Raw genomic sequence first — 115,343 nt, forward strand, 5'->3', positions numbered from 1 at the left:
TCAGGCGGGGGCGTATTCAGGATCACGCCGCAGGCGTAATCCTGCCCATCGCACCAGCTGGCCCCTCACTAAAAGCGTTCCACCGGAGCCCTTTTGGCCGTTCGGTCCGGATCACGAGCGGCAGCGAGTAATCCTGTTTCAGGCGGGGGCGTATTCAGGATCACGCCGCAGGCGTAATCCTGCCCATCGCACCGGCTGGCCTACAGGATCACACTGGCAAGGATTTTCAAGGGAAGTGCTTAATACCCCGCTAAACATTTTAACCTTCAAAAGACCCTGTACATAAAGGATTCCTTATTTTAGGTTTTCAAATTCATTACCTACCCCCAATGAAAACACACTTAATTCCTCTGATTTTCGGAATATCCCTCCTGTGCGCCTGCAAAAACACCCAATCCGGGGCATCTTCCGGTTACCAGGGCCAGGGGCCCAACCCGGTCGTTTCCACCAAAACCAAACCCGTCCAGAAGCAGTGGCGGGGCACCTGGGCCTTCCAGGACAGTACCGTGTTTTTCAGCAACCAGTTCGACGGGGCCCGCCTCAACGGGGTAGCCCACGACGGCCAGGACCATTATACGCTTTGGATCACGGCAGAAAACACGCCCATCAACCCGAGCCCGTGGTACGGATTCCAGGTCTGGAGCACCACCCCCCGGGAAATCCAACTCCAGTTCACCTACGACGGCAGCAGGAGCCGGTACTACCCGAAAATCAGTCGGGACGGAATCAACTTCAAAACCCTCGACAGTACCCGGTTTAAGCTGATCAACCCGGGGGAAGGGGAATTCGGGATCCGGGCCGCGCCGGAACAAATCGAAATCACGCTGCCGGTTAGCGAGGAGCCCACCTGGGTCACCGCCCAGGAACTCTATACATCGGCCCGTGTGCAGCAATGGGTGGATACCTTGTCCCAAAAACCGTTTGTATCGAATTACGAAATCGGCAAAAGCCGGGAAGGCCGCCCGATGAAGCTGATGGAAGTAAATGAAGGGGATGCCCGAAAGGCCCTGATGATCATCTCCCGCCAGCACCCGCCCGAAGTCACCGGTTTCCTGGCCATGAAATCGTTTATGGAAACCCTGGCAGGCGATTCGGAGCAAGCCCGGGCATTCCGCCGGGAATTCACCGTGTTCAACGTGCCGCTTATGAACCCGGATGGGGTGGACAACGGACACTGGCGCCACAACCAGGGGGGAATCGACCTGAACCGGGACTGGCAGGAATTCAATCAGCCCGAGACGCGGGCCGTCCGGGATTTCCTGCAACGGAAAAGCGGGGAGGGGTACGAGTTTGTCTTCGGGGCCGACTTCCATTCCACCTGGGACGACATCTATTACCCCCTGGATACGGTGGTTACCGGACAAGCGGGGCGAATTGTCTTTGACTGGATCCAAAACATCAGTAACCGGCTCCCGCAAAAGAAAACGAATATCAGCGCTTCCGACCAGCTGACCCCTACCATGGTGTCGCGCAACCACTTCTATGCAGCCCACGGCATGCCGGCCATCGTCTTTGAACTCGGGGACGATACCCCCAGGGACTTCCTGAGGGAAAAAGGCAGGGTGGCCGCTGAGGAGCTCATGCGGTTATTAATGAATTAAATGAAATATGATGGCTGTTCGATTCTCGATAACAAATGTATACAGCGGGTTCATTCGCAATTGGGGTTATCTGCTCGTTGCGGCAACGATATGGATTCTCTCCGGTTGCCAGGACGGCGAGAAAACGCAATCCGGGTCCGGCGAAATCTCGCAAAACATAGCCTCCGAAACTATTGATGCCCGCAAATGGCAATACGTTGAATCCGAAGACGGGAGCCAACCCGTAGCCCGGCACGAAGCGGCATTTGTAAATGTTGGCAGTAAATTTTACCTGCTCGGTGGGCGGGGAATCCGCCCGGTCAGCATCTACGACACGCAGTCCGGTACCTGGTCAAAAGGGCCGGAGCCCCCCATTGAGCTTCACCACTTCCAACCGGTAGTAGTGGAAGATCGGATCTATATCCTGGGCGCCCTGACGGGGGGATGGCCGGATGAAACGCCGGTGGGGCACATTTATATCTACGATACGGCAACCAATTCCTGGCAGCAGGGGGACGCCATACCCGAGGCGAGGCGCCGCGGGTCCACGGGCAACGTATTGTCCGGCAGTAAGATCTATATGCTCTGCGGCATCAAAAACGGGCATATCGGGGACCACAAGGATTGGGCAGACAGTTATGACCTGGAGACCGGATCCTGGGAAGTCCTCTCCGATGCGCCCCGTACGCGCGATCACTTCCAGGCCGTATTGGCCGACGGGTTGATATATGCGGTGGCGGGACGGAATACGGGTTCATCCGAAACCCCCTTTGGCGGAACCATCGGGCCGGTTGACGCCTACCATATCGCCACGGATACCTGGACCACGCTACCCAACCCGATTCCCACGGAGCGGGCCGGTACGGCAGCCACTTTCTGCAACGGCCAGATACTCATTGCCGGGGGGGAGTCACCCGTACAGGAGAAGGCACACTCCGAAGTGGAGGCCCTGGATCCGAAAACCGGAACGTGGCAGGCATGGCCACCTCTCAATGAGGGACGGCACGGCACGGGCCTTGTAACCTTTGACGATTCCCTTTACATCGCATCCGGCTGCGGGAACCGGGGCGGGTCGCCGGAATTGACGACCATGGAGCGATTGGAGAATTGAACAGCCAACGATAATTAGAACATCCAGTTAGTCCTTCCAGCTTCTACAGGGGGGATTCAGAAATGGCTGGAGTATAACGGGAATTTGCTATAAACCGATCAAAGACTTACATTTCAATACCCCACAGCGTATAGAGGATCGAAGTGTATGGTACAAAATTACATCAGGCTAATAACATGTTGTTCCCTGTTTTTCCTCGCTGCGGTAGTTTGCGGCCAGGACCAGATTAGTTTTGGAGAACTCACCATCACGGACGGACTTTCCCAGAACTGCGGTATCTCCATTGCGCAGGACAGTACGGGATATCTGTGGATCGCTACCCAGGATGGCCTGAACAAGTACGACGGCAATGAATTTACCGTCTACCCATTTATTTTCGACGACATCACCCGCCCGGGTTACAGCCATTTGGGAAAGGTGTACGTAGACCGGGATAACAACATCTGGTCCATTCCCTCCAGCCGGATTCCCCACCGTTTGGATGTGGCATCCGGTCATTTTGTACCTGTACCGGTTACGCAGCATGCGAGTGTCATATACCAGGACCGTCAGGGGGCATACTGGGTAGGTACGTATTCCGATGGGCTGCTTCATGTACCGCCAGATGGGGACTTCGCCAATGTCCGGCAGGTAATCGACGTGCGAGAAACCATATATGCGCTGGCCGAGAGCGACTCGGAACTCCTGGCGGCAACAGATAACGGCATCCTGGCCATCGACAGCCAAAACAGGAGCGCGCGGGATACCTTGCGGGAAACCCTGGTGGACGGGCCTGTGCAGGCGAGTTTCAGCACCATTGCCATCGACCGGGAGGGACGGCAATGGTTCGGCACGTATGGCCGCGGACTTTATTTCCGAAACGAGGGGGAGACCTTCCTGAGCGATACCGCGGAATTGCCCCTGAGCCTGCCCCTGCCGGCCGACCTGAACATTCTTTCCCTTTTTGTCGATTCGCAGAACCGGCTCTGGATCGGGACCTACGGGAAAGGGCTGTATCTCATTGAACTGGATTCCTACCGAACCCGGCATTTCATGGCAGACAAGTACGACCCCAAGGCGCTGCATTACAACGACATACTGAGTATTTACGAGGATTATACCGGGACGATCTGGTTTGGTACCGATGGGGCAGGCCTGAGTTTCTACGACGAGTACCTCGAAAAATTTAATTCCATAACCAATTATCAGGTTCCGAGGAACATTCATGTGGACGTGGTCCGGGCCATCACTACGGATGCCGACGGCTCGGTCTGGGTGGGGACTTCGGGCCATGGATTGATGCAGTATTTCCCCGGGGCAAACAGCTGGGCGAAGTATTCCACGGAAGACCCGCCCGGTACCCGCCTGACTTCCGACCGGATCATGAGCCTGTATGCAGATGTGTCCAGCGGAGATCTGTGGATCGGGACCCAGGGGGGCGGGTTGAATATCCTGGGGCCGGACGGGTCGGTGCAAACCTATGGCGGGTCTCGCCCGGATACCGGGTACCCGGTGACCATTTGGAGTATTTTTAAAGACAGCCAGGCCAGGGTTTGGTTGGGGACCCGGGAAAATGGGCTCGTTCAGTTCGGAAAGGAAACCGGGCCCGTACGGATTTTTGACAGCAGTCCCGGCCGGCAGGGCCCTCGCGTCAGCGACAATATCCGTGTAATCGAGGAGGACCTCGGCGGCAACCTCTGGCTGGGCACGGATTCCGAAGGGCTCATCCGCCTGCATCCGGATACGGGGGAAATTAAGGTCTTCCGGGAAGGGTCCGGGCCGAACACCCTCTCCAACGACATGATCAAATCGCTCTATTTTTCACGGGAGGACGGGGTACTTTGGATCGGCACCTACGGGGGAGGCCTCAATGCACTGGATACCCGACAGGAAAAATTTTATCACTATTCCACGGAAGATGGCCTGGCCAATAATGTGATCTATGCCATCCTACCGGATGCGCAAAACAACCTGTGGCTGAGTTCCAACCGGGGGATCACCCGGTTCAGCCCGGGCAAATCGCCGGGCGAAAAACCGACAATCACCAATTATACCAATTACGAAGGCCTGGCGACGGAATTCAATACGGGCGCATACCACATCGATCGGCGCGGCAACCTGTATTTCGGGGGGCTCGAGGGACTGTATTGGTTTAAGCCTTCGGAGATACAGGAGAATACCCGGTTGCCCAAAACGGCTATTACGGGAATGCAGGTAGCCAATGAACCCTATCCCATGGCGCCGGATACGAGGTTCCGGCACTTTCAGAACACGCTTACATTTACGTTTTCGAGCCTGCAGTACGCGCTGCCGGAGAAAAACCAATACCAGTACCGGTTGGTGAACTACGACCAGGAATGGATCCAGGCGGGCAACAACAACTTTGCGAGATACTCCTTCCTGCCTCCGGGGGATTACGAATTCCAGGTGAAGTCCAGCAACTACGACGGGGTGTGGAACCCAAAGCCCGCGCGATTTGCCTTTTCGATTGCACCGCCCTGGTACCTGACCCCTTTGGCCAAAGCCATTTACCTGATCCTGTTCCTCTCGGGGGTATTCGCCATTTACTGGTATTTGAAATGGCGGTTGCGCATGAAGCTAAACCTGCAATTACAGGAAGAAGAAGCCCTTAGGCTCCAGCGGCTCAATGAATTCAAATCAAAACTCTATACGGACATCTCCCACGAGTTCCGGACGCCGCTGACCCTGATATCGGGCCCAGTGGATGCCAAACTGGGGGCCGGGGGTCTTTCGGATGCAGACCACGCCAACTTCTCGATGATCAAGCGGAATACGAATCGGCTGATGGCCCTGGTGGACCAGATGCTGCACCTGGCCAAGCTCGAAAAAGGCAAATTGAAATTAAAAGTAACCCCGGGCGATCTGGAAGGGTTCCTGGGGGTGCTGGCTTCTTCGTTCCGGTACCGTTGTGAACAAAAGGACATTTCCTACCAGGTGCATATCGGCCCGATGCCGGGCGCGTGGTTCGATGAGGATATCGTGGAGAAGATCGTGACCAACCTGCTTTCCAATGCCGTAAAGTATTGCTCCACCGGCGGGGAAGTGCGGTTCCGGGCAGAAGGGCAAGGGGGCACGGTGTGTTTGCGGGTAGAGAATTCGGTGGAGGACTTTGCGGAAGGCGACCTGGGCAAGTTGTTCAACAGATTTTACCAACAGGATGAATATTCCGAAGGCATAGGTGTGGGCCTTTCGCTGGTGAAGCAGCTCGTAGCCCTTTACCAGGGCGAAGTGGATGTCCGGTTGGAAGAAGCCTCCGACTTGATAGCGTTTCAGGTGACCCTTCCCATGGCGCGGGATCTTTTTCCAGACGCACAAATAGTGGATGCCAACACAAAGGAAGAGCATCCAGCGCCGGATGCGATTTCAAGTACCATCGACCTGGCGTCCGACAAAGGGGGGGCGGACGAGGCCAAAAGCGACCTGCCCTTGATCCTGGTGGTGGAAGACCATCGCGAAGTGCGCCAGTTCCTGGCATCCGTATGGAAAGGCAAATACCAGGTACTTGAAGCCGAAAATGGGGCGGAAGGAGTCGAAAAAGCCCTTGAAATTGTCCCGGACCTGATCATTTCCGATGTGCGGATGCCGGTGCGCGACGGCATTGAGCTCTGCAATACGCTCAAAACGGACCAGCGCACCAGCCATATCCCCATCATCCTGTTAACCGCCGGCTCGGGCGAGGAGCACGAGTTGAAGGGGCTGCAATCCGGGGCAGACGACTTCGTCACCAAACCCTTCAAACTCCGGCTGCTGGAAAGGCGCGTGCAGAATTTGATCGATACCCGACGGGCCCTGCGCAGCAGGTACAGCCAGGAGTTGGTGCTCAAGGCCAAGGATATTGCCATCACGCCCACCGATGAGGTATTCCTTGAGAATGTGCAACAGGTGCTGGACGACCAGTTGTCGGACGCCGGCTTCAACGCCGGGAAATTTGCCAGTGCGGTGGGGATGAGCCGGATGCAACTGCACCGGAAACTCACGGCCATCACCGGGTTATCCACCACGGAATTCATCCGTTCCCAGCGGTTGAAGCAGGCAATCCGGATATTGAAAAACTCCGATGCCACCGTCAATGAGGTGGCCTATACCGTGGGTTTTAACACCCCTTCCTACTTCATCAAGTGCTTTAAGGAAGCCTACGGGAAAACCCCCGTGGAGTATTCCCGGGCCGCCGATTAACCCGCCTTCTGCCGGGCAATACGTCTGTTTATATAGCTGAATAACAGTATATTACAAGAGTCGTTACATATGTTTTATAGCCGGTTACATTTGTGGCACGGCCCGTAGATTCCTTCTGCTACTTTTCCTCCAAACAAAAATTTTACAACGATGAAAACAAGGATTCTCCTCCCGCTGCTCATGTTGGCCCTGGGTACCGTGGGCCTGAATGCCCAGTTGCGCACGGACGGCAAGACTACCAAAGTGCTGCTCATTGCAGATCGCTCTAACAACATCACAAATATTGAACTGGTAGGTGATGCGCGAAATTTTGATGCGGACGCCCTGATGAAGAAATATCCAAACGCCAAGGTGCTTTACGGCCTGCTGGAAGGGGGTTATCGGACCACGAGTTCGGGGGTTCTGCCTAACAAGGACACACAACTCACTTTGTTTAATAGCGAAAACGCCCTGCCGGGAGATCACTTCCTGCCGGGAGATCACTTTCTGCCAGGCGACCATTTTCTGCCGGGGGACCATTTTGTTCCCGGCGATCACTTTGATGTTGCCCGCATGAAAGCCCGGGTTCAGGCCGTGCAGGACGGCCGCGTGCAACTGAAAATCCAGTAATATGGGACATTTCTTCAGGCAATTGATTATCCTGAGTGCCCTATTCACCGGCCTGATCGCCACTGCACAAGGCACGTTTGAGGGCACGCTCGAAAACTGGCCCCACGGCCGGGCGCAAATTATCCTGCCCACCGATTCGCCGGTGGTTATCGGGAAGGTGGAAGCCGACGGTAAGGTATCCATAACCCTGGGAGAAGCGTTGGCGCAGAGGATCTCCGCGAGCCGTGAAGCGGATGATGGCAGCGGGATCCGGTTGGTACGAAGTACCGTGGAACGTGCATTTTATTGCCGGAGTGACGATGTGACCTCCGAGAATGGGGACTTGCAGCTGGAGCGTGCCACTACCCGGGGCGGTTTTTATGTGGGCAACCTGGAGGAGGAAGAACTCCACGGCCAGATTCGATTGGCCAGTTCCCAGGCTTTCGGCAACAGTTTTTTTCAGCTGGGTAAAAAGGATTTTGTCACCGGGCATTACATCGAGTTCTACTTTGCCGAAGCGGATGCATCCGTTCACGGTACGTGTAAAACACCCACCTATACGCTGGACGGGAAAGATGTATTTGACATCATCCACGAGTACACGATCGACCTGAAAAAAGGCTGGAACCTGGTAAGGGTTGAGGTGGCGGAGACCTACACGGACCAGGAAGGCAATGTCCGCCCGCTGAAAATGGTCATGAAAACAGTCCGAGAGGTCCCCGTGGACACCCAATTCTTGTTTACAGCCAATTGATAAGACGCAGATTATGATGCATTCGATAAAACCATCCACCCATATAAAAGCCATGTTGTTACTGGCGGCTTTGGCGCTGGCAACCTGCGGGGAAGTAAAGACCCGGGATGCTGCCCAGGATGAGGAAAAGGAGATGCCGGAGGCGGATGCGCCAGTGGAATCAAACGAGTCGCTGGATATGAAGGCGAATATGAAACGACTCGCAGGCCTGACGCCCCTGACCGATGCGGAATTTGCGGCCTGGAAGCCCGATGCAGTCCTGGGTCTGCCGGCCACCAACGTGAATACAAATTCCCCGGAGGATGTTGCCATGTTTGACATCACCTATTACGCAGGCGGAGAAAAAATCAGGTTGCACATTGTGGACGGGGCCGGGAAGCGGGGTTCCCAACTGACGGGGCCCGCCCATATGATAGCCGTGCAGGATGTAGACGAGAAAATTCCCATGGGATATATCAAAACGGTGCGGGAAAACGGCATCAAGGCCCGGGAGCGCCATGAGAGTGCCAATAAGGAATATCAATTGAAACTCTTCTACGGCAACCGGCTCTTTGTGACCCTGACCACCTTAAACGTGGGACGGGCACGCACCTGGCAGGCGCTGGAGGCATTTGACCTGGAGGCGCTTCTACCCAAATAGGCCCCGTGGGCCATCCGGCCCCCGAATGGCATCCCGCCCCGGGGACTGGTTGCAACCACCAGGCTGGCCGTGATTACACCAAGAAAAATAAAAATCCCCCAAAATCTAGTTTATCAACCTAAAATTCACATTTATGAAATTGTCAAAATCCATCACCAACATCGCCCTTACATGCACCGCCCTTTTGGCATTTGGCTGCGGAGGCAGTGACGACGACGGCTTGGGCAATTGCTCCGAAAGTGCCTGGACACAGATTGTGGCCAACGAAGCCGCCCTATACAGCGATGCACTCTTTGCTTACCAAAATGATCCCTCCGCAGCGAATTGCGATAACGTGAAGTCGGCGGCTGTGAACTACCTGGAAGCCTTGCGGGATATCCTGGACTGTGTCCCAACCACCAACCGCGCTGAAATAAATGACGCAATTGACGACGCCCAAGAGGAAGTGAACTCCGAAGACTGTAACTAATTCGGTCGTGCATAGCCATTTCAGCCGATGGCAGATGACCCCTCGGGGATGAAGATCAGACTATTCATATTGACAGTACTTGCCCTTCTGGCCTGGATGGATGCCCGGACCCAGCAGCGCAGCACGCGGGAGACCAAAGTGGTGCTGGTGGTCAATGAGCGGACGAACACGGTCACCGATATCGTCCTTTTCAATGAGATTGAGAAACGGGACCAGCAGGCTGTCCTTGCAGAATTTCCCGATAGCAAGTTTTTTATCGGGTTATTGCAAGGCAGTTACAGGAACCTTCAGGGCCTGGGGATTGAACCCATGCCCAATACAACGGTGACCATGTATACCGGCAAGGAATATTTCCCGGGAGATCAATTTTTTCCGGGAGACCAGTTCTTTCCGGGCGATCCATTCAATCTGGGGAACATTAAGGCCCGGGTGGTATCCAGCAAGGACGACCGGCTGACCCTCAAAATCAGGAATCGGTAGCGGGCAGTATCTGCGGACTGTAGTACATTTGCGCCAGAAACGGAATTGCTTCCGTTTACCCAAGCGCTTATGGCCCAACCCAACGACCCGTATGCTGCCCTGAGATTCCGGGAATTCAACATTTTCCTGGTAGTGCGGTTTGCCATGGTCCTGGCCTGGACCATGCAGTTTATCCTGATTGAATGGCTGGTCTATACGCTGACCAAGGACCCATTGTCCCTGGGGATCATCGGGCTCATGGAGGTAATCCCATCGGTGGGGATGGCTCTTTTTGCAGGGCATATCGTGGATCAGCGGGAGAAACGGAACTTATTGATTTACTGCATCCTGGGGTTTTCGGTCGTCAGCCTGGGACTTTTCATCTTCAGCCTGCCGTCCGTGGAAGCCTCCATGGAACAGAAGTACCAGCTGGGGGCCATCTATGGGCTGGTGTTCCTCGGCGGGATCGTCCGGTCCTTTTTGGGGCCGACCATCTTTTCGCTTATCGCCCTGATTGTCCCGAAGCGGATCTATCCGAATGCGGCTACCTGGAGTAGCAGTACCTGGCAGCTGGCTTCCGTATTGGGCCCCGCCCTGGCGGGCTTCTCCATTAGTTGGATCGGGGTGCACTGGTCGCTTTGCCTGATATTTGGCTTCTCCCTGGTGGCTCTGGCCTTTTTATTGCGCATCCCGCGGAAGCCCATCCTCAACCCGAAAATCGGGGAACCCGTGTTCCAGAGCCTGCGGGACGGCCTGCAGTTTGTGTTTCGCAACAAGGCTATCCTGGGGGCATTGACCCTGGACATGATCGCCGTTCTGTTCGGGGGGGCCGTGGCCCTGCTCCCCGTATTTGCCCAGGACATCCTGGAAGTGGGGTCCGAAGGTTTCGGTATCCTGCGCGCGGCCCCTGCCGTGGGGGCGGCTATAACGATGCTTGGCTCCACCCGGTTCCCCCTCCACCGTCACGCCGGCAGGAAACTCCTGTGGGCCGTTTTCGCCTTTGGCCTCTGCATCATCGTCTTTGGGTTGTCCACCATGTTCTGGGTCTCCGTGGGTGCCCTGTTCCTGAGCGGAGCCGTCGACGGGGTATCCATGATCATCCGGCAGACCATCCTGCAGCTGAAGACCCCGGACAATATGCGGGGGCGGGTAGCATCGGTGAATTCTATTTTTGTAGGTTCCTCAAACGAATTGGGAGCTTTTGAAAGCGGGGTGACGGCCAGGTTGATGGGGACGGTGCCCGCCGTGGTATTCGGCGGTTGCATGACACTCCTTACCGTGGGGGCCATGGCCTGGTTCTCGCCCAGGTTCCGCCGGCTGGACCTCCGCGATGAGGTAGAGGCCGCCGATTGATCTGTTCAGCGGGCCGTAACCACCACCCGGGCATACCGGATCATCGGGTGCTCCGCTTCATCGGCCACCTCCAGGATGAGGTGCAGATCCTCTCCCGGCGCCATATCCGCAGGCAGGCGGAAGCGAAGGGTTTCCCCGCTTATGGCCCTTGGCAAAAGCTCACCGGTGTAACTATCCACCTCATGGTAACGCCACCAGGAAAATTTCAATCGGTCGCCATCCGGGTCCGTCGCCTGTCCGGTTAGTACTACTTCTTCCCCGGGTTTCGCAGACAGGCGGGAACCTTCCGAAACCGCCACATCCGGGGGGTGGTTGGCAGACTCGAAATCGAGGACGCACCAATCGGCACGGGCGGCAAAGTCTTCCTGGATGGCCGGGATCCATCGGGTCTGTGGATAAGTGACATCGAGGGTGTCTGTAAACGGGTTGAAATCGGCAACCCCGGTACCATCTTCCCAGCGGTTCGGCTCGGATTCCGACTGTTGCAGCCGCCCGCCCCATCCGCCAAAGGACGGATTGTCGATATTGTCCAGGCCTACATCCACCAGGTGCAGGTAGGCCGGAGAATCGCCTTCCGATATGAAATCAAAGGGTTCAAACGGCCCCCAGGACCGGCCGTTCCTGTTTTGGTTAAAGGAATCCAGGGCAATACCGTGGATATGTTCCGGGTCCCCGTCCTGTTGTTGGCCATCTCCGTAGCTGTAATATTTTTCCATCAGCGGGCCGTGCCCCCGGATGATATGTTCCTTCATGAAAGGACCTTGCAGGAAGGAATGCCAGCGTTCGGGCACCTGTTGTTTCCAGGGATAGGCAAAGCACCAGAACTGGTTGGAATTGTAATATACCGGTATATCCGGCCAGTTGGGTGCAATGTAATTGCGGTAGGTGGCGTCCTGGTCCATGATCGCATAAATGACGGCCTTCTTGCAGATATCCCGGTATATGGCCTCCCAGGAGTCGGAATTTCCGTATTTCTCCTCAATGGATTTCAACGCCCGGGCAATGGTATTGGTCCCGCCCCATACCTGCAGGTAGAGTTTTGTGGTATCGCTGTCCAGCAGTTTTTCGGCAATCAGCCGGGAACCGTCCGTGTCCGCCGCCATTTCCCCTTCAAAATCGATATTGCCCACCCGGATCAGGGAGCGCAGGGTTTCGGGTGCCGGGTACCCTTCCGCGTGCTTCCGGAGGTTGGGGTAGACCTCGGCGTAACGGGCAATCAGGTCCTCCATCCAGGTGGTGCCCGGCCACCGCAGGTCGGTACGTTCCCCGTAAATGTTCCGGGTCATTTCCATTTCGGAGGTAAAAGGCGTTCCCTTTCCGTCGCCCTTATAGTGCCACATGGAGCTGCTGTACACCAGGCCCTCGATTTCGAATTCATTGGCGTAGAGCAACATCCGGATAAAGGAATCCACATCGTCGATCTCCCCGTCCGTGGTCACAATCGTACGCGGCCTTTGGGGATCGGCCTCCGGGGCAACCGGGGTATCCGCTTCCGCCCGGCATTGCAGAAATGTGCCGGCCAGCAGGAGGATGAAAAGCAGGGGGAGGGAACGGGTCATAGGTTGGAATTTATCAGGTTTATTCGAATTCGCTGGGATCCAGGTTGAAGAACCGGACGGCATTGTTGAAAAATATGTCCCGTTTCTGATCCTCGGACAGGTAATTCGCATTTTCGATGACCCCTATAGAGGTCTCCAGCAATTTGGGCCAGACCATAAAATCGGTACCGTAGAGGATGCGTTTACCGAATCCGGCCTGTACCAGGCGCTTCAGGTAGGCGTGGATCTCTTCCAGGGGGTAGCTCCAGATAAAACCTGCCAGGTCTACGTATACATAGGCATTGGCCCCCATCAGGGCAATCATCTGGTCGATCATCGGATAGCCGGCGTGCATGACCCAGATTTTAAGTTTCGGGTGGCGGGCGAGCATGTCCTCCAGAAGGAACGGTTGCCCCAATGATGCCCGGTAGTTGGCATTGGTGATATTGGCCATCCCGTTACCGCCCGTACCCATGTGGATGCCCACCGGGATTCCGAGTTCCTCGGCAACGGCAAAATAGGCATCCAGCGACATATCGCTGGGAGACATCCCTTGGTACTGCGGGGCTACTTCGCCCATCACCTTGTAAAAACCAGAGGAAAGGGAATCCCGGAAGGCCTCCACGGATATCTGGTCGGCGTTGCTGACCCCCAGGGAAGGGATTATCCTGTCGGGCGCCTGGGCGTGCCATTTGTGGATGACATCCGCATCGCCGCTAACCACCAGGGTCATGTTCAAACGCTCGGCCGTAGCGAGGAGTTTTTCCTGCATGTCCGCATCCGAGGCAGCGGGTTGCAGGGGGTCTACGCAATCCAGATTGATAAATGAGGGCGCCTCCTGGTTGGGCCCGCTCCCGGGCATGCTGCTCAGGAACCAGGGGCACATGGGCCTTGAAAAATTGGGATTGACCTTCATCGCATGCACATGGACATCGATGATCGGGGGGCGTTTTGCGGATTGCTCCTGGGCGTTGGCCTGGAACGACAAAACAGCTGCCAGAATCAGGCAGGGAAGCATTGTCTTATATTCGATAGAGAAATAACTGGTTATCCAAAACGACCTGCCGGCCGGTGTGGCTTGGGAAAAAGAAATCATGTCCGATTGGTTTTTGTGGTTGTTTGCGAATCCCATTGTGTTGGGATCGCATTCTTTGGAACAATTTAACCTAAAATTTCCAAGGATGGTAACCGGTAGGGTATGCCCCGGGTTGAAATGTGGTTATTTCACAAAAAGGCGCAGTAATTGTTGTTTTTCCCCCACCCGGCCCAGGTGGACCGTTTGGTAGGAAACGGTTTGGGAAGCCATGCCGAAATTCTCGTAGATGCGGCAGCCAAAAACCAGTGGCAGATTATCCGGGGAAGGGGGATCGCTCAGCAACTCTACGTTAAAAAGCCATTCCCCTGAGCTGTCGGCCCCATAAAAATCGAAGGTTTTAACGGTATATCCGGTTTGATGCTCTTCCCGCAGGCGTTCCGGAGCGGCCAATTGCGAATGTTCCCAGTCGTAGAAGCGCTGCTGAGGGTTTACCGATTGCAGGTTGAATTCCGCCCCGGGGAGGTTCCACTCGATGACCAGGCGCGCCCTGTAGGTTGGGCAGTTTTCGTAGTCGTAGGCACCGGGGATCATCCCGGCAAATTCCGGGTTGGCCCGAAACAGGTTTTGGATTTCCCGCTGGAGGAACGTCCGGTATTCCCTTGCGGCCTCCCCGGTACCCTGTACCTGGCGGTGGGCTTTGATAAGCTGGCGGACCAGCGCGGCTTTTTCCTGTTTGTCTTTTGCAAGCAGCGCCCGGCTGACCAGCGCACTCCCGGCAGGGGAGGGGACGGAAGCCAGGCTTTCGGCCACCACTATTGCGGCCTCGTGGCTGCCGCTTGCCAGCAGCCCGTACAGGGCGGCAGAAACGGCAGCGGGCCTGTCGGACATCCGCTCGGCCAGGTTGCTGACAATACGCGACGACAGTACCGGGTCCCGATCCCTGAAGGCAGCCGATGCATCCAGGTAAAACCCCGGGTCGGCGTCCCTGGATTTTCGCAACTCCAGATACCGCCTGTAAGCAGGTGCTACCGGGATGCCGGACAGGGAGCGGGATATGGCCGAACCGGTTGGGCCGGTGGTTTCACGGGCATCGTATACATTGTTCCGCAGTTGCAAGGCATCGGCATTTTGTCGGTTATCGGCAGTACCGTATACGGCATTTTTTGTAGTGATCAAAAGGACCCCGTTCCGGCCTGCCTCCCCGTACATATTGGTAGCTGCCAGCCCTTTGAGCACGGTGATGTCCGCGATGTTGGCGGGGTCGATAAAATTGGCCCGCTGCGACCCGGCAACCCCCCCTGAAGAATTTGACTGGGCGAGGGGGGTGCCATCGACAACCACTAATCCGTAGTTGTTCCCCAGCATCGTCAGGTTGGTCCTGCTGGTGAATTGCGTGGCATCCTGCCCGGGTCCGACATTCACCCCGGTAAGCCGCCCGCCCTGCAGCGACTGGGAAATGTCTGTCTGGATCTCGGATACGTCCTCATCATCCAGGGAGCTCACCGCGACACCCACCCGGCGGCTATCCCGAGTGCCTGTTCCTGTCCGGACTTTTTCCGCGGCTTCCCTGCGGGTTTCGTTTACTTCCACCTCTTCCAGGGCAATCACCCCCTGCCCGAAACCGGTACCCGTTTCCCGGGTTTCCGGATTCCCGGCCTCGGGCCGGATGGCCCGGGCAAGCGGTTTCAGCTGGATGTAATTCCCGCGGTAAACCAGCGCCGTGCGCTCAAGGAATTGCTGTGCCTCGCCGGTGGACCGGCTCAGGATGGTGTTGCCTTTCTCAAGCAATAACCGGTCGTTCGGATGGAGCTGAACGCCATCCGTATAGATGTAGGTGGCGCCGGGTTGCAGATGTTCGTTAAAGAGCGCATAGGGGGCGATTCCGTCGTAGGTGATGGCTTCCAGATCCTTTTTCAATTCCGTCCAGTCGCCATCCTGAACCACATAGGAATTTTTGACTGCCGATGTCCCTATGGTCACCAGTTCCACTTCGCAATCCGCACATGATGCCAGGACGGGCTCCAGGTACCGGAAGGGGTAGACGGGTTCATTGCCTTCCATGGAGGCGGAGGCATCCCAGCAGATGGTGATTTTTTTTGGACTACCGCTTTGGGCAGCAGCCCCCCAGGCAAGCAAAAGGAGCCAGGCGATGGCCTGGCCACGGCATGATTTCCGGAAGGGTATCACAGGCTCTGAAAATTTCAGTTCAAGATAGGAATATTCATCCTAACAATTTTGGGGATTCCCCGATTGGTTTGTTACGTGAATTCAGGGTATCTTGTATGCTGTTAAACCAATTAATCGCAAACATGAAACCTCTTCGGAATCCGGGACTCTTCGTCCTGATGATCGTATGCTCTATCCAATCGCAGCAACTTTCGGCCCAGCAACATGCTGCCAACCCGAACCAGAACGCCTTTCCCGTCCAGGCGCAAACCGACAAAGGGATTGTCGAGGGCAACTACGACACGCATACGGGTATTCAAACCTACTTCGGCATCCCGTTTGCCAAGCCGCCTGTAGGGGAGCTTCGATGGAAGGCACCCCAGCCTATGGATCCCTGGGAAGGGGTAAAGGAGACCAAAAAATTTGGTCCGCGCCCCATGCAGACCATGGTCTTCGGCGATATGAAATCCCGGTCGGACGGGGTAAGCGAGGATTGCCTCTACCTGAACGTCTGGACACCGGCCAAACGGAATACCCGGGGCCTGCCGGTCCTGGTCTATTTTTACGGGGGCGGCAATGTGGCCGGGGATGCCTCGGAACCCCGGTATGACGGGGAAAGTATGGCAAAAAAGGGCATGGTGGTGGTCACCACCAATTACCGGCTGAACATTTTTGGATACCTGGCCCACCCGGAACTCAGTGCGGAGGCCCCGTATAAGGCTTCCGGAAATTACGGTTCCCTGGACCAGCAGGCGGCCCTTCAATGGGTCCGGGACAATATCGAAGCCTTTGGGGGTGATCCGTCGCGGGTCACCATCGCCGGGGAATCCGCAGGATCCATAGGGACAAGTACACTCATGGCCTCGCCCTTGTCCCGGGAACTGATTGCCGGTGCCATTGGCGAAAGCGGGGCGGCCATCCACCCTACCATGGCGCCCGTACCCTTGGCGGAAGGCGAGAAACAGGGCGCGGAATTTTTAAAGCAAGCCGGGGTGGCCTCAATCGCGGATTTGAGAAAATTGCCCGCCCGGGATATTTATGAGTTGTACAACGAATCGGGGCGGTTTGGCTTCCCGATGACTATCGATGGGTATTTCCTGCCCGCCAGCCTGCCGGAGATTTTTGAGAGCGGCCGGCAGGCCCAGGTGCCTTTGCTGCTGGGGTGGAACTCGGCTGAAATCCCGGGGATGGCATTTATGCAGGGGATGTCCTATACCCCGGAGAATTTTGAGCAAAAAGTCCGGGAGGTCTACCCGGAGCGGCACGAGGAGATACTGGCTGCCTATGCGCACAGCACGGCCCGGGAGGTGGAATTTTCGGCCACCGCCCTGGCTTCCGACCGGTTTATCTCCTACAGTACCTGGAAATGGTTTGACCTGCACCGCAAGCATAGCGACCAACCCGTCTACCGCTACCTCTACAGCAAAATCCGTCCGCCCCTCCGGGATGCCAACCTGCGTTCCGGCCTGGCGGGAGGTACGGTGGAAGCGGATACGGAAGCACCCGACATGCCGGAGCCCATCGGGGCCCCGCACGCCTGCGAGATTGAGTACTGTATGGGGAACCTGCACCTGGTGGACGACTACGCCTGGACGGCAGACGACTACAAGGTATCCGAAACCATGCAGGCCTTTTTTGCCAACTTTATCAAAAAGGGGAACCCGAACAGCCTGGACCTGCCCAACTGGCCGCCCGCCGAAGCAAATGACCCGACGCCCCCGGTGATGATCATCGATACGAAGAGCCGGCAGGAACCGGCTGCCAACGACGATCGGTACCGGTTGCACGATGAGATATACAACGAATAAAGCACTCCGGCCGGTCAAACCAGTATGCCGGCATATTTGTGAAGTTTAAATTGGTCAACTATATGCATGTCTTAAGCTATTGCCGCACGGTTCCTGCCTGCCTGCTGGCCGTGCTCCTGTTCCAGGGATGCAGCGCCCAGAGCCGGCTGGTTTCCGGGTCGCAGCGGACGGAAGTAAGGGACACCCTGCATTACTACCTGTATTACCCGCCCGGATATGACCAGGGCAACGACGAATTTGGCTTGCTGTTATTCCTGCATGGGGGCGGGGAGGCCGGCAAGGACCTGGAAGCCCTGCGGGAGGCGGGCCCGCCAAAAATGCTCCTGGAGGGCAACGACTTTCCATTCCTGATCCTGGCTCCCCACAATTCCCATGAAAAACAATGGTGGAACGTGCGCGCTGTGAAGCAGTTGCTGGACGCGGTGTTGGCGGAAAACCGGGTGGATCCGGGCCGCATTTACCTCACGGGCCTCAGCCGCGGGGGGTCCGCTTCCTGGGAGATGGCCGTACACTACCCGGATGTATTTGCCGCCCTGGTGGTGGTATGCGGGATGGCCCCACTGCCGTACGCCTCCTGGATTGACCCGGATATGCCGATCCGCATATTCCACGGAACGGCCGACGAGGTGATCCCTTTTTCGGAATCCGAACAGATGGCCAACCGGCTGAAAAAGCTGGGATACGATGTTGAATTAACCGCCTATGAGGGGGTGGGCCATAATTCCTGGGACCGGGCCTACCGGACGGAAGGGTTATTCGAATGGATTGCCGCCCAATCCCGGAACAGCCACTGAGCCTTACGCGCCCCCGGCGTTTTCTACTGTTCGCACCTTATTTCCGGCTGCATCGAAGAATTCGATGGTTTCGATGGCCGGGGTAACCTCCAGGAAGCGCCCCGATTGGGAGTGGAACCCGCTGCCCCAGTAGAATTCATGGACCTGGCTGCTGCCGTCCTGCATCCGGACTACAGCCCGGACCTCTTCGGGGGCAACCCTTAGCAGTTGGCCGGCGCGGGGGTTTTCAAAGGCCTTCAGCCGGTCGTTGTTCTGGGATGCCACCCAAACCACGGAGCCGCCCTGTTGCTCCAGGCGTATCAGGGCCTTGCCATCCCCGGGCACGAAAAACCCGCTTTGGCTTCGGGCAACCGGCACAAAACCATCCCCGACATTCCGAAGTGCCATGCCCATAAAGGCATCGGCCCGTCCCTGTTGTACTTCCATCCCGTAGTCGTTGCCCACCATCAGGAGGTCCAGGCGGCCGTCCTGGTCCAGATCGGTGACGGCCGTCCCGTAAACCGGGGCAATCTGCACGGGCACGGGTAAGGCGTGCCGGGCAAACCGGTTGTTGCCGAGGTTTTCCAACCAGGAAGACTCCATCGTATTGAACTCGTAGACCAGGGCGTCATCGAGCAGGCCGTCCGGGAACATCTCGGGCAGTGTGGACGCCCCGAACTCCCCGAACGAATTGAACCGCTTCCGGATGGCGGAGAACTGTTTGACCACGTCCTGCCAGGGGTGGTACAGGTATTCGCGCCGCACACCGGTACTGTCCCGTAGGTAATAGGAGATCAGCGGGTCGATCATCCCATTGTCGTCCAGGTCTTTGGCGTATATACGGACGGGTTCTTCCGGGCTGCCCTTGAAATAGATATTTGTTCCCGAATTCCCGACAATGTAATCCATGTCCCCGTCGTTGTCCAGGTCGGCAGCCGTGAGGCTGTTCCACCAGCCTTTGTCTTCGGCCAGGCCGGTACTTTCCGTAATTTCCCGAAGTTCGCCCTCACGGTTCTCGAAAAACCGCACCGGGCTCCACTCGGCTGCCAGGATGAGGTCTGGCCAAAAATCGCCGTTAAAGTCTGTCCATATGGCATCGCTTATCAGGCCGGCATATTCCAGGTTTTCCCCAGCCTGAGCGGTAACGTCTGTAAAGCGTACCACCCCGTTTTCCGTATCGTTCCGCAGCAGAAAGGAGCGGTCGGCTGTGGGATATGCAAAAGGCTTCACCCGGCTGCCTACAAACAGGTCCAGGTCGCCGTCCCGGTCAAAATCGGCTGCCTTGACCACCGAGGAATTCGCAAAGGCTTCCGGGAGGGCATCCTTCGCCTCGGTAAAATTGCCCCGACCGTCATTGAGCCAGAGGACATCCCGGTAGCGGGGGTCTCCCGGTTCGTATTGGCCGGATCCGCGTGCCAGGTAGAGATCCAGGTCGCCGTCCCCGTCGGCATCGAACAAGAGGGAGGCGGTGTCTTCCTCTTCGAGCTCCGGGTGCGACTTATACGTGGCCTCCGTTTCGCGAAACGTTCCGTCTTCCTGCTGGTAAAACCATTTTTCCGGGAAATTCCGGCTCCCTCCGGCCAGCAAATCCGTGAGGCCGTCCCCATTTACATCGCCTGCAGCCAGGGAAGGACCGTACTGGGAGAATTTATGCGGGATGGTCCGCTGGTAGTTAAAGTCGATGAAATCAATGTCACGGATCAGGCTGTTTAACCCGAGGCGTTCCGAGGCCTCCGTCAGGTAGGTACGCCCCCGGGTTGCCGGCTGGGAGCCCGGCGTCTGGGAATCCGCATGGTCCAGGACCAGGGTCTGCCCAACGGGCACATTCAGGAGCCGCTGCACCCTGCCGTCCGGCCATTGGACAGTTACCGAGTCTGCTGTCCTGACAGTACCCAGGCCAAAATGCAGGACGGATTCCGGTTTGGAAAGGTACCCGCGCCCGGAAAGGAGTTGCAATTTCTGTACGCGATCCTGGCTGTACACGGACACGAGGCTTCCGAAACCCGCAGCATTTTCCCGTGTTCCCTCCAGGCGCACCCGTAAATAGCCCTGTTCCGGATGCAGTTCGGAACCGTTATTTTCCATGAGCAGCGCCTTATCGTTCAGGTTGTTGATCACCAGGTCCAGGTCGCCGTCCTGGTCCAGGTCGCCGTAGGCGGCCCCGTTGGAAAAGGTGCCGAAATTAAGCCCCCATTCCTCGGTGACATCCTCAAAGGTCAGGTTGGCCTGGTTGCGGAATGCGAAATTCGGGATTTTGATCTCCGGGATGGCCTCGATGAGTTTTTCCTTGCTGACCAACCGGCTCGCCGTCACCCGGAAATCCCCGAAATCCCGGTCGGTGACGTCTTTTGGGAAACCGTTTGTGATCAGCAGGTCCTGCCAGCCGTCGTTGTCGTAATCCGCAAAGAGCGGGGCCCAGCTCCAGTCGGTTTCCTGAATCCCGGCAAACATGCCCGTTTCGGAATATACGGGCAGCCCGGTTTCCGGGTCCGTACCGTTGGCAATCTGCAGCGTGTTCCGGGCGTACTGGTACTCGTACCCGTACCGGCGCGTGAATATTTCCTTGTTGTAACTGCTGGGGCCCTGGAAGAGCTTTTTGCGCTTGTTGTAATAGGGCTGCATTTCGGTGGTGAACAGGTCGAGTTCCCCATCGTTGTTGATATCCGCCAGGTCGCTTCCCATGGAGGAAAGGCTGAAATGCTTAAAGATTTCCCCTGCCCGGTTGGTAAAGGTGCCATCCTGGTTGTTGATATATACCAGGTCGTTGCTGAAGAAATCATTCGCTACATAAATATCCATCCAGCCGTCCTTATTGAAGTCGTGGATGAGTGTGCTGTGGCTGTACCCGTGGTACCGGATTCCTGCGGAATCCGAGACATTTACGAACCGCGGGTGCCCCAGGGTGTCATCCCACCGGTTTTCATACAGGCGATCCCGGCTCAGGGAGGTGCCGTCGTCCTGGTTGGGCCGGAATTCGGACGGGTTGATCCCGTCGATCCGGTTGACCCCAATAAACAGGTCCAGGTCTCCGTCGTTATCGTAGTCGAAGAACTGGGCGTGGGAGGAATAGGTGTCGTCGGCAACCCCGTAGGCCTCGGCGCGTTCGCTGAAACGGGGGATCCCGTCTTCCCCAACCCCTTCGTTCACGTACAGGAGGTTTCTTCGCTGGGTGGAGTCCCTGTAAAACGTATTGCAGATATAAATGTCCAGGCGGCCGTCCAAATTAAGGTCTACCAGGCTGACACCGGAGGACCAGAGTAGGGAGTCGGGTTTGCCAACACCCGAAGCAGCCGATACGTCCCGGAATTTCAGGTTTCCCTCATTCAGGTACAGGGCGTTATCCACCTGATTACCGGCCAGGAAGATATCGTCCAGTCCGTCACCGTTAAGGTCGCCCAGGGCTACCCCGCTGCCGTTGTAAACAAACTCGTTGTCCAGGATGTTGATGGAATCGTTTTCAACCAGTCGGTTTTCAAAATGGATCCCCGAATCGTCAGGGGAGACTTTGGTGAATAGGGCAGGGGCCGGATCTTCACCGGTACAGGATAAAAAGCTGGCTGTTGCGAGCGCCAGGAGGAGCGCGGAATAGGGTTTCATCGTGGATTGTTTGAAGTACGGACAAAAATGCGTGAATTCGCCGGAAGGGACAAGAAAAAGGCCGCTCAAAAAGCGGCCTTTAATCATTCATTAATTATTGTTAGCAGGTCATTACCAACCGGGGTTCTGTGTAAGAACATCGGCACCCTGCAGGTCGATCTGACCTTGCGGGATGGGCTGGTATTCGTGCTTGCCGGCCTGGAAACTGGCACCACCAAACTTGGTGACCAGATATTGGCCTTCGTAGTTGAAATAACGATTCAGCTCCTGATCGGCAATGCCCCAGCGTACCAGGTCAAAGAAGCGGTGTCCTTCGCCTGAGAGTTCCAGCTTGCGCTCAAACCGGACGATATCCCGGGCAACATCCTGGCTGGAGAAATCGGCAGCGGAGTATTCGCTGATTACATAGTTGGCGGCATTGGCATTCGGATCGTCGTACTCCTTCACCCAGTATTGGGAATTGGCTGCACGAGCGCGTACCTGGTTCACCAGGGCGCGAGCGGCTTCAAGGTTTCCGAGTTCCACCTCAGCTTCAGCAGCCATCAGCAGGACGTCGGCGTAACGGATGATCGTGTAGTTCATCAGGGCGTATCCCCGTGTCCAGGAGCTGGCATCTGTCAGGCTCCCTTCCTGGGAACGATAATAGATGTACTTCTTGGGGGAATACGGCCCGGCGTACGGAAAGCTCCGGATCCATGCAGATCCAGGGTGTTCAATCCAATCCAGGTAGGGAATGCCCTTCCGTCCGATGGACCAGTCGATCCGCGGGTCCAGGGGGCCGGAATCTTCTACGAAGGTTCCTTCGTCCTGTCCGTCAGTAAAGACATGCTTGTAAATATTGGCCACTTCATTGGCGGGGTCGCTGAAGGAGTAGTCCAACAGGGGCTTTCCTTCATTGGTCACCCGGAAGTGGTTTGCCAGGTCGATACTCGGCTGGAAGAACCCGCAGCAGTTACCCGGACCGTCAGGGCCGGTGTTGTACGGGTAGTTCAGGTCGTCGAAGTAATTCGCATTCTGGGTACTACCGGTATTGTTGGCAGATTCCACATCGAATACCGCCTCGGCGTGGTTATCGAACTCGGCATTGAAAATCTGCTGGTAGTCGTCCAGCAACGCGTACTTCTCGCCTGTCGGGGTGGTCCCGTTGGCGATCACATCGTCAAACCAGGATTTGGCAGCGGCAAATTTCCCCTGGTAGAGGAGTGCCTTGCCCATCAGGGCCGCTGCAGCCCACTTGTTGACGCGCCCTGCGGAAGTAGTTCCCGGCAGGTTGTCGTAAGCGTATTGCAGGTCGGCTTCGATAAATGCCCAGGCATCCCCGTTGTTGGGAACCAGGGGCACTTCAGCGGCCGGTACCGTTTCATCAAATACCGGGATGTTGTTGAAGTGCTTTTTCAGGTCAAAGTAATAGTGGGCGCGCAGCATCCGGGCTTCTCCGGTAATCCGGGCAAAGTCCGCTGCAGAAAGCTGGTCCTGGATCGCGGTTGCGGTGCGCACCACGTTGTTGGTCCGGCTAACGCCTTCAAATCGACCTCTCCAGAGGTTGTTCAGGTCTCCCTGTGTCGCGTCGTGGTCGAAGCGCTGTACCGGGTTGATGGATGAATAATCCCCGGCATCCGTCCCCTTGTTGGCGTCCCCGCCGAGGATGGAACCGGTAACCCAGTGGTTCGGCCCTTCGAAACGGTTGCCAAATACTCCGTTCAGTGCCGCGTAGGCCCCGATCAGGAGGCCTTCAACCCCGTCCTTGGTCTGTAGCTGGGCATCCCCCAGCGAGTTCGCTGGCGCGACTTCCAGGAATTCATCACTACAGGCGCCGACCGTTAAAAGGCCTGCTGCCAGTAGCGAAGCAATAATTCTGTTTGTCTTCATAACTTTTTTTCCAAATATATTTAAAATATTTCTATTCATCTTCCTCATTCTTATAGAATTACAGTCCTATGTTCAGATTAAACAGGTAAGATGGCGTTACCGGGTAGTTACCTACGTCGATACCGAAAGTGGTATCGGCATCCCCACCAACCACCGGGTCGAGCCCGCTGTACTTGGTGATGGTCCAAACGTTGTTGGCGGATACCCCGAACTCAAGCCTTTTCAGGCCCAGGGAGTTCAGTACTTCGTCGTCGAAGCTGTACATCAGGGCAATGCGCTGCAGGCGGATGTAATCCCCGTCTTCCACATACCAGCTGTTAGCGGCACCGCTCGTAGACAGGTTGGAAGCGCTTTCCCAGATAGGTGCAGCGGCGTTGTTACCCAGTTCAGGTGTCCAGGAATTCAGTGCAGCTACCCCTTTGGCTGAACCTTCGAAGGTGCCGAAGAAATCCCGGAACCACTTGCTCATGTTGAAGATTTCCACACCGGAAACCCAGTTCCAGAATGTGTCCAGGGACAGTTGCTTATACCGCAGGTTGATCACGGCCCCACCGCTGTATTCTGGTACAGGATCGCCCAGATACGTCCGGTCGTCCGGCGTAATTACGCCGTCCCCGTTGATATCTGCATAACGGAAGCGACCGACGCCGGCACCGTCCTGGGTAGGGGCGGCATCCACTTCGGCCTGGGAGTTAAAGTATCCGGTTACCTGGTATCCGAAATACGAGGAGAGCGGACGTCCCACCTGGTTACGCGTCGGGAAGATCCCCCGGTAACCCGGGCCATCGAGGAACTCGATGCCCTCGGCAAAACGGACTACTTCGTTTTTCAGGAAGGAATTGTTCAGGGTAACGGTAAAGTACAGGTCTTCGGTGAGGTTGCCCCGTCCGATGATCTGGAAGTCTACCCCCTGGTTCAGCATAGCCCCAACGTTACGCGAGGGAGCCGCTGCATAGGCGCCGGTAACTGCAGGCAGCGGTACCTGGAAGAGCAGGTCTTCCGTATCCTTCTTCCACCAGTCGAGGATAATATCCACGTGGTTGTTCAGGATGGTGGCATCGAAGCCGACGTTAATCGTGGTAGAGGTTTCCCATTTTGCATCGGGGTTTCCGATACGGGAGGTGGCAAATCCTTCGTTGGCTCCACTGTTCTGACCGTCAATCGGATAAATGGTGTTTCCGATATCCAGGGCTGCCAGGGAGTACTGGTTGGCCGGGTTTACGTTGTTGGAGTTACCCATTTGTCCCCATCCCCCGCGAATTTTCAGGTCCTGGAAGATGCTTTGGTTTTCCATAAACGGCTCGGCGATCACCCGCCATGCCCCGGATACCGCAGGGAAGGTACCGTAGCGGTTGTTTTCCCCGAATACGGAGGAACCATCCCGCCGGATTACCCCGGTAACGTAGTATTTCTCGTCAAAATTATAGTCCAGTTTTCCGAAAATGGAGCTGAAATTCACCCCTTTCCGGATAAAGCTCTGTACAACCGGGCTGGTAACCGTCTGCAGGTTTACATAGTCCAGGTCCGTTGAGAAGGGGTTGATACCCGATCCCTGGATCCGGCGTCCCCTGGCAGGTGTAACCGGTGTGCTGGCGCCTTCAATGGCCTCGATACCGGCCAGCACCTTCACGCGGTGCTTCCCGAAGAGTTGATCGTAATTAATGGTGTTGGTCCAGATCCACTGGAATCCATACTCCATTCCCTCGTTGAAGCTAAAGCTCGCCTGGGGCTCGGAATCCCCGAGGTAACGATAGTTGTAATCGCGGTTTGTAAAAGAGTTGTACTGGCCCCCGATGCTTGTGCGGAGGGTCAGTCCTTCAATCGGCGTAAGGGCGGCGTACAGGTTACCGAAAAGGTTTACGCTGAACGCGTCGTCATTGCCGCGGTCCTCGGCCAGCCGGCGTACCGGGTTCCGCGGGTTGTTGAACCCTGCCGCCCGGGTGGAGGCGTAGCTTCCGAATTCGTCGAATACCGGGATGATAGTCGGCATCCGGTAGGCGGAGAGGATCTCCGACTCGTCGTTGGCAATACCCAAACCGCCGTTTCCACCGGTTTGGCCGCGGACAGAGTTGTACGTGGCCTGGAAGTTCTCCCCGATCACCAACCAGGGCGTCAGGTCGAATTCCGAGTTAAAGCGGGCCGTGAAACGATCCTGCTCGTTTTCGAGCAGCACCCCGTCCAGGGATTGCATCCCAAGCCCGGCGTAGAAGCGTCCGTTCTCGTTACCCCCGCGGAACCCTACGCTGATACGCGTGGCGGGTGCCAGGCGGGTGATTTCCTTATACCAGTTAGTTCCCCGGAGATTCGGGCGGATCAAAAAGACATTTTCCGGATCGGCCTCGTAGTTAGCGCGAATCTGCGCCAGGTCGATGTCGCTTTCGCTCACCCCGTTCTGCCCGTCTGCGTGCAGATAATCGGGGAAGGTCGGCGTGGCGTTGGACCCGTACTGCGGGTGCGTATACTGAGGCGTGGTGCCTGTAGCAGCTGCGTTGTTCCGGTACGCGATATGCGTGTACTCGGCCATCTGCTGCGGGCTCAGCATTTCAGGGGAACCGGCCACGTTCGGATCGGTAACACCCGATTGGATATTGATGTTGATTTCCGTTTTCTGGTTCCTTCTACCGGGCTTGGTGGTATAGACGATTACCCCGTTGGCGGCACGCGCCCCGTAAATGGAGGCTGCAGCAGCATCCTTAAGTACGGTGGTGGTTTCGATATCGTCCGGGTTCAGGAAGGAGATGTCGTTGATCGGCACCCCGTCAACCACATAGAGCGGTTCGTTACCGCCGAATGCCCCGAATCCGCGAACACGGATCTGGCTGGCGGTACCCGGCTGACCGTTGGTTACAACTGTCACACCGGCAACCCGACCGGCGAGCTGCTGCTCGACGTTACCGGAAGGGATGGCTGCCAGTTCCTCGGCTTTAACGATGGAAACCGCTGCGGTGGTTTCCCGTTTGGTTTCCGTGGTATACCCCGTGACGATTACCTCGTCCAGGGCCTGTGAGTCTTCCGCCATGGTAACATTGACGGTGGAGCGACCGTTTACGGGCACGTTCTGCGTAACATATCCCAGGTAGCTTACCACGAGGACGTCATCCCCATCGGCTTCGATAGAGAAATTCCCGTCGAAATCCGTCTGGGTTCCGCGGGTGGTACCCTGCACCACAACGTTGGCTCCGGGTAGCGGGACTCCAAAGGAATCGACAATGGTACCCGATACGGTATTCTGTATAGGTACTTCTGCTTTCGTCGATGTTTTGGAATTGGCGCGCAATGACTGAATTCCTAAACATGAGAACATCAAAATGAACCCGAAGAAAACACCTACATACGAGTTGAGTTTCTTCGAATTCGAATCAGCGCTTCGAATCATAATGTTTAAGTTGTTAAGTTAGTTAAATGTTTGATTTACACTTGTTTAATTCGAACTTGAGCCGCAAACGTTTTCGCTAGAACGTTAAAATAACCCAAAAACAGTGTTAATATTACTAAAATTCGGCCGAACAAACCGGGGGGTCGGATGTTTTTTTATCAAAAAACTTCTAATATGTTAAAATATGGAATGATATATTGCGGATATGGAAAATGCCTATTTTCACGTAATAAGCCCTGAATTGGTACGAAATCGGGACCCGGAACCGGGCTGCGATGTACGCGAAAGCCAGGTGGGCGGTAAATATAAAACTCCAAAAAAATGAGACGATTTTACAAGTTATTGATACTAACCGGATTGTTATTTGTGTCCGGAGGCTTCCAGGCAGGTGCCCAGGAATTCGGACTGCAACTCTACAGCCTCAGAAACCAGTTCAGCCAGGATGTGGAAGGTTCCCTGGCCCAAATCCGCGATTGGGGAATAACTTATATAGAAGGCGGGGGAACTTACGGGATGCCGCAGGAGGAGTTTATGCAATTGCTGGACAAATACGATTTGAAGGTAACCAGCATCGGGGCTTCTTTTGAGGAATTGGAAAAGGACCCGGCCTCCCTGATTGAAAAGGCCCGCGCCTTTGGGGCATCTTATGTTATGTGTGCCTGGATCCCGCACCGGGGCGATGCATTCGGGTTGGAGGATACCGAAAAAGCGATAGCCGTATTCAATCGGGCAGGCCGCATCCTGGAGGAAGCCGGGCTGCAGCTGGCGTATCACGCACATGGCTACGAATTCCGGCCGCACGGCGACGGGACCCTGTTTGACCTGATGGCGGAGCAGGCCGAGTATTTTGATTTTGAAATGGATATATACTGGGTGAAGCACGGCGGGGCCGATCCGCTGGAGCTGCTCAACCGGTATCCGGACAAGTTTGTGCTGATGCACCTCAAAGACCTGGAAAAGGGCGTCACCGGAAACACCAGCGGGCACGAAGACGTGGAAACCAACGTGGTGTTGGGAACCGGGCAAATCGACGTGGCCGGGCTGGTGCGTCGGGGTGCCGAACTCGGGATTCAATATATGTTTATTGAGGATGAGTCGTCACAGGTACTCGAACAGGTGCCCAAAAGCCTGGAATTCCTGCGCGGGTTGAAGGACTAATCGATTTTCTCCAGGACGAGCCGCTGCACATCCCAGCGGGCCCTGTCCGGAAAGGGGCCGGCCCGGAGCCGGAGTGTATCCGTCCCCTGTCGCAATTCCAGCCTACCCAGGGGCAGCTTGCGAAAATCCCTGGCATAGGATTCAATGCGCGGGACGCGGTCTTGTTCCGCACCGTAGATCTCGCTGTCAAATGCGGACCGAATTTGCGTTCCGGTCATATCGCCCCCGGACGCTATCCGTACCGGCAGGCCGATGGCCGTTTCGGGGCAGGCGTAATAGCAGGAGATTTCATAGGTGCCGTCGGACAACACCTCCACGGGCCAGTACACCAGGCCCGCTTCATTCTCCCATCCGGTAATGTAGCTCGCGTTCGGGTACTTGTTGCTCCTCCGCAAAGGGGGTAGTACCGTGGCGTCTCGAGCCGGCAATACTGTTCGGCCTGCCCCGGGATACCCGACGGTGAAGGGGCGCTCCGGGAAATCCTTCGGGACCTCGGATGTCAGCCAGGCCGCTTTGGCTTCCACAAGGGAATCGTATGCCTGGGGGTGCTCCCCGGATACATCGGTGGTTTGCCCGGGGTCCCTGCGCATATCGAATAACCGGTTTTCGGCATCCAGGCGAAAATCCCGCGACCGCAGGCTCAAAGCACCATTCCAATAATTGTATAAATAACCATCCCTTTGAAAATTTGGTTTCCCGAGTACTGCGGCACTCAGGTCCTGCCCGTCCCAGGATGACCGGGTTTCCTGAATCCCGGACAACCCGACAAGCGTGGGGAGCAGGTCCACGCTACCGCCAAGGGAGCGGACCCGGAGCCCGGCGGGAATGCTTCCTGGCCAGCTTATCAGCAGGGGCGAGCGGACGCCTCCCTCGTCTGTACTGCCTTTCCGCCCCTTTATCCCCCCGTTCCAACGAAAACTATTGGGACCGTTGTCCGATAAAAAGACCACGATAGTTTCCCGCCGGGTACCGGACTTTTCCAGGAATTCCACGACCTGGCCGACATTCGCATCGATGTTTTCCACCATGGCGAGGGCCGCCCGGGTGAATAGCGTGTCCTCCAGTTGCGGTTCCCGGTGCCGCATCTCCAGCGGGCGGTTTTGCAAGGCATCCCAATAGGGGTCGGGAACCTGCATCGGGCTATGGGGCGTGTTGTAGGAGAGCACGGCCAGGAAGGGTCGCGGATCCGGGGCACCCATAAATTGGATGGCCCGGGCGGTAAGGTCGTCGGCCAGGTATCCCTCCCCCCGGACGAACTTTCCGTTATGCTCGAGCTCCGGGCTGAAATAATGGGCCCAGTGGCCGGAGGCAAATCCGTAAAATTCATCAAACCCGCGAAAGTTCGGGTGGTACGGGGGCTGCGAACCGTTGTGCCACTTGCCGAACAGGCCGGTCCTGTAACCCGCGTCACGAAAGACATCGCCCAGGGTGGGCACGCCCGGATCCATGCGTTCTCCACCGGCGGAAGTGCTGTAAACCCCTAGCGCGGCTGCATAGCGACCCGTCAGGATTTCGGCCCGGGTAGGCGAACAAACCGGCTGGACGTAGAACTGCTCAAAGCGCGCCCCGCTTATAGCCAGGGAGTCGAGATTCGGCGTGCGGATATTGGAATTGCCATTAATGCCCAGGTCGCCCCAACCCTGGTCATCGGTGAGGACTATAAGGATGTTCGGGGGAGGGGGGGGTTGGTTCGCTTTCCTCCGGGGCGCATCCCGACAGGGCAAGTATCAGGATGAAGCACCGGGCAGCCATTAATAGTGTATGCTCCACGGCTGTAAGTTACAATTTTTGGTCGCTGACGGCTACCCCGACCATTGAGTCTGCCGTGCCGTAATACAGCAGCCAGCGGCCTTTATAGCGCACAAGCCCTTCGATAAATGTCGTCCCTGCCTGGTATTGTCCGCTCACCTCGTGGGGGAGGCTGGGGCAGATAAAGGGCGTTTCCAGCCGCCTTAAAAACCGGGCCGGGTTCTCCCTGCTGAAGAGCGCCTGCCCCCCGCAATAACTGCCTTCCGGGGTTTCAGAACCGGCCCCTTCACCACTCAAATTTTTACCGTTATACAGTAGCAGGATGCCGGCATCTGTGTAAAGGGCCGGGGGGCCGGGTTCTGTCAGGTGGCTGTCAAAGCGGCCGGTGGTCGGTACAAACGGCTTGATCAGGTCGCCATTCCCATCGGTTAGCGGTGTCCAGTCCTTCCCGTCTTCTGACGTCGCCACATTGACAAAGAGTTCGCCCCAGTACATGTAGTATTGGCCGTCGATTTTTTTGGCAACCAACCGCCCGTCGCGGAGCTCGGTTACCACTGAACCCGATTTGCTCCAATGGTCCAGAAAGGCCCCGCCATGGGCTTCCTCGAAAACGGGCCCGTGTTTCTGCCAGTGGACCAGGTCCGGGGAGGTGGCGCTGGAGAGCCGGGCGACATCCCGGTTCCAGCTTGTGTAGAGCATCAGGTAGGTGCCGTCCTCGAGTTCAACTACCCGCGGGTCTTCCACGCCTCCGGGATAGTCCCATTGGGTATGCACCCCTGGCTGCGGGTAGAGCACGGGGTCCGGATAGCGCGTGAAATTCAACCCGTCCGTACTCCAGGCCAGGCCAATTCGCGAAGTGCGTTCCCCCAGCCGTGCCGTCGGATCGTCTTCGGCCCGAAACAGCAGAAATACCGTGTCGTTGCGGACAACCGCCCCGGGGTTGAATACATCGGCCTGCTGCCAGCGGACCTCGCGTTCCGCCATGGGGCAGAAAAAGCGGGCGGTGGAATCGGGCTCCAGAATGGGGTTTTTCTCAGGTTTCTCAAAACCGAGCAGCCAGGGCTCCTGGGCCGGAAGCACAGCGCAGGAGAGGCACATCAGGATGAAGGAAAGTTGTTTCATGGTGGTACTTGGCGCTATTTTTCAGATATTCGTGTTTATCGGAAGGGCGGCTTCCAGAATTAAAGATACAATCAAATTCCATTCGCACCAGACCCCGGCCGGGATTGCCTGTAAAATAGCATCGGGACCTGCGCATGCCGCAAAACCAAAATTAAACGACCATGAAGAGAACATACCACCTCCGCGTTGCAGGCCTGCTCCTGGCAGCGGGCCTTTTGGCAGGGATTTCCTGTGGCGAAACCACCCGTAGGGAGTCGGCTAACAAACCCGAAGCAGGCGAATCGCAGGCTTTGGAAGGCGAATCGCAGGCAATGGAAGGTGAATCGCAGGCCGGGGAGGGCGAAATTCAGGCCGCGGAAGGCGCAGGATCCCCGGAAACGGACGCAGCAGCCGGCGAGACCACATGGGCCGGCGGGGAGGCAACCGGAGTGGGGGAGCCGCAATCTGCCCCCAATCCGCCTTTCCTGGAGTCCCTGCCGGACACGACGTTTATCCGTCTGGCGGATTACAGCGATGCATTCGCCTACGACCTGCGCTATGCGACGGATAACAATTTCCTTGGGGAAGTAGTCTATCCGTGCGGGGAGTGCTATACCCGGGTCAAAACCGCCAGGGCCCTCCTGGCCGCAAATGCAGATTTTCGGAAGCAGGGCCTGCGCATCCGGTTTTTTGATTGCTACCGGCCCAATTCCGTGCAATACAAGATGTGGGAATTGGTGCCGAACCCGCAATACGTGGCCAACCCGGAAAAAGGGTCCATCCACAATAAAGGCGGGGCAGTGGACATCACTCTGGAAACCCTGGAAGGGGAGCCGTTGGAGATGGGGACGGACTTCGATTTTTTTGGCCCGAAGGCCCATCACGATCACACGAATTTGCCGGAGGCCGTGCTGGAAAACCGGAAAATACTCAAAGAAACCATGGAATCGCATGGTTTTTTGTCCATACGGACCGAATGGTGGCACTACAACCTACGGGCCGCCGTCAATGACCCCGTGGACAATTTCCAATGGCCGTGCCCGTCGTCCTGATCAGGTGCCGCTATACGGGTGTTCCCAGCCTTCCCGGTAAGCCCGCTTCAGCAATGCGCTCGCTTCGGGGTCGCCCGGGATGGTTTTGGCCGAAGGGTCGTATGTAAGTGGCCGTTCCAGCTTTTGGGACAGGTTGGCGATGATACAGCTCGCCGAGGAGATATGCCCTTCTTCAATATCCGAAAACGGCCGGGTGTTGCTCTCAATGGCCGCCAGGAAATTGATCATGTGCCGGCGGGTGGCCGGCACGGCATTCAGTTCAATATCGGCCTCATTGACGTCTTCCGGGAATTTCTCGCGTTCGTAAAGTACATCCCCGTGAATGGGTTCCCCGTCTCCCTGTGGGGTAAAGTCGTATTGCATCGTACTGCCCACGAGCGTGCCCTTTTCCCCGTATATCCGAAATGCCCACGGATACTCCGGGTCCGGGGGTGTGCCCCAGCTGCGGTGCTGCCAGTGGACATCGAAATCGTCGTATTCAAAGACCGCCGACTGGGTGTCCGTGATATTCGACTCCCCGCCGGTCTGGACAAAGATTCCGCCATGGGAGGTAATCCGGTTGGGCCACCGGAGGTCGAGCATCCAGCGGACCGTGTCGAGCATGTGCACGCACATATCCCCCATGATGCCGTTCCCGTATTCCATGAATGTACGCCACCACCTCTTGTGCGGCAGGCCGTCGTAGGCCCGCATCGGGGCGGGGCCCGTCCACAATTCGTAGTCGAAGAAATCCGGTACTTCCTGCACGGGCGGATCGCCGTTGGCGCGCATGTGGTAATAGCAACAGATTTCTACATGCCCGATCTTCCCGAGCATCCCGGTGTCGATGAATTTTTCCTTGGCATCCTGCAGGTGGGGGGTGCTCCTTCGCTGAGTGCCCACCTGTACGGTCTTGTTGTAATGGCGTGCAGCGGCCAGGATGGCCTCCCCTTCCAGGACGTCCACGCTGATGGGTTTTTGCAGGTAGACGTGGGCCCCCTGTTTCATCGCCTCGATGGCGGTCAGGGCATGCCAGTGGTCCGGGGTGCCGATCAGTACAATGTCGAGCTCCGTTTCGGCGAGCATTTTCCTGTAGTCGCTGAAAAGGCGGGGTTTGCCCATGGCGCCTGGCCGTTCCATGGTGAGGCGCGCGGCTTCTTCCAGCATCTTACGGTCCACGTCGCAGAGGGCCATCACTTCCACCGGGGCCACCTGCATCAGCCTCCAGAGGTCCATCTTGCCGTACCACCCGGTGCCTATCAGGCCCACTTTCCAGGGCTTATCCCGGTAGATCATGTCCATGCCATAGGTTCCCAGGCTGGAAAGGATGGCAACAGCGGTAGCGCCTTTCATGAATTTTCGGCGGTTGATGTAAAAGTGTGGTTCCATGGAGATCGGTTTGGTTTGTTTCAAGTTGATAGCGCCCGGTTTCGACCCGGGCTGGATTCTAAAGATATAAAATTGTCTCTTATGCAGCTATACAGCCTCGGCCGCCAGGACCCGTAACGCGTCGTCTGCCGCCCGGACAAAAAACAGGTAGGTGTTGCCGCCGCTTTTGATACGGTTGCGCTTGCGGATCCGGGCCACGTCCTCCGGGAAATTCCGGCTGTTTACATGCCCTTCGCGGTAGGGGAGCCTGCCGGGTTTGTACGGGTGGTTTTCCAGGATGCGAAAACGCCTGCCCGGATAGGGGATAAGCTTCTCCGAGGTGTAGAGGTGGGTATGTCGGTGGAGTTTCCCGAGACCGTACCGCGTGCCCGCCAGTTTAAAAGCCCCGGCTTTCAGCAGGGCGGCCCCGGGCTCATACAGGTATCGGGCCGGGAGGGCGAGCTGGCTGTCTGCGGATGCCTCCTCGTCCGGGTGGAAGCGGAAGGGCGGATGGCCGTCGGACAGGTCGCTGGCATGGATTCGGGGTCCGTCGGAAGCCGTACTTCGTATTACCCAGAGGAGCTCCTTCACCTCGTTTTTAACGGCTACCACGTGGATTTCCGCTACCTGCCGGAGAGCCTTCAGGCCCGCAGAAAGATCCAGCATGGGCGACGTTTTTACGAGCAGGTTATCCGAGACTCCCAACAGCAGGTCCAAATTCCCCGGAATGTCCGGGGCGTAATCCTCCAGGCGGATTACCCGGCCTTTCTTTGCATGCCGCCGGGAGGGGTCTGCGTAGATCCAGTCCGGTAGGCTGCTGCCCGGTTGGAGCCCCCGGAGGTAGTCCAGGCCGTCCCCGGGATGGACGCGGATATTCGTCGCGCCAAGCTGCCGGAAATTATGGGCGGCGATTTCCGCGAGCCCCGCGTTAATTTCAAAGTAATCCACCCGATCCGACTGCAGGGAAAAGAAGTAGGAATCCACCCCAAACCCCCCGGTGAGGTCCAGTAGCCAGTTGCCGGAAATGAGGCTGGCTTTGTAGCGGGCCGTCGCCTCCGAAGAGGCTTGCTCCAGGTTCAGTCCGGGCGGGTAGTAAATGGCGTTGGCCCGGTGCCAGGAGGGGAGCTTTTCCAGGGTCTTTTTCCGCCCTGCAACCTGTTGCGCCAACTCCTGTGGGGTGACCCCGTCAAAAGGGCTGGATTTTAAGGCAATTGACAAAATGTCAGCCTTTAAATTATTTTTAATAAAATACTGTACACCAGTATTTAGCAGGCGCTTATTCAAATTGTTACTATAAATTTTTAGTCAGGCTGCGAACCACCTTGTTTTCGGCCAGGAATTCCTTTAAAATCACCTTGATTGCCGTGTATCCCGGTACGGCTACGATCATCCCCATCACCCCGAATAAAAGCCCCGCTATGATGATGACCAGGAAAATTTCCAGGGGGTGGGAGCGGACGCTGTTTGAAAAGATTACGGGCTGTGAAAAGAAGTTGTCCACCAGTTGTCCGATGGTCAGGCCCAGGAATACCCACCCGACGTCCGGCAGGATCACTGAACTGAAATCCGAGCCCAGGTTGCTGGTCATCGTCAGGATGATCATGATTACCCCCCCGATAATTGGCCCTACATAGGGGATGATATTGAAGAGGGCGCAGAGGAATGCGATTACCACCGCGTCTTCGATACCCACCAGCAGCAAGACCACTGTGTAGATGACGAACAGGACAAAAATCTGGCCCAGCAACCCGACAAAATACCGGGATAACAGGCCTTTGATCTTCTCGAGGGATTGAAGCATCCTACCTTCCTTGTCGTCGGGTACCAGGGCCATCAGGCTATTTTGGAACAGCCGGCTGTCCTTGAGGAAAAAAAATGCGATGAACAGGACGGAAAACAGCCCGACGCTCAGGTTGCTCAGCAAGCCAACTATGGAATTCAGCATGTCCGGGATAAATCCGATATCCAGCCCTTCCAGCACGTTTTTTTCCAGGTCGGTTTTCTCGATGAGCGCATCGATTGAGGCCGGGGAAGCCCCGAAGTACTCCGTGATTTCCATATAGAGGGAATTCAGGTCCTTTTGCAGTTCTTCCATGTCGAGGAGGGAGAGGTTTCTGCCCTGTTCGGTGATGACGGGAATAAACAACGCAATGATCCCCGCGAGCAAACCGATCATCAGCAGGACCACCACGACTACTGCCAGCGTATTGGGAAATTTCAGACGCTGCCGGAAAAATAATACCGCCGGCCGGCCCATCAGGGCAACTACAGCTGCAATGAGTACATAGGCAATCACCGAGCGTATCAGGTAGAGGAAATAGGCCACCAAAACAATCGCGGCAAGGATGAAAACTGCCCTGAGAATCCCGTTGGCAATGGTTTTTGCGCGCATTTTCAGTTAGTTTTTAAAAGCGTAATTGACAATATTGGCCCCCATTTGCAAGGCCTTTTGCCGAACTTCTTCCGGGTCGTTGTGCACCTCCGGTTCTTCCCATCCGTCCCCGAGGTCTGCCTCCACGGTAAAGAGCAGTACCAGCCGCCCCTGGTGGAAATATCCGAACGCCTGCGGGCGCTTGCCATCGTGCTCGTGGATTTTGGGCAGGCCCTCCGGAAAATCATACGGTTCTTTGAAAATCGGGTGGTCGGCACCGATTTCCTGCAGTTGTTTGTCGGGGAAGATTTTTGGCAATTCCTCAAGGAGATACTCGGCCATGCCGTAGTTGTCGTCGATGTGCAGGAACCCGCCACCGAGAAGGTAGGTCCGGATATTCGCAGCCTCCTGCTCCGAGAAGAGGACATTGCCGTGCCCGGTCATATGCAGGAAAGGATAGCGGAAAATATCCGGGCTGTCAGCGGCCACTGTTCCGGCCGCCGTTTCCAGGTGGGTGCCGATTTCCGCATTGCAAAAACGGATCAGGTTGGGGAGTGCCGTAGGGTTGGCGTACCAGTCACCCCCGCCCCGGTATTTGAGTACGGCCACCTCCTGGGCCTGGCCGAAACCGGTACACGCTAAAGCCATTAGGGCTGCCAGAATCCTCATGGGTTATCCGTTGTTTATCAGGTTGACTGTGGTACAGGCCACCAGGGCGGCGGTTTCCGTCCGCAGCCTGTATTCGCCCAGGGAAACCGGAATAAAGCCTTTCTCGCAAGCCATCTGGATTTCATCGTGCGTGAAGTCGCCTTCAGGGCCAATGAGGATGATGACGTCCTTGTCTGCCGCCACCCGCCTTTTGAGATCCATCTTTTCGTCCTCCTCACAGTGGGCGATAAACTTCAGGACAGGCTGCTCCCGTTCCAGGAACTCCCGGAGCGCAACCGGTTCTTCCAATTCGGGCAGATAGGTCCTCAGGCTTTGCTTCATCGCCTCCTGGACCACCCGCTGCATCCGTTCCATCGGGAGTTTCCTGCGTTCCGACCGCTGGCAGATCACAGGGGTTATCCTGTCGATCCCGATTTCAGTGGCCTTCTCCAGGAACCATTCAAACCGATCCGTTTTCTTGGTCGGGGCTACAGCCACATGCAGGCTGTACATTTTCGGGTGGAATTTGCGCGTTTCGAGCAGCTTGCCCATACACCGTTCCGGATTGGCTTCGAGGATTTCGGCTACGAACAGATACCCCTTCCCGTTGGTGATGTGGAGTTGGTCGCCGGCTTTTTTGCGCAAAACTTTGACGATATGGCGGCTTTCCTCCGGGGTAAACGAAAACTGGTTGACGCTGGTATCCAGGAGCGGATGATAGAAATAATTCATTTTCCGGCTATGCGTTTTGGGGGAGCGCTTTTCTGGCGGGCGTGCTCCAGCCCCCATTCAATCCATTGTTCCATCTCTGAATCGTCGCGAAACCCTTCCGGGTCCACAAATACGAATTCCTTCATAACCCGGCCGGTAAAATCCATGGGCCGCGCACCCCTGCGGAGGAGCGCTTGCTCCATGGCGTTTGCAGGTACCCGGGCCATGAGCGAATGGCCTACGACCCCCACGCTCATCTTACCCTTGTAGAGATAGGCGAGCCCGCCAAACATGTATTTCACGGTCAGGTGCTTCGAGGCCTCGGGATGCCGGGCTTCTAGCATCCGGTTCAGCCGATCTTCCAATTCCTTGCTATAGGGCATTGCGTGGGTTCTTTAGTGGGGCTGGCCGCCGATGCGGTACCTGGCCTGAGCCGATACCCCCAGGTCCGTAAACCTGTTGTCAAGATACTTTAAATATCCTACAATTCCTATCATGCCGGCGTTGTCCGTGCAGTATTGGAACGGCGGGATATACGTGGTCCAGCCCAGTTTATGCTCGGCTTCGGACAGGGCCTGGCGGATACCCGAGTTGGCCGCCACCCCGCCGCCGATGGCGATATGCCGGATCCCGGTTTCCCGGGCCGCCTTTTTCAGCTTTTGCATCAGGATGGCAACTATCGTTTGCTGTAAAGAGGCGCAGATATTGTCCCGTTCCCTGGCAATGAAATCCGGGTCGTTTTTTGTGTTGCGCTGGATGAAGTACAGGACGCTCGTCTTCAGCCCGCTGAAGCTGAAATTGAGCCCGTCCACTTTGGGGATCGGGAAGTCGAATGCCTCCGGGTTTCCCTGGCCGGCGTACTTGTCTATCAGCGGCCCGCCCGGGTAGGGCAATCCGAGGAGTTTGGCCGTCTTGTCGAAGGCTTCGCCAACTGCGTCGTCCAGGGTTTCGCCCAGGACCTCCATGTCGAAATAACCATTCACCTTCACAATCTGGGTATGGCCCCCGCTGATGGTCATTGCCAGAAAGGGGAATGGGGGCGGGGTCTTGCCGGGGGTCTCGATAAAATGCGCCAGGATATGGGCTTCCATGTGGTTGACCTCGATAAGGGGGATGCCCAGGCCAAGGGCGAGGGACTTGGCAAAGGAGGTGCCGACCAGGAGGGAACCCAAAAGTCCCGGACCCCTAGTAAAAGCTATGGCCGATAGGAGTTTTTTGTCGATATTTGCCTTGGCCAGTGCCTGGTGTACCAGGGGGACGATATGCTGCTGATGGGCCCTTGAGGCCAATTCGGGTACCACACCGCCATATTCCCGGTGAATCTGCTGGGTAGCCACCAGGTTGCTCAGCGTTTTGCGGCCGTGCAAAACAGCTACAGATGTGTCGTCGCAGGACGACTCGATCGCCAGGATGTAAATGTCTTTCTCGCGCATGCGGTTTTGGAACAAAAATTGGTTGTGCAAAGGTAAATGAATACGCCCTATCAGAAAACTCCGTAAAATAATCGTCCGCCTTTTGCTGGCCCTGCTGGTAATTTGCGTCCTGGGGACGGTTATCCTGTCGATCCCGGGCGTGCAGACGCGGCTGGCCCGGATGGTTACCAACCGGATCAATTCGGATTTCGGGACCAACATCAATATCGACCGGGTGCGGATTTCACTCATCACCTGGGATACCGCCCTCGACGGGATTTACGTGGAAGATTACCGGCAGGATACGCTGGTCTACATCGACCGGCTCAGCACGTCCATCCTGAGCCTCAGGGACGTGGTGGGGGGCACGCTGGAGTTCGGGGACATCGAGATCGACAGCCTGTTCCTGAATATGAAAACCTACCGGGATGCCCCGGATACCAACCTGGGGATCTTTATCGACAAACTCGACGACGGCCAGCCCCGGGCGCCGGGTACCCCGCCGTTCTACTTTTACGCATCCGGGGTGGAGATAGACCGGAGCCGCTTCCTTCTATCTGACGACAACCTGGAGAACCCGGTAATCCTGGATTTCAACAAATTGGAAATCGAGGCGGGTGACTTTACCATCGAGGGCCCGGAGGTCCGCACCGCCGTCCGTTCCCTTTCCCTGCAAAGCGGCCGGAACCTCGCCCTCGAGAACCTGTCCACTGACTTCACCTATACGCGGGAGCAGATGCGCTTCGATTCCCTGCGAATCCGGACACCCCTTTCCGCGCTGCGGGGCGGGCTGGTATTCGATTATAAACGGGAGGACCTGGCAGATTTCACCAACAAGGTGCTGGTCACGGCAAACTTTGACCAATCCGTGGTGGGGCTCGACGAGATCAACCAGCTCTACGATGCGTTCGGGACCGGGAAGACAGCGGAGTTTACCACGGAAATCAGCGGGACGCTGAACGATTTGCAGCTCAGCAACCTTTTACTGGTTACCGACAACACGGGGATCCGCGGGGATTTTGAGTTTCAGAACCTCTTTAGCCGGGATGCCCCCTTCCGCATGGACGCCTCCATCCGGGATGTCACCACCACCTATTACCAGCTGCGGGGCCTGATGCCCAATCTGCTGGGCAATTCCCTGCCGAGCACCATCCAGCGACTCGGGCAGTTTACCATCCGTGGGGATGCCGTGGTGACCGAGTCCAGTATCAATGCGCAGGTGAACATTACCAGCGGGATTGGGAGCAGCTATGCGGACCTGCAGTTGACGGACGTGAACGATATCGACCGCGCTTCCTACCAGGGCTTTGTTTCCCTGATCGATTTTGACCTGGGCGCTTTTACCGGCAATGCGTCCCTGGGGACCGCTTCCCTGGACGTCAACGTGGAAGGCGAGGGCTTCACGAGCCGGGGGCTGAACACCGAGGTGATCGGGGAGGTGTATTCGATAAACTTCAACAACTACGGGTATTCCGATATCTCCGTTTCCGGGATCCTCAAGGACCAGCTGTTCGATGGGTCGCTCAACAGCCGTGACCCGAATTTCATATTCAACTTCAAGGGGCTCGCTGACTTCGGCAGCCAGCCCAACACGTTCAATTTCGTGGCCTCGGTAGACTATGCGGACCTGTATGAATTGAATTTCATCAAGGATACGCTCGCCATTTTCCAGGGAAACGTGGATATGGACATCACCGGGAGCAACCCGGACAATATCCGCGGGGACATCCGGTTCAGCCAGACACAGTACCAGAATCCGAACAACACCTATTATTTTGAGGATTTCCAGATCGTTTCCAGTTTTGACGCGGACTCGGTGCGGACTGTGGAAATCAATTCGCCGGACATCATCACCGGGTATATGCGGGGCCGCTTCAAGGTCGGCGAACTCGGGAAGCTATTGCAGAACTCCGTCGGGAGTATCTACACGAATTACCGGCCGTACGAGATTTCCGAGGGGCAGGAGCTCGCCTTCAACTTCCGGATTTACAACAAGATCGTGGACGTGTTCTTCCCGGAGGTTTCCTTTGGCCCGAACACGTATATCCGGGGGGATATCCAGGCAGATGAGGGGGACTTCAAGCTGAATTTCCGTTCGCCCTATATCACGGCCTTCGACAACCGGCTGGACTCCGTGGACGTTCGAATCGACAACAAAAACCCGCTGTTCAACACCTATGTCTCCGTGGCCGATGTTTCCACGGTTTACTACGACGTGAAGGATTTTGAACTGATCAACACGACGCTCACCGACACGCTGTTTTTCCGGACGGAATTCAAGGGCGGCAGCGAATACAACGACACCTACAACCTAAATTTCTATCACACCTTTAACCAGGATAACAAATCCGTAATCGGGCTTAAGCGGTCTGAGGTGAGCTTTAAGGGCAATACGTGGGTGCTGAACCGCCAGGGCAACGACCGGAACAAGGTGATTGTCAACCGCTCGCTGGACAGCATCCAGATTCAGGAGATCGTGATGAACAACGAGGAACGGGAAGAGATTATCCTCCGGGGGGAGTTGGCCGATTCTACCTACAAGGATCTGGAACTCCGCTTTAAGATTGTTTCCCTCAGCAAAATCACGCCTGCCATCGACAGCCTGAAGCTCAGCGGCGAGATCAACGGCGTGCTGAACGTCCGGCAGGAAGATGAAATATACCTGCCGATCGGAAACCTGAACATCGCCGATTTCGGCGTAAACGGGGCGAAGCTGGGGGAACTGGATATCGGCATGGTGGGGAACAAGGACCTGACGGAATTCTCGGTCAATACGCAGATAACGGAGAACGGACGGGAGAAATTTTCGGTCATCGGTACCGTGCTGAACCAGGGAGAAGTCCCCACAGCCAATTTGAATGCCAGTTTCAACGGGTTTCAGCTGGAACCTTTCAGCCCGTTGGGGGATGGCGTCATCGACCACATCCGGGGCACCCTGAACGGCACCACGCAGATCCGGGGCGACCTGAGGAACCCGGAGTTTTCCGGTTTGCTCACCCTGAACGACGCGGGGCTGGGCATCCCCTACCTGAATGTCGATTACGACTTCGGGCAGAATTCGGTGGTTCGGCTGTTCAACCAGACATTTGATTTCCAGAATATCCGGCTCACGGACCGGGCCGAGGGGACAACCGCCGTATTGGACGGGACCATCAGCCACCAGTTCTTCTCGGACTGGCGCCTGAACCTGGATGTGGATACCCAGGGCGAACGCTTTCTGCTGCTCAATACGGAGTACGACGAAGAGGAACTCTATTACGGGACGGCTTTTGCCGAGGGCACCGGCCGGATATTCGGGCCGACGAATGCCCTCAATATAAATTTTGAAGGGTCTACCGCCAGGGGGACTTCCCTGAAAATTCCCATCAGCGATGTGGCGAGCCTGGGGGATTATAGCTTTATCAACTTTATTGAAAAGGATGAGCGCCGGACCATCGAGGCGCAGCGGACGCTGCGGGAGTACGAAGGCCTGGAGCTGGAATTCGACCTGGACGTGACCCCGGAGGCGGAGGTGGAGATTGTCGTTGACCCGCAGACGGGCAGCTCCCTGAAAGGGACGGGGGCCGGGCTGATATTTATGGAAATCAACACGAACGGGAAGTTCAACATGTGGGGGGACTTTGTGGTGGTCACCGGGTCGTACAACCTGAAGTACGGCGGGGTCATCGACAAGACCTTCCGGGTGGAGCCGGGGGGGACCATCAACTGGGACGGCGACCCCCTGGAGGCCATCCTGAATATGGAGGCGGTGTATTCCCTGAACGCCAACCCCGCCCCGCTGTTGGAGAGTTCCGGCTACACCCCGAGCATCCCCACCGAGGTGATCGTCCGCCTCACCGGGGAACTCGAACAGCCAACCGTGGATTTCGAAATCGGCTTCCCGGGTACCAGTTCCATTGTGCAGTCCGAACTGGAATACCGGTTGCAGGACCCCACCGTGGAGGAACGCAACGCGTTGTTCCTGCTCGCCCAGGGAACGTTCGTGAACGAATCCAGCGGCATCAACCAAACGGCCGTGGCGGGTAGTTTCCTGCAAACGGCCACTTCGAGTCTCTTCAACCAGGTCCTTGGGAACAACAGCGACAAGCTCAACCTGGGGGTCTCCTATGAAGCGGGGTACAGCAACCCGAACGACGCGGTGAATGTGGAGGACCGGATCGGGGTGACGGTGTCCACCCAGATCAGCGACCGGATTCTGTTCAACGGGCGCTTTGGGGTTCCGGTAGGCGGGGTCAGCGAATCGGCGGTTGCAGGGGATGCCGAAGTGCAGCTCCTGTTGAACGACCAGGGGACGCTGAGTATGCGGATCTTCAACCGGCAGAACGAAATCCGGCAATTCCTGGCAGACCGCCAGGGGTATACCCAGGGGGTGGGATTGTCCTACGAGGTGGATTTCAACAGTTTCCGGGATTTATTGCGGCAGATTTTCAATAAACCCGAGCCGGCGGCCAACCCGCCCGCTTCACAGGTACAGGACAGTATTCCCGCAGCAACCCGTCCGGATTCGAGTATCGGCAGCGACAGCCTGATCCGGTTCTATTCCAAGAACCAGCGGCGGCTCCAACCGCTGCCACAGGAGCCGCTGCCCCAAGAGCCCTTGCCCCAGGAGCCCTTGCCGCAGGAGCCATTGCGGAAGGAGCCGCTGCCGCAACGCGAGCGCCCTAAGTAATTCCTTTGTCCGGACCGCGACGGGGAGCAGTACCCGAGTCCGTTTGGAATCTTTATGTTATTGTTAAATTCGTTACGAAAACGTTTTCGTCCTGACGGATTCCTAAATCTGGCCGCTGTACGTTCTTTAATTTGGGAGAAGTTTGTTAATTTTGCAATTCGAATTTTTCCCATGAACAAACCAATGCACAAGATTGCGGTGCTCACCTCGGGAGGAGACTCCCCGGGCATGAATGCCGCCATCCGTTCGGTGGTCCGGACCTGCGCCTACATGAATGTGGAATGTATGGCCATCTACCGCGGTTACCAGGGGATGATTGAGGGAGACTTCGTGGCAATGAATGCCCGGAGCGTCAATAACATCATCAATAAGGGAGGAACCATCCTCAAATCGGCCCGGTGCGAGGACTTCAAGACCCCGGAAGGGAGAAAAAAAGCCCACGAGCAACTGGTCCAGGCCGGAATCAGCGGGTTTGTGGTCATCGGGGGGGACGGCAGTTTTACCGGGGCCACCATATTCAATAAGGAATACGATTTCCCGGTGATCGGTATCCCCGGGACCATCGACAACGATATCTTCGGTACCCGGTATACGCTGGGCTTTGACACGGCCCTCAATACCGTGGTGGACGCCATCGACAAGATCCGGGATACGGCCAGCTCCCACAACCGATTGTTTTTTGTGGAGGTCATGGGCCGGGATGTCGGCCATATTGCGCTCAATGCGGGGGTAGCGGCCGGTGCCGAGGAAATATTGATCCCAGAGGAAAACCTGGGGCTGGACCGCCTGCTGGAATCCCTCAGGCGCAGCAAGAAAACCGGCAAGTCCTCGAGTATCGTCGTAGTGGCGGAAGGGGATAAGACCGGTAAAAACGTCTTTGAACTCAAGGAGTACGTAGAGGAGCACCTGCCCATTTACGATGTCCGGGTTTCGGTTCTGGGCCATATGCAGCGGGGCGGGCCACCAAGTGCCTTTGACCGCGTGTTGGCGAGCCGGATGGGGGTAAAAGCCGTTGAGGCCCTCATCGCCGGGAAGACCAACCTGATGGTGGGAATCATCGACAACGAAATTGTACTGACCCCGATTGCCGAGGCGATCAAAGGGCATACCAAAATAGACCGGGAACTCGTACGCGTTTCCGATATAATGACTATATAAACATTAAAACATACTATCATGGCATCATTGCGAATAGGAATTAACGGATTTGGAAGAATTGGCCGCCTGGTCTTCAGGGCTACGGTGGAGCGCGACAACGTAGACGTCGTTGCGATCAACGATCTGCTGGATGTGGAGCATCTGGCCTACCTGCTGGAGTACGACTCGGTACACGGGCGGTTCAACGGCACCATCGCCGTTAAAGACGGCAATCTGGTCGTCAACGGGAAAACCATCCGCGTCACCGCAGAGCGGGATCCCGCCAACCTGAAATGGGACGAAGTGGGAGCGGATATCGTCGCGGAATGCACCGGGATTTTCACCACCCTGGATATGGCCCAGAAACACCTGGATGGCGGGGCGAAGAAGGTCGTGATCTCAGCGCCCTCCAAGGATGCCCCGATGTTCGTAATGGGTGTCAACCACCAGGACGCCAAGGCTTCCGATAAAATCGTCTCCAATGCGAGTTGTACGACCAACTGCCTGGCGCCGATCGCCAAAGTCCTCAACGACAGTTTCGGTATTGCCGAAGGGTTGATGACCACCGTCCATGCCACCACGGCCACCCAGCTCACCGTCGACGGGCCTTCCAAGAAGGACTACCGGGGCGGGCGCAGCGCCATGCTGAATATCATCCCGGCTGCTACCGGGGCTGCCAAGGCGGTTACCAAGGTAATCCCGGCCCTGGAAGGGAAGCTTACCGGGATGGCCTTCCGGGTTCCCACTGCAGATGTCTCCGTGGTAGACCTTACCGTGAAGCTCGAAAAGGACACTTCCTACGAGGAGGTCAAGCAGGCGATGAAAACCGCTTCTGAAGGCCCCTTAAAAGGAATCCTGGGTTACACGGAAGAACTCGTGGTTTCCCAGGACTTTGTCGGGGATACCCGGACAAGCATCTTTGATGCGGACGCGGGCATCGAGCTCAACAGCAAGTTTTTCAAGGTGGTTTCCTGGTACGACAACGAGGCGGGCTATTCCAACAAACTCGTCGACCTCGCGCTCCACGTGCACAACCTGTAAGTATCGCCCATGGTACTTATCACCGATAGCGGGGCCACCAAGGCCGACTGGATTGCCATGGACAGCCAGGGCGACCAGCTTTTTATGACGCAGACCCTCGGGCTCAGCCCGGAAGTCCTGTCCAAGGAGGTCATTGAGGAACGCCTGGCAAATAACTTTGAGCTGGCCAAAAATTCCCATAAGGTAACCCGCCTCTATTTTTATGGGGCGGGCTGCGGTACGGAACGCATGCGGCGCTTTCTCAGGGAAATTTTCGGGGAATTCTTCCCGAAGGCCAAGGTGGTGGTTAAGGAGGATACCTATGCCGCCATATATTCCACCACCAAGGTGGGTCACCAGGGGATAGTCTGTATCCTGGGGACCGGTTCCAATTGCAGTTATTACGACGGCCATCAATTGTTTCAAAAGGTGACTTCCCTCGGGTACATCCTGATGGACGACGGCAGCGGGAATTTTTTCGGGCGCAAGCTGGTTAGGGATTTCTACTACCACAAGATGCCCCAGGATTTGGCACACCTCTTTGAAAAGGAATATAACCTGGACGCGGACGTGATCAAGGAAAACCTCTACAAGAAGCCGAACCCGAACACCTACCTGGCAACCTTTGCCCGGTTTATCGTGGAGCATAAGGAACACCCGTATTGCAAGGGGGTAATTGACAAGGGGTTCCAGCAGTTCATCAACAACCACGTGATGCAGTTTGAACTGGCGACAAAGGTCCCCGTGCATTTTGTGGGGAGTATCGCCTACTATTTACAGGAAGAACTCAAGGCAGTTGTTGAGCGGAATGACCTGGTCCTCGGGCAAATCCGCCAGCGGCCCATCGAGGGCCTGGTGGAATTCCACAAGGAGACGATTTAGTGAATTTGAAAATTTGAAAATTTGCCAATTTGGAAATTGGGGGAGGCAGCTATTCCAGAGGCTTTGCGCGCAGGTCTTGAAGCGAGGCAAAGTGTTGATAAACGCTATTCAAAATCCGGTTTCTTTTAGCCCCGGGATACTAATTTCCAATTGCGAAACTCCCGCATTGGCAAATCCCCGCATTGGCAAATTGACAAATTGACCAATTAACAAATTGCCAAGTTCCCTAATTTTCAAATTTTCAAATCGGCAAATCTTCAAATCGAGCAGCTTGCTAGCTGCGCACAGCAATCACCGAAATCTCCACATTGACAAATTTCGGCAGGTTGGCTACCTCCACGGTTTCCCTGGCCGGGGCAGTGTCTGCATCGAAAAAATTTCCGTAGACGGCATTGATCCGGGCAAACTGGTGCATGTCCTTCACAAAGATGGACGCCTTGACCACATCGCCGAACCCGAGGCCGGCCTCCCGGAGAACGGCCGACAGGTTCTGCATCACCTGTTCGGTTTCCGCCTCGATACTTTCGTCTATTAATTTCCCGGTGGCGGGGTCCAGGGCAATCTGCCCGGACACATAGAGGGTATTCCCCGCCCAGACGGCCTGGTTGTAAGGGCCTATGGGGGCTGGTGCCTTGTCGGTCTGGATGATTTTCTTCATAATTTAAGTTCTTGGGTGATTATGCGAATTCGTTACGAGGTTGTCCTGATTTATACGCGCCTGTCCGGATTTAATTGAAATTGGAGCGTTGGCTCCGGTTCTCCCACTTCAGGTCGCTCAGGATACTCGCCTTGATGCCGATAAAGAAATACCAGCGTTCCAGGGAGCCAAAGGGCGTCCAGTCAAAGGTCAGTTTAAAACTCTTCAAATCGCGGGCAAATCCAAGGCGGGTAAGCCCGAAGCCGTTCCGTACGAAATCGTAGGAGGAAGTCACGCTTACATCCCAGCGCGGGGCCAGGGTGACGTTTCCGTTAAACATGAGCACGTGGTTGGTGAGCTGCCCGTTCCGGTTGGTGTTCGAATAATTCATGGCGTACGACAGGTTCACGTTCCAGGGGATTTTCGAGGCCCAGGCCGGGTTTTCGATGTCGTCCGGATCCCGGTTGTCAAAGGCGGTGGCGTTCAAATCGTTGGCCCTGCCGAACAAATCGTCGGTCCGCCCGCCGCTGGCTGCCACATAGGTGTCCCCGTCGTAGGGGTCGTCCGGGTCAATCTCGGTATCCTTATCCTGAAAATCCTTACTGCTGAGTTTATACGTCAGGTTCAGGCGCGCGTTGGTGAGCCTGAACAGCCCGCCCCCGTTGTTGATGTTGAGCTTGTCTATTCGGGCTCCGGTGTTGTCGATGGCGTAGGGATCCAGGCTGGCCCCGAAGTTGACAGACACCTTGTTGTCGAACAGGTTCGTCCCCCCGGTCATGCTAATCGGACTCAGCTTCAGGGAATCGGCCTCAAAATTATAACTGGTGCTGAAATTCAGGCTGTTGAGCAGCATGATCTTCTTGGGTTCGGTGGCCGTGGAATCCCGGTCGCGGACCTTGGCCTCCACAGTGTTGGCCAGGGAAAAAGACATGGAATTCGACTGCCCCTGCCGCGGGGAACCGTAGAGGGAATTCTGGAACCGTGTAAAGAAGAGCGCATCTCCGGTGGACTGGTTCACCTCTTCCTCGTAGTATTGGTCAAAGGACGGCGCCCAGCCGTAGCTGACCGTGGGCCGAACCACATGGCGGATGGCCTGGATTTTCCGATCCTCCCCAAAATTAAACTGCCCGTAGAGCGTCGTCCCGACACTTGCGCTTAGGCTGTACTGGTTGAAGCGGTCAAACCCCTGAATCGTATCCCGTTCAATGGTTTCCGTTTCCGGGTTGTATACCTGGTCCAGGGTTTGCCAGGTCCAGACATCTTCATAGGTTCCCCCCAGGCTGACGCTGAAGAATTTGGCCACCTTGAAGTTGGTGGCGATCGGGATCCGGTGGCGGGCCCCCATCTGGGCGTCGTCGAACATGCGGCCTGTCAGAAAATCCTCGGTGGTGGTTTGTATGCTGTTTCGGGCATTCAGGTCGTACTGGAAGTTGATATTCTGGAAGACCCCTTTCTTAACCCCTTCCCGGGGGGCAAAGGGGAAGATCCGCTCCATACTCGCCTGGAGCGTCGGGAGGGTTACGCTCACGGCATCGGTATTCGTATTCTGGTTATGCGTGGCCGTCAGGCTGACGTTCACGGACGGGTAGGCCGGGAAGGTCTTGGAATAGGAAATGGAGGAAGACAGGTCGTTTACCTGGGTGTTCGGCAGGTTTTGCTGCAACAGCGAATTCCGGTAATACTGGCTGCTCCCCAGATTCACCGAGGCGGAGAAACGGGAATTCGGGTTCGCTTTCGCATCCTGGGCGTGACTGATCTGGATATTGTAGATCGTGGACCGGGAATAATCGTCAAATCCCTTCTGGCTCCGCACCAGGTTTTCGTACCGGAAATTCACGTTCCCCCGGAACCGGTAGCGTTTGGAATAGACGGACTGGGTCCGGAATCCGTAACTCCCGTTGGTGTACAGGTCGCCGGTAAGGGTCAGGTCCACATAGTCGCTGATGGGCAGGTAGTACCCGCCATTCTGGAGGAAATAGCCCCGGTCCGGGTCGTTCCCGAAGGTCGGCATCATGATCCCCGCCGTCCGGCCCGTAGTGAGCGGAAAATAGGCAAAGGGCAGGGCGATGGGGGTGGGGACGTCCACGATATACAGGTTGCTGAAACCTGCAATCACCTTTTTCTTGGGGACGAATTTGGCCTTGCGCACCCGGATATAATAGTCCGGGTCGATGGTATCCTTGGAGGTGGTCAGCTTTCCCTCGCTCAGGAAGTACACCGAATCGTTCTCCTTCTTGGTCCGCTCCGCATATACCTTCATCGCATCGCTCCCCAGCTGGCCGAGCCCCGCCTGCTGCTCGGTCCGGGAATTCCAGATAATGGCCTTTTCCGTGTCGAAATTAAAGCGGATCGAATCCGGGATGACCTCCTGGTCGCCCTGTTTAAAGAAGGGGAGTTGGGAATAGTTCCCCAGGGAATCCTTCATCCTGCCCGCGTAGACCTCGTTGCGCACATAATCCAGCACGATAATCCCCGCCTTGAGCTCCGTATCCTGGTAGTAGATTTCCGCTTCGTTGTAGAGGTAGATTTTCTGTTCCTGCCTGCTAATACGCACGTAATCCTTGGCGGTGTATTTTATCTGGTCCATGATCGTGCCCCCAGTGGCCGGGGCAGCCGCCTGGGCAGAGTCTTGCGGCACCTCCGCCCCCGGCAGGCCGCGCAGCACCTGCGGGGCAGCCAGCGTATCGCCAAGCGGCTTGATCGGAAGGGGCCGGGCGATGTCTTCCTGCGCCCAAAAAATCCCCGGGACCAATACCATGAGACCCAGTAAAAGAAACAGTTGTCTATTTGATTGCAAGTTGATAAGTCCTATTTTTGTACGGGTCGGCAACGGAATCAGTGGTCAAACTTACATATTTTTCCCGCTGGATCGTGCAAATTAGAACAAATTTAACCCGCTTGAAATTGGATACATACTCGAGAAACAGGGCGATGCGAAGGATCGTTGAGCTGGGCGTCCTGTGGTTGTTTTCCACCGCTCTAACCGCACAGGCACCCCCCGGCAGGGCCGGGGTGCCGGATCCGTTTACCGTTGTCCTGGATGCCGGGCACGGCGGCCACGACCCGGGCAACCTCGGCAATGGCTACCTGGAGAAGAATATCGCGCTGAACATCGTGCTGGAGGTGGGGAAGGCCCTGGAAAAGGAGCCCAACACGGAAGTTATCTACACGCGGAAGGACGACAGTTTTGTAGATCTCTACGTACGCGGGGAGATTGCCAACAAGGCCAAGGCCGATCTGTTTGTCTCCGTGCATTGCGACTCCCATACCTCAAATGCCCATGGGGCCGGAACGTTTGTTTTGGGGCTGCATGCCAATGAGCAGAATTTCGAAATAGCCAAAAAGGAAAACTCGGTTATCTACCTGGAGGACAATTACGAGACGCGATACGCGGAATACGATATCAATTCCCCGGAGTCCGTGATTGGCCTGACCATCATGCAGGAGGAATTTCTGGACCAGAGCATCCTGCTAGGCAAACTGATGCAGGACCGGTTTACCGAAGACCTGAAGCGAAACGACCGGAAGGTGAAACAGGCCGGGTTTATCGTGCTCCACCAGACTTTTATGCCCAGCGTCTTGGTGGAAACCGGGTTTTTGACCAACAAAGACGAGGGCCGCTATTTGAATTCCCCGAAAGGGCAGCAGGAGATGGGCCGCGCCATTGCCGATGCCATCCTGGCCTACCGGGAAAGCCTGGGAACCGAGCCCAACCCGGTCCTCCCGGGAACCGGGCTACCCGCGGAAACCTCCACCGCATCTTCCAAACAGCCGACCCCAACATCCAAACCTGCTGATTCCGGATTGAAACCCGCACCAACCGTATCCCCGGAGGGTGGGAAAACGGACCCGGAGGAAGAGAAAGCGGATAAAGACCCGGTTGCCGATTCGCAAACCACAGGCCTGCCTATGGATGGAAACGGGAACGCCTCTGAGGAAAAGACCCCGGTGCAAAATGTGGAGCCAGCCGGCGGGGAACCCGCCCCGGGCAAGGCGGCAACAGCCAAAGACCGGGCCGAGGCACTCAATATCAATTTCAAGGTGCAGTTGGTGGCCGTCAGCCGGGACCCGGACCTGAACCCGAATAATTTCAACGGTCTGCCGGGGCTCTCCAAGGAGCGCCACGAAAAGATTTACCGGGTGCTTTACGGGAATACCCGGTCCTATTCGGATGCGGAAAAATTGCAGTCCATAGCCTGGCAACGGGGATATCCCTCGGCCTATATCGTGGCGTACAGGGACGGGGAACGCATCCCGGTTCCGGAAGCGCTTGCACTGCTGCGGGATTGAACACCCCTATCCAAAAATTATTTCTAATTTTGTTAGGAACCCAACACAGCGCTATTGAAACTCTCCAGGGAAATTAAAACAGGAATCATCGTAGTCGGCGGCATCCTGTTATTCATCTTAGGCTTCTCCTACCTCAAATCCACCCCGCTTTTTGACGACAGTAAGACTTTCTATGTGGTCTACGACCATGTGGGCGGGTTGCAGACCGGTACATCGGTCAGCATCAACGGGTACACGGTGGGAACCGTCAACGACATCCGGTTCAAGGACAATTCCGGGAAACTGCTGGTGACATTCAGCGTGAACAAGAATTTTGATTTTTCCCGAAACAGCCAGGCCGAGTTGTTCGATACGGGAATTATCGGAGGGAAGGGCATCCAGATCCAACCCGTATTCGACGGGGCACCCATGGCAAAAAGCGGGGACACGCTCCCGTCCAGCATACGCCCGGGCCTCACCGAGCTGGTGCAGCAAAAGCTCACCCCCCTGCAAATGAAGGTGGAGGGGGCCGTTTCCAATGCAGACTCCCTGCTGATCAACTTCAACCAGGTACTGGACGATGCCACCAAGGCAAACCTCCGCCAGGGTATCGAAGGACTCAACGAACTGGTCAGCAGTTTCCAGAAGACGGCGGACGGCATCAACGAGCTACTCGGCCGGAACCAGTCGCAACTGGACAGTACCATCGACAATTTTGGCCGCATTTCGGCCAACCTCGCAGGTGTTTCGGATACGCTTGCCAACGCCGGGCTGGGAGAGACGGTGGAGCAACTACAGGAGACCCTAACGAACCTCAGTGCGGTTATCGCCCGAATTGAAAGCGGGGAAGGAACGATGGGGCGGCTCATGAAAGACGAAGCGCTCTATGAGAACCTCTCGGAGGCTTCCCGGGAACTCGACCTGCTGCTCCAGGACTTCCGCCTGAACCCCAAACGGTATGTGAACGTTTCGGTCTTCGGAAAAAAACAGAAGGAATACACGTTGCCGGAAGACGATCCGGCTGAGAATCAGCAACCCGAATAATGCAATACCTCCCCAACATCCTGTTTGTTCTGGCCCTTGCCGTCGGAATCGGGTTTTTTGCGCGCAATATCCGGCGACTGACGCGCAATATCCGGCTGGGACGGGAGGTGGCTGCCGATGGTACCCGGGCGGAACGATTCGGAAATATGGCCCGTATTGCCCTGGGCCAACAGAAGATGGTGGTTCGTCCCGTAGCCGGGTTGCTGCACGTGATCGTCTACCTGGGCTTTATCATTATCAACATCGAAGTGCTCGAGATTATCATCGACGGGATTTTCGGGACGCACCGCATATTTGCATTCCTGGGCCCCGTTTACGACGTGTTGATAGCCACATTCGAAATACTGGCGCTACTGGTCCTGGTGGCGGTGATCGTCTTCTGGCTAAGGCGGAACGCCCTGCGCTTGCAGCGATTCTGGAAACCTGAAATGAAGGGCTGGCCAAAACGGGATGCAGACTGGATCCTCTACATTGAGGCGATCCTGATGGTCCTGTTCCTGACGATGAACGCGGCCGACTATTCCCTGCAACAGCTGGGGGCAGACCACTACGTGGAAGCGGGCGCTTACCCGGTGAGCTCCCTGTTGGCGGGGTGGATGTCCGGGTGGACGGAAAGTACGCTGATTGCCGTGGAACGAACGGCCTGGTGGCTGCATATACTCGGCATCCTGTTTTTCCTGAATTACCTCTATTATTCCAAGCACCTGCATATCCTGCTGGCCTTCCCGAACACTTATTGGGGAAGGGTAAAACCCCAGGGTGCCTTTAACAACCTGGAATCTGTACAAAAAGAAGTGGCCCTGATGATGGACCCGGAGGCAGACCCCTATGCTGCCCCGCTTGACGACGCCGAACCCCCGGCTAAATTCGGGGCTTCCGATGTCATGGACCTCAGCCGGATACAGCTGCTTAACGCCTACACCTGCACGGAGTGCGGAAGGTGCACCTCGGAGTGCCCCGCCAATCAAACGGGTAAGAAACTCTCGCCCCGGAAGATTATGATGGACACCCGCGACCGCCTGGAGGAAGTTGGCCGGAAGATCGAAGCGAACAACGGTACCTGGGAACCGGACGGCCGGCAATTGCTGGACGACTATATCACCCGGGAAGAACTCTGGGCCTGCACCACCTGCAATGCCTGTGTGGAAGCCTGCCCGGTGAGCATCGATCCGTTGTCGATTATCATGGATATGCGGCGCTATCTGGTCATGGAACAGTCGGCGGCCCCCCAGGAGCTGAATGTCATGATGGGGAATATCGAAAACAACGGTGCCCCCTGGCCATTTAACCAGATGGACCGGCTGAATTGGAAGGACGAATAAAGCAACCGACCGGGGATAAAATCTCACCGGCGGAAATGGAATAACGAGCATGGAGAACAGTACCGACAAGAAGGAAAAGGACGGGGAAAAGGGTATTCCGACCCTGGCCGAGATGACAGCCGCCGGAAAAAAACCGGAGGTGCTTTTCTGGGTGGGTTGCGCCGGGAGTTTTGACGACCGGGCCAAAAAGATCACCAGGGCCTTTGTACGTTTGTTGCAAAAAGCGGATGTCGCCTTTGCGGTCCTCGGTACGGAAGAGGGGTGTACCGGCGACCCGGCCAAGCGCGCCGGGAACGAATTCCTGTTCCAGATGCAGGCCGCGATGAATATCCAGGTCCTTAACGGGTATGGGGTGGAGACCATTGTCACCACCTGCCCGCATTGTTTTAACACGCTGAAGAACGAATACCCGGGGCTGGGCGGCTCCTACAAAGTAATCCACCACACGAAGTTCCTGCAGGAATTGCTCGATTCCGGGCGGCTTACGCTGGAAGGCGGGACCTTCCGGGGAAAGCGGATCACCTACCACGACCCCTGTTACCTCGGCCGGGCCAACGGCATTTACGAGGCCCCCAGGGAACTCATCCGCAAGCTGGACGCGGAGCTTGTGGAGATGCGCAGTTGCAAACAAAAAGGCCTCTGCTGCGGCGCCGGGGGCGCCCAGATGTTCAAAGAGCCCGAAAAAGGGGACAAGGACGTGAATATCGAGCGGACCGAGCAGGCCATCGAAACCCAACCGGAAGTGGTTGCCGCCGCCTGCCCGTTTTGCAATACGATGCTTACGGACGGGGTCAAGGGGAAGGAGAAGGAAAAAGAGATGAAGGTGCTGGACCTGGCCGAATTACTGGACCAGGCCGCGGACCTGTAGTTGAGAAACCGAATGAAGTAGCATCAAAAAATTGCAGCGATTATGTTAGTGCCATTTGAGGAGTTGCCCGAAGAAGCGAGGGTCTGGGTTTACCAGGCCAACCGGCCCCTGACGGATGAAGAAGCCGTGACGTTCCGCGCCGAGCTCGAAACGTTTCTGAAGGAATGGACCGCGCACGGGGCCGACCTGAGGGCCGGGTGCCAGTTGCCGTATAACCGATTTGTGGTCATTGGCCTGGACCAGGACGTGAATGCCGCTTCGGGTTGTTCCATCGACGCCTCCGTGCGGTTTATCCAGAGCCTTGAAGAAAAATATGAGATTGCGCTGCTGGACCGGATGAATGTCACCTACCGGCAGGGGGAGTATTTGGCGTACAAGCCCCTGGCCGATTTTCGCAAAATGGCCAAAGACAAAGCCGTTTCCGGAAAAACGGTGGTATTCAACAACCTGGTGACCAACAAGCGCGAATTTGAAAACGACTGGGAAGTGCCTGCCTCCGAAAGCTGGCACAGCCGGTTTTTCTGACCCGGCGGCCCGGCGGGCGGGACCGAGACGCAATAATTCAACCGCCCGGGAGTTAGTACCAAAGAGGATAGTGAGTATGCGATCAAAAGGAGTAATTTTTCTCTTTTTCCTGTTATTTATTTCCAAGACACATGCACAGTACCATCCCCTGGTCACGGCGGACAGCACGGCCCAGGCCCAGTGGGTGGAAGCTACGTATGAGGCGATGAGCCCGGAGGAGCGCATCGGCCAGCTGTTTATGGTCATGGTGGCTTCTTCCCAGGGCCCGGCAGTACAAGAGCGGGTAACGGAATGGATTTCCAACTACCACCTGGGCGGGGTAATCTTCAGCCTTGGGGGCCCCGTGCGCCAGGCCCGGATGACCAATGCGTTCCAGGAGGCATCGCGAACGCCGTTGCTGGTGGCCATGGATGCCGAATGGGGGCTCGCCATGCGCCTGGACTCCACCTACGCCTTCCCGTGGAATACCACCCTGGGCGCGATCCGGGATTCGGCCGTTATTGAACGCATCGGGTACCGGATTGGCCAACATGCTGCCCGCCTGGGGGTGCATATCAATTTTGCGCCAGTTGCCGATATCAACACAAACCCGGCCAACCCGATTATCGGGAACCGGTCCTTCGGGGAGGATCCGGCCCGCGTGGCCCGGCAGGCGGGATACCTGATGCAGGGGATGCACCGGGCGGGAATCCTCACCAGCGGGAAGCATTTCCCCGGACACGGGGATACGGCGGTAGATTCCCACAAGGCCCTCCCGCAGCTCCCATACAACCGGCAACGCCTGGACAGTATCGAGATGTCCCCGTATGAGCCGCTTATTGCCAAAGGCCTGAGTTCCGTAATGGTCGCCCACCTGAATGTGCCGTCACTCACAGGGTCTCAGGAATTACCCACCTCGCTTTCCGGGGAGGTTATCCGGGGGCTACTCCGCGATGAAATGGGCTTTGAGGGCCTCGTCTTCACCGATGCCCTGAACATGAAGGGGGTTACGGGCTATGAAGGGGTTGTCAACACGTCCCTTGCAGCCTTCCTGGCGGGGAATGATATGCTCCTGCTGCCAGAAAACCTGGAAGCAGACCACGCGGCCTTCCTGGAAGCCTACCGCACGGGGATTATCACAGAGGAACGCCTCGGGGAATCCGTGCGCCGGATCCTGATGGCCAAATACAAGGCAGGCCTTCACAATCTGCAGCCCGTGGATGTGGACGGCCTCGTGGAGGAACTAAATACCCCCGAGGACGACCTGGCGTATGAACAAGCGATGGAGTCGGCCCTGACGGTGCTCAAAAACCAGGTGTCCATTTTGGGCATGCGCAACCTGGAGAACAAGAAAATAGCCTACGTAAAAATCGGCGAGGCCCCGCACGAGCCGTTTTTGGAACGGATGCGCCTGTATGCCGATATCGACGAGGTAGGCGGGACCAGCCTGGAAGATATGAAAACCCGGCTTGCGGATTACAACCTGGTGATTCTGGGCGTACACAAGTCCAACGAATCCCCGTGGAAAAAACACGAGCTCTCGCCGGAAGATGTCCGGCGGATCCAGGAGATCGGGAACCTGAGGACTTCGAATTCGATTGCCGTCTTCTTCTCCCGCCCCTATATGCTGGGGGATGTCCCGGATTATGACGGAGTGGACGGCCTGGTGATGGCCTATCAGAACAGCAAAATTACCCAGGAAACGGCTGCGGAATTGCTCTTTGGGGTATTCCCGGCCCGCGGGAGGCTACCCGTGACCGCACATCCCGAATTCCCCGCAGGCAGCGGTTTGGACCTGCCTGCCCTGGGGCGCCTGGGGTACAGTCTCCCGGAACGGGAGGGATTTGACCGGACGCGCCTTGCCCGGGTGGATACCCTGATGCAGCACGGCCTGGACTCCCTCATGTTCCCGGGGGCGCAGGTGTTGGTGGCCCGCAATGGCCAGGTGGTTTTCCACAAAGCATACGGGAAGCATACCTACGACGGGGACCGGGAGGTCCAACTCACCGACCTGTACGACCTGGCCTCCCTGACCAAAATTCTGGGGACCCTGCCTGTCCTGATGGAAATGGAGGAAACCGGGAAGATTCGGCTGAATGCAACATTTTCGGAGCTCCTGCCGGAGTACGCGGATACCGAACTGGAGGATGTGACGGTCCTGAAAGCCCTGAGCCACTACGGCCGGCTCCCTTCCTGGATCGCCTTTTATCTGGATACCCTGGACAAACAACGGCGGCCTTCCCGGGATTTCTACCGGAATTCCCCCCAGGAGGGTTTTTCCATCCAGGTGGCCGAAAGCCTCTACCTGACGAACGCCTACACGGATTCCATCTATAACCGCATCGGGCGTCAGGAACTCAAATCCAACCGATACCGGTACAGCGATGTAGCCTACTACGTTTTTAAGAAGTACATCGAAGAACAGTATGGTCGCCGGCTCGACGCGATTGCCGGGGAATTCCTTTTTCGACCCCTGGGGGCCAGCCATACGCTTTACAACCCGCTGGAGCGATTTGAGAAAGCGGATATCGTGCCTACCGAGGAGGACAACTATTACCGCTACCAAAGAGTGCAGGGCTTTGTACACGACATGGGGGCGGCCATGCAGGACGGGGTAGGGGGCCATGCCGGCCTCTTCAGCAATGCCAACGACGTGGCCAAGATCATGCAGATGTACCTGCAGGGCGGCTATTACGGGGGAACCCGGTTCCTGGAGGCACGGACTGTGGAGAAGTTCAACAAATGCTATTTCTGCAATAACGACGTCCGTCGCGGGGTGGGCTTCGACAAACCCCAACTGGAGGACAAAGGCCCTACCTGCGGGTGCGTGTCCCGCCGCAGTTTCGGCCATAGCGGGTTTACCGGGACCTATACCTGGGCAGACCCGGATACCGGCATCCTCTACGTTTTCCTCTCCAACCGAACCTATCCGTCTTCATCCAATACGCTGCTGGTGCGTTCCGGCCTGCGCACGCGGATCCAGCAGGCAATTTATGATTCCATTATCAATTAGGAAGTGATTTTCGGTGTAGCTTTGTTTCTATGAAGATCGCCATTGTATGTTACCCCACCTTTGGGGGAAGCGGCGTTGTAGCCACCGAACTAGGGATTGCACTGGCCCGCAGGGGTCACGAAATCCATTTTGTAACCTACAGCCAGCCGGTTCGCCTGGAGTTGCTCAGCCCCAATATCCATTTCCACGAAGTCCACGTCCCGGAATACCCGCTCTTCCATTACCAGCCCTATGAACTGGCCCTGTCCAGCAAACTGGTGGAAACTATCCGGTCGTTCGGGATTGAACTCCTCCACGTGCATTACGCCATTCCCCATGCCTATGCGGGGTATATGACAAAAAAAATGCTCGAGGACGAGGGGATTTACGTGCCGATGGTCACCACGCTGCACGGCACGGATATCACCCTGCTGGGCAACCATCCGTTCTACAAGCCGGCGGTTCAGTTCAGCATCAACCAGTCCAATGTCGTCACCTCGGTTTCCCAGAGCCTCAAAGAGGACACCCTGGAGATTTTCGATATCCGCAGGGAAATCCACGTGATCCCGAACTTTATCGACAAGACAAAATACAACCGGGCTCCGGAGGATTGCCAGCGGAGCCTGATGGCCAAGGACGACGAATACATCCTCACCCATGTCAGCAACTTCCGGAAAGTCAAGCGCGTACAGGATGTGGTTAGAATTTTCCACAAGGTGCAGCAGCAGGTACCCGCCAAGCTGATCATGGTGGGGGAAGGACCTGAGAAGGAAGGGGCCGAACTGCTGGCCGAGGAACTCGGGATCGAGGAAAAAGTCCTTTTCCTGGGTAACAGCAATGAGGTGGAACACATCCTGTGTTTCTCGGATGTCTTCCTGCTGCCGTCGGAAAAAGAGAGCTTTGGACTCGCTGCCCTGGAGGCGATGATCACCAAAACCGCCGTGATATCAAGCAATGCAGGGGGAATCCCGGAGCTCAACCAACACGGCGTATCCGGTTATCTGAGTGATGTGGGCGACACGGAGGACATGATCCGGAACACGCTGAAGATCCTGAAAGACGACGCCACCCTTCAGGCATTCAAAAAACGAGCCTACGAGCGGGCCTGCATCTTCGATATCCACAATATCCTGCCCATGTACGAGGAAATCTACGATTTGGCGTACAAAAGCCGGCTGAAGCAAGTCTAGACAAGCCTAGACGATCATCCCCGCGGCCACCGTTTCGTTCGTGTTGTCGTCGATCAGGATGATGCTGCCCGTGTAGCGGTTCTCCCGGTAGGGGTCCTGCATGAGCGGTTTGGTGGTGCGAATTTTCACCTTGCAAATATCATTCATCTTCAATTCGCTGTCATCGCCATTCCGGTTCAGCGTTTCGATGTCGATCTTGTAGATGACCTCCTTGATCATGGCCTTCTGCTCATTGGAGGTATGCATGATGGTATACTTGGCACGCGGTTGTGCGGGCTTGTCATTGAGCCAGCACAGCATCACTTCCAGGTCCTGTACGGCCTCGGGCTGGTTGTTGGCGCGGACAATCATGTCGCCCCGGCTGATGTCGATGTCGTCTTCCAGGGTAATGGAAACGGACATAGGGGCAAAGGCCTCCTCGAGTTCCCCGGCCGGTCCGTCGATGCTCCTGATCCGGGAGGTAAACCCAGACGGCAGCACGGCTACCTGGTCGCCTTTGCGGAAGATCCCGCTGGAAATACGGCCCGCATACCCGCGGTAATCCACGAATTCCTTGCTTTGGGGGCGGAGTACGGTCTGCACCGGGAAGCGCGAGTCTACCTTGTTGATATCGCTGCTGATGTGCATGGTCTCCAGGGTGTGGAGCAGGGGAGCCCCCTGGTACCAGTCCATGTTTTCGGAACGGTTCACCACATTGTCGCCCAATAAAGCGCTGATGGGGATAAATCGGATATCCGGGATGAGCATCTTGGAGGAGAATTCCTCGAACTGGCCGGTGATCTTATGATACACCTCTTCGGAGAAATCCACCAGGTCCATCTTGTTGATACACACAATGACGTGGGGGATGTTCAGCAGGGAGGCGATAAACGCATGCCGTTTGGTCTGTTCGATGACCCCGTGGCGGGCATCTACCAGGATAATGGCCGCATTCGCCGTTGAGGCCCCCGTAACCATGTTCCGGGTATACTGGATATGCCCGGGGGTGTCGGCGATAATAAACTTCCGTTTCGGGGTGGTGAAGTAGCGGTAGGCCACATCGATGGTAATCCCCTGCTCGCGTTCGTCCCGCAAGCCATCCGTAAAGAGCGCGAGATCCACGCCTTCGTGCCCCTTCTGCTTGCTGGTGGATTCCACCGCCTCGAGCTGGTCTTCAAAAATGGATTTCGAATCGTAGAGAAGCCGACCGATCAGGGTGCTTTTCCCGTCGTCCACACTGCCGGCTGTAGTAAATCGTAATAGTTGACTGTTATCTAGTTGCATGATTGCTGTTTCGAATTTCTAAAAATACCCTTGCTTCTTCCGGTCCTCCATGGCGGTTTCCGAACGCTTGTCGTCGGCCCGGTTGCCCCGCTCCGTCTGGCGCATAGCGGACACTTCCTGAACGATTTTCTCCAGGCTGTCCGCATCGGATTCGATCCCGCCGGTGATGGTGATATCCCCGAGGGTCCGGAACCGGATCTTTTTGGTTACGATCTCCTCCCGCTCGTCGAGCTTTAAGAATTCGCTATTCGGGATCCAGGAATTGTTGCGCCGAACCACCTCCCGCTCGTGGGCAAAGTACAGGGACGGGATCTCGATTTTCTCGCGGAGGATGTAGTTCCACACATCCATCTCCGTCCAGTTACTGATTGGGAACACCCTGAAGTGCTCGCCCTCAAAGTATTTTCCGTTAAAGAGGTTCCAGAGTTCGGGGCGCTGGTTTTTCGGGTCCCACTGGCCGAAATCGTCCCGGTGGGAGAAAAACCGCTCCTTGGCACGGGCCTTCTCTTCGTCCCGGCGGCCGCCCCCGATGGCGCAATCCACCTTGTTGGATTCGATGGCGTCGAGCAGCGTGGTGATTTGCAGGGCATTCCTCGTGGCGTTTTTGCCTTTTTCCTCGGCTACCCGCCCCTGGTCGATGGACTCCTGTACGGACCCCACAATGAGGCGCACCCCGAGGGACTCAATCAGGTCGTCCCGGAACTTGATGGTTTCCGGAAAATTATGCCCGGTATCCACGTGCATGAGGGCAAAGGGAATCTTGGCCGGATAAAAGGCCTTTTTGGCCAGGTGGGTGACAACGATGGAATCTTTTCCCCCCGAGAAGAGGATGACCGGGTTCTGGAACTGGGCCCAGACTTCCCGAAGCACATAAATAGCCTCCGATTCGAGTTCGTCGAGGTAATTCAGGTAATACTTACTCATTTTTTGAGTCTTAATTGGTTTTTGATAGTGTCGTATATATAAGCCACGGATTCTTCGATCCCGAGCTCGTGGGTAACTTCTACATCCGGGTTTTCCGGGGGTTCGTACGGGGCTGAAATACCGGTCATGTTGGTGATTTCCCCTTTGCGGGCCTTGGCGTAGAGCCCTTTGACATCCCGTTCCTCGCATACCTCAAGGCTCGTGTTCACGAACACCTCCAGGTAATTTTCCGGGCCCACCAGCTCGCGGATAGCCTGACGGTCGGCGGTATAGGGTGCTACAAAGGCAGCCAGCACAATCGTCCCGGAGTCTACAAAGAGTTTGGATAGTTCCCCGATGCGCCGGATGTTCTCCGAGCGGTCCTCCGGGCTGAAACCCAGGTTTTTATTGATGCCGGTCCGGACATTGTCCCCGTCCAGGACATAGGTCTTGTAACCCTCTTCAAAGAGGCGTTGTTCCAGGCCGTTGGCCAGGGTGGATTTCCCGCTTCCGGAAAGCCCGGTAAAGAAAATCAGCAGGGAATTGTGGCCATTGGCCTCCCTGCGCTCCTTCCGGGTAATCTTATAGGTATGCGGGACGATATTCTGACTCATTTGAATTCCTTATTGCTCCGGCGGTTCAGCCCGTAGTTTGTTTTGTACCAGGCCCGCTCGTGCAGGTAATACAGGGCCATCTTAGTGACAACTTCCACCAGGCCGATCTTGACCCCGGTAAGGGCGTTGCCCGAAATCAGCCAGGCCAGCAGCATGGTGTCCAGGGTGCCGATCATCCGCCAGGAAACTGTTTTCAGCAGGTGGCGTTTGCGACTCTCCGGCATGCTGATCCGGAACCAGACGCGTTCGTGCAGGTAGTAGAGGACCATCTTGGTAATCACCTCCGTAAAACCGATCTTCAGGCCCGTAAACGGGTTTCCTGTGATGATCCAGGAGATGATGATGGTATCCACCGTGCCCACAGCACGCCAGGTAACCGTCTTTGCGATATGTCGCTTATAACTGCTGTCTGTGGCCATTATTTGCAAACCAGAAAATGCGGGTTTAAGAGGTTTTCCTTATTGTACTTCAGCGGGGCATCCGTATCCTGGGCGATGACCTTCAGGCCTGCAGCTTCCGCAATGGCGCTGCCGGCAGCCGTATCCCATTCCATGGTGGGGGCGTACCTCGGGTAGACATCCGCCAGCCCTTCCGCCACCAGGCAGAATTTGAGCGAACTGCCCTTGGATACAATTTCGATGTCCCGGTATTTGTCCTTCATCGACGCGATATAGTTTTCGGTTTCGGCATTCATATGCGACCGGCTTCCCACTACCCGCAGCGTATCCGGGTCCTCGGCGGCCGGCTCAATGCGGTCTGCCGGGGCCCCCAGTTTTTCGGGCAACGTGTGGTTTTGGTCGAGCACGGTCTTGAATGATTTCCCCTCCCGGGTGTCCCCGTAGTACAATTCGCGGGTTACCGGTACGTAAATGACCCCAAAGATAGGTTTTCCCTTCTCACAGAGCGCGATATTTACGGTGAACTCCCCGTTTTTCTTGATGAATTCTTTGGTACCGTCCAAAGGATCCACGATCCAGCACTTTTCCCAGCTTTTTCGCTCCTCGTAGTCGGTTTGCTTGTTTTCCTCGCTGATAATCGGGATACCCGTATCCTTCAGATAGGAGTTGATCACCGTGTTGGATGCCTGGTCGGCAGCCGTCAGGGGGGAATCGTCCGATTTGGTGGTCACCTCGATTGTTTCCGAGGCGTTGTAAACTTTGAGGATCGCCTTGCCGGCTTCGATTGCGGCTTCTAAGACTTGGGGGTGTGAATCGATCATATTAACTGGCATTTAGGAAGTTTCGCGACAATTCAAAAAGGATTGCCCGGGGGCAAATGTACAAAATCCGGCAGGCATCTCCATTCACCGAAAAACCCTGCATCAGACCGATACCTTTTTAACTTGTCTGGTTATTGCATTTTCCATAACGCAGGAAACCCGGGAATCTTATCGATTAATTCGGTAATTTAAAGAAAGGTCGCGGCCTTGTGCGAAACCCCTTATAGTTTTGTAGTATCCTGAATCCCATATTATGAAACTACGTACTTGCTTTTTCAGCCTCTTATTTGCAGCCGCATTGCAACCTGCCTGGTCACAGGACAGTATCCCGGAACTTACCGCCCGCGACAGCATGGTCACCAGCTACTGGCTGGCCGGTGTTGGCATCAACATCGTGGATGACTCCGGGGAGGCATTCAACAATTTTACCACCATAGAGAACCAGTGGAACATGGTACCCTATCCGTCACGGGTCAGCTTCGGACGGTATTTTAAAAGCGGTATCGGCCTGGAACTGATCGGCACATATAACCGGTACAAGGCCGGAAATACCATCGACGGGCAGACCATCGCCGAGGATATCCCGTATTGGGCCGTGGATTCCCGAATCAGCTACGACCTGAACCACCTGGTGGGCGAAACGGGTTTTTTCGATCCCTATTTGGGAGCGGGATTGGGCTATACAGATGCCAGCAACGAGGGACGGGCCACGGTGAATGCCGTGGTGGGTTTCCGCTTATGGCTCTCCAAACAATGGGGTGTGGACTTGAACTCAAGCGGCAAATGGCGCCTTGCGGATAACGTGACGAACCACATCCAGCACGCTGCCGGGGTGGTCTACCGTTTTGGCATTGAAGAAGGGTTAACGCGGAAGGGGGCCGAAAAGGCTGCCATGCGGGAAGAATTACTGGCTGCCCTGCAGCGCCGGCAGGATTCCATCCGGCAGGCCGAAGAGGCGGCTGAGCAGGCACGTCTTTTGCAGGAGCAGGAGGAACAAAGGCTGGCAGCCCAGCGGGAAGAAGCGGCGCGGAAAGCGGCGGAGGCCGCCCGTAAGGATGCCCTGAAGAGGGAATTGGATTCCATTGGCGGGTTGCGATTCGCCTTCGACTCTTCCTACCTCGATGCAGAGGCCAAGGCAAAACTGGAGGCCATCGCCGCCTTTATGAAGCGAAACCCGGAGCTGACGTTTAGCATTCAGGCACACGCCGACTCCAGGGGACCTGAAAAATACAACCAGTGGCTGACAGAACGCCGGGCCCAGCGGGTTGCCGATTACCTGACCGGGGAGGGAATCCGCATGGAACGCCTGCAGGTTGAAGGCCTCGGGGAAAGCCAGCTGTTGAACCATTGCTCCGACGGGGTGCGTTGTACGGCTGCAGAACACGCGGTTAACCGGCGCGGGGTCGTTTATATCCTGGCTTATTAACCCGGCCTGACCGGCAAGCTGCCAGGCGCCTGCGGGTGCTACAGGCAGACGAGGATCCGGTTTTTCCCCGAGTCGAAAAGGTATTCCTTTTCCCGGCGGGTTGGAAACACCCGTATGGCTGTTCTGCGTACCCGTTCCCTGTAGGCGAAATTCAGCAAGGCATGCTTCAGGAACGCATAGTCGGGATCGGAAAACGGGTAGACCTGGGGGCGGCCTGCAACCCGATCTTCCTGCCCGGTTATCCGGGTCACCCGATAGGCGGGTAATTCGGGGGGCGGTTTCCTTCGCCAGAGATTCCGGAACCTACGCCAAAGCAGGTTGATTTTCCTGTCCAGCAAAAAAACCACAACCCGCGTTTTCAGGATGTGTTTTACTGCGAAGAACCGGGAGGCCGGGGAATTTTTCTCATAAAACAGGTAATGCCGGAACGCATAGCTCGTATTGCACCAGCGCAATTTATAATCCAGGGCCCCGAAGCCCATGTCGATTTTAGTAACCCCGTTGCGCAGTCCCCATTCCAGCACTTTATAGACCCCGATGATTCCCAGGCCATACTTTGAGTAGTCGATATCATAGGCGGGGATAGCCAGGAAAACGACGGAGTCCAAATGGTAGTTCAGACAGATTTGTATGGGCTTTTCCGCATCGTAGATTACGGATATCGACGCTTTTTTCTCCCGGACCAGTTCCAGGGTGCGGTCCTTGAAATAGGCCCAGTTGGAAAGGGACATATGCTCTTCGTTGCGCTGGTTGAAACGGCGGGTGAGCATCTGCTCCATATCCCGCATCAATTCCAGGTACACCCCATCTTCCAGATGCCCGAAGAACACTTCATGCCGCAATTCCAGGCTGTTCTCAAGACCCCGCAACCGCCTTCTCAGGGAAGTTCGGAAACCGGAGTTCAGATATTTTCCGAGGTATTCCCGGGCCGAATCCACCCCAGTCAGATCCATGGCAAAGCCCCGGACGCGGAATAGCTTCTTACAGGATTGGGCAGGGCGCGGATTCGGGGTATAATCCAGATAGGACGGGCAATGCGTAATGAGCGCCGTTTTGGCAATCCTAGCCTTCCCCGGGACCTCCGGGGCATTTTCTCCCTCGCCCGGGCGGAATTCCCGCCCCCTGTAGCAAACAGACTCAAATGCGTCCGGCAGGCGCCTGCCAACATACAGGTTGTAGTAAAACTCATAAATCCTTTGGGAATCGCCTGCCATACTTTTATTACCTTGAAATCCTTCACAAGAATACCCTAACCATCATCAGAATACCCCCATCTCTCCACACCGATCAGGGAGCCTCCTGAATCTCAACCCGGGCCTGTGCCTTTGGATTTTTTATCAGATAAACTCCGGGCTCCCCGAGTTTAAAAATACGCGTATTGGTGATATTCCCGGGGTTCAGGTAGAGGAATTCAAACAGGGGAGGCCGTAATTTCCGCCATTCCGGGGAACCGGCAACCACTTCCTGCTGGATTTCCGAATCGAGGGGTCTGGCCGGCTCTTTCAGGAGGTAGGGGATGGGCCGCTCCGAGTCGTATCCCCTGGGTTTCCCGAGGCGGTAGGTCAGCTGGTGGAACCGCTCGTTCCAACCCTGCCCGCGCAGCCATTGTTTCACCCGGTAGAATCCCGCAATTCCCGCTGCCAGCAGTTTCCCGCTTACGGAACTCCGACTGTAATAGATCCGGTATTCAAAATAGTACTTTCTGTTTGCCCAGCGATTCTTGTATTCAAAATACCCCTTGGACAGGTCCAGGGATCGGTTGCTTTGCATGCACCAGTTCAGCAGGCCCATGAGCGAAACCGTGCCAAGATGGAACTTTTCATAGGCGACATCAAATGTGGTAATCGCGTCGAAAACGACATTCCCGGAGAAATAGTTCAGGGTAAAAGCCACGGGTTCCTCCCCGGAATAAACGACAAAAAGGCCTGCGGTGCCAGATTGCATCATCTCACGGGCCGATGCTACGTAAAATGCCCACTCCTTTTCATCCAGGTTGTTGTTTACAATCTGTTTGCCGTCGAACCGTTTTTCCAGGAGTTTACGGAATACATCGAAAAGGGCATCCAGACGCTTCCCTGAAATGTCCGCACCGTGCATTTCATAGCGGATATCAAAGACTTCGTGCAGCCTCCTCCGGTACTTTTTCAGTTTATAGCGGCTGTTTTTGCTGATGTGCTTTTGGAGGTACTCCTCTACATCCCGGAACCCTGTCGTCTGCACCAGGAAGCCCGGATACTGGCGCACGCGCCTTACTTTAATCCCCGAAGACCGATCCGGGACCGGCACGTCAAAATATTCCGCCACGTCGTAAACCAGTAGTACCTTATTCCCGATCCCATTCCCGCCGGTGGGGATTTCCCCGTGTGAAACCCCCTTGGTTTGGGTCGCCCCCGCATTGATCAAAAACGGGAGCCGGGGGTGTCTGACGAAGGTCAGTCCTGGAAATTGGGGGAAAACCCGGGGAGTCCGACCTTTGCCGAAGTGTTTGAACCAAAGGCTGATAAATGGTTCCGAAACAAAGGGGTTCTCCTGGATTTTCATAAACGCCTGGCTTAATCCTTTTCCAATAATTTACATCGATAGCAGGGAAAAAACGTTTTGCATATTGCCGGGTCGTCCGGGCAGTTCCGGCCCAGGCGGTTCTCGGTCAATTCGCTGTACACCTCCGGATCGTTGATGTACTTCCATACCCGAAACCACCTGAGGTCCTTGCTGAAGCGGGTTTTAAATTCCAGCAAGCTGTCCTCGCTGCTGCCCAGGCCGCCCCCCAGGTTAAAAAAACGACGGCCTTTTTCGGTTGCCCTGCGGCGCATTTCATCGATTAATGCCTTTACCGGATGCAGCTCCAGATAGTCGGGGTGCGTCCCGGATAAATGGTATTGAACGATTTCATCGCAACTGACAAACATGGCCGCGGAAACAGATTTCCCGGTTTCCGGGTCCTCGGCGATCAATATGTCCGTCTCAAAAGATTCGCTTTGGTACATTCCCTGAAAGTACGCATCCTCAAAGAAATAGAACGACGTGGCATTCAGGCGGTTCATGGATTTCCGGTACAGGTCCATAAATATTTCGAGATCCGCCTCCGTGAGGCCCCTGCGAATCCGATACATACGCCGCGCTTTGTTCAGATACGTACGAAACCTTTTGCTGACGCCCCTCCATTGCTCCTGGGGGCTAGCCGATACATCGATGTTTACCACCTGCCCTTTGGTTTCAATTTCCCCGAACCCGCCGAGTAATTTTACCTGCCGCAGAAAGAATGGGTGCAGGCGGGAGAAGACGGTGACTACCTTGAGTTCTCTCAGGTGGGCTTTGAGTTCCCGGTGAAACCGGGAAATGTCGATATCGTCAAATTTTCCAATCCAAAGCGGCCCGGCATAGCCGTACACCGAGGTAGCATCCCGGTAAGGCGTACCCTGGATTTCCCGTATCAGCAGGGGCATCAAAACGCCGCAACCATTCTCCTGGGCGTAGTGGATCAGAATTACTTCCTGATGGCTGGTTTTGCTGATCTCGTGATACTCGTAGGTAAAATAGAAGTCCTTGCAAGATGCCTTTGACAGCAATGCCTTCCATGCTACGCGATCATTTATGGATTCAATCATCAGCCTTGTAGGTTTCATGCCCGGCCGGGGAATTTGCGTCCCGGCCGGGTAGGGGAGGTTTTCGGCTCCGGGTTCTTTAAGAGTGGGGCTCCTTTATTGCGATATACTGTAAAAATTATATGTTTTCTTAAAGCGGTTCCCGATCAGTCTCGGGCGATATCTCGTGACCTTGGAGATCACGCTCCGGATGTGGTCCAGGGTGAAAAACTTGGTCTGGTTGACCATTTTCACCATGATATTTTTGGACATATAGTGGTTCTCCCCGTTGGCCATGCTGTAGAGGGCTCCTGCAAGAGGCAGGGGCTCCAGGGTTACCCCGTCCGCCAATTCGGTTTTCTCGTGATAGTAGTACAGGTAGGGGTCCTTGATGATCAGTTGCGGGAAGAGGTCTTTGCGGATGATGATGCAGGTGCCGCAGCGGACGTTGAAATTGGACCGGATTTTCCAGGCCAGTTTCTCGCCTTCCCGGTAGAAATACCCCTTCTTGACAAACCAGCCCGGGGCGTTGGTGCCTACGCGCGCATTTACGTATTTGGATATGCCGTGGTGGATCAGGTCGTCCGAGTCCACTACCATGTAATAATCCACGTCAAAGTGCTCATTGGCATACTCATAGGCGCTTACGATTTTCCGGGCCTTATCGGCCTCCTTGCGCTGCCTGTCTTCCTCCCAATCGCCGTTCTCGGTTAACCGGGGCGGTTCAAAATCTACCTGAATATAGCTGATTTGCGGGTGTTCCAATGGGTTTTCAGGCAGTTCGTGGCAGGCCACAATGATCTGGAAATCCCCATCTTTCTGCCCGCTGATGGATTTCAGGCTGCGCATTACGAGTTGGCTGAACAAATGCCAGTCGGACGACAGCTGCTCACTCTTTACCGGTACGAGGAATCCAATCATAATTGAAGGTTTAAGTTTGTTTTATGTGCGCGGGACAAGCCTCATGATGCCTGCTCCTAAAAATAACAGGGTTCGGTTATTAAAAATCGGGACCATGATCCTGCTGTGAAATGCGTTCCCGTTGTCGATTTCCCGGATCTTCCGGTCCATCGGGTAGGCCTTGAATGCACTGAGTTGATCCAGTATTTTTTTCAGGTCCCTTCGGTTGTGCAGGCGATATTTAAATACCCGCAGGCACAGCGCAAATACGATAGACTGCTGTTTGGTTCGCATCTTTTTCACCACGCCCGCATACGCCTTATGGGAATTATCCAGGCCCCGGATGAGTCGGTTCAATTCCCCCACGGCCTTGACCATTCCCTGGATGAATCCGAGGTTGATCTCCGGGTCTTTACTGGTGACAATGGATCCCGGTACGATGACATACCTGTGGGCATCCAGTTCAACGCGGGCCATCCGGTTGGAATGCAGGATGATGCTCGCCGTAAAAATAAGGTCTTCGTAAGCCCGCATGTCTTCCGGGAACCGGATGCCGGATTCCAGAAGGTATGCCCGCTTAATAAAGTACCGCCAGGCCTGGTTCCTGAAATAGTACCTGGAGATAAAAGTCAGCCCGTCCGCAACGGGGGTTACCGATTCTGTCCCATCGGGGGATCCTTCCAGGTCCGCATCGGCCACCAGGTGGTTCTCGATATCCCTGGAATTAAATTCCAGGATATCCAGGTTGTTTTCTTCGCAGATGTCGAGGAGCCTTCCGGCAACGTGGCCCGCCAGCAGGTCATCCGCATCCAGAAAATACACGTAATCCCCTCCGGCGGCCTCCAGGGCGCGGTTCCGGGCGGCGCTCGGCCCGGCATTTTCCTGGCTGATCAACCGGACATTCCCGTGTTCCGCTGCGTACCGGCCGGCAATAGCAGCCGATGCATCCTTTGAACCGTCATCGACCAGGATTACCTCAAAGTCGCCGGGAGCCAGTCCCTGCGCCAAGAGGCTGTCCATACAGCGGTCGATGTATTGCTCCTTGTTGTAGAGCGGTATCAGGATGCTCAGTCTCATTTTGATCGCTTTATCTGGCCAGGTAACCGCCGTCTACGGGTATCACGCACCCGGTAATGTAGTCGCTGGCCGCTGAAGAAAGGAAAACCGTCAGGCCTTTCAAATCCTCGCCATCCCCCCAGCGTTTCATCGGCACGCGAAGCATCACCTCGTCGGTCCGTTTCTTGTCTGCAATCAGCGCAGTGTTCAGCTGCGTATCCATATATCCCGGGGCGATGGCATTCACACAGATTCCCTTGGCCGCCCAGTCGTTGGACAATGCCTTGGTCAACTGCGCCACGCCCCCTTTGGAGGCGGCATAGGCCGGGATGGTAATCCCCCCCAGAAAGCTCATCAGGGAGGCGATGTTTATGATCTTCCCGCCGCCATTCTTAATCATGTCGTTGGCAGCGTACTTGCAGTAGTAGAAAGTGGCGTCCAGGTTAATCGCAATCACCTTGCTCCATTCCTCCTCCGGGAATTCCTCGCTCGGGTATCGCCTTTGGATCCCGGCGGAGTTCACCAGGATATCGATGGTACCCCCCAGCTTTTCCAGGGCCTCCTTATAGGATTCCCGGACCTGAGATATCTCGCTGACATCTGCCCGGATGGGGTCTACCTGCAGGCCATCGGCCCGGAACTTGTCGCACAGTTCAAAGACCCGCTCGTCAAAGTCGATGATGACGGTCTGGGCCCCGGCTTGTGCAAGGGCTTCCACCATTGCCTTGCCGAGATCCCCGGCACCGCCTACAACCAGGGCCTTTTTACCTTCTAAACTGAACCATTCCAATATATTCTTTGCCATATTTTTGATTTATCCCATGAATAACCCCCCATTGACATCCAGTACGGACCCCGTGGTAAAGCCGGCTTCGTCGCTGGCAAAATAGCAGGCCGCAGCCGCTACTTCCTCGGGCGTCCCAAACCTTCCCAGGGGGAATCGCTGTTTTAATTTTCGTTGTGTTTCCTCGCTTCGCGCCGCGGACATATCGGATTCGATGGTTCCGGGAGCTATGCAATTCACCGTAATTTTTTTATCCCCCAGCCTTCTGGCCAGGCCATAGGTGAGGGCGATAACGGCCCCCTTGGAGGCGCTGTACGCCAGCCCGTTTTCAAACCCGCCCATCCGGCCGGCATTCGAGGAGATGTTGATGATCCTCGGGGCGGGGCTCTTCTCCAGGTACGGGATCGCTTTCTGAACCGTGGTGAATGTACCCCGGACGTTTGTCTCCATAATATTGTCCCAATGGTCGGCCGTCATTTCCTCGATGCTGCACATATCCAGCAGCCCCGCACTGTTAACAACGATATCGATACCCCCAAATTGTGTTTGGGTGGCTTCGAGTGCCGCCACCACCGACGCTTCATCGGTTACATCGCATTGGATGCCGATTACCTGTTTGCCGGTGGCGTCCAATTTCTCCGCGGCCGTTTGGGCGCTATTCCCGGAAACGCTCAGGATGGCTACGCGATACCCGAGTTCGTGGAATTTTTCGGCGATCGCAAACCCGATATTCCTGGAACCGCCCGTTACCACGGCAGTTTTCGTATGCGAATGGTTATTCTTTTGATTCATTGTCAAAATCTTGTTTTAGCTGTATTCCTTTTCTTCAAAGGGGTGCAGGTGCGAAATAATCATGTTTTCCCCCCGGGTATCCTCAATCTTCAACCGGTCGTTAAAATCAGTGATTTTGGCATTGATTTCGCCGATGGAATCTGCCTCGATGTATATCCGGGCAAAAACCTGACGTTCGGTACCCAGCCATTCCGGCTGGACCACATCCCCCTGTTGAAAGCGCTGCATGACAAACACGACGCTTTCGTCCTTTTTTATGGTGTCCAACCCCTGGATTGAGGCAATCTCCCCGGCCTTGAGCAGCACCCAATAGGTGCAGGCGCTTTTCCCCTGGAAGCCCGGGTCGTTTTTATCGGGAAAGTCGTCACTGCCGAATTCGCCGGTAAAGGCAAATTCGATCAGCATTTCCCGGTGGTCGAACCCGTTGATGTGCGCCAGGTGGATGTGGGGCGCCTCGCCCTGGAGCCGGAATCCCGGGTCGTAAGCGTAAAATTCGTCGCCCTCCACAAAAAACTGCAGGTTCAGCACGCCGCTTTGGATGCCCAGCGACTGGAAGAAGCGCGACAATTTCGGGTGGATGTTCTTTTCAAAAGTTTGCTGGTGGCGGGAAGGGTAGATAGCGCCGATCCCAACCGGGCTTGCATCGCCCTGCTTTTGGGTTATCCGGTCGTACGTGGCCGAGAGGTAGGGGATGCCGTTGCGGAATGTGTAATACGCCGCCATATCGTCGCAGTCCATATACCTTTCCACCAGGACCACGCCTTTTTTGGAATGCTTCAGGGCCTCCCGCACGGAATCGCGGTAGTCCGCGTCGTCCCGGCAGATCTTCATGCCCACCCCGCCGCCGCTGTCCACCGGCTTGATCATCAGCGGGTAATCCAGCCCCTCAGGCTTTTCGATGGGGGAGGAGGCATGCAGGTAAATCCCGGGGATGTCCTGGATATCGTGCTCCATGCAATAGCGCTTGAAACCGTCCTTGCTGCTGAAGGCCTCAACGGCCTTTTCGGTTGCGTAGCAATGCACGCCCAGTTTCTCGCATATTTCCCGGTAGGGCTTTACCAGGATATCCGCCACCCCCACCAATACGGCGTCCACCTTCCGTTCCCTGGCCAGGGCCACAACTTTATCCACTTCAAACACGTCGATATCGTAACTTTCCGACGCATTTTTCTTTGCCGGGGAGCCGTGTCCCATGTCTACTACAATGGTGTAGTATCCCATGGACAGGGCCGTATTGACCAATACAGCCGTCTCGGGGTTCCCGCCAAGGATCATGATTTTCTTCATTTGCATATCGGTTTAGTTTCCCCGGAATTTAAAGTCTTTGTCAAAACCCAATTCCGCCAGCAGGCCGCTGACTTCCTCTTCATCCGTGTTGATCCGTACGATGCGCTTTTCGTCCACGCCCATCAGGCTCAGCTCGCGCTTGATGGCCCGGTAATTCGACGGATTGATGGTGGCGATGATCAGATGGTCGAAGGCGTCATTCTCAAAGGCGCTGATCGGACTTACGTAGATTTCATCCACGTGCAATTCGTGGTAATCGATATCGATCCAACGGACGATATTGAAAAACCGGTTTCTCTTATTGGTGGTCAGGACGTGTTGCCCGAAGGATCCCGAGCTGTAGACAATTACTTTCGACCCCGGTGTAACGCCAACAAAGGGGTTGAATATCAATTTGTCGTCCCTGTCGTAGATGAGCCCGCCCGAGCGGACGAGTATCTGGGAATACAGGTAATATCGGATTTGTTCGCTGAGGTTTTGCTCGTCGAGCACCGGCTGTAGCTTGGTTTTCAGGTAGTGCATCAGCAAACCGAGCCGGTAATATTCCATCTGCGGGTTTTCGATGGATTTTACGATGGAATCGTGTCGCTGCCGGTAGTAATACAGGGGTATTTTGCTAACGGTCAACCGCTTGCAGATTGCCAGGTAGGAATAGGTGATGGCGGCGTCCTCGCCCATGATGATCTCGTCGGGTACATCAAAGAGGACCTGGCCCAGCAACTCCCGCCTGAAGAGTTTGTTCCACACGTAGGTGGAAATGCCGTGCTCGCAAAATTGCCCGTTGTAGATGGCGTTGGGCAAAATCTCCTCCTGCAGTTCCCGCTGGTTGTAGATCCCGGCGGTTTTGGGTTTGATTGTTTCGATTTTCCCGTTGAATTCCCGGAAATGCCCGGTCACCACCAGGTCGGAATCGTTTGCCTCGGCCAGTTTGTAGAGGATATCCAGGTAATAGTTGTCCACCCAGTCGTCTCCGTCCACAAAGGCGATGTACTTGCCCCGGGCATTCTTAAGGCCTTCCTTCCGCGCACTCACCAGGCCGCCGTTTTCCTTGTGGATCACCCGGACCCGGGGGTCTTTTTCGGCGTAGGCATCGCAAATTTCCGGGCATCCGTCCGGGCTGCCGTCGTCCACCAGGATCAATTCAAAATTCTCGAACGATTGATTTAAAAGACTCTCGACGCACTGAGGCAAATAGGCCTCAATCCTGTAAATGGGTACGATAACGCTTATCTGGGCTGTGTCCAACGAAATCAACTTTAATTTATCCCTCTTATATTATTTTATCTATACTCCCCCGGTTAAATATATTCCCCGCCGGTAATCCGGATCAGCGACCCCGTAGTCATACAGGATTCCTCCGAAATCAGGTACATAACAGCCGGGACCGGGTCCTGCTTGCTGAGCATCCGGCCCATCGGAATAGCGGCTGAGGCCTCCCGTTTCAATTCGCTTTCGCTTTTACCTTCGCTGGCCCGCAATTTCAGTTCCCCTTCCGTATCCGTCCAACCCATCACCACGTAATTAGACCGGATTCCATGCCGGGCGTAATGGTGGGAAATGTGGGTAGACAGCGTGTAGAGCGAACTCTTGGTTAGCGCATAGGCGGTCCGGTCCATTTCCCCGTAATCCATGTGGGCGGACCCAAAGAAGATGATGGAGCCCGAATTTTGTTCCATCATCGATTTCACAACGTGTTTTAACAGGAAATACGGGGCTTTGAGGTTGACGTTAAAAACGCTGTCGAACACTTCCTCATCCGTATCGGTCAGTGAGGCAACCGGGGTAATCCCGGCATAGACCACCAGGGCGTCCACCTTGGTGAACCGACGGAGGGTCTCCCGGTGGAAATTTTCAATTTCCCTGATACTGTTCAGGTCGATGGGGTGGAAGTAGAGCCGGTCTGCCTTCCCGGACGCCTGGATGATTTCCTTCCCCTCCCGGGCATCCCGGCCACAAAAAGATACATTGTACCCTTTCTCGAGGCAAGCACTCAGAATTTCCCTGCCGACGCCTTTGGCGCCGCCGAGTATCATAACAGTTTTCATGGATGTTCCGATTAACCGGTTTCTAGCGGTCCGCTCAAAACTACATATTTATTGCCAGTGCAGGGATTTTCGTCTATATAATGAAACGATAATCCGATTAAGTCGATTTTTCCGACACGCCGGGCTTCCCCGGGTTGCCGGCAACCCGATTCCGGGCCTCAGGCTTCCGTTCCCGGCGGGCTGCCTGTAAATGTTGGCATCGTATTGCTTTCACTGGCGGAAATACCTTCCTGCCGGAAGACTTTTTTTACAGTCAGCAACAGGATTTTCAGGTCGGTGGCCAGGCTGATATGGTTCACATACCATACGTCCAGGGCAAACTTCTGCTCCCAACTGATGGCGTTGCGCCCGTTGACCTGCGCCCACCCGGTGATCCCGGGGCGTACCCGGTGGCGCTTGGCCTGTTCCTCGTTGTACAGGGGGAGGTATTTGACTAGCAGCGGGCGGGGCCCGACGATGGACATATCCCCTTTGATTACGTTGATCAGCTGCAGCAGCTCGTCCAGGGAGGCCTTGCGGATGAATTTGCCGACCCGGGTAATGCGCTGCACGTCGGGCAGCAAATTGCCGTCCGCGTCTTTTTTGTCGTTCATCGTCTTGAATTTGATGATCTTAAAAAGGCGTTCGTCCTTGCCCGGGCGTTGCTGGAAGAAAAATGGCTGCCCCTGGTTGCTGATTGCCAGGATCAGCGTGATGATTACCAGCAGGGGGCTTAATAGCAAAACGGCGATCAGGGCAGTGAGAAAATCCAGGAAATGCTTAATTCGTCGGTAGGTCATGGCCGTTCAATTTACGAATAGATACATGCGGAACCTAGGCGGTTTTATGACTTTGTTCCAGGCGACGGTACTCTTCGAGGATCAGCTTCCAAACGGACTCCTGTTCGTACCGGCCCGCGATCATGGGACGCGCCTTTTGCGCGAGACTGGCCAGCAGATCGGGCTCGAGGATAAAGCGCTCCATGGCATCCCTGAGGGGTTCCAGCTGCTGGGGCGGGATGATCAGGCCGTTTACCTCGTGCTCAATGATTTCGTTGCATCCGTTGATGTCGGTGACAATTGCGGGCAAGCCCATGGACCCGGCCTCCATCGGGACATTCGGGAATCCCTCCCGGTAGGTCGGGAATACCAGGGCATCTGATATAGCCAGGTACGGACGCACGTCCTTTTTCGGGCCAACATACATGATTTGCGGGTGCGTATCTATGGCCTGGTGCGTCTCGGGCTTTAGCGGGTCCAATTCGGATTCGTAATGGCCGATCATCAGGAGCCTGATGTCCGGGTGTGTTTTGCAGAGCCCGGTAAATGCGGCCACCAGTTCATTGATGCCCTTATCCCGGACCAACCTACCGATAAAGATAAATATCAGGTGCGATGGTTTAAACCCGATTTCCCGATAGATCTCGTTTCGGGTTTCGGGGCTTATGCGATCCTGGGAGAAAGCCTCGGTATCCACTCCGTTGGAGCTTCCCTTGCCCAATACGGACATTTTCCGGTCCGGTGCAAGCCGCAACTCCAGGGCGAGGGACTTCAGGTTGTGCGAATTTGGGTATACGTGTGTGGCGAGCCGATAAGTGAGCCGCTCAATCCAGATCAGCAGGGCGCGTTTCAACCCGGTTTCCACCACCAGCGGGAGTCCGGCGATGTCGTGCATCCGGAAGGGCACGCGGGCCAGATAGGCCGCGAGCATGCCCACGAGCCCGGCTTTGGGCGTATGGGTATGCACAAACAGCGGTTTTTCCTTTCGCAGGATGCGGTATAGCTTGTAGACGGCCCGAATATCCGTCGCCGGGGTGATCTTCCGCGTCAATTGCAGGGTATAGCCGCGTACCCCCTGGGTTTCGGCAGCTTTTTCCAGGGCACCCTCCGGGTGGGAGGACGCCACCGCCACCACATCGTAGTCCCCGGACATATAGCCCAGCTGGCCGCGCAGCAGAAAGGCTATGGATGCGGGGATGGTGGCAACTCGGAACAGTTTTGGTTTATCCGGCATGAATGGTTTTCAATTTAGCGGGGGAGCGCCCCCTTAGAGTGTCAAACGGTTCCTGGCCGGATTTCATATATCGGTTTCGCAATTTCAATTCCCCAGGACTTGCCGGTAGAGATCTAAATATCTGTCTACCATTGTATTGATGTCGTATTTCTCGGCCCGCTGCTGACAGCGTTTTTTCACCGCATCGTAGTGTTGCGGGTCTTCGTCCAACTTGCGGATCTCGGCGGCCAGGGCGTCCGGGTCATTGTCAGGCACCAGGATCCCCGCGCCCCCAACCACCTCAGAAAGCCCCGGGGCGTCCGTCGCCACAAATGGCTTGCCGCTGGCCAGCGCCTCGACGCTCGAGAGGGAAAGGCCTTCGTAATGGGAGGAAAGCACCACGATATCCGCCGTTTTCAACAACCGGGGGACATCGGGACGGATCCCGAGGAAATGTACCCGGTCCGAGAGGCCCAGGGAGTCGGCGAGTTCTTTGTTGAAATCGATGAGTTCCCCCATTCCGGCAAAAACCACATGGAATTCCGGGTCCAGGTGCACCAGGGCGCGGATCAGGGTTTCCTGGTTTTTTTGCGGGCGAAAGGCGGAGACCTGCAGGAGCATCTTTGCGTTCTCCGGCAATCCGATTTCCGTTTTTTTGAGCGGTTCGGCACTGCGAATCGCATCCAGGTCGATGCCGTTGTAGATGGTCACCACCTTGTTGCGGCGTGTGTTGATATGGGCATCGAGCCGCTCGCGTACCGTGTCGGATATGGCGATATGGCAGTCGTAACGGGGGTAGATGCGGTTGTCGACCCACCGATAGAGGGCATTCCCCATACGCCGGTTGTTCGTGTTGTGCTCCGTATAGATGAGTTTGGACCCGCGAAAGGCGTATTTAGCCAGCGCAGCCCAGTAAAAGGAGGGGAACAGGTGGACGTGGATGATGTCGTATTTCGTTCCTTTCAGGCATCTGGCCAGTTTTAAAACACAAACCGGGCTGTAGATATTTTGTTTCTCCCCCAGGCTCAGGATTTCGATACCCTCCGTAGCCCGCAACTCCCGGAGCAGGGGGGCGTCGTAGGAGGACAACAGGCAGACATCCACCTGGTGGCCGCGTTCCAGGTAGCGTTTCGAGGTTTCAACCAGCAGAATCTCCGCACCGGCGGTGGACATTCCGTTGATGAGTTGCAGGATCCTCATTTCATTGTGTGGTTTCCCATGGGGAGTTTTGGGCAATCATGGAACAGTTGATTCCGCAAAGGTGCCAGAACCCGGAACTCAGGCCGGGTAAATCTGGCGAATGGTTTCCAGGTCCTTGGTCGGGAAGTAATCCTCGTCCTTCTTATTGCGGTTGAATATTTTGTTGCGTTTCATGTAATCAAAACAGGCATCGTCATACGACAGGTTCGTGTGGTCCAGGATCTGTTTGATGACCTGCTCCGGGTTCTTGACAAAATCGATGTACTGTACATCCAGCACGTCTACATTCAGCTTGCTGACCTCCTCATCCGTTACATCGCTCACTTTCTTGATCTGGAAGGCGGTCAGCGCAATGGGGTCGTCTTTGTGCTTTTCCGCCCATTCTAGCTCCTCCTGTGTATATGGGCCGGTCCACCAAAGGCGTTTCTCGCCCCGATCCGGCCAGAAATCGATCTTCATCAGGGAGCTGACGGTAGGGATCGCCTTCCGGTGAATCCGGACATATTGCGCATCGGGAAAGATGCTGTTCAGGTATTCCAGGCGCGAGGGTCCGGTAATCTTAAAAGCCAGCCTTTTCTTCCCCTGGTTCCGGACAATTTTGCTGAAGAACTTCCGGATTTTCCGGACGTATTCGGGCTGCTCCCGTTTATCGTGCAAAAAGTCCCGGTCAAAATCGATACCCGGGCCCACAATCGCTTTCCACATGGTATAATTTTCCCCTGTGCGAAAGACGAAGCGGTTAAAGGGGTTTACTTTGTTCAATTGTTTCTTCTGGCCAAAAATCCTCCAGTATTTGTTGTCGAATACCCTTCTCAGGTAATTTACGGTCGTACTCCTTGGGAAGGCATTCTGATATTGGGAAGGATAGCCAATATCTTTATGCCGCATGACAATTTCAGAGATAATCGTGGTCCCGGACCGCGGATTCCCGATAAATATAATGGGCCTTTCGAGTTCCTTAAAGTTTTCGATATGACTTGCCATAGTTGCGTTGTAATCTTTTCGAGGGGAATCCACCTTTAAAATGCCCCCAGCAAACGATTTGGGTTTTTGTAATTAAATCGCCACAAAGATAGGCCTTCCCTTCTCACAGCACCCAATATTTACGGTGAACGCCCGATTTTATTGATGAACATTTTTAACCCATATGGTTTGGCCGGGGGTGGATTTTCTCAACATACATGGGCGAACGGATCACTTTTGGTGCTGCAGATCCAGTTTTTCGCCCAGCTTATAATCCCATTCCTTAGGTAGAATGGGTCGGTAGCCTCCATCGTGATGGAACGTAATTTCCCCAAAATATATTCGATTGCCCACCTCGTACCAATCAATTCGAGCATAAAGAAATGGTTCGGCCAGCTGTCGGGAGAGCTCCAGGATTTTGTCCAGAGATCGGGGTTTGTCTACCGGGACATTTTTCGGGTCCGTTAACCGGCCATTTTTTAAAACGGAGCTCCAGCGCATGGGTAATAAATCCCAGGATGGAGAATACCAGTTTCTGAAGTGGCCGTCCGTGCCCCGTCCTTCATCCATTTGAATCATTTCCGGTTTCCCATGAAATACATGGACCTTGATATCTGCGGGTATCTTGCCTTCATCGTCAAGGAGCAGTTGCTCCACAATGATCCGGGGCTTGATGTTTTTATACTGCCATTCACGAGAATTCGTATAGTAATTCCGATGCATCCGCTTAGCCATTTTAGCCTGTATTTCCTGCCAGTCAACCCCTTCTTTTTCCCTCAGGAATACACCGCCGGAACTGTCGTGATTTGTTTTGATGATACAAGGGAACTTATCGATGTTGCGCTCGTTGATATCCGCTGCGTCCTCGGTTGAAAAATAGAGCGGTACGAGGTAATTTTCGCCTATTTTGCCTTTGACATAATCCCTGACCGCATATTTGTCCGAGCATTGCGAATGTAGTGGCGTCCTATCGTGAAGTTTTAACCAATTGATTTTCTCATTCAGGGTCCTGGGATGCTGCAGGTTCAGTTCATACCCCATTTTCTTCCTGAATTTTCTTTTTATATATGCCGTGTCACTGACAAATGTCCGCACATAAAAGTGATAAATACGCCTTAGGATATTCAACATGGGAGTTCAGATTTAATAATGGGCATAATCAAAGAATCAGGTCGATGCAGTGGCCTTCGGTGGGGGTTGTAATTCCTGTTTTTTTAAGTCTCTGATTCGGGCATAGACGAACATGGATATAAATACCATAAAGAAGGATTCAAAGTATCCATGACTGGCGAGCATTGCAAGTGCAATAACAATAATTACATAGAGATACTCCGGGTTTGTATCGAAATATTTGAGGCAGCCGAGGACCAAATAGAAATATAAACCCATTAAAAATAAAAAGGGCAATATGCCGGATTCACCCCAGACCATCAAATACGTATTATGGATGCCGGAGCCGCCGTACTGCTTACCGCGCAATTTGTTGTACCCGTTGCCAAAAATAGGTGCTTCCCATACTTTAGGCGTGTACTTGGCCCAGGTATCCATCCGGGTATCTTTGGTAATTGTTTCCGTCTGGACATTATTGGAGAAAAGACTTTCCAGTGCCGAAAACCTCTCGGTGTTCAATTCCAGGAAGGTGGAAACGGTTAAAATCAGGATGACCATCGCGCCACCCACAGCAAACCCAAGGAGATTCTTTCTGCTGCGGACAGAGGCAATCAGATTGATTATGACCCAGATTACGATAAATGTCCTGGAAAGGGTAAGCAAGCCGGCCAAACTGAAAATCAGCATGCCTGTCCAACGAAGGCGTTTTGACGAGGATGCCAGGCTTAAACTGTAACCCACCAGGGCCACGGTGCCTGCATAGTTCGGATTCAGATAAAAGCCACTGGCACGTCCTGTAACCGTGCTGAATTCCGTATAGGCATCCGGAAAAACAACCCCGTGAATTATAATGCTCAAGCCGCCCACAATAAGAACTACCAGTAAATCCCGGTTATTGGTTCGTTGCACCACTTCGTTTCCGCATGCGACCACTATCATAAAACGCAGGAAACTTTTGATGAATTCCGTTTCGTCCTCTGAGGAAAAATTAAAGGTGCTGAAAGTAAAAAACAGAATTCCGAGCACTATAAACGGGATAAATAACCGGTGTTTTGGTTGCGCAAAGAAGAAGTAAACCAATAACAATCCCGATGTCAGGTAACTGGACAATGAACCAAGACTTGGACCAATGTTAAAAAGGAAGAAACCCGGAAGTTGCAGGAGTAGTAGTGCAAGTATGGCCCATCGAACGTAATTCATACGGCTAGTGCTTTAATTTAAACAACCTGTATTGATTCCAGGTGTAGGAAAACATCAAAATATTTCTCAGTACAATTACAGCGGTCGAAGCCATCGCAATTCCATATACTCCATAGCTGTCTATCAGGACATAATCGAGGATCGCATTCAATACCACGCTGATAAATGCTACCAGGGCCATTACATTGTTCTTGTTGATGCTGGTGAGAAAGTTCACAATCAGCATTCCACTAGTTTTAAACGGTACGTAAATCAATATTATTTTTTGGATTAACGATACAATTTCCGCATCGCTACTCGAGAACTTGCCCCTTTCAAAGAACAATGACACAAAGAAATCGCTGGTAATGATCCCCAAAACAGCAACGATGGCACTTACGATAAAAACCGTTTTAAGCAGCCGGAACAGCGTTTCGAATGATTTTTTCCGGTTGACAACAACTGCTTTTGAGAAGTAGGGGAGCAGGACATTGGATATGGCAATAACTAAAATGCCAATAGCAAATGCCGGTATTTTATTTCCGTAATTCAATGCCGAAACCGACCCGATAACCAGTTTGGCGGCAAAATAAGAATCGATAACATTGTGCATGCCCGTTAAAAAGCTTGAGGTCATCTTTACCGGTACCTGCCGAAGCATAACTCGGATGTTTTCGCTCCGAAAATTGGGTGTAGATAAGGCTAGCACCCCTTTTTTTAAACCTACCGAGAGTAAATAGGAGAAAGACAACACGGCTCCGAACAGCGTGCCGATAGCCAAAACGTTCGGGCCGAAAACTTCCTTTCCAAAATATAAGGTCAGGATAATTGTAACAGGTAGGATCACTCCGCTGGTCGATGACAGGAGATATTCGTCTTTTATATTCAGCAAACCGTGAATCAGGGAAGAAAGCCCCCAAAAAAGAATGCAGGGAAGCAAAAAGTAAAGTTGTGATTTTACCAGGGCGTAATACTCGGCATCGTGACCGGGAAAAAACTCTTCGATATAGAAATCGGCAAAAATAAAGGAAACGAGTACCAGAAACAGGGATATCGAGAATGTGACAAGAAAAACGGCACTTTTAAATGACGCAGTGTTGTTCTCCCCGTGTTGTTCCGCTACGTAATTCGGGATAAAGACCTGATTAAAGGAACTGACGAATACGTTTTGTATGAAACCTGGCAATATAAAGGCGATGAAAAAAGTATCGAGTACCTCTGAAAGCCCAAAATTGGCTGCGACGAAGGTTTCCTTGAAGAATCCCAGCCCCTTGACGAACAGCGTGACAAGAAATACAATAAGAATATTACGGGCTACGCCTTTTCTTCTCAATCGTGCAACGGCTGCGGATATGACGGAAGAGATTTTCATGGTCTATTTAAGCAATTCAGCTATTAACTCTTCCCAAACGGCGGCGATGTTTTCGATTTGATAGGGCCTCGTTGCGTCCTTTGCCTTTTCACCGAGCTGGCGTTCCTTTGCAGGATTTTCTATGAGGTCCCTCAGGGCCGCTTCGAGTTCCGCTGTATTCCCAACGGGGACCAGTATGCCGTCATCCCCATGGGATATAATATCCGAAGGCCCCGTCGGACAATCCGTGGAGATACAAGCCTTGCCCATTTGCATGGCTTCAAGCAATACATTCGGAAACCCTTCGTATAAAGAACTCAGTACAAAAATCCTGGCTTTCGCATAGTATGGCTGGATATTTTTCTTTTTTCCCAATAACCGGACCTTGTCGTTCATATGGAGCTGGTCGATCAACGCTTCCAAATAGGACCTTTGCCTGCCGTCACCGATTATATGCAATTCCCAGCCCGATGGATTCAGATTGGCAAAGGCCTTGATCAGTGTATCCTGTGCCTTTTGACGCTCCAACCTCCCCACGTTGAGGATGATGTTTGACATTTCGACATTGGGGTCCGGCCTGAGTCCCGGGTTTATCGGATTCGGAATGATCTGCAGCTTTTTGTTGTCAATATCATTGATATACAATGATTTAATGCGATTATTCTGAACTACAAGTTTATCCGCTTTCCGATAGGTGTATTTCTTCAGAAATCTCCATAAATGGGACAACTTGTTTTTTTCTTCCTCGGGATTGTTCCTTTCACTGATTACGACGGGGATACCATTGCTCCGGGATGCCAGCACCGAAAGGACGTTGGAGGTGGTCATAAAGCCGATACAAAGTTCAATCCGGTTTTCCCGGATCAGCGTATTGACCCTTTTGTACAGGCGCCAATTGTTCCGGATACTCTCCAATGCATTCTGACTTCTGAGCGTATCGTTAAAACAATGGATGACACATATTTCTTTGTGCAACTCGTAAAAGGGTTGCCGTTTTTTATGTGTGATAATGGTGACATGGTAGGACTGAACTAAATGGTTGGCTAAAAGTGTGACCACTCTTTCAGCGCCACCAGACCCCAGGTTGTGAATGACAAAAGCAATTTTTCTTTTACCGGACAATTGACGCATATCGATTTTTGGCTCTCATGAGATGCTAACTCTCGATGGCCTGTGAAAGGAATAGAAGGTTGTTAAGTAATCTGTTCAATTAAATTTTCCCATTTAGCACCAACCTTCTCTATTGAATACTTCTCCAGTGACCCCGGTGCATTTTGGGAAAATTTGTCACGAAGTTCGGGACTTTGGATTAATTGTGATAATCCTTTGATCATTTCATCCATATTCTGATTCTCAATGAGCAGGCCGGTTTCGCCATCGCGGATGATATCTCCGGGGCCGGAAATACAATCATAGGCAATACAGGGAACTCCCTGGGACATCGCTTCAAGGAGCGTCATCGGAAGTCCTTCGAATCGGGACGGCAGAATATAAATGCCTGTGCGGCTCAGCAACTCTTTGATATCCTTGCGAAAACCCATTAAGGTTACATAATCCGAGATGCCCAATTCCTTTATTCGCGCTTCCAATTGAGGCCGACCCCCGTTTCCGGCCCCGACAATGACAAATTTCCATTCGGGATGCATCGATGAAATTTCTTTGACTATATCCATCAGGTTGTCAAAGCCCTTGTGATGCACCCGATTGAGGTTTCCGATAGCCATCACCTCTTTTTTTCGTTCGTCGGACAGGGATACCCGGGATGCGACCTGAAAGGAATACGGGTTGGGCATCACCACCGTCCTGCGATTCTTCTTCTGGAAATAGGGTAAGTCAAACTGGGTGAGCACGGTAACTGCGCTGGCCATAGGATATAAAAACTTCCAGAGAAACCTTTCCTGACAGGTATATCGGGATAAATGATTATTGTGTTCGGAAACGATGATTTTAATATTGAATATCCGGGCAATGGGAATGGTCATGTACCCCAGGAGGTCTATGTGCGAACTCATTACGTCGGGTCGATTGCTCTTCTTGCGGTAAAAGGACAATAAACTGAAAAAACCACTGAATACTACCGAGTCGATCAGCGGTTTCTGGTGCATTTTAATGCGTTTCACCTTTTCGTGGAGAGGATAATGGTCGCCATCCCGGAATGTGATTATCCGAACCTCGTGGTCCCTGTCGGCAAGATAATTTGCCAGGAGGCTTACGACACGCTGGGCACCCCCGTCACTCATTTTGGTAATGAGAAAGTCGATCTTCATATTGCGGTGAAATTGTTCATCAATTGACAGAAAGCCATCTATTGGTCTCATAACGCCATCCCAAAGGACGATCGTACGTTATGTTCGACATATTTATTGCACAGGATGCACCAATTGCCTGTATAAAATGCAGCAAAGGTTGCAATAAATTCCAAGGCAGATAAATATTCTCCATAACCTGCGGCTTTTATCGCTTAGTTAGTGATTCCAATCAATTCAACGATAGAATCAACCGGTGGGAGTCCAATATTTTTTAGGCATGCCTTTTGATTTAACTTGCAGCAAATTCACCCTTATGCCATTTTGCCATTGGAAAATAACCCGGTTTGTAAAAGTAGCTCTATTCCTGATGTCGGGAGTGGTGTTCTCACAGCCAAAACCCATTAGTTCATTTTATCCGTCGGACGCCTCCACAGCTTTCCGGATGGCCATGAACAGCCCTGAGAAGGAGTTGATACTGGACAGTCATTTCCCGGTTTGGAACCTCCGGCCCATGCGGTTTGTAAGAGTTGAAGACAAAACGATCCACTTTGAGGAAAACGTGGAATTACGGGCCATCCCCGGGGCCTTTCCCAAGAAGATCGACGCGTTGCTCAAATTCGTCGACTGCAAAAACATCAAGTTGCTTGGAAAGGGTAACGTCCTGGCCATGAATAAAGCTGAATATACTGACGGGGAGTGGCGCCATGTGATCCGCCTGCGCGGGTGTATGGATGTAGTGATCGATAACCTGGTCCTGCGGGACAGCGGAGGCGACGGCCTGACCATCGGCAGGAGTGAGAAGAAATTGTTTTCGGAAAAAATTTATGTAAGCAGGATCAAGAGTATCAACAACAAACGGCAGGGGATCTCCATCGTAAGCGCACAGGACGTTTGGATCCAGGATTCCGAATTTCGGGACACCAAAGGCACCTTTCCCGGGGCCGGGGTGGATCTGGAACCCGACCTGCAAACCGAAAGGCTGGTGAATATCAATTTCGAAAATTGCCAATTTGCCAACAATTACAATGCGGGCATCAAGATTGAAACGCATAATTTAACGGGCAGTTCGGAACCGATCTCCGTCCGTTTCAAGGACTGTATCCTGATTGACAACTTCTCCAGGGACAACCCGAAAGTGCGTGCAGAAATCACCATCCACTCCCATAAAACGGACCCGGTTGGGGGGACGATTCACTTTGAAGATATTCTGGTGAAGGATTCAAACTGGGGGCTATTGGTTTCCAGGAAAAATGCCGAAGGGTTTCACGTGTACTTCAAGAACGTGATAGCCCGGAATATTTGCCGGGATACCGGGATGTCGGCGATATTCCTGGAAGTGCCGCATTATAAGATCCCATCCAGTCCGGGAGGATTTACCTTTACCGATGTGGTATTGGAATACGAAAGCGATGTTCCGGTTTTCCGGGTGCGGGGCACCCGCTGGATCCCGGATAGCTTAAAAGACATGCATGGCAATATTACGGTGAAGCGTAAGAATCAACAGGCGCCCCTTTTTGATTATATCAATATGGATGCATCGGATAACGAAAACGTAGATTTCCAGATAACAAAAATCCCCCGCTAGCGGGGGATTCTGATCAATTGATGTGGGTGTAATTGATATTAATGTTGATGTTCGCCGGGTTTGATGGGTTCGCCCGGTTATTATATGAAGGGGGGTTGTCATAGGGCTCCTTTACGGTAAATGTCCCAATCACATCCTTTACAATGGTCCCCGGAGGCGTATTGATCGTCAGGAAAGGCTGGTTCCGGCTGTACTGCAGATAGAAATTGTTGAAGATGAACCCTCCCAGGTTATCGGCAACTGCCTTGCCTTCGAGGAATATCGGCGACACATTGACATCCTTCACCAGGTTGGTCCCCACGCAATCCCGGAATTCCACGCTATAGGCATCTGTCGGTTTCTGGCTTTTGATAATGTGCGAGTGTGTCCCTTCAAAGGTTACCCGGTCAAACAAAACGGTCCCCTTCACCTGGCCATACGAATCGCTGGCCCCGAGGAAAATCTCAGCACGGGGTTTGGTGTGATTCGTAGACTTGCTGTTGTAACTGAACTTAGAATTTACAACCTTGACGCTTATCGGTATGGAACCGGAATTCATCAAAAATGGGGCAATTTTAAACCCGGCAAAATTGTTGTTCCTGAACTGGCATCCGATGAAATTGATATTCACCAGACGCTGATTGGGTTTATTTGGTTCTAGGTCTACGCCGGCCTCCGGCTGTGCCCCGCTCGTGCTCAGGAACTCCGAATTCCGCACCCATACGTCCTGGGCGCTGATAATGCTCATACCCTGCCGCTTATTATTGATGCTTTTAACATCTTCGATAGTGATGTTCTGGGAATATCCGCCATCGGTATAACTGTTCAGGTTGATCCCATCGCCTCCACTATCTCTAAAAGTCAATCCCTTAACGGTAATATCCTGGCAACCATCCAGGAGGAAGGCGTGCCGGAACTCCCCGCTGGTGTATTCCGACTTATTCATCTGGAATGTGGCGCCATACCCTTCGATCGTCACATTGCTGGCGCGGGTTAGCATCAACAATACGGCATGGGTATCCCCAAAGGCGCCGCTTTTGGCCCGAAGGACTACACCCGGCTCAAAGAAGATCGTCTTGTTCTTGATATCGAACAACCGGGTGGGTTGAATGATCCAGTCGCTGGCCTTTTTGTCAATTACGATGAAATTGCTATTGGATTTGATGGCATTTTGAAAGGCCTCGGTAGCATCCTGGGCGTTCCAGCCAAAACTGGACGCCAATACGGCACCTGCAGGATAGTCGCCGGCCGTGGTGCTGGTGCCCCCGCCGGAACTTCCACCCGTGCTGCCACCGGAACTTCCACCGGAACTTCCCCCGGATGAGGTTCCCGTAACCTCAATGGTCAGGTTATCCGTATCGCTTAACCCGGCGGCGTCTTTCACGGTGAGTGAAACCTCGTAGGTACCCGGTTCGGTAAAGGTGCGTACCGGGTTTTTGGCAGAGGAGGGGTCGTCCGTGCTGAAATCCCAATAGTAGGAGACAATCCCTTTGTCGTCCGAAGAGTCGTTGGAATTGAACTGCACATCCAGAGGTGCGTTACCGCTTAGTACCGATGCCTTGGCTACCGCAACAGGTGCCTGGTTGGCCGCTTGTGATGCGGTAACGGTGATGGTCAGGGTATCCGTATCCGTGGCACCATCCGCATCCTTAACCGTCAGCCGCACGGTGTACTCGCCGGCTTCGGAGAATGTTTTTGACGGGTTTTTGTTGGTGCTGCTGGTGCCATCGCCAAAATTCCATTGATAGGAAGTAATGCCCTGGTCGTCCGAGGAGCTGTCCGCATTGAAAAGGACTTCCAGGGGGGCGGGCCCCTCTGTGGTATTCGCGTTGGCACGGGCAACCGGTGCGGCATTGTCGGGTTCTTCAACCGTGATGGTCACGCTGGCCTGGTCGGAAAGCCCTTCGGCATCCTCAACGGTAAGGGTTACCTGATAGCTGCCGGCCTCGGTAAAGGTGTGCTCCGGGTTGATGGCTGTTGAGCCCTGCCCGTCCTTAAAGTCCCATGCATAGTTCTGGATGGATACGTCATCCGAGGAATCCTTCCCGCTGAACGAAACAGTCAGGGGCGCCTGCCCGGAGACCGGGGTAGCCGTGGCCACCGCGTTCGGGGCAACGTTTTGGGTACTTTCGGAGGTGGATTCAGTTGTGGGTTCCTCTACCTCAATTTCGGCCGCGTCCTGGGGCAGGTTGTAGGTTACGATCAACTTGGGCCAGGCCTTGGAAGCGTGTTCCTTGGAGGCAATGGCCAGGTCGTTTCCATTGGCGTGGTAGAGGATGATGGTGGTTTTCTCTGCCGGCAGATCGGCCGCGCTCAGGACAATTTCCTGGGTGCTCCCCGCCACGTATTCGTCGTTGACAGATCCGAGCAGGATATCGTTGGCCGGGGCAGTGTTTGAGTCGAGGTCGGCCTCGCTCCAGTTAGTGGATGTGCCCCGGTAGACTTCGATGGTGCCGTCCCCGCCGTCTGAGCGGACGGTAAACTGGAAATTCACGTCGGTAATGTATCCGCCGGCATCCGCAATCGGGGAAAGGTCAAAAAGCAGGTAGCTCGTGCGGTTGCCTTCTTCCAGGCGAATCAGCGACTCATTGTAGCTCTTGCCGCGCTCCAGATATGCATCATCCGATGGGGGAAAGGCCGTGGTCCGGCTCTCAAAACCCTCTTCCATGCCCGATTCTCCGTCGGTATCTGTGGTTTCTTCCGCAGCTTCCTCCCCGGGTGTTTCCTCCCCGGTGGCTTCTTCTTCCGCGGAAGTATCTTCGCCATCGGATTCCTCGGAACCGGATTCGGTTTCAGCGTCTTTTTCCTGTTGTTCCACGTTTGGAGAACCTCCGTTGGCAGTGGTGTAATCCAGGATATCGGAATCCTTGGAACAGGCAATCAAAAATGTCAGTGCAAATAGGATAAAAAATATCTGGCTCTGATGGATTCGAGTGGGGTGAAATCTCATGAGTCAAAGTAGGGTTTAAGATATGGTGCTTACTTCATTCAATAACTTTGATTAGTCGACGAAAATTGCAATTAAATCGATGAACTGCACGGTAAGGGACAAAAAAAATACCAACATCTGATTGTTGATAAAGCACCTTTGATGGTTCGATCGGGGCAAACTTCACGCAAATCTCATTCGAATACGCGCAAAACTCTGCAACTGGACGTCGAAAGTAACCCGTTTAACAGTTTTTTGGGAAAAAAATCGATGAACTGCACGATACAGACACCCGGGTAGGGGATCTCCTATAGAGTCAGTGGTAAATTCGCAAGGAAGCGGAAAGTTGAAAGTATTGCAACAGAAAGGGCGGCAGATGTTCCCCGGTTTGCGGAAATCGCCGCCGTCTGTTAGTCGAGCAGCGCTTTTGCAATCCTCCGTTTGAGGGGCCTGGGGAGTTGACGGAAAATTTTCAGCAAAAACCTTTTCAGGGGCGGTTTGTTCTGCGGGCTGACATTCCTTTTGGGAAAAGGCGTACCTGGTATGGGTACCCCCAGGAATGGACACAACTTTTCCCAGCCATCGCCATTGACGACATCAATGACCAGCAAGTCATCAGGCCGGCCTTTAAAATGTTCCATGGCCTCGCGATGATGTTCCTCAAAGTGCCGGGTCCAGCCTTCCCGGTCCACCTCCAGCCAGGTGAGGCCCGAGTCGGGTATATCCCTTACGGTTTGCTGGTTCTTTAGGACGTGCCTTTCCCGGCTGTCCAACCAGCTTTCCAGATCTCGGGTGTTGAGGATAAACTTGCTATTCGGATATTGCCTGTCGAATTCCTTGAAGATGCCCACGGTATTGGAGCTGTTATCCCAATCCGTGAAGGCGTCGTATTCCTCCAACCCCTCGAGAATATTTTTTCCATTCTCGAAATTATGTTGAATGATCTCCTTGATATTGTTGCCTTTGTCATCTTCATAATGAACGCTCTTAAACCCCAGTTTCTCCAGCGCCAAATGCAGGGATGTGGTGCCCGTTTTATTTAAACCGATACAAAATATTTTTCCGTCCATTACTCAAAGTTTAATTAAGCATAAAGCTCCGCGCCTCTATCATTTCAGGAAAGGAGGTCTTTCGATTTCAATTGGTCGTAAATCCCGGTTGCACGCTTTTTCAGCTCCGGGCTGCAGGACAATCCGGAATACGTACTCGGGGTATGTCGGTTGGGCACAGGTATCCCGGTTTCCGGTTCCAGCAAATTTTCGAGGCGGCCATAGACCTCTCCGGGTTTTGTGGTCAGGTCCTCAAAGGCAATCAAATGGATGGATTCCTTCAAATGGGATAACAGGTACTCGTAGTAATTGATCCAGCTAAAGACCCAGTAGTCCAGCGTATCCTTCGGGTAGGCTGCGGCCTCCTCCATAAAAGCCTCCCGGAGCAAAAACGGCTTGTGCCCCAGGCCAAATTCGTGGTGCCCCAGGTAATTAAAATAATCCAGTTCAAAGGGATCTTCCCCCTGGCTTTCACTGAAGGACTTATGTAGTTTCAAGAGGGAAGCCGCATGGGATAAGGGGTCCCGAAACAGAACAATGACCCTGCTGTTGGGTAATTCCAGGAGGGAATCCAAACGGAGGATGTTGTTGTTGTTTTTGGAGATGTATTTTTTTTTGCCCTTGGAATGGCAGATGAGTTTTACGTATTCCTGGTATTTTTCCAGGATGTCCCCCGGGACCTCGTGGACCTCCAGTGCGTCGGAGATATAGGAATCCTTCAGGAAAGCCTTCCAAAAATATTCGTCAAACTCCTCCGGGGAATTGCCGTCGATTTTGATCCCGTCCCCATGGGCACGCTCCCGGGACTCGAGTTTCAGTTTCTTTTTCCAGAGGTTCGGACTCAGGAGGATCGGCATGTTGGAATATTGCAGGGAGGCGTATTCGCCGGTTGCAAAAAGCGTCCGCATCAGGGCCGTGGTCCCGGAGCGGGCCAAGCCGGAAATAAAGACATAGGCTTCAACCTGCAGGTCTTTTATTTTATTTCCAAACAGGATTTGCTCCACCTCGAGGGAGGAGCGGGAAATAAAATAATTGGACAGGTAAAATTTATGCAGCGCCTTTTCGCTGGCCGAATAGCTTGACATACATGCGTTTTAGGATAAAATAGAGGCCCACTCCCACAAAGGTTGCCAGGATGCCCTCCCAACGATACAATGTCGACGCGCTGAACAGTTCCGTATAAGGCGCAGCAAGCGTATATACGATAAAAGGGGATACAAAGACAACCAGCAGGAGAATGAGCTTCAACAGCTGCCCCAACTGCAGTTTTACCTGGGCCAGCAGCAATTGTTGTTTCTCCTCGTCCCCGAGGTCCTTGTTCTGCATCAGGGAGAATTGCTGCCGGTAGGAGGCAATCAATTTATTGGTCACGCCAATAATATGGATGCGCTCGAAAAGCAAACAACTCAGCAGGGTGGTCCCTGCGATAATTGCGTATTCCAATGCCTATTCTTTGGTCTTGCCTTTAAACATCCCGAAGAACCGCTTAATGGGTATCCAGAAAACGGCTACCAGAAATGCAAAGATGGTTAAGAAGATTCCACTGATAACGGCGAGTATGCCCCCGCCAAGACCTGGTCCTAAATATAAATACATGGTGTTACTTATTTAGTTTTTTATCATTCTGCTCCAGAATAAACTGGAAATATGTTCGTCGTCGATTCGTTTGACGTATTCCATTTTTGAACGGGCCGAATCTCCTATGATGATCCTCCCGTTGTTGGTGTCTTCAACAAAGATATCCCCGTTGGCCAAAATTTCACTCCGGCCCGAGGTGGTAGTATTGATCCCTTCGGCCTCCATGAGTTTTGAATAGGGGGTGGTAACGGAATCATTTTCAAAGTTATAAAGATAAATTTCATTCGTCCCGCCGGAAGGGGGGAAGAATAAATTCTTCGTTGTGATTTTCGGATCAATCGTGCTTTCTTCCCGAAGGATGTCATTGCCAAAAATACTGATCGATTGGCCGTCCACAAAGTCCGCGTCGTGCTGGTTCTGCCAGGGGCCTTGCTGTATCCACAGGATTTTATCCTCGGAGGGCCTGTAAAGGAAGACCGTACTGATATTCCGGCAGGAGACCAGCAGGTCGCCCCGGTTCCAGTATTCGGTAGTGCTGTAGGCGGGTTGAATATCATTCAGGTGGATCGGGTCGCTGATGATCTGCCCTTTTTGGACTATTAAGCCTCCATACCCGTTTTCGATCAATATTTGGGAAACGGATTTCTCGAAAAGGATTTCCCCCGTATCCGGGTCAATCCGGGTAAGGGCATCGTCCATAAAGGCGGAACGCGCCTCTTCCGTATCCGGCAGGAAGGGGAGTTGTGTAGCCTGGAAAGGGCGGCTGCAAACCCAGACCGTCCCGTCCGGACCGAGCTCCGAGGTATGGTGGTAATTCCTGTCGTTGCTGATCCACATAATTGAATTGTCCTTGCCGATTCGAGTAAGCAGACTGGTTATCTGCGAATTCATAATCAGGGAACTGTCCTTCAGCATCAGTGCATGCATAAAATGCAAGTCGCTGCCTTTTGGGGGTTTTCTCGGATCCGCCTCGTTAAACGCCCTCTCGAAGAGTTCCGCATTGTCCGGGGCCCATTTCCGGATGGATGCGCCTGAAGGCACTTCCAGCAGTTCAAACTCCTGCCCAAACGGTTTGGTCTTATAAGAGACGAGCAGATTCGGGTAATCCACAGTATCGCTGACCTGGGAAACCAGCGTCAGGCCATCTTTGGCAGTGCTGTTGCCGACATAAAACCCCGGGGCTTCAAAAGCCTGCTTTACCTGGGAGGGTAAATTGGCCATAAATTTCACCGCGTCCCCGGCTATTCCCCATTGTGCATTGGTGTCGGGTGCCAGGTAGAGGTTTCTGACAAAAGAGGACAAGGCTATGGAATAAAGGAAGATTCCTACGACAATGATAAATAGGATCCGAAGTCTTTTCATACAGCAAAGAAAACTTTTACAGTCTGCAAATATTCAATTTACTAGGTCATGCCCCTATTTAAATCGTCCAAAAACAATAATTGTGAACTTTTAAACACATTCACGAGTAATAATTGACATACCAATCGACAAACTTACCAATCCCGTCGTCTAAATCCGATCCGGCCCTATACCCGTAATCTTTTTGCAGGCCACCTGTGTCCGCCCAGGTCCGGGTAACGTCGCCGGGCTGGGCCGGAAGCATTTCCCTGATAGCCGTTTTCCCCGTGTGTTTTTCAATGGCTTCAATGAAATCCATGAGTTTTACCGGGCTGCCGTTCCCGATGTTGTATAGCTTGTATTTTTCCCGGTGATCCCGGCGACCACTGAGGTCGTCCTCCAGCACGCGGACCACCCCTTCGGCTATGTCGTCGATATAGGTGAAATCCCGTTCCTGCTCGCCATTGTTGAAAACCTGTATGGGCCGGCCTTCCAGGATGGCCCGGGTAAACAGGAAAAGCGCCATGTCCGGCCGTCCCCAGGGACCATACACCGTAAAGAACCGCAAGCCTGTGGTGGCAAAACCGTACAGGTGGCTGTACGTATGGGCCATGAGCTCATTGCTCTTTTTGGTAGCCGCATACAGGCTGATCGGTTGGTCTACCCGGTCCGTGGTTCCAAATGGGATTTTTTCATTTTGCCCGTAAACACTGGAGCTGCTGGCATAGACCAGGTGGCCGATGCCGCAGTGCCGGCAATTCTCCAGGATATTGAGGAACCCCACGATGTTGCTGTCGATGTAGGCTTCGGGGTTTTCCAGGCTGTAGCGTACCCCGGCCTGGGCGGCCAGGTGGCATACCGCGTCGAAAGAGTGTCGCTCGAACAGGGCCCGCAGTTCCTCCCGGTCTTCCAGGTTCAGCCGAACAAACGCCACATTTGTCAGGGTGGAGCTCTCCGTTTCCTGTCCGAAGGTTTCCGCAGATCCCCGGTCGATCCCCAGTTCCCGCAGCCGGCCGAATTTCAGTTCCGGGTCGTAGTAATCGTTGATGTTATCCAGGCCCACCACATGATGTCCCTTTTCCGCCAGCAGCCGGGTTGCGAAAAATCCAATAAATCCGGCTGCCCCGGTAACGAGAATCTTCATAAAACAGGTTTTTGTCGGGGGATGTCCCCGCCTTCAAAATTATACAACGCAAACCAGCCCGGATGATTGTACGGGTTATGCCCGATGAGGCTGGTTAAAAAAAATACCCCGGGCCAGGCCGGAGTATTTATTATTTATCTGTCGATTCGATTAGAATGCATTCGAACCGATATTGGCGTGGGCAATCACATTGTCCATGTTTGTCTCGCTCTGATAGATGTTGATATGCCCGTCAAAGGCGTTCAGCTCATCAAAAGAAATAGACGTGCCGTTGTCCAGTTCTGTGATGACGGTCTCGCTTATGGCGCACTCACATTCATTCAGGGTAATGGCAACAGGGCCTCCCATTTCAATACTATTTTCGTGGACGGCTGCCGGGTGGATGCCCGTGGAGGCATTTTCCAATTCGATGTAAATTGTGGAGGTGCCGTCGTCGTTGCGGATGAGGGTGGCGGTTCCGGTTACCCCGGAATCGTTGACGCTTGTCAGGTCGTATACCACGCGCTCAACGGGATCCGGGTCCGGATTCCCGCTGTCCGGGTTGTCGACATCTGAACTTTCGTTTTTGCTGCAGCTCACAGCCAGCGCAAGCAGAAGCAGGATGAGATAAGAGGGCTTTTTCATAAGTGTAGTGTGTGGGGTTAAAATTATTGTGCTAAAAGTAGTACAAAGTAAATTATCTGGTAAATAGCAAATATTCTCGTCCAAAATTTATTTTAGCCGAAATGCGTCATTCCGCGGATTACCTGCACCGTACAGCAGTTGTGCCCCCCGTGTTTCCGGTGCATGCCGGCCAAAAAGCGGAGTTGTCCGAATTTTTTGGGCCTTCAGCGAATTATTGGCCCCGATTTCGCTGGGAACGGCTTTAAACCGTAAATTAGCCTTTGAATCCGGGACCTCACGTAATGCAATTGGTTTTTCTTCTGATTGAGCGTGCAAACCGGATTCGAGATTGTACTTTTACGAGTCGAAAGCATACGGACAACCCAAGCGATAAACACCCTTTTGAAAACAGCTGTACAAGAACGTATTTGGTTATCTTCCCCGCACATGGGGGGAGCCGAGCAGAAGTATGTGCAGGAGGCGTTTGAAACCAATTGGATTGCCCCCCTGGGGCCCAATGTGACGGGTTTTGAAGCCGACCTTGAGGCCTATGTGGGTTCCGGTCTGCAGGTGGCCTGCCTGAGTTCCGGAACGGCCGCCATCCACCTGGCCCTGGACTTGCTGGGCGTGGGGGCCGGCGATGAAGTGATCTGCCAGAGTTTTACCTTCTCTGCCTCGGCCAACCCGATTACCTATCTGGGAGCCACCCCTGTTTTTGTCGACAGCGAACCCAACACCTGGAATATTTCCCCGGACCTGCTGGAAGCCGCCATCCTGGACCGGATGAGGGCAGGAGCCAAACCCAAAGCTATAGTAGCCGTGCACCTCTACGGCATGCCTTACGATTCGGACGCCGTCATGGCGCTCTCCGAGCGGTACGGCATCCCCGTGGTGGAAGACAGTGCAGAGGCCCTGGGCAGCCGGTACAACGGCAGGCCCTGCGGCAGCCTTGGAAGCATCGGTATATTTTCATTCAACGGCAATAAAATTATCACGACCTCCGGGGGAGGCGCGCTCCTGACCGCCGACCCGGCCGTTAAGCAGCGCGCGGTTTTCCTGGCCACCCAGGCCCGGGACCAGGCACCGCACTACCAACACTCCAGCGTGGGATACAACTACCGGATGAGCAATGTCCTTGCCGGCATTGGCCGCGGACAAATGGAGGTCCTGGACGAGCGGGTAGCCGCCCGCCGGGCCAATTATGAATTTTATCGGGAATCGCTTTCGGGTACCGGGGCGTTTACCTTCCTGGAAGAGCCAGAGGGCGCCTTCAGCAATCGTTGGCTGACCGCGGTGCTGACCCCGGATTTCGGGACGCGCGAGGCCATTCGCCTGGCCCTGGAAGCCGAAAATATCGAATCCCGCCCGCTGTGGAAGCCCATGCACCTCCAGCCGGTTTTCTCTGAATGTACCTCCTTTGCCGACGGTACCTCGGAAGACTTGTTTGAGCGAGGCCTGTGCCTGCCAAGCGGATCCAATCTTACGAAGTCCGACCTGGAGCGGACTGTCGAAATAATCTACAACACCCTGCCATGATTCAAAATTACCTGACAAATTCTGTTTCCCGTTACGCCTCCAAGTGGCTTGTACTGGCAATAGACCTCGTCACGGTGTCCGTTGCATTCGTCTTTTCCTACCTGATACGATTCAACCTCACCCTGAACTTCGACGTGGAAAAATTGTTCCTGCAATTGCCCGTTATCGCATTTATCTCGATGGTGGCTTTCCTGATCACGGGCTCCTACAAGGGGGTGGTACGGCACACAGGCGTCCGGGACGTTTACAATATCTTCAATGCCATCTGCCTTTCGAGCATCCTCTCGATCGTTTTGGTGCTGACCAACCGGCAGATGCTGCTGATGGACGGGTTTACCATCCCGCTTTCCATTATCATCATCCACAGCTTGCTGGCCTTTATCGGCCTGACGGCTTCGCGTTACGTTTTCAAGGTATTCTATACCAACCTGATCAACCGGGGCATCAATTTTACCAAAAACGTTTTTATTTACGGGGCTGGCGAATCGGGAATCCTCACCTATAACGCCCTGAATTCCATATCCCGGAGCAACGTCCGGGTCCTCGGATACATCGACGACGACCGGCAAAAATCCGGGAAACAAATAAACGGCGTCCGCGTCTACGGGCCGGAAATCCTGAACCGGGATTTCCTCGAGAAGAAGAATGTCTCCGAGATTATTTTCGCCATCCAGAACATCGACCAGAAAAAACTCAGGAAACTGGTGGAAAGCCTGGTGGAGTACTCCGTGCAGGTGAAAATCGTCCCCCCGGTCGAAGACTGGATCAACGGGGAACTGAAGGCCTCACAGATCAAACAGATCCAGATTGAGGACCTGCTCGACAGGGCGCCCATCAGCATCAAGAACGCAAAGATTTCCAAGGACCTGAACGGCAAGAGCATCCTGGTAACCGGGGGCGCCGGTTCCATCGGGAGCGAAATCGTCCGGCAGATCTGCAACTATGACTACAAGACGCTGATTGTCCTTGACCAGGCGGAATCCGCCCTCTACGACCTGCAGCAGGAGCTCAAGCAAAACGGCTTCCACAACTTTATCCCGATCGTGGCGGACGTGCGGGACAAGAACCGGGCAAATTCCATCTTCCAGGAATACAAGCCGGACATCGTCTTCCACGCGGCAGCCTACAAACACGTGCCGCTGATGGAGTACAACCCCTATGAGGCCATCAAGATCAATATTGCAGGGACCAAGGTGATAGCCGACCTGGCCCAGCAACATAAAACCGATAAATTCGTCTTTATCTCCACCGACAAGGCGGTGAACCCCACCAACGTGATGGGTGCCTCCAAGCGGATTGCCGAGATGTATATCAGCTGCATTCAGCAGGAAGGGGGAACCAAATACATCACCACCCGTTTTGGCAACGTATTGGGGTCTAACGGATCGGTTATCCCGCTCTTTAAGAAGCAGATTGAGAAAGGCGGCCCGCTCACGGTGACCCACAAGGATATTACCCGGTACTTTATGACCATCCCGGAGGCCTCCCAACTGGTCCTCGAGGCTGGCGCCATGGGCGAAGGGGGGGAAATTTTCATCTTCGACATGGGCGAATCGGTTAAGATATTCGACCTGGCCAAAAACATGATCCGCCTCTCCGGCCTCCGCTATCCGGAGGATATCGACATCAAGATCACCGGGCTCCGACCCGGGGAAAAGCTCTATGAGGAGCTTCTGGCAAACGGGGAGAATACGCTCCCTACCTATAACCGGAAGATCATGATCAGCAAGGTGCGCGAACTGGACTACGCAAAAGTGCGTTCCCTCATCGACGAACTCTGTATCTCCAATATGTTCTTCAGCGGGGATACGGTAAAGCTGATGAAAAACATCGTGCCCGAGTATGTGTCCAATAATTCGGAGTTTTGTAAATTCGACCGGTCCCACCCGGAGGAGCCCATCGAATCTCGGGAGGACCAGCTCAAATCGGAGCGGCTTTCCATTCTGGAGGACCTGCTCCCTTCAAAACATAATCCGTCCAAATAATGAACAAACAAGTATTCCGGAGAGTTTTCCTTCTCCTTGCCGGCGCCCTGCTGATCAGCTCCTGCGCCTCCCGAAGAAATGTCGTCTATTTCCAGGACACGGGTTCCTATGAAACCCTGCTCGAAGAGAACAACGCGGTGACCAAATTCAAGGAAGACGACCTGGTGTCCATCCACGTGTCCTCTTTGAACCCCGAGGCCAGCGCGCCCTTCAACTTGTTCCGCGGACCTTCCGAAGGCGGAATCCGCGCCGAACAGGTAGACTATCTGATCGATGAATTCGGGATGATTGATTTTCCTGTAATTGGCAAAATCAAAATAGCGGGCCTTTCCCCGGAAGAAACGCGGACCTTGTTGCGGGAGCGCTTGTCTGAATACATCCGGGACCCCATCATCAACATCCGCCTGAACAACTTTACGGTAACCGTATTGGGGCAGGTAAACCGCCCCGGTACCTACCCGGTTCTCGGGGAGAAAATCACCATCCTGGAGGCCCTGGGCCTGGCCGGCGATATGGGGATCAAGGGCAAGCGGGAAAATGTGCTGGTCATCCGGGACTTTGACGGTACCAAGGTGTATACCCGTATCGACCTGACAAAAAAAGATGCCTTTAATTCCCCGGTCTATTACCTCACCCAGAACGATGTGGTTTACGTGGAGCCGAACAACTCGGCTATAAAGACCTCCGGCCTGGACAACCGGGCGGGGATTATTGTCTCTATTATTTCGACCCTGATTACATCCACAGTAATCCTGATCACGCGATCTTAGACGCAAACCACCCCAAATTATCAGTTTACCTATGGCCGATTCTACGGAAATCAGAGAAATATTAAGTACCTACCTGCGGCACTGGAAGTGGTTCCTGTTATCGCTAGCAGTAGCTATTAGTATAGCCGTTGTGTATTTGCGCTACGCCGTTCCAAAATACGAGGCACGGGCCAAGATCAAGATCATCGAGGACCAGAGTTCCGCCGGAGGGCTGGACCTTTTCTCGGATATCGGGATGTTATCCGGGGGGAACACGATGGTGGAGGACGAGGTGGAAGTATTCAATTCCCGGAGCAATATCATCCAGGTGGTCCGGGAGCTGGGCCTGAATTCCCGGATTATTTCCCTGGGGAATATCCGGAATACGGAGTTGTACGACCATCCGCCCTTAAACCTGAACTTCCTGTCGGCCGATTCGGTAATCAATCGTTCCGCATATTCTTTTTTTGTAACTGGTATCTCGGACACGTCTTTTCGATTTTCGCGGGAAGAAGATGGGCCGGCCCAGTTATACGCCTTTGGGAAAACCATCGAGACCCCCCTGGGGGATTTGGTTATTACCCCGAATTTTGAAAACGCGGAAGCCTACAGGGATCGCAAGCTTATGGTTAGCATTACCCCGGTGACCAAAGTAGCCGAAAATTACCAGGCACGTGTCCGAGTGGCCATTGCCGAGGAGTTTTCCAATATCGTCACCCTCTCCCTGGAAGATCCGATCCCCAACAGGGCACGGGATTTTCTCAATACGCTGATCCGGATCTACAACGAAAATGCTATAGCCGACAAAAAGGCCGTAGCGGACAAGACCTCCCAGTTCATCAACGACCGGATTGCCGCGATTTCCTCCAACTTAACCAATGTGGACGAATCTGCAGAAGAACTGAAGACCGAGCGGGGACTTACGGATATCCAGTCCGAGGCGAACATCAACCTGAATTTTGGCGCCAGCAACCGCCAGCAACTGGCGAGTTCCCAAACCCAGCTGGAAATTGCAGCCTCCATGCAGGACCTGGTGCAACAGCAGGACGGGTACGAGATCATGCCCACGAACATTGGTCTGGACGACCCGACCATTGCCAGTACCACGGCCCGGTATAACCAGCTAGTGGCAGAACGGCGGCGGTTGATGAAAAGTTCTACCGAGAAATCCCCGATTATCCAGAACCTGGACCAGGAACTCGACGGGTTGAAGCAGAGCATGCAATCCAGTTTGAACAGCAAGGTGAATAACCTGGGAATGCAGGTCAGTACGCTGACCAACCAGCAGGCCATAATCAATTCAAAGATTTATTCGGCGCCCCGGAATGAGCGGGATTTGCGCGACATCACCCGCCAGCAGCAGACCACGGAGTCGCTCTACCTGTACTTGTTGCAGAAGCGAGAGGAGGCGCAGATTGCGGTGGCATCCACCGCCCCGAAATCCCAGATAATAGACAGTGCCTACCATGTTTCGGATACGCCTGTATCACCGAGGAGGAAACTCGTATACCTGGTATCCATCATATTTGGCCTGCTCGTCCCGTTTTCGGTGATTTACGCCCGGGACCTGCTGGACAACAAGATCCACAGCCGGCACAACCTGGAACAAATCATCCACGATGCCCCGGTATTGGGGGAACTGCCCCGGCTGGGCAAAAAGGACAACAAGTTTATCATTAAGGACGACCGGTCCATCCTGGCCGAATCGCTTCGCATCATCCGCACGAACCTGGACTACCTGCTCAAGGCGCGCCGGGGAGGGGGGAAGAACAACCTGATCTTTGTGACCTCCGGGACGCCCGGGGAAGGGAAGACCTTCTTTTCCACAAACCTGTCGCTGGTGCTGTCAGGCAACCGCAAACGCGTGTTGCTCATCGGCGCGGACATCCGGAATCCGAAGCTGTATACCTATTTTCTGAACAACAACGTGGACAACATGGGGAAACAGGGGCGCAACAAGGATGCGGGCCTCACCGAATACCTCTACGACGACAAATACCGCCCCCAGGACATTATCAACAGCATGTTGGTAGACCAGCACGCCATCGACGTGATCTTTTCGGGCCGGATCCCGCCCAACCCGGCCGAATTGCTGATGAACGAGCGGATGAAGGAACTCTTGGACGAAATGAGCCGGGAATACGACTACGTGGTGGTGGATACCGCGCCGATCCTGGTGGTTACCGACACCCTGCTGTTCAGCGACAAGGCCGATCTGATGGTATATGTGGCCCGCGCAGGGGTTACGGCCCGGGATACCCTGGACTTCCCGGCCAAACTGAAGGAAGAGGGGAAAATATCCAACCTGGCCTTTATTGTCAACGACGTGAAACAGACAAACCTGGGGTATGGGGGGAAATACGGGTACGGCTATTCGAAATCCCAGAAAAAATGGTGGAAATTCAGGTAATCACCCATTCAGGAACTAAAAACCGGCCGCGAGCCGGTTTTTTTATGGATTGAGTTGATAACTTAACCTGAAAGTGACATTACTTTTTAGCCCGAATCCGTAAGTTTGCCCGCCGTTCTATCCCGATCAAACCTTTTGCAAAAAAAGCCGTATGTATTGGAGATTCAAGCTTTTTGCGAATCGATCCGTGGTCATTTAACGAAGATCAAAACCGCTTAGTCGAATATCAACGCGGCCTTTACCCATTACGCGATTGTCGGGTTATATTTGGTTGATTGGGCAAAAAATTGCAATGAATTAGCTCCTTACTATGAAAAACTACTTATCGGCCCCAAAATCCACGCTTTCCGGAATCCTGGTATTGTTGGCAGTAACCCTTATGCCCTTTGCACTTTCCGGGCAGATTAACTTTGGCCAGAGCCAGCTGGATTACAACGGTTTTGCCATTAACAGCGTTACTTCCATGCAATACGGCCCGGACGGCCGCTTGTATATTGCGGAATACCCGGGAACCATCAAAATTGCCACCATCAACAAGGTTGCCGCCAACCAGTACGAGATTGCGGACCTGGAAATCCTCACGGGTGTCAAAGATATTGTAAACCACGACGATGACGGCGGGCCCTGCAGCGGCACAGCCAATGCCTGTACGAGCCGGGAAACCACCGGCCTCACCGTGGGCGGGACCTCTGCCAACCCGGTTATCTACGTTTCTTCCAGCGATTTCCGGATCGGGGCCGGGACCGGAGGGGGGAACGGGGATGTGGACCTGGATACCAATTCCGGGATCATCACCCGGATGACCTGGAACGGTAACAGCTGGGACGTGGTAGACCTAGTCCGCGGCCTGCCGCGATCCGAAGAAAACCACGCCACCAATGGCCTGGAGCTGGTAAACATTTCCGGGACCAATTACCTGCTGGTGGCCCAGGGCGGCCATACCAACGGGGGCTCGCCTTCCATCAATTTTGTCCTTACCGGGGAATATGCCCTGGCCGCGGCCATCCTGGCCATCGACCTGGACCAGCTCAACGCACTCCCCACCCTGACGGATGGAGACGGCCGCGATTATATCTACGACCTGCCCACCCTGGACGATCCGACGCGCCCGAATGCGAACGGTATAACCGACCCGGATACCCCGGGTTATGACGGCGTGGATGTTGGCGACCCATTTGGGGGCAACGACGGCCTGAACCAGGCGATCCTGGAAGCTAACGGCCCTGTACAGATTTTTTCCCCGGGCTACCGGAATTCCTACGACCTGGTGGTTACCGAGAGCGGAGCGGTTTACGTAACCGACAACGGACCCAACGGGGGATGGGGAGGCCTGCCCGAAAATGAAGGGACAGCTTCAGTGACGAATAACTACGTACCCGGGGAACCCGGCAGCAATTCCGCGGCCCCCGACGGGGAATTCATCAACAACGAGGACCACCTGGTGCTGATTACCACGGACATCCAGAATTATACGTTCAATTCATATTACGGGGGGCATCCGAACCCCACGCGTGCCAACCCTGCAGGTGCCGGGATTTATACCGCCCCGAATCCTTCCTCTACCGCTGGTGCTGTATGGCGCACCCTGACGTACGACCCGGACATGTCGCGGCCCAATTCCACAAATGACCCGAATATTGCCCTGCCGGCCAACTGGGACCTGGTGGCCCCAGCAGCCAACCCGGTGGAAGGCGATTACCGCGGGCCGGGGATTGTCAACCCGGAAGGTCCGGATGACGACCTGATCACTATTTGGCCCACCAACACGAACGGGATCGACGAATACACCGCTTCCAATTTCGGCGGCGCCATGCAGGGGAACCTGCTGGCCAGTTCCAATACGGGTACCGTCCGGCGGGTGGAGCTCGACGGCAGCGGGCAATTACAAACGCTGACCGTTAATTTCTTTAGCGGGCTGACGAATTCACAGGCCCTGGGCATTACGTGTAATTCCGATACGGACCCGTTCCCGGGAACGGTTTGGATTGGCAACCTGGCCGGGACCATTTTCGTCTTCGAGCCCAACGACGCGGTAAACTGTATCGACCCTTCAGACCCTTCCTACGACCCGAATGCGGATTACGACGCGGACGGTTATACAAACCAGGACGAAGAAGACAACGGCACGGACCCGTGTAACGGCGGATCCCAGCCTTCGGATTTTGACCAGGTTGCCGGGGCGCCCTTTGTCTCCGACCTGAACGACCCGGATGACGACGCGGACGGCATTGCCGACGCCGACGACCCCTTCCAACTCGGGGATCCCTTAACCGGTGGCAGCGATGCCTTTACGATACCTATCGAGAATGGCCTGTTTAACGACCAACAGGGCCTTGGAGGTATTTTCGGCCTGGGGATGACCGGTCTGATGAACAACGGGGACACCGGTGCCAACTGGCTGGACTGGCTGGACCGCGTAAATGACCCGAACGACCCGAACCCCAATGACGTCCTCGGCGGCGCTCCCGGGTTGATGACGTCCCACATGACGGCCGGTACGGCCAATGGGGTTGCCAACAACCAGGACAAGGGCTACCAGTACGGCGTACAGGTAGACCAGAACACCGGGCAGTTTACCGTGTCCGGGCGGATGGTCAACTTTGACGGGGCGCTGCAGCTCTACGGAAATACAGCAGCCGTGGGGGGCGAATTGGGCTATTTCATCGGCGATGGGACGCAGAGCAATTTTATCAAACTCGTGCTGACCACGGACGGCGTATTGGCCTCCCAGGAAATCGATGACGCGGTAGTGGGTACGCCTCTGCAGGCAACGATCCCCGTGGGGAATCGCCCTTCGGCTGAATTTTTCTTCTATTTCATTGTGGACCCGGCTACCGGGGAGGTGGAACTGGAATACGCTATTGAACAGGGCCCACGGGTTTCCCTGGGAAGCATTACCGCCCAGGGGAGTATCCTCACGGCCCTCCAGCAAAGCAGCCAGGACCTGGCTGTGGGCTTTATCGGCACCTCGAACACCTCGGGTGTGGAGTTGGAAGGAACCTGGGATTTCCTCAATGTGAAAAGCAACGTCCCGGTGGTAGCCCTCGCACTCGAAGACCTGACGCGCATTGTCAACTCCCTGGACGAGGACATTGCCCTGGAGAATTACTTCGACGACGACATGGGGCCGGAGAACCTGACCTATACGGTCGAAAACAATACAAACCCCGGCATCGGGGCGCAGATAAATGGGTCTACCCTGACGATTTCCTATCCGGGGACCCCGCAAACTACCTCGCTGACCATCCGCGCCACAGACGGGGACGGTAATTTTGTGGAGCAGGGCTTTGACGTGACGGTCACCGATGGCCCGATTGTGCTGTACCGGGTAAATACCGGGGGGCCGGAACTGGCATCCATCGACGGGGATATCAACTGGGAAGCCGATACGCTTGCCGAACCTTCCCAATACCTGACCCTCGGAGGCTCCAACAAGGTACAGGCCTACGGCGTCAACAGCTTTACGCCCGAGGTGAACCTGGCGACGACCCCTGAAGAAATTTACGATTCGGAACGCTACGATTCCCAGCAAGGCCCGCCGAATATGACCTATTCCTTCCCGGTTTCCCCGGCAGGGCTCTACGAAGTGCGTATCTATGTGGGCAACGGCTGGACCGGCACGGAAAACCCGGGCGAACGGATTTTCGACATTACCCTGGAGGGTACGGTCTATCCGCTCACCAGCGACATCGACCTCTCCGGTACCTACGGACACCAGGTGGGGGCGGTCCTCACGCATGTCATCCCGGTGGATGACGGCTTTCTGGACGTCGCTTTCCTGCACGACGTGATTGAAAACCCGTTGGTAAACGGAATTGAGATCCTCGATGTGGCAGACGACGATACCCCGCTCTATGTGTTTCCGATTGCAGACCAGACGAGCATTATCGGAGAGCAGCTCACCGGGAGCCTGGGCGTTCAGGCCCTGGGCGGGGACGGCAATTTCAGTTACTCGGCCTCCAACCTGCCCCCGGGGCTCAGTATCGAGCCTACCAACGGGCAGATTGGCGGCACCGTGCAGGCTGGGGCAGACGCCGGCAGCCCGTACAACGTGAGCATCACCGTCGACGACAGTGACGGGTCTCCCGCGGATGCCGTTACCATCAACTTCCAGTGGGAAATCATCAACCCGACTACCTGGCGGATCAACGCCGGGGGCGAGGAGGTGACTGCCACCGATGACGGCACGAATTGGCGGTATAACGGGGCCTCTGGCGCCTATACCGGCGGTATTTACAGCGTGAATACGGGTGTGGCGCTGGAATCCGGCCTGGAATTCAGCCAGCGGGATGCTTCCATCCCTGCGTATATCGACGAGACAGTCTACGAATCCCTTTTTGCTACGGAGCGCTACGACGCCCCGACGGCACCCGAAATGGAATACCAGGTGCCCCTGGAGAATGGGGACTATATTCTCAAGGTGTACGTAGGGAACTTTTTCAACGGCACGGATGAGGTAGGCGAACGCGTCTTCGACATCAACGTGGAAGGGGTGCTTGTGGAGGATGATTTTGACCCGGTGGCGGCCTTTGGGCACCTCTCCGGCGGGGCATTGTCCTATCCGGTAACCGTGGCCGACGGGGTTATGAACATCCAGTTTATCCACCAGGTGGAGAACCCCGTGCTGAACGCCATCGAAATCATATCCGTGGATACCGGGAACCCGGATTTGGTGCTGGACCCCATTGCCGACCAGTCCGATGACCCGGGGACTTCGGTTTCCCTTACGGCCAGTGCTTCCGGGGGGGATCCCGGGGAAGCCGTAACCTATTACATCACCGGACAACCGGACGGCCTGGACATCGACCCTTCCACGGGGGAAATCTCCGGTACGATTTCCAGCCAGGCATCCATTGGTGGGCCCAACAACAACGGGGTGCACCTGGTCACCGTAACGGCCACCAAGCCGGGATCTGCCCCGGCCACGCAGAATTTTGCCTGGACCATTTCCCAATCCTGGATTGAAAAGAACGAAAACCAGAATTATACGGCCCGGCACGAAAACTCCTTTGTTCAGGCCGGGGACAAGTTCTATTTAATGGGTGGTCGCGAGAGTGCACAAACCGTGGATATTTACGACTACACCACAGATACCTGGGAATCCCTGGCTGGTTCCGCCCCCTTTGAATTCAACCATTTCCAGGCGGTAACGTATCAGGGGCTCATTTGGGTGATTGGCGCATTCCAGACAAATGCGTATCCGAATGAAATCCCTGCTGAATTTATCTGGATGTTCGACCCGGCCGACCAGGTCTGGATCCAGGGGCCCGAAGTTCCCGTCGGGCGCCGCAGGGGATCGGCCGGACTGGTGGTTTACAACGATAAGTTTTATGTGGTTGGCGGTAATACGGACGGGCACGACGGCGGTTTTGTACCGTGGTTTGACGAATTCGACCCGGCTACGGGCCAGTGGACAACCCTGGCCAATGCCCCGAATGCGCGCGACCACTTCCACGCCGTTCTGATCGGGAATTCGCTCTATGTATCCGGTGGCCGGCAATCCGATGCGGGAACGGGCAATGTTTTTGCACCCACTATCCCTGAAATCGACGTATACGATTTTACTTCGGGGACCTGGAGCAGCCTGCCTGCCGGGCAGAATATCCCAACCGAGCGCGCAGGTGCGGCTTCTGTGAACTACAACGGCCGCCTGCTGGTTATCGGAGGGGAAACGGAAACTCCCGGCGCATCCCTGGCCGTCACCGAGGAATACGACCCGCAGTCCAATACCTGGCGGACCCTCGGCCCATTGAATAACCCGCGACACGGGACCCAGGCAATTGTCTCCGGCAACGGCATCTTTATCGCGGCCGGGTCGCCGGTGCGGGGCGGGGGCAACCAGAAGAACATGGAGTACCTTGGGGTAGATGCCCCGGTGGGCTCCCCAAGCGTGGCGAGTACGCTGGAAACCCCCGATGGTATCCAGATTGCCGACGGGGCAACAGAGTCCTTTGATATTACCCTCTCCGGGGGAAATGTGGGGGTATATGTCACCTCGATGGACCTGAGCGGGCCAAACGCAGGGGATTTTGTGATCACTGCCGGGGAACTGAGTGATCAATTGCTCAACGCGAACAGCACCTATTCGGTATCTGTTCAGCTCACGGGTACGGGCCCCAACCGCAGTGCCACGCTGACCATCAATTACGGCAATGGCCAGTCCCAGGAGATCATCCTTTCCAATGACAACCTCGCGCCGGACGTCACCAATCCCGGCGACCAGTTTAACAATGAAGGGGACAACGTCAGTTTGCAGATCGAGGCGTCGGACGCCAGTGAAAACCTGGCTTACAGCGCTTCAAACCTGCCGCCGAACCTCACCATCAACCCGACCACCGGATTGATTACGGGCGTACTGGCTTCCGGTTCGGGCAGCGTTTTCCAGGAGGATAGCGGCCTGGTGGTTATCGAGGCAGAATCCACGGATATTGTTCCCGACTGGGCTACAACAACTACGGGCGGTGCAGTTGGCGTCATCGCAGGTACCAACCACCTGAACAATCAGAACGGGGGTACGCTCACCTACGAGATAGCCATCAACACGCCCGGCGTCTACCGCTTTAACTGGCGGAATTTCTTCAGCGGCTCGATACCGACGGACGAGAACGACAACTGGCTCCGATTCCCGAATTCCAATGGAGTTTGGTTTTTCGGCTACAAGGGGACTCCTGCCAGTGAGGCGGCCCTGATCGCCGAGCTCGAAGGGGCCCAGAACAACATTGTCTTCCCGGTGGGAAGCGGCCGGGAATCGGCCTCCACGCTTCCGGAAGGCGCTTCCGGCAATGGTTTCCTGAAGGTCTATCGCGCTGGCGGAACCTCGGAAGTCTATGACTGGCAGGCCAAGACCAGCGACAACGACGCCCACGATGTATACGTCCGCTTTGAAAATGCGGGCACCTATACCATGGAAATATCCGAGCGGTCCGCGGGGCACGCCATCGACCGCATAGCGCTCTATAAAGTGGACGGCCCTGCCTATACGGATTCCCAGCTCACCAATGCGCCGGAGTCCGAAGTAACCCCGGGGAACGGGGCGGCGGCAAACAGCCCGTACAGCGTCCAGGTAGCGGTTACCGACGACGGCAACCCGGCCCTGGATACGACCGTCGACTTCCAGTGGATTGTCGGCGACGGGACCAACGAGCCGCCGGTGGCCCTGGCAGAAGCCTCGCCGCTTTCCGGTCAGGCACCCCTGCAGGTGCAGTTCACCGGGGAAAATTCCACCGATGATAGCGCCATAACAGCCTATGCCTGGGATTTCCAGGACGGGGAAACCTCCATTGAGACCAACCCGCTGCATACCTTTACCGATCCGGGCACCTATGTGGTGGAGCTTACGGTAACCGACGATGCCGGCTTCCAGGATACCGATACGGTTACCATCACGGTCAACGCCGTTACCAACCAGCCGCCTACCGCGGTGGCAGCAGCTACGCCCCAGAGCGGGATTGCCCCCCTGGAGGTGCTGTTCGACGGGTCGGGATCCTCGGACGACGTGGGGATTGTAAGCTACTTCTGGGATTTCCAGGACGGAAGCACCTCCGACCAGGAAGTTGCGGAACATACCTTTACAGCGGCCGGGGACTACAATGTAACACTCACCGTTACGGATTCGCAGGGCGAGGAGGATACCGATACCATCACCATTTCGGTAACGGGCAATACGGCCCCCGTGGCAGTCGCCGAGGCGACCCCGGTAAGTGGGGATGCCCCCCTGGTGGTTGATTTCACAGGGAGCAATTCCACGGACGACGGCACCATTGTGTCCTATGCATGGGATTTCCAGGACGGGGGCACCTCCAACCTGGCCGACCCGCAGTACACATTTACAACGCCCGGGGAGTATATCGTTTCCCTTACGGTAACCGACGATGGCGGACTGACCGGGACCGATACGATCACCATCACGGTATCGGATCCGAACCAGGCGCCGGTAGCGGTGGCCGAAGCCACGCCCACTAACGGGGAAGCGCCCCTGGTGGTGGATTTCACCGGGAGCAATTCCACGGATGACGGCACGATTGTATCCTATGCCTGGGATTTCCAGGACGGGGGCACCTCCGACCAGGCGGATCCGCAATATACGTTTGCGGCTGCCGGCAACTACGACGTAACCCTCACCGTTACGGACGATGGCGGGTTGACGGATACCGACACGATCACTATCGTGGTTACCGACCCGTCGGGCAACGAGCCCCCGGTAGCGCTGGCGGAAGCCACACCGGTGAGCGGTATCGTACCCCTGGAGGTATCCTTTACGGGTAGTAATTCCACAGATGACGGTACGATAGTGACCTATGCATGGGATTTCCAGGACGGGGGAACCTCCGACCAGGCAGACCCTGTTTACACCTTTAATACGCCCGGGGAATATGTTGTTTCCCTGACGGTAACCGATGACGAAGGCCTGACGGATACGGATACCATACTGATCGAAGTTCAGGATTCCGACGTGGACCCGATAGTCGATGCTGGGGAGGACGTAACCCTGACCCTGCCGGAGGATACGGTGGTCCTGACCGGGACGGCCTCCGACCCGGACGGGGGCGATATCGTTTCCTACGAGTGGGTGTTTGACGGCCCGGGGTCGCCGACGCTCTCCGGGGAGAATACGGCCCAGCTTACGGTTTCCGGGCTTGTGGAAGGCACCTATATTTTCACCCTGACCGTGATAGACGACGACGGCCAGACCGCGTCTGATTCGGTGGTGGTTACCGTACTGTCCGGAAACGGCAATCCGGTGGCCGTGGCAGAAGCCACGCCGGAGAGCGGCACGGCCCCGCTGGATGTGAGTTTCACCGGCAGCAATTCCACGGACGATGGGACGATTGTAAGTTACAGTTGGGATTTCGGGGATGGCAATACCTCGGACGAAGCGGATCCGCAGCACACCTATACGAGTCCGGGTACCTATCAGGTGAGCCTCACGGTCACCGACGATTCGGGCCTTACCGATACGGCTACCCTAACCATTGTAGTTTCCGAAGAAGCGGCTTCCATGGTGGTCAGTGTCCTGAACCCTGCGGTTGTCTACGGCGGGAACGGGGTTAAAAGCGCCGTGATCCAGATTTTGAATATGCCGGATGACACCGAACTCTTCGGGATCCGCGTCTTTGACTATAGCGGCAGGCTGATGTTGTCCTACCTGGCAAGGGACTATACCTTTAGCCCGGTTGAGTTTGCCGTTCCGGTGGAGGGGCTTCCCAGCGGGGTATACTACATCCAGCTGGAATTTACCCAGGGAGATAATATCGGACTTAAATTGATGGTGGACTAACGGAAAGACCGTCCGATCTGCAATTTATAAGTAAGACAGCAAACCCGCCGGGAGGCGGGTTTTGTTTTCTGAGGGTTTCAACCGGCGGGGAGGCACTAAAAATGCCGGCTTTGCCTACTTCTTCGGAGCCTCAATAAAAACTGCCGATAGTATGTTGTATGGCGGTTTCGAGTTTTACCAGGTGCTTCGGTCTCAGGGTGATTTCTTTGACGGCATCGAGTTGGCGCAGGTTGTGCACATCGGATCCCAGAAAATTGATCAGGTCGGACTCCAGGAGTTCGTAGGCAACCTTTTGCACTTCCGGCCCGTAATAATTCCCCAGGCTCAGCATATTGAGCTGCATCAGGATGCCCTGCTCGGCGTACTTCCGGTATTTTCCCCTTTTCTGGTGCAGGAACTGGTAGCGCTCCGGGTGGGCAAGGATGGGCGTCAGGCCGCGTTTGGCAATTTCCACGATGCAACGGTCAAAGTTCAGGGGAGGTTGGAGGAACGACATCTCCACCAGCAGGTAGCCTTTGCGGAATTTCAGATAGCCCCCGCTTTCGAGCAACTCCTCAAAAGAATCGTCTACCATGTGCTCGGCCGCCGGCTCCACGGCCACCTGGTTCATGCGCTGGTCCATCAGGGCATCCATCAGCTGGTCGTGTGCCTCGTGGATGGTTTTTCGGGTATTCGGGTAGAGCGGCTGGAGGATATGGGGGGTGGCGATGAACCGGTGGACCCCCAGTTCGCCAAATGCACGCACCAGTTCCACGGACGCGTCCAGGTCCGCCGCCCCATCGTCGATACCAGGCAGGATGTGGTTGTGGATATCCACAAAGTTCTCCAGCTGATCGACCAGGTAACGCTTTTTTTCAAAAAATTGGAACATGCCTGTAGCTTGGGGCAAAAATAGTGTTTCTCACCGGGAGGAGGGTACACTCCGTCGAATTTACAAAAAGACGGCCTTCTGCCTCCGCCGGGATTTGCGGAAGTATCCTGTAAAGGCCGGACCCGTCAGTATTGAAGGCCCGGTCAGCGAGCGAGGGCCCGGTCAGGGAGCATTTCAAATGTTAAGGAATCCTTAAAGAAAATCTCACCAGCTCGCCCAAATGTTATATTATGTTACAATTCCGCTATTTCTCCCCCTGGATTTGCTTAAGACTAGGAGATTGTTATAATACAACATTGTAGAAACAATAACTTTCAAAACCTAGGAATGAAGATACTGGTTATTGGAGCCGGTAACATGGGGCTGACATACGCTCAGGCCATGGCCAAATCCAAAATTCTCAAAAAGCGCAACATCATGATCCTCGACAGCGCCGAGGACAAAGTGGAACAACTCAACAAAATGGCGCATTTTGACGCCTTTGAAAAACTCGAGGACTGCGTGCCCCAGGCCGATATGATTTTTGTGGCCGTCAAACCGCACCACAGCAAAAGCCTGTTCGAGGACATGGCGGGTCTGACCACCAAGGGCCAGATCATTATTTCCATCATGGCCGGGGTATCCATCGACTTTATCCGTAAGGCTACCGGGCTAAAGAAAATCGTCCGGGCTATGCCAAACCTCCCCGCCCAGGTAGGGAAGGGGCTAACCTCTTATATCGCCTCGGATGAGGTTTCGCGGATCGAAAGCCTGACCATCGAGGACTTGCTGAACACCACCGGGAAGTCCATCCTGGTGAGCAAGGAGAAATACATCGACGCCTCCACCGGAATTTCCGGGAGCGGGCCGGCCTATGTGTTCTATTTTATGCAGAGCATGATGGAAGCCGCCCTGCAAATGGGATTCTCCGCCAACGACTCCAAGGTCCTGGTCAGCCAGACCTTCGAAGGGGCCATCGAGCTCTTCAACCAGTCCGACCTGACACCGGACGGCTGGATGAAGAAGGTGGCATCCAAAGGCGGGACAACGCAGGCCGCCCTGGATTCCATGGAAGACAACAAACTCAATGAATTGATAAAAGAAGCGGCCTTTGCGGCTTTTAACCGCGCCGTTGAACTGGGAGAAGCACACGTATGAAATACAAACAGCGAATAGTCGTAAAAGTAGGGACGAACGTCATGACCAACCGGGACAACCGGATCGTCCGCCCGGTCCTGCGCAACTTGGTATCCCAGGTAGCCGAACTGTACGAACGGGATATCATTACCACCCTGGTTTCCTCCGGTTCCGTCATTGCGGGGCGGGAAGTCCTGGGAAAATCCAAAATCAAGGACAAGACCCAGCGCCGCCAGGTTTATTCGGCCATCGGGCAGCCGCGGATGATGCGGTTGTATTACAACATCTTCCACGATTACGGGATGAAATGTGCCCAGGTGTTGCCCACCAAACGCGATTTCAACCCGGGAATCCACCGGGAGAATATGATCAACTGTTACGAAGGGCTGATGTCCGAAGGGGTGATCCCGATTGCCAATGAAGACGATGCCGTGTCGGTGACCATGTCTATGTTCTCGGACAACGATGAGCTCGCCGGGCTGGTGGCCCAGCTCCTGAACGTGGATAAACTGATCCTGCTGACGGATACGGACGGCTTGTATACAGGCCACCCGGATGATGCCGGCACGGAGCTGATCAGCCATGTATCCGTGGATGACGATGTAGACCAGTTTATCAAGGAGAACGGCAAGGGTGAAGCGGAAGGCCGCGGCGGCATGGGCTCCAAGCTGGATTTCGCCCAGAAAACCGCTGCCAAGAATATCCCGACATTCATTGCCAACGGCAAGAAGCCGAATGTCATCCTGGATATTATGGACGGTAAAAATGTAGGAACCAAAATCACAATGAATTAAGCATGCAATTATTAGATACTACTCATAAAAACAACGTATTAAAATCCATGATGCGCATCCTGGAAGAGGATCGCGAAGCATTGCTGGAGGCCAATAAAAAGGACCTGGACGCCTTTGACCGGGACGACCAGGCCCTCTATGACCGCCTGGTCATGGATTCTGCCAAGATCGACGGCATGATCCGCTCGGTGGGGGAGGTCCTGGAGCAGGATGATCCCGTGAACCGGGAAATCAGCCGGCGTACTGTATCGGACGGGCTGGAGGTCATCAACCGGACGGCGCCATTCGGCACGATCCTGATTATCTATGAATCCCGTCCGGATGTAACCGTCGAAGCCGCGGTACTTGCATTCAAGTCCAACAACAAGATCCTGCTCAAGGGCGGGAAGGAGGCCTACCACAGCAACGTGGCCCTGGTGGCTTGCTGGCACAAGGCGCTGGAGGAAAACGACTTGTCTGCAGACTGGATCCGCATGCTGAAGCTCGACCGGTTGGCCACCCGGGAATTCCTGATGAACCCGCCGGAACCGATCGACCTGATCGTGCCCCGGGGCGGGGAGCGGCTCATCGCCTTTGTCAAGGAGCACGCTACCTGTGCCGTGCTGGTCAGCGGCCGGGGGAACAACTTCCTGTATGTTGCAGAAGATGCCGATTGGGACCAGAGCCTCAAGGTGATCCTCAATGCAAAGACGGACAAGATTTCCGCCTGCAATGCACTGGATAAAATCCTGATCAGTTCGAAACTTCCCGATTACGAGGACAAACTCAAGCAACTGCGGAAGGTGCTCAAGGCGCATTCCGTCAGTATCCTCGTCTCGGATCGGGTAGGGACCATCCTGCCGGAAGAGGAAGTGATCCAGGACGATTCGGTTTGGTACCAGGAATTCCTGGCGCTCAAATGCAGTATCGGCCTGGTGGACTCCACAGAGGATGCCATAGCGGCCATCAACAAGTATTCGGGAGGGCACTCCGCCAGCATCATGACCCGGGATGACCGTAAGGCGGAAGCCTTTATGCAGCAGGTAGACAGCGCTGCTGTTTACCGGAACGCCTCCACGCGGTTTACGGACGGGGGGCAAATGGGCGTGGGTGCCGAACTCGCCATCAGTACGGATAAGCTGCACC

83 protein-coding genes (1 of these 83 running past the window's edge) are annotated in these 115,343 nt (G+C 54.9%); 34 read left to right on the forward strand and 49 right to left on the reverse strand.

Features of this window, described 5'->3' with window-relative positions; all coding sequences use genetic code 11:
* Positions 1 to 329: 329 nt before the first annotated feature.
* From AC3DKS_RS00755 to AC3DKS_RS00795, 9 genes are all read left to right on the forward strand, one after another.
* Positions 330 to 1,601: a M14 family metallopeptidase gene (locus AC3DKS_RS00755; protein WP_272607138.1), complete on the forward strand. Its 1,272-nt coding sequence runs from the start codon at positions 330 to 332 to the stop codon at positions 1,599 to 1,601.
* A gap of 7 nt (positions 1,602 to 1,608) precedes the next feature.
* The gene (locus AC3DKS_RS00760; protein ID WP_272607139.1) at positions 1,609 to 2,691 is read left to right on the forward strand and encodes a Kelch repeat-containing protein; all 1,083 of its coding nucleotides are present in this window, start codon (positions 1,609 to 1,611) and stop codon (positions 2,689 to 2,691) included.
* A 147-nt stretch (positions 2,692 to 2,838) separates the two neighbouring features.
* Positions 2,839 to 6,867, forward strand: a complete 4,029-nt coding sequence (locus AC3DKS_RS00765; RefSeq protein WP_272607140.1) for a hybrid sensor histidine kinase/response regulator transcription factor — start codon at positions 2,839 to 2,841, stop codon at positions 6,865 to 6,867.
* Positions 6,868 to 7,017: 150 nt separating this feature from the next.
* The gene (locus AC3DKS_RS00770; protein ID WP_272607141.1) at positions 7,018 to 7,476 is read left to right on the forward strand and encodes a hypothetical protein; all 459 of its coding nucleotides are present in this window, start codon (positions 7,018 to 7,020) and stop codon (positions 7,474 to 7,476) included.
* A 1-nt stretch (position 7,477) separates the two neighbouring features.
* Complete coding sequence (locus AC3DKS_RS00775) at positions 7,478 to 8,209, forward strand: hypothetical protein (RefSeq protein ID WP_272607142.1); 732 nt, start codon at positions 7,478 to 7,480, stop codon at positions 8,207 to 8,209.
* A gap of 13 nt (positions 8,210 to 8,222) precedes the next feature.
* Positions 8,223 to 8,849 (forward strand): hypothetical protein, encoded by a 627-nt coding sequence (locus AC3DKS_RS00780; RefSeq protein WP_148214332.1) that lies wholly within the window; start codon positions 8,223 to 8,225, stop codon positions 8,847 to 8,849.
* A 133-nt stretch (positions 8,850 to 8,982) separates the two neighbouring features.
* Entirely contained in the window at positions 8,983 to 9,318 is a 336-nt protein-coding gene (locus AC3DKS_RS00785; protein WP_015754586.1) for a hypothetical protein, read from the forward strand.
* Positions 9,319 to 9,366: 48 nt separating this feature from the next.
* A complete protein-coding gene (locus tag AC3DKS_RS00790) occupies positions 9,367 to 9,798 on the forward strand; it encodes a hypothetical protein (RefSeq protein ID WP_148214333.1) in 432 nt (143 codons plus the stop codon).
* Positions 9,799 to 9,867: 69 nt separating this feature from the next.
* Entirely contained in the window at positions 9,868 to 11,130 is a 1,263-nt protein-coding gene (locus tag AC3DKS_RS00795) for an MFS transporter (RefSeq protein ID WP_015754588.1), read from the forward strand.
* A gap of 5 nt (positions 11,131 to 11,135) precedes the next feature.
* Here AC3DKS_RS00795 and AC3DKS_RS00800 read toward each other — a convergent pair whose 3' ends face one another.
* From AC3DKS_RS00800 to AC3DKS_RS00810, 3 genes are all read right to left on the reverse strand, one after another.
* Positions 11,136 to 12,689 carry a DUF1593 domain-containing protein gene (locus AC3DKS_RS00800; protein WP_272607143.1) on the reverse strand — a complete coding sequence of 518 codons (1,554 nt, stop codon included), beginning with the start codon at positions 12,687 to 12,689 and terminating at the stop codon, positions 11,136 to 11,138.
* Between the two features lie 19 nt (positions 12,690 to 12,708).
* Entirely contained in the window at positions 12,709 to 13,686 is a 978-nt protein-coding gene (locus tag AC3DKS_RS00805) for an amidohydrolase family protein (RefSeq protein WP_272607144.1), read from the reverse strand.
* 201 nt (positions 13,687 to 13,887) lie between these two features.
* Positions 13,888 to 15,891 carry a TonB-dependent receptor plug domain-containing protein gene (locus AC3DKS_RS00810; protein WP_272607145.1) on the reverse strand — a complete coding sequence of 668 codons (2,004 nt, stop codon included), beginning with the start codon at positions 15,889 to 15,891 and terminating at the stop codon, positions 13,888 to 13,890.
* A gap of 122 nt (positions 15,892 to 16,013) precedes the next feature.
* Here AC3DKS_RS00810 and AC3DKS_RS00815 point away from each other — a divergent pair, with 122 nt between their 5' ends.
* On the forward strand, positions 16,014 to 17,678 hold the full coding sequence (locus tag AC3DKS_RS00815; protein WP_041327162.1) for a carboxylesterase/lipase family protein: 1,665 nt from the start codon (positions 16,014 to 16,016) through the stop codon (positions 17,676 to 17,678).
* Positions 17,679 to 17,740: 62 nt separating this feature from the next.
* Positions 17,741 to 18,472 carry a carboxylesterase family protein gene (locus AC3DKS_RS00820; protein WP_015754593.1) on the forward strand — a complete coding sequence of 244 codons (732 nt, stop codon included), beginning with the start codon at positions 17,741 to 17,743 and terminating at the stop codon, positions 18,470 to 18,472.
* A 3-nt stretch (positions 18,473 to 18,475) separates the two neighbouring features.
* Here the strand turns inward: AC3DKS_RS00820 and AC3DKS_RS00825 are convergent, their stop codons facing one another.
* From AC3DKS_RS00825 to AC3DKS_RS00835, 3 genes are all read right to left on the reverse strand, one after another.
* Positions 18,476 to 22,048 carry an FG-GAP-like repeat-containing protein gene (locus AC3DKS_RS00825; protein WP_272607146.1) on the reverse strand — a complete coding sequence of 1,191 codons (3,573 nt, stop codon included), beginning with the start codon at positions 22,046 to 22,048 and terminating at the stop codon, positions 18,476 to 18,478.
* Between the two features lie 111 nt (positions 22,049 to 22,159).
* Positions 22,160 to 23,917 (reverse strand): RagB/SusD family nutrient uptake outer membrane protein, encoded by a 1,758-nt coding sequence (locus AC3DKS_RS00830; protein ID WP_272607147.1) that lies wholly within the window; start codon positions 23,915 to 23,917, stop codon positions 22,160 to 22,162.
* 58 nt (positions 23,918 to 23,975) lie between these two features.
* Positions 23,976 to 27,293 (reverse strand): SusC/RagA family TonB-linked outer membrane protein, encoded by a 3,318-nt coding sequence (locus tag AC3DKS_RS00835; RefSeq protein ID WP_272607148.1) that lies wholly within the window; start codon positions 27,291 to 27,293, stop codon positions 23,976 to 23,978.
* 321 nt (positions 27,294 to 27,614) lie between these two features.
* On the opposite strand from AC3DKS_RS00835, the gene AC3DKS_RS00840 reads away from it, so the two are divergent.
* Positions 27,615 to 28,451 carry a sugar phosphate isomerase/epimerase family protein gene (locus AC3DKS_RS00840; protein WP_041327163.1) on the forward strand — a complete coding sequence of 279 codons (837 nt, stop codon included), beginning with the start codon at positions 27,615 to 27,617 and terminating at the stop codon, positions 28,449 to 28,451.
* Here the strand turns inward: AC3DKS_RS00840 and AC3DKS_RS00845 are convergent.
* Together AC3DKS_RS00845 and AC3DKS_RS00850 are read right to left on the reverse strand one after the other, a co-directional pair.
* Complete coding sequence (locus tag AC3DKS_RS00845; RefSeq protein ID WP_272607149.1) at positions 28,448 to 30,175, reverse strand: sulfatase-like hydrolase/transferase; 1,728 nt, start codon at positions 30,173 to 30,175, stop codon at positions 28,448 to 28,450. The two genes, AC3DKS_RS00840 and AC3DKS_RS00845, sit on opposite strands and share 4 nt — an antisense overlap.
* A 55-nt stretch (positions 30,176 to 30,230) precedes the next feature.
* Positions 30,231 to 31,322, reverse strand: a complete 1,092-nt coding sequence (locus AC3DKS_RS00850) for a glycoside hydrolase family 130 protein (protein WP_015754600.1) — start codon at positions 31,320 to 31,322, stop codon at positions 30,231 to 30,233.
* Between the two features lie 161 nt (positions 31,323 to 31,483).
* Between AC3DKS_RS00850 and AC3DKS_RS00855 the strand changes: the two genes are divergently transcribed.
* Positions 31,484 to 32,353, forward strand: coding sequence for a M15 family metallopeptidase (locus tag AC3DKS_RS00855; RefSeq protein WP_272607150.1), 870 nt, complete (start codon positions 31,484 to 31,486; stop codon positions 32,351 to 32,353).
* Here the strand turns inward: AC3DKS_RS00855 and AC3DKS_RS00860 are convergent, their stop codons facing one another.
* The 7 genes from AC3DKS_RS00860 to tsaD form a co-directional block, all read right to left on the reverse strand.
* On the reverse strand, positions 32,354 to 33,721 hold the full coding sequence (locus AC3DKS_RS00860; RefSeq protein ID WP_272607151.1) for a Gfo/Idh/MocA family protein: 1,368 nt from the start codon (positions 33,719 to 33,721) through the stop codon (positions 32,354 to 32,356). It lies immediately after the preceding gene.
* A gap of 87 nt (positions 33,722 to 33,808) precedes the next feature.
* The gene (locus tag AC3DKS_RS00865) at positions 33,809 to 34,918 is read right to left on the reverse strand and encodes a class I SAM-dependent methyltransferase (protein ID WP_272607152.1); all 1,110 of its coding nucleotides are present in this window, start codon (positions 34,916 to 34,918) and stop codon (positions 33,809 to 33,811) included.
* Positions 34,919 to 34,991: 73 nt separating this feature from the next.
* Positions 34,992 to 36,092: an AI-2E family transporter gene (locus tag AC3DKS_RS00870; protein ID WP_272607153.1), complete on the reverse strand. Its 1,101-nt coding sequence runs from the start codon at positions 36,090 to 36,092 to the stop codon at positions 34,992 to 34,994.
* A gap of 6 nt (positions 36,093 to 36,098) precedes the next feature.
* Positions 36,099 to 36,719 carry a DUF4159 domain-containing protein gene (locus AC3DKS_RS00875; RefSeq protein WP_272607154.1) on the reverse strand — a complete coding sequence of 207 codons (621 nt, stop codon included), beginning with the start codon at positions 36,717 to 36,719 and terminating at the stop codon, positions 36,099 to 36,101.
* A gap of 24 nt (positions 36,720 to 36,743) precedes the next feature.
* Positions 36,744 to 37,451 carry a 16S rRNA (uracil(1498)-N(3))-methyltransferase gene (locus tag AC3DKS_RS00880; RefSeq protein WP_015754606.1) on the reverse strand — a complete coding sequence of 236 codons (708 nt, stop codon included), beginning with the start codon at positions 37,449 to 37,451 and terminating at the stop codon, positions 36,744 to 36,746.
* Positions 37,448 to 37,813, reverse strand: a complete 366-nt coding sequence (locus AC3DKS_RS00885) for a TfoX/Sxy family protein (RefSeq protein WP_272607155.1) — start codon at positions 37,811 to 37,813, stop codon at positions 37,448 to 37,450. The genes AC3DKS_RS00880 and AC3DKS_RS00885 overlap by 4 nt, the downstream gene beginning before the upstream one ends.
* A 12-nt stretch (positions 37,814 to 37,825) precedes the next feature.
* Positions 37,826 to 38,863 carry a tRNA (adenosine(37)-N6)-threonylcarbamoyltransferase complex transferase subunit TsaD gene (gene tsaD, locus AC3DKS_RS00890; protein ID WP_272607156.1) on the reverse strand — a complete coding sequence of 346 codons (1,038 nt, stop codon included), beginning with the start codon at positions 38,861 to 38,863 and terminating at the stop codon, positions 37,826 to 37,828.
* Between the two features lie 82 nt (positions 38,864 to 38,945).
* Here tsaD and AC3DKS_RS00895 point away from each other — a divergent pair, with 82 nt between their 5' ends.
* The 4 genes from AC3DKS_RS00895 (at position 38,946) to AC3DKS_RS00910 (ending at position 46,550) form a co-directional block, all read left to right on the forward strand.
* Positions 38,946 to 43,511 (forward strand): translocation/assembly module TamB, encoded by a 4,566-nt coding sequence (locus AC3DKS_RS00895; protein WP_272607157.1) that lies wholly within the window; start codon positions 38,946 to 38,948, stop codon positions 43,509 to 43,511.
* A 171-nt stretch (positions 43,512 to 43,682) separates the two neighbouring features.
* On the forward strand, positions 43,683 to 44,669 hold the full coding sequence (pfkA, locus tag AC3DKS_RS00900) for a 6-phosphofructokinase (RefSeq protein WP_041327169.1): 987 nt from the start codon (positions 43,683 to 43,685) through the stop codon (positions 44,667 to 44,669).
* An 18-nt stretch (positions 44,670 to 44,687) separates the two neighbouring features.
* Positions 44,688 to 45,689: a type I glyceraldehyde-3-phosphate dehydrogenase gene (gap, locus tag AC3DKS_RS00905; protein WP_041327170.1), complete on the forward strand. Its 1,002-nt coding sequence runs from the start codon at positions 44,688 to 44,690 to the stop codon at positions 45,687 to 45,689.
* A 9-nt stretch (positions 45,690 to 45,698) separates the two neighbouring features.
* Complete coding sequence (locus AC3DKS_RS00910; protein WP_015754612.1) at positions 45,699 to 46,550, forward strand: hypothetical protein; 852 nt, start codon at positions 45,699 to 45,701, stop codon at positions 46,548 to 46,550.
* 274 nt (positions 46,551 to 46,824) lie between these two features.
* On the opposite strand, the gene AC3DKS_RS00915 is transcribed toward AC3DKS_RS00910, so the two are convergent.
* Positions 46,825 to 47,208, reverse strand: coding sequence for a RidA family protein (locus AC3DKS_RS00915; RefSeq protein WP_015754613.1), 384 nt, complete (start codon positions 47,206 to 47,208; stop codon positions 46,825 to 46,827).
* Positions 47,209 to 47,278: 70 nt separating this feature from the next.
* A complete protein-coding gene (locus AC3DKS_RS00920; RefSeq protein ID WP_272607158.1) occupies positions 47,279 to 49,945 on the reverse strand; it encodes a putative LPS assembly protein LptD in 2,667 nt (888 codons plus the stop codon).
* Positions 49,946 to 50,118: 173 nt separating this feature from the next.
* Between AC3DKS_RS00920 and AC3DKS_RS00925 the strand changes: the two genes are divergently transcribed.
* The 7 genes from AC3DKS_RS00925 to bshA all read left to right on the forward strand — a co-directional run bounded on the left by AC3DKS_RS00925 (position 50,119) and on the right by bshA (position 59,376).
* A complete protein-coding gene (locus tag AC3DKS_RS00925; protein WP_272607159.1) occupies positions 50,119 to 51,477 on the forward strand; it encodes an N-acetylmuramoyl-L-alanine amidase in 1,359 nt (452 codons plus the stop codon).
* A 54-nt stretch (positions 51,478 to 51,531) separates the two neighbouring features.
* Entirely contained in the window at positions 51,532 to 52,500 is a 969-nt protein-coding gene (locus AC3DKS_RS00930) for an MlaD family protein (RefSeq protein WP_015754616.1), read from the forward strand.
* Positions 52,500 to 53,822, forward strand: coding sequence for a 4Fe-4S dicluster domain-containing protein (locus AC3DKS_RS00935; RefSeq protein WP_015754617.1), 1,323 nt, complete (start codon positions 52,500 to 52,502; stop codon positions 53,820 to 53,822). The genes AC3DKS_RS00930 and AC3DKS_RS00935 overlap by 1 nt, the downstream gene beginning before the upstream one ends.
* A 49-nt stretch (positions 53,823 to 53,871) precedes the next feature.
* Positions 53,872 to 54,690: a (Fe-S)-binding protein gene (locus AC3DKS_RS00940; RefSeq protein WP_272607160.1), complete on the forward strand. Its 819-nt coding sequence runs from the start codon at positions 53,872 to 53,874 to the stop codon at positions 54,688 to 54,690.
* Between the two features lie 42 nt (positions 54,691 to 54,732).
* On the forward strand, positions 54,733 to 55,215 hold the full coding sequence (locus AC3DKS_RS00945; protein ID WP_272607161.1) for an ABC transporter ATPase: 483 nt from the start codon (positions 54,733 to 54,735) through the stop codon (positions 55,213 to 55,215).
* Between the two features lie 76 nt (positions 55,216 to 55,291).
* Entirely contained in the window at positions 55,292 to 58,207 is a 2,916-nt protein-coding gene (locus AC3DKS_RS00950) for a serine hydrolase domain-containing protein (RefSeq protein WP_272607162.1), read from the forward strand.
* 29 nt (positions 58,208 to 58,236) lie between these two features.
* Entirely contained in the window at positions 58,237 to 59,376 is a 1,140-nt protein-coding gene (gene bshA, locus AC3DKS_RS00955; protein WP_015754621.1) for an N-acetyl-alpha-D-glucosaminyl L-malate synthase BshA, read from the forward strand.
* A gap of 6 nt (positions 59,377 to 59,382) precedes the next feature.
* On the opposite strand, the gene AC3DKS_RS00960 is transcribed toward bshA, so the two are convergent.
* Genes AC3DKS_RS00960 through cysQ form a run of 5 tightly spaced genes read right to left on the reverse strand, consistent with a single transcriptional unit; the run spans position 59,383 to position 63,375 of the window.
* The gene (locus tag AC3DKS_RS00960) at positions 59,383 to 60,639 is read right to left on the reverse strand and encodes a sulfate adenylyltransferase subunit 1 (protein ID WP_041327171.1); all 1,257 of its coding nucleotides are present in this window, start codon (positions 60,637 to 60,639) and stop codon (positions 59,383 to 59,385) included.
* Between the two features lie 18 nt (positions 60,640 to 60,657).
* Complete coding sequence (gene cysD / locus AC3DKS_RS00965) at positions 60,658 to 61,563, reverse strand: sulfate adenylyltransferase subunit CysD (RefSeq protein WP_015754623.1); 906 nt, start codon at positions 61,561 to 61,563, stop codon at positions 60,658 to 60,660.
* Positions 61,560 to 62,156, reverse strand: a complete 597-nt coding sequence (gene cysC / locus AC3DKS_RS00970; protein ID WP_015754624.1) for an adenylyl-sulfate kinase — start codon at positions 62,154 to 62,156, stop codon at positions 61,560 to 61,562. Before cysC ends, cysD begins: the two co-directional genes overlap by 4 nt.
* On the reverse strand, positions 62,153 to 62,575 hold the full coding sequence (locus AC3DKS_RS00975) for a DUF2061 domain-containing protein (RefSeq protein WP_015754625.1): 423 nt from the start codon (positions 62,573 to 62,575) through the stop codon (positions 62,153 to 62,155). The genes cysC and AC3DKS_RS00975 overlap by 4 nt, the downstream gene beginning before the upstream one ends.
* Positions 62,575 to 63,375, reverse strand: a complete 801-nt coding sequence (gene cysQ, locus AC3DKS_RS00980) for a 3'(2'),5'-bisphosphate nucleotidase CysQ (protein ID WP_015754626.1) — start codon at positions 63,373 to 63,375, stop codon at positions 62,575 to 62,577. The genes AC3DKS_RS00975 and cysQ overlap by 1 nt, the downstream gene beginning before the upstream one ends.
* Positions 63,376 to 63,628: 253 nt before the next feature.
* On the opposite strand from cysQ, the gene AC3DKS_RS00985 reads away from it, so the two are divergent.
* Positions 63,629 to 64,801, forward strand: coding sequence for an OmpA family protein (locus AC3DKS_RS00985; RefSeq protein WP_148214337.1), 1,173 nt, complete (start codon positions 63,629 to 63,631; stop codon positions 64,799 to 64,801).
* Between the two features lie 38 nt (positions 64,802 to 64,839).
* On the opposite strand, the gene AC3DKS_RS00990 is transcribed toward AC3DKS_RS00985, so the two are convergent.
* From AC3DKS_RS00990 to AC3DKS_RS01080, 19 genes are all read right to left on the reverse strand, one after another.
* Positions 64,840 to 66,015: a GNAT family N-acetyltransferase gene (locus tag AC3DKS_RS00990; RefSeq protein ID WP_272607163.1), complete on the reverse strand. Its 1,176-nt coding sequence runs from the start codon at positions 66,013 to 66,015 to the stop codon at positions 64,840 to 64,842.
* 73 nt (positions 66,016 to 66,088) lie between these two features.
* Entirely contained in the window at positions 66,089 to 67,342 is a 1,254-nt protein-coding gene (locus tag AC3DKS_RS00995; RefSeq protein ID WP_272607164.1) for a GNAT family N-acetyltransferase, read from the reverse strand.
* Between the two features lie 11 nt (positions 67,343 to 67,353).
* The gene (locus AC3DKS_RS01000) at positions 67,354 to 68,427 is read right to left on the reverse strand and encodes a GNAT family N-acetyltransferase (protein ID WP_272607165.1); all 1,074 of its coding nucleotides are present in this window, start codon (positions 68,425 to 68,427) and stop codon (positions 67,354 to 67,356) included.
* 75 nt (positions 68,428 to 68,502) lie between these two features.
* The gene (locus AC3DKS_RS01005) at positions 68,503 to 69,306 is read right to left on the reverse strand and encodes a hypothetical protein (protein WP_015754631.1); all 804 of its coding nucleotides are present in this window, start codon (positions 69,304 to 69,306) and stop codon (positions 68,503 to 68,505) included.
* Between the two features lie 21 nt (positions 69,307 to 69,327).
* Positions 69,328 to 70,362: a glycosyltransferase gene (locus AC3DKS_RS01010; protein WP_272607166.1), complete on the reverse strand. Its 1,035-nt coding sequence runs from the start codon at positions 70,360 to 70,362 to the stop codon at positions 69,328 to 69,330.
* A gap of 10 nt (positions 70,363 to 70,372) precedes the next feature.
* Positions 70,373 to 71,146, reverse strand: coding sequence for an SDR family oxidoreductase (locus AC3DKS_RS01015; protein ID WP_272607167.1), 774 nt, complete (start codon positions 71,144 to 71,146; stop codon positions 70,373 to 70,375).
* Positions 71,147 to 71,155: 9 nt separating this feature from the next.
* Positions 71,156 to 71,917, reverse strand: a complete 762-nt coding sequence (locus AC3DKS_RS01020) for an SDR family NAD(P)-dependent oxidoreductase (RefSeq protein ID WP_015754634.1) — start codon at positions 71,915 to 71,917, stop codon at positions 71,156 to 71,158.
* A gap of 15 nt (positions 71,918 to 71,932) precedes the next feature.
* A complete protein-coding gene (locus tag AC3DKS_RS01025; RefSeq protein ID WP_272607168.1) occupies positions 71,933 to 73,204 on the reverse strand; it encodes an ATP-grasp domain-containing protein in 1,272 nt (423 codons plus the stop codon).
* Between the two features lie 12 nt (positions 73,205 to 73,216).
* The gene (locus AC3DKS_RS01030) at positions 73,217 to 74,449 is read right to left on the reverse strand and encodes a glycosyltransferase family 2 protein (protein WP_041327173.1); all 1,233 of its coding nucleotides are present in this window, start codon (positions 74,447 to 74,449) and stop codon (positions 73,217 to 73,219) included.
* Positions 74,450 to 74,502: 53 nt separating this feature from the next.
* A complete protein-coding gene (locus tag AC3DKS_RS01035; protein WP_015754637.1) occupies positions 74,503 to 75,249 on the reverse strand; it encodes an SDR family NAD(P)-dependent oxidoreductase in 747 nt (248 codons plus the stop codon).
* Positions 75,250 to 75,407: 158 nt separating this feature from the next.
* Positions 75,408 to 76,028: a sugar transferase gene (locus AC3DKS_RS01040; RefSeq protein WP_015754638.1), complete on the reverse strand. Its 621-nt coding sequence runs from the start codon at positions 76,026 to 76,028 to the stop codon at positions 75,408 to 75,410.
* A gap of 34 nt (positions 76,029 to 76,062) precedes the next feature.
* Positions 76,063 to 77,241: a glycosyltransferase family 4 protein gene (locus AC3DKS_RS01045; protein ID WP_015754639.1), complete on the reverse strand. Its 1,179-nt coding sequence runs from the start codon at positions 77,239 to 77,241 to the stop codon at positions 76,063 to 76,065.
* Positions 77,242 to 77,325: 84 nt separating this feature from the next.
* Entirely contained in the window at positions 77,326 to 78,420 is a 1,095-nt protein-coding gene (locus AC3DKS_RS01050; RefSeq protein WP_272607169.1) for a glycosyltransferase, read from the reverse strand.
* 78 nt (positions 78,421 to 78,498) lie between these two features.
* Entirely contained in the window at positions 78,499 to 79,404 is a 906-nt protein-coding gene (locus tag AC3DKS_RS01055) for a sulfotransferase (RefSeq protein ID WP_015754641.1), read from the reverse strand.
* A gap of 210 nt (positions 79,405 to 79,614) precedes the next feature.
* Positions 79,615 to 80,514, reverse strand: a complete 900-nt coding sequence (locus tag AC3DKS_RS01060) for an ATP-grasp fold amidoligase family protein (protein WP_049764857.1) — start codon at positions 80,512 to 80,514, stop codon at positions 79,615 to 79,617.
* A gap of 36 nt (positions 80,515 to 80,550) precedes the next feature.
* Positions 80,551 to 81,693, reverse strand: coding sequence for an O-antigen ligase family protein (locus AC3DKS_RS01065; RefSeq protein WP_272607170.1), 1,143 nt, complete (start codon positions 81,691 to 81,693; stop codon positions 80,551 to 80,553).
* Positions 81,694 to 81,697: 4 nt separating this feature from the next.
* Entirely contained in the window at positions 81,698 to 83,044 is a 1,347-nt protein-coding gene (gene murJ / locus AC3DKS_RS01070; RefSeq protein ID WP_015754644.1) for a murein biosynthesis integral membrane protein MurJ, read from the reverse strand.
* Between the two features lie 3 nt (positions 83,045 to 83,047).
* A complete protein-coding gene (locus tag AC3DKS_RS01075) occupies positions 83,048 to 84,154 on the reverse strand; it encodes a glycosyltransferase family 4 protein (protein ID WP_083760710.1) in 1,107 nt (368 codons plus the stop codon).
* Between the two features lie 62 nt (positions 84,155 to 84,216).
* Positions 84,217 to 85,290, reverse strand: coding sequence for a glycosyltransferase family 4 protein (locus AC3DKS_RS01080; RefSeq protein ID WP_474731532.1), 1,074 nt, complete (start codon positions 85,288 to 85,290; stop codon positions 84,217 to 84,219).
* A gap of 295 nt (positions 85,291 to 85,585) precedes the next feature.
* On the opposite strand from AC3DKS_RS01080, the gene AC3DKS_RS01085 reads away from it, so the two are divergent.
* Complete coding sequence (locus AC3DKS_RS01085; protein WP_272607172.1) at positions 85,586 to 86,857, forward strand: right-handed parallel beta-helix repeat-containing protein; 1,272 nt, start codon at positions 85,586 to 85,588, stop codon at positions 86,855 to 86,857.
* A 13-nt stretch (positions 86,858 to 86,870) separates the two neighbouring features.
* Here the strand turns inward: AC3DKS_RS01085 and AC3DKS_RS01090 are convergent, their stop codons facing one another.
* The 7 genes from AC3DKS_RS01090 to AC3DKS_RS01120 form a co-directional block, all read right to left on the reverse strand.
* Positions 86,871 to 89,786: a PKD domain-containing protein gene (locus AC3DKS_RS01090; protein ID WP_272607173.1), complete on the reverse strand. Its 2,916-nt coding sequence runs from the start codon at positions 89,784 to 89,786 to the stop codon at positions 86,871 to 86,873.
* A 389-nt stretch (positions 89,787 to 90,175) separates the two neighbouring features.
* Complete coding sequence (locus AC3DKS_RS01095; RefSeq protein ID WP_015754649.1) at positions 90,176 to 90,835, reverse strand: sulfotransferase family protein; 660 nt, start codon at positions 90,833 to 90,835, stop codon at positions 90,176 to 90,178.
* Between the two features lie 44 nt (positions 90,836 to 90,879).
* A complete protein-coding gene (locus AC3DKS_RS01100) occupies positions 90,880 to 91,899 on the reverse strand; it encodes a sulfotransferase (protein WP_015754650.1) in 1,020 nt (339 codons plus the stop codon).
* Positions 91,862 to 92,257 (reverse strand): hypothetical protein, encoded by a 396-nt coding sequence (locus AC3DKS_RS01105; RefSeq protein ID WP_015754651.1) that lies wholly within the window; start codon positions 92,255 to 92,257, stop codon positions 91,862 to 91,864. The genes AC3DKS_RS01100 and AC3DKS_RS01105 overlap by 38 nt, the downstream gene beginning before the upstream one ends.
* Before the next feature lie 165 nt (positions 92,258 to 92,422).
* Entirely contained in the window at positions 92,423 to 93,754 is a 1,332-nt protein-coding gene (locus tag AC3DKS_RS01110; RefSeq protein ID WP_015754653.1) for an arylsulfotransferase family protein, read from the reverse strand.
* 100 nt (positions 93,755 to 93,854) lie between these two features.
* Positions 93,855 to 94,877 (reverse strand): NAD-dependent epimerase, encoded by a 1,023-nt coding sequence (locus AC3DKS_RS01115; protein ID WP_272607174.1) that lies wholly within the window; start codon positions 94,875 to 94,877, stop codon positions 93,855 to 93,857.
* A 150-nt stretch (positions 94,878 to 95,027) separates the two neighbouring features.
* Entirely contained in the window at positions 95,028 to 95,501 is a 474-nt protein-coding gene (locus AC3DKS_RS01120) for a hypothetical protein (protein ID WP_015754655.1), read from the reverse strand.
* Between the two features lie 426 nt (positions 95,502 to 95,927).
* On the opposite strand from AC3DKS_RS01120, the gene AC3DKS_RS01125 reads away from it, so the two are divergent.
* From AC3DKS_RS01125 to AC3DKS_RS01145, 5 genes are all read left to right on the forward strand, one after another.
* Complete coding sequence (locus AC3DKS_RS01125; protein ID WP_474731524.1) at positions 95,928 to 97,016, forward strand: DegT/DnrJ/EryC1/StrS family aminotransferase; 1,089 nt, start codon at positions 95,928 to 95,930, stop codon at positions 97,014 to 97,016.
* Complete coding sequence (locus tag AC3DKS_RS01130) at positions 97,013 to 99,001, forward strand: polysaccharide biosynthesis protein (protein ID WP_272607175.1); 1,989 nt, start codon at positions 97,013 to 97,015, stop codon at positions 98,999 to 99,001. The genes AC3DKS_RS01125 and AC3DKS_RS01130 overlap by 4 nt, the downstream gene beginning before the upstream one ends.
* A complete protein-coding gene (locus AC3DKS_RS01135; RefSeq protein WP_272607176.1) occupies positions 99,001 to 99,771 on the forward strand; it encodes a polysaccharide biosynthesis/export family protein in 771 nt (256 codons plus the stop codon). The genes AC3DKS_RS01130 and AC3DKS_RS01135 overlap by 1 nt, the downstream gene beginning before the upstream one ends.
* Before the next feature lie 31 nt (positions 99,772 to 99,802).
* A complete protein-coding gene (locus tag AC3DKS_RS01140) occupies positions 99,803 to 102,160 on the forward strand; it encodes a GumC family protein (protein WP_272607177.1) in 2,358 nt (785 codons plus the stop codon).
* A 310-nt stretch (positions 102,161 to 102,470) separates the two neighbouring features.
* Positions 102,471 to 111,437 (forward strand): PKD domain-containing protein, encoded by an 8,967-nt coding sequence (locus AC3DKS_RS01145; protein WP_272607178.1) that lies wholly within the window; start codon positions 102,471 to 102,473, stop codon positions 111,435 to 111,437.
* Positions 111,438 to 111,567: 130 nt separating this feature from the next.
* Here AC3DKS_RS01145 and AC3DKS_RS01150 read toward each other — a convergent pair whose 3' ends face one another.
* Entirely contained in the window at positions 111,568 to 112,308 is a 741-nt protein-coding gene (locus AC3DKS_RS01150; protein WP_015754662.1) for a tyrosine-protein phosphatase, read from the reverse strand.
* A 288-nt stretch (positions 112,309 to 112,596) separates the two neighbouring features.
* Between AC3DKS_RS01150 and proC the strand changes: the two genes are divergently transcribed.
* The 3 genes in view from proC to AC3DKS_RS01165 are tightly spaced (at most 2 nt apart) and all read left to right on the forward strand, a layout consistent with a single transcriptional unit that may run on beyond the window.
* Positions 112,597 to 113,445, forward strand: a complete 849-nt coding sequence (gene proC, locus AC3DKS_RS01155; RefSeq protein WP_272607433.1) for a pyrroline-5-carboxylate reductase — start codon at positions 112,597 to 112,599, stop codon at positions 113,443 to 113,445.
* Entirely contained in the window at positions 113,442 to 114,218 is a 777-nt protein-coding gene (gene proB, locus AC3DKS_RS01160) for a glutamate 5-kinase (RefSeq protein ID WP_015754664.1), read from the forward strand. The genes proC and proB overlap by 4 nt, the downstream gene beginning before the upstream one ends.
* Positions 114,219 to 114,220: 2 nt before the next feature.
* Positions 114,221 to 115,343, forward strand: partial view of a glutamate-5-semialdehyde dehydrogenase gene (locus tag AC3DKS_RS01165; protein WP_272607179.1) — the 5' portion only. Its footprint extends 77 nt past the window's final position; 1,123 of the gene's 1,200 nt are visible here — the first part of the coding sequence; it begins with the start codon at positions 114,221 to 114,223; the stop codon falls past the right edge of the window.

The sequence above is a fragment of the Robiginitalea sp. genome (genome assembly GCF_982776155.1).

Coding starts and splice junctions, on each gene's coding strand:
- pfkA (WP_041327169.1), top strand. CDS start 43,683: ATGAACAAACCAATGCACAAGATTGCGGTGCTCACCTCGGGAGGAGAC.
- AC3DKS_RS00940 (WP_272607160.1), top strand. CDS start 53,872: ATGGAGAACAGTACCGACAAGAAGGAAAAGGACGGGGAAAAGGGTATT.
- AC3DKS_RS00800 (WP_272607143.1), bottom strand. CDS start 12,689: ATGACCCGTTCCCTCCCCCTGCTTTTCATCCTCCTGCTGGCCGGCACA.
- AC3DKS_RS01115 (WP_272607174.1), bottom strand. CDS start 94,877: ATGAAGATTCTCGTTACCGGGGCAGCCGGATTTATTGGATTTTTCGCA.
- AC3DKS_RS01130 (WP_272607175.1), top strand. CDS start 97,013: ATGATTCAAAATTACCTGACAAATTCTGTTTCCCGTTACGCCTCCAAG.
- AC3DKS_RS01020 (WP_015754634.1), bottom strand. CDS start 71,917: ATGAATCAAAAGAATAACCATTCGCATACGAAAACTGCCGTGGTAACG.
- AC3DKS_RS01075 (WP_083760710.1), bottom strand. CDS start 84,154: ATGCGTCAATTGTCCGGTAAAAGAAAAATTGCTTTTGTCATTCACAAC.
- AC3DKS_RS01090 (WP_272607173.1), bottom strand. CDS start 89,786: ATGAGATTTCACCCCACTCGAATCCATCAGAGCCAGATATTTTTTATC.
- AC3DKS_RS00880 (WP_015754606.1), bottom strand. CDS start 37,451: ATGAATTATTTCTATCATCCGCTCCTGGATACCAGCGTCAACCAGTTT.
- AC3DKS_RS00875 (WP_272607154.1), bottom strand. CDS start 36,719: ATGGCTTTAGCGTGTACCGGTTTCGGCCAGGCCCAGGAGGTGGCCGTA.
- AC3DKS_RS01085 (WP_272607172.1), top strand. CDS start 85,586: ATGCCATTTTGCCATTGGAAAATAACCCGGTTTGTAAAAGTAGCTCTA.
- AC3DKS_RS00920 (WP_272607158.1), bottom strand. CDS start 49,945: ATGGTATTGGTCCCGGGGATTTTTTGGGCGCAGGAAGACATCGCCCGG.
- AC3DKS_RS01040 (WP_015754638.1), bottom strand. CDS start 76,028: ATGACCTACCGACGAATTAAGCATTTCCTGGATTTTCTCACTGCCCTG.
- AC3DKS_RS00855 (WP_272607150.1), top strand. CDS start 31,484: ATGAAGAGAACATACCACCTCCGCGTTGCAGGCCTGCTCCTGGCAGCG.
- AC3DKS_RS00820 (WP_015754593.1), top strand. CDS start 17,741: ATGCATGTCTTAAGCTATTGCCGCACGGTTCCTGCCTGCCTGCTGGCC.
- AC3DKS_RS01005 (WP_015754631.1), bottom strand. CDS start 69,306: ATGATTGGATTCCTCGTACCGGTAAAGAGTGAGCAGCTGTCGTCCGAC.
- AC3DKS_RS01050 (WP_272607169.1), bottom strand. CDS start 78,420: ATGAGGATCCTGCAACTCATCAACGGAATGTCCACCGCCGGTGCGGAG.
- AC3DKS_RS00945 (WP_272607161.1), top strand. CDS start 54,733: ATGTTAGTGCCATTTGAGGAGTTGCCCGAAGAAGCGAGGGTCTGGGTT.
- AC3DKS_RS01120 (WP_015754655.1), bottom strand. CDS start 95,501: ATGAAAAAGCCCTCTTATCTCATCCTGCTTCTGCTTGCGCTGGCTGTG.
- AC3DKS_RS00925 (WP_272607159.1), top strand. CDS start 50,119: ATGCGAAGGATCGTTGAGCTGGGCGTCCTGTGGTTGTTTTCCACCGCT.
- AC3DKS_RS00975 (WP_015754625.1), bottom strand. CDS start 62,575: ATGGCCACAGACAGCAGTTATAAGCGACATATCGCAAAGACGGTTACC.
- AC3DKS_RS00805 (WP_272607144.1), bottom strand. CDS start 13,686: ATGCTTCCCTGCCTGATTCTGGCAGCTGTTTTGTCGTTCCAGGCCAAC.
- cysC (WP_015754624.1), bottom strand. CDS start 62,156: ATGAGTCAGAATATCGTCCCGCATACCTATAAGATTACCCGGAAGGAG.
- proB (WP_015754664.1), top strand. CDS start 113,442: ATGAAATACAAACAGCGAATAGTCGTAAAAGTAGGGACGAACGTCATG.
- AC3DKS_RS01010 (WP_272607166.1), bottom strand. CDS start 70,362: ATGAGACTGAGCATCCTGATACCGCTCTACAACAAGGAGCAATACATC.
- AC3DKS_RS01025 (WP_272607168.1), bottom strand. CDS start 73,204: ATGAAGAAAATCATGATCCTTGGCGGGAACCCCGAGACGGCTGTATTG.
- tsaD (WP_272607156.1), bottom strand. CDS start 38,863: ATGCGCGAGAAAGACATTTACATCCTGGCGATCGAGTCGTCCTGCGAC.
- AC3DKS_RS00850 (WP_015754600.1), bottom strand. CDS start 31,322: ATGAAACAACTTTCCTTCATCCTGATGTGCCTCTCCTGCGCTGTGCTT.
- AC3DKS_RS00755 (WP_272607138.1), top strand. CDS start 330: ATGAAAACACACTTAATTCCTCTGATTTTCGGAATATCCCTCCTGTGC.
- AC3DKS_RS01110 (WP_015754653.1), bottom strand. CDS start 93,754: ATGAAAAGACTTCGGATCCTATTTATCATTGTCGTAGGAATCTTCCTT.
- AC3DKS_RS00985 (WP_148214337.1), top strand. CDS start 63,629: ATGAAACTACGTACTTGCTTTTTCAGCCTCTTATTTGCAGCCGCATTG.
- cysD (WP_015754623.1), bottom strand. CDS start 61,563: ATGAGTAAGTATTACCTGAATTACCTCGACGAACTCGAATCGGAGGCT.
- AC3DKS_RS00770 (WP_272607141.1), top strand. CDS start 7,018: ATGAAAACAAGGATTCTCCTCCCGCTGCTCATGTTGGCCCTGGGTACC.
- AC3DKS_RS00835 (WP_272607148.1), bottom strand. CDS start 27,293: ATGATTCGAAGCGCTGATTCGAATTCGAAGAAACTCAACTCGTATGTA.
- AC3DKS_RS00795 (WP_015754588.1), top strand. CDS start 9,868: ATGGCCCAACCCAACGACCCGTATGCTGCCCTGAGATTCCGGGAATTC.
- AC3DKS_RS01140 (WP_272607177.1), top strand. CDS start 99,803: ATGGCCGATTCTACGGAAATCAGAGAAATATTAAGTACCTACCTGCGG.
- AC3DKS_RS00790 (WP_148214333.1), top strand. CDS start 9,367: ATGAAGATCAGACTATTCATATTGACAGTACTTGCCCTTCTGGCCTGG.
- AC3DKS_RS00995 (WP_272607164.1), bottom strand. CDS start 67,342: ATGAAAATCCAGGAGAACCCCTTTGTTTCGGAACCATTTATCAGCCTT.
- AC3DKS_RS00775 (WP_272607142.1), top strand. CDS start 7,478: ATGGGACATTTCTTCAGGCAATTGATTATCCTGAGTGCCCTATTCACC.
- AC3DKS_RS00840 (WP_041327163.1), top strand. CDS start 27,615: ATGAGACGATTTTACAAGTTATTGATACTAACCGGATTGTTATTTGTG.
- AC3DKS_RS01055 (WP_015754641.1), bottom strand. CDS start 79,404: ATGGCAAGTCATATCGAAAACTTTAAGGAACTCGAAAGGCCCATTATA.
- AC3DKS_RS01125 (WP_474731524.1), top strand. CDS start 95,928: ATGGGGGGAGCCGAGCAGAAGTATGTGCAGGAGGCGTTTGAAACCAAT.
- AC3DKS_RS01100 (WP_015754650.1), bottom strand. CDS start 91,899: ATGTCAAGCTATTCGGCCAGCGAAAAGGCGCTGCATAAATTTTACCTG.
- murJ (WP_015754644.1), bottom strand. CDS start 83,044: ATGAAAATCTCTTCCGTCATATCCGCAGCCGTTGCACGATTGAGAAGA.
- AC3DKS_RS00825 (WP_272607146.1), bottom strand. CDS start 22,048: ATGAAACCCTATTCCGCGCTCCTCCTGGCGCTCGCAACAGCCAGCTTT.
- AC3DKS_RS00760 (WP_272607139.1), top strand. CDS start 1,609: ATGATGGCTGTTCGATTCTCGATAACAAATGTATACAGCGGGTTCATT.
- AC3DKS_RS00950 (WP_272607162.1), top strand. CDS start 55,292: ATGCGATCAAAAGGAGTAATTTTTCTCTTTTTCCTGTTATTTATTTCC.
- AC3DKS_RS00830 (WP_272607147.1), bottom strand. CDS start 23,917: ATGAAGACAAACAGAATTATTGCTTCGCTACTGGCAGCAGGCCTTTTA.
- AC3DKS_RS01095 (WP_015754649.1), bottom strand. CDS start 90,835: ATGGACGGAAAAATATTTTGTATCGGTTTAAATAAAACGGGCACCACA.
- AC3DKS_RS01060 (WP_049764857.1), bottom strand. CDS start 80,514: ATGTTGAATATCCTAAGGCGTATTTATCACTTTTATGTGCGGACATTT.
- AC3DKS_RS00870 (WP_272607153.1), bottom strand. CDS start 36,092: ATGCGCGCAAAAACCATTGCCAACGGGATTCTCAGGGCAGTTTTCATC.
- AC3DKS_RS00935 (WP_015754617.1), top strand. CDS start 52,500: ATGCAATACCTCCCCAACATCCTGTTTGTTCTGGCCCTTGCCGTCGGA.
- AC3DKS_RS00910 (WP_015754612.1), top strand. CDS start 45,699: ATGGTACTTATCACCGATAGCGGGGCCACCAAGGCCGACTGGATTGCC.
- AC3DKS_RS00960 (WP_041327171.1), bottom strand. CDS start 60,639: ATGCAACTAGATAACAGTCAACTATTACGATTTACTACAGCCGGCAGT.
- AC3DKS_RS01015 (WP_272607167.1), bottom strand. CDS start 71,146: ATGGCAAAGAATATATTGGAATGGTTCAGTTTAGAAGGTAAAAAGGCC.
- AC3DKS_RS00815 (WP_041327162.1), top strand. CDS start 16,014: ATGAAACCTCTTCGGAATCCGGGACTCTTCGTCCTGATGATCGTATGC.
- AC3DKS_RS00885 (WP_272607155.1), bottom strand. CDS start 37,813: ATGCCCTATAGCAAGGAATTGGAAGATCGGCTGAACCGGATGCTAGAA.
- bshA (WP_015754621.1), top strand. CDS start 58,237: ATGAAGATCGCCATTGTATGTTACCCCACCTTTGGGGGAAGCGGCGTT.
- AC3DKS_RS01135 (WP_272607176.1), top strand. CDS start 99,001: ATGAACAAACAAGTATTCCGGAGAGTTTTCCTTCTCCTTGCCGGCGCC.
- AC3DKS_RS00990 (WP_272607163.1), bottom strand. CDS start 66,015: ATGGCAGGCGATTCCCAAAGGATTTATGAGTTTTACTACAACCTGTAT.
- AC3DKS_RS01000 (WP_272607165.1), bottom strand. CDS start 68,427: ATGAAACCTACAAGGCTGATGATTGAATCCATAAATGATCGCGTAGCA.
- AC3DKS_RS01045 (WP_015754639.1), bottom strand. CDS start 77,241: ATGCCGGATAAACCAAAACTGTTCCGAGTTGCCACCATCCCCGCATCC.
- AC3DKS_RS00785 (WP_015754586.1), top strand. CDS start 8,983: ATGAAATTGTCAAAATCCATCACCAACATCGCCCTTACATGCACCGCC.
- gap (WP_041327170.1), top strand. CDS start 44,688: ATGGCATCATTGCGAATAGGAATTAACGGATTTGGAAGAATTGGCCGC.
- AC3DKS_RS00780 (WP_148214332.1), top strand. CDS start 8,223: ATGATGCATTCGATAAAACCATCCACCCATATAAAAGCCATGTTGTTA.
- AC3DKS_RS01145 (WP_272607178.1), top strand. CDS start 102,471: ATGAAAAACTACTTATCGGCCCCAAAATCCACGCTTTCCGGAATCCTG.
- AC3DKS_RS00915 (WP_015754613.1), bottom strand. CDS start 47,208: ATGAAGAAAATCATCCAGACCGACAAGGCACCAGCCCCCATAGGCCCT.
- AC3DKS_RS01150 (WP_015754662.1), bottom strand. CDS start 112,308: ATGTTCCAATTTTTTGAAAAAAAGCGTTACCTGGTCGATCAGCTGGAG.
- cysQ (WP_015754626.1), bottom strand. CDS start 63,375: ATGATCGATTCACACCCCCAAGTCTTAGAAGCCGCAATCGAAGCCGGC.
- AC3DKS_RS01065 (WP_272607170.1), bottom strand. CDS start 81,693: ATGAATTACGTTCGATGGGCCATACTTGCACTACTACTCCTGCAACTT.
- AC3DKS_RS01080 (WP_474731532.1), bottom strand. CDS start 85,290: ATGAAGATCGACTTTCTCATTACCAAAATGAGTGACGGGGGTGCCCAG.
- AC3DKS_RS00860 (WP_272607151.1), bottom strand. CDS start 33,721: ATGGAACCACACTTTTACATCAACCGCCGAAAATTCATGAAAGGCGCT.
- AC3DKS_RS01035 (WP_015754637.1), bottom strand. CDS start 75,249: ATGAAAACTGTTATGATACTCGGCGGCGCCAAAGGCGTCGGCAGGGAA.
- AC3DKS_RS00765 (WP_272607140.1), top strand. CDS start 2,839: ATGGTACAAAATTACATCAGGCTAATAACATGTTGTTCCCTGTTTTTC.